A 113,544-nucleotide genomic window follows, 5' to 3' on the forward strand; every position below is an offset into this window, starting at 1 on the left:
GCGGCTTCCTCCCTGAGAGATTTTCCAACGCGGGCCACGGTCGGCCCCAGTCCAAACCTTGCACTCTGGCCCGCATCAGAAAATCTTCATCAAAGCCGTCATCCGACGGCATTAGCGATTAGACCGGTTTGTGGTTGCGAGCGGTCATTGGGGCCGCTCTCAGGATTGGTCCGACATCGGCCCTCCCAGTACTATTCAACGAGTTTTCAAGCTCAACTCCGAGATCCTACCGTCGCCTGACCCTCTCTCGATTACGCTCCCGACGTTCGATGTTGATCCGGTGGTCGCGGCCCAATGCCCGGTAGAAGCCCGGTCCCTTGGACCAGTTCAGAAAGTGGGCAAAGCTGTCGACCTGATCGTCGTTGCGTCCGCGTGGAAAGGACTGAAGCTCCCGTTTGAATACCGGCAGCCAGGGTGCATCTGCAGGCAGATAAACCTTGCCCTCTTCGACAGGACCGCAAGCGGACTGGAACCGGGTTTCCTTGTCCTTGTCGGGTTTAATGCGTTCGTAGCGCCGACGGTCATCACGAAACAATTCGTCCAAAAGAGGTTTGCCGGAGGCCGCATCTTCGATCAGGACACGATCGGGATCCCAACGGCCGACAAGTTGCAGTGCCTTGGCTTTCAGGTCTGGGTAGTCTACCTGCCCGCGCCAGACGTCGATAAGATGCCACGCATTTTCGCGGAACCCCCAGGTTGTACAGACAGAGAAATCAGACCGGGGGTCTGCCGACATGCCCGTATCCCAGCTCTGAACCACCAGTTGGAACCAGCGGCGATCTTCGATGGTCTCGTAGGTGCCAAACCACTCCCAGCGCAAGGGCGACCCGTCGGGAGCAATGGGGTTCTGCTGATACTGGCAATTGAACACGGCCGCGCCCATTTCGCGACGCTTGGTATCCAGCGTTTGCTGATCCAAACGGGACGGGCACAGGAGATCACCCGGTTTGCGGCGCATGACCCTTCCACGCCCAAGAGGAACCACCTCATGGCCTTCTGCGATGGCAGGCAGATTCAGATGCCGGTAGGTCCCGCGTTCGAGCAGATAACCCGGCGGATCCATCTCGTGCAACCGTTGCGCAACCATAACCACACGCCCTTCGGCCGGATTGTCGAAGCGCGACAACAAGGTCCCCTCAATGAACTCCTGCGCCTTGACCAGCTCGGCTTCGGAGCCGGCATCTCCGGCTTTCAGCAGGTCATCGATGATGATGTAATCGGCGCCATGACCGGTGACAGAACTTCCAATGGAGACAGCCTTACGGCTGCCTCCCTTTGTGGTGCGGATTTCTTCTGAGGTGTTGCCCTTTTTAGCCAAGACCGTTTCAGGGAACATTTCCCGGTACCAGCGCGCAGACATGATCCGACGACAATCTTCGGAATGTTTGCGCGCCAGATCCAACCCATAGCTGGCAACGATGATCTTGGCGCTGGGGTTATGACCGAGAAGATAAGCGACATATGCAACGGCCACGGTGACCGATTTCAGGCAACGTGGCGGGATGTTGATGATCAGTCGCTTGTTTTCGCCTCGACGGACATTGTCCAACTCATGGCACATGGCCCGCACATGCCAGGCCGGATCAAAGCTGCGGTCAGTTCCCTGGTGCAGCGTGCCAAACACACGCCAAACGAAGGGAAAGAAATTGTCCCGGCAAACCTCGCGAGCGGCTTGCACGACGATTTTTGGATCAGGAGTCGTCATCTTCCGCCTCCTCGTTTTCCAGATCACCGTCACCGTCCAGTTGGCTGGAAAAGAAATCCCGGAGGATGTCGTAGTCGACAGCGTCGGGCTCAACCGTACGGACGCTTTCTTGCGCGTCCAATTCACTTGCGTTGAACAGATCTGTGTCCAGCTTAAGCAGCGCCATCAACAATTTCGTGTCGCCCTTCAACGCGCCTGCCGTGAACCGCTTGGCAATTGCCTCAGCCTTGGAAATCCGGATTTCGTGGCTGCCTTCGCGAACCGTAATCTTGGTTTCCAATTCACGTTTCAAGCTGGCATTCACCCCCTTGGCACCTTTCGGCCGCCCTTTCGGATTGCCGGATCGGCCTTTTTTGAATTGGGTCGCTTTGGGCGGTTTGCCGTAGCCGACCTCATACTCTTTCGTATCGTCAGACATGACCCACCTCCTGTTCTGAAGTGGTATCGTTGGCCGCAAAACGCGCATCGAACGTCTGGCCTGTTACCGCGTGCACGGCGCTATCACCGGTCATCTCCTGCCAACGGCGGATGGCCACATCGACATAAGCCGGGTCGAGCTCAATAAGCCGCGCTTGGCGCCCGGTTTTCTCAGCTGCCAGCAGAGTCGCGCCGGACCCGCCAAAGGCGTCCAGCACGACATCGCCGCGGTGGCTCACATCCATGATGGCATCTGCAACCAGAGCTGTCGGCTTCACCGTGGGATGATCCGCGAGATCCGCCTCGCGCCCTGCCCCAAAGCTGTTCACACCGGCGTAATCCCAGACGTTGGTCCGGTTGCGCCCGTGTTTGCCCAGCTCGACGTTGTTGATGTGCGGCGCACCAGGCTTCTTGAAAATGCAAATCAGCTCATGCTTTGAGCGATAAAGGCTGCCCATGCCTCCGTTCGTCTTGTTCCAGACGCAGAGATTGATGAGGTCCAATCCAGCTGCTTTGCCCGCCGTAATCAGTTCTTCGATATGACGCCAGTCCATGCAGATCATCGCGATGCCTCCGTTCGGCAGGCAGTCAAACAACTGCGTGATCGCGCCTGAAAGAAAGCCGCGGAACTCGCTATCCGTCATTTCTCCCGACGCCATGGCAAACTCGCGGTGTTCGGCGCTATTGCCGGACCGCACATGCCCATTGACAGGCACGTTGTAAGGCGGATCGGTGAAGACTATCTGCGGGGTCTCGCCTTCCAGCAAGGTGTCGTAGCTCTGGGCTTGAAGGGCGTCCCCGCAGAAAATGCGATGATCTCCGAGAACCCAGAGGTCGCCCGGCTCCGTGACTACGGGTGCCGCAGGGTCCGGCGTCTCAACAGTTTCCGCTACAGATACCGTCACCTCACCGACGCTGTCGATAATGATGTCGATCTCCGGTGTTTCGAACCCTGTGATGTCCAGATCAAAGTTCAACTCGCCATCAAGGCTGAGGTCCATCAGCTCGGCAAATTCGATCTGCAACGCCGCTTCATTCCAGTCCGACAATTCCGCCAGCTTATTGTCCGCAATGCGCAGAGCGCGCACTTCCGCTTCTGACAAATGATCCGCGACAACAGTCGGTACGGAATTCAACCCCAGGGCCTTAGCGGCCTCATAGCGGCCATGACCCGCGATGATTGTGCCCGAACCATCCAACAGGATCGGAGTGACAAAGCCAAACTGGGCCACCGATGCTTTCAGTTTGTCGACATTCTTGGCCGCGTGCACGCGGTTGTTGTTGGCGTAGGGCTTGATCTGGCTGATCTGGGATTGGATAACTTTTTCGGCCATCCAGATAGGCGTATTGGACGCCCGAACGTCGCTGTGTGTGTTTTTGGCAGGCATAACCGCCTCCTTTTGCGTGACGCCGCGCGGACGTCGAGATGGAGGGATCGCGCTGGAAAATCGGAGAGAGCACAAATCGCAACTCCCCGGACCAATCGATCCGAGACGTTGCTCCTTTGAATGCTCTCTGCGGAAACCTGTGTTTCCAATGAGTGCTGCCTGCGGGAGCAGTTTCCCGCCCTGATAGTCCGGGCGATTAGGTCGAATGTAGGTGCCATCAATACGAGACGCAACCCCCCAAACTAAAAGTAACCAATTAAGATTGTTGACGAATAATCGGGGGTACGCCAGCAACGCCCTTCAAAACACACGCCTCAAGTAATCGCTTCAGAAAGAGCTGGACTGTTGCCGTCAACCACGCATCACTGAACCCACGCCCGAGCCATTCGGGCGCTCCTCGGTACCGGGGTTCGGCATCTAGCCAGCCCCAAATCAGAGGAGACAATACATGTCCAAGCGGAAGCAAACCAAAATTGACAAAGTGCAACACTTGTTGCGCCGCCCGAGCGGCGCCAGCCTTGAGGCGCTCTGCAAAGCAACGGGATGGCAGCCTCATTCGGTCCGAGCAGCTCTAAGCGGTCTGCGGAAAAAAGGCGTCACAATTGAACGGCGGACATCCGACAAACCAAATGGACCATCCACATATCATCTGGCGGCGGGAACTGGAGAAGCGTCATGACCAAGACGAGCGATGTCGCCGATCTCGCCGCCATGGGTCGATCGGATCTGGTCACGCTTTGGCAGCAACTGTTTGATCAACCCGCCCCCGCCATGCTCAGCCAACCCTTTCTGCGCCGCTTTATCGCCTTTGAGATGCAGTCCCGCCGTCATGGCAGGCTACCCCGCCAGGTCAAAGCCACGCTGGAAAAGGGCTCTGGGAAGAAACCCCGGCCTACATGCCCTGCCCTAAAACCCGGCGGGCGCCTGCTACGCGAGTGGAATAGTGTGACCCATGTAGTCGACGTTACAGAAGACGGCTTCACTTGGAACGGTCGGTCCTATCGCTCACTCTCGGCCATCGCCCGAGAGATTACCGGCGCGCATTGGTCAGGGCCGCGTTTCTTTGGGCTCACCGGCAAGGCGGCCAAATGAGCCCGCGCCGTAAAATCCGATGCGCCATCTACACGCGCAAGTCCTCAGAAGATGGTCTGGATCAGGACTTCAATTCGCTGGATGCGCAATATGAGGCCTGCGCGGCCTATGTCGCAAGCCAGCGACATGAAGGCTGGACCCTGTTGTCCGGGCGCTACGATGACGGTGGCCTGTCGGGCGGCACCCTAGAGCGACCCGCCCTTCAGCGCCTTCTTGAAGAGATCGATGCCGGGCGTATTGACATGGTGGTGGTCTACAAGATTGACCGGCTGACCCGGTCGCTTGCCGACTTCTCTAAGCTGGTCGACCGGCTGGAACAGGCAAACTGTTCTTTTGTGTCCGTCACGCAGGCCTTCAATACCTCATCTTCCATGGGCCGGTTAACGCTGAATGTGCTGTTGTCCTTTGCTCAGTTTGAACGGGAAGTCACCGCCGAACGTATTCGCGACAAGATTGCAGCGTCGAAGAAGAAGGGGCTTTGGATGGGTGGCAACCTGCCTCTGGGCTATGATCGCCACCCCGATCCGAAGGCAAGAACGCTGGTGGTGAATGAAGAGGAGGCCAGAACGGTCCGGCATCTCTTTGGGCTTTATGACGAGCTTGGTTGCCTGCGCAAAGTAGAAGAACGGGCAACGGCAGAAGACCTGCGGTCAAAACGGGTTGTTCGGACAGATGGCAGTGTGAAGGGGGATTGTCCGCTGTCACGGGGTCAAATCTATTACCTGCTGCGCAATCCGGTCTATCTCGGAAAAATCCGACACAAGGATAAGATCTGGGACGGACAACATCCGGCGATCATCGATCAGGACATCTGGGACCGGGTGCAGGAAAAAATGCGACAGGCCTCCAACCGCTCGCGGGCACGCGGCGACTCCGATGCGCGCCAACACTCCACTGACCCCGGGGCCTGGCTCACCGGTCTGCTGTATGACGAAACTGGTGATCGGTTGACGCCGACCCACACCACGCGCAACGGCCGACGGTTGCGCTACTATATCTCCAATCGACTGATCTCAGGCGGCAAGGATATCTCTGGCTGGCGACTGCCCGGCCCAGCGCTGGAAAACGCGGTCATTGATGTCATCGTCAGACATTTGCAAGACGCCGCCGCGGCGCACCAAGTACTGGCGCAGCCGGAGGCCGGGTCAGCCGAGGCAGTTCAGACTTCAGTTGCGGATTTAGTAACCCGGCTTCTAGGCCATGGCTGTCAGATCGGCGCTGCTCTTCTGGCCAAAGGCAAACTTGCACGAGGACAGATCGACCTCGAATTTAACCCCAAAACTCTGGCAAGCGCACTTGGCATCGCGGCCGATCATCTGCACCCGGATCTCACCCACGTCACCGCATCTTTCGATCTGTGCCGCCGCGGCGTCGAGGCCAAGGTCATCGCCGGAGACATGGCACCCCAACCTGATCCCCACCTCCGGTCCATGCTGATCCGCGCCCATGGCTGGGCCCGTGATCTGAAGGCCGGAGTTCAACTGATGGAGATTGCCCGCCGCGAAAGCGTCCCTGACGCCTTCATCCGCACCCGTGCTCAGCTCGCCTTTCTCTCACCAAAGATTCAAACGGCGATTCTCGACGGGAGCCAGCCGCCCGAACTCACACTCAAGCGTCTGGTCAGCGTGACCCACCCACTTGAATGGTCCGAACAGGAACGCCTGTTCGGCTTCTGACATCTCCAGCTCCTGCGTCCCTGATACAGACTTCGCCCTCCCTGATCCGGCGGAACAATTCCCTGTTCGCACGAGGAAATTCCCTGTTCCACCTTTTAGGGAATTTGCAACATAAACCTCTGAGAAACATACAGTTCTGATAGAAGAAATGACGGAAGTCAGTCCCGGTTTGCGAATATTCCCTGTAAATTGCAGGTTATCAGGGAAATCCAGCCCAAAGCGACCCCGCTAAAATGCGACACTGAGACTCGCGCCTGAATTGTCCTCTGAATGTACGGTTTGCTTCGTCTCTGATTGAAAGCGCATGCGCCAACGCGCGGGAATTGCGTAACAATTCCGGATCAGAAAATACAACTGAAGTGAGACAGGTATGAGTGGCGGGGAGACAGGGATTCGAACCCTGGGGACGCTCTCACGCCCAACGGTTTTCAAGACCGCCGCATTCGACCACTCTGCCACCTCCCCGTCGAAGGCAGGGTCTAAGCGCAAGTTCTGCCAGAGGCAAGTCGAAATCGGGATTTCTTGCCGAAGCCCGCGCAGCAGTCTTTCCATGACTCTTCAGCCGCGTTATGATCCCCGAAATAGACCGAAACAGGCTGGCAAGCAGAACCAGCAGACCGGCAGCGGGGTTCCGAGAACGAGACCCCTTCAGGCAAGGGATAAGCAGATGAAGCGAGCGATCATGACACGCCCGGGACCAAAACGGTTGGCGTATCTGGCGTTGACTTTGACAGTTCTGAGCGGGTGTGAGGACATTCTTCAAGAGGCTGAAAAACCTGAAGAAAACTCAAACAAAACCGAACTCCTTCCCGAGGCGGCCTCGGGTTCGCAGCGTGACGTCGAAGCCCCTGATGTTTTTCAGGTCACCGAAGCGGGGCTTTGGGATGGCAGACCCTCGCTGGGTGGGATCTGGGTTGCCTACCCGGATGTTTCACAGCCCGAGCGTGTCGTGATTACGAACACTACGAACAACAAGTCCGTAACAGGGGCCCTGTTCCGACGTGAACGCAACCTGCCCGGCCCGGCACTTCAGGTGTCATCTGCGGCTGCGGAACAGCTCGGAATGCTGGCGGGCGCGCCGACAAAGGTCAGTGTCGTCGCACTGCGCCGTGAAGTTGTAAAGGAATCACCACCAGAGGACGCGCCCAAACCGGAAGACGAGGCGGCGGATACGGTTGCGGTGTCGGATGCCGCAGCCACCGACGATCCATCCGCGGCAGATAGCGAAAAACCGGCCAAGCCGAAATGGTGGCAAAAGAAGGCGCCAGCGGCAGCAGCTGGTACAGCAGTGGTTGCGGCGGAAGCGGCAAGTTCTGCCAATGAAGCAACCGAAGGTACGGGAACAACCACCGACGCGGCATCAGCCACTGAGGATCCGACAGAGCCCGCTGAAGAAAAACCCGCCAAGCGGAAGTGGTGGCAGAAACAAGAGCCAGCAGCGGCGGCTGCGGGAGCCACCGTGGCTGCGGCGGATGTCGCAACAGACAGTGTGGATGTGGCCGCAGAAGTTGCGGCGGCCGCAGCTGCACCGGCGTTGTCCGATGCGCCTGTCGAAGCCCCCGCTGAAAAACCCGCGAAACGAAAGTGGTGGCAAAAGAAAGACCCCACTGAAATCACCGAAACGCCGCTGGACCCCATCGAAGGCGCGGCAGCCGCGATTGACGCGACCGAAGCGATTCCGACCGCGGCAGCAGCAACAGGCGCTGCGTCTCCGCTGAGCAAACCATTCGTGCAGATCGGGACATTCAGCGTCGAAGCAAATGCCAATGCCGCTGCTGAGAAAGTGCGCCGGAATGGCATGTCGACTGTTGTGCGGGAACTGAAAACCGAAAACAAAACAGTATGGCGGGTCCTGGTTGGCCCTGCCACAACCCGGGCCGAACGCAAAGCCATTCAAAAAGATGTAAAGGATCTTGGTTTCAAAGATGCGTTCACCGTGTCCGACTGATACAGGGAGGCATAACATGCTATCCTCATTGCGAGTTTCTGTTCTGGCCATTGGGCTTGCCGTGCTGGCAATCCCGGCTCAGGCTTTTGATACATCCGCACGCGCGGCATATGTGATCGATCAGACCACCGGTACGGTGCTTTTGGCAAAAGACGCTGATCAACCCTTGCCGCCTGCATCCATGTCCAAGCTCATGACGCTGTATGTTGCTTTCGAAGCGCTGCGTGACGGAAGACTGACGCTGGACGAAACCCTGCCCGTGTCCGAACACGCGATGAGCTACGGCGGCTCGACCATGTTTCTGAACACGCAGGACCGGGTTCGGGTCGAGGACCTGCTGCGCGGCATCATCGTTCTGTCAGGCAATGACGCTTGCGTAGTGCTCGCCGAGGCGCTGAGCCCCGACGGGACAGAGGCAGGGTTTTCCCGATATATGACCCAACGCGCCAAGCAGATCGGTATGAACAACTCGAATTTCGCGAACTCGAACGGTTGGCCTGCCGCCGGACATATGATGTCGGTTCACGATCTGGCGGTTCTGGCCGACAGGCTGATTACCGACTTCCCCGAATATTACCCCCTGTTTTCAGAAGAGGAATTCGAATTCGATGGCCGTGCGCCATCGAATGCCCGTAACCGCAATCCGTTGCTGAAACTGAGCATCGGCGCGGATGGCCTGAAAACCGGCCACACGCAGGAGGCCGGATACGGCCTCGTCGGCTCCGCCAAACAGGGCGACCGCCGTGTCATCTTCGTCCTCAGCGGGCTGGACAGCACCGGCCAACGGGCAGAGGAGGCTGAGGCCGTGGTTAACTGGTCGTTTCGAAATTTTATCGAGAGGACAGTTGCCAACGCGGAAACGCCGATAGCCGAAGCCAAGCTGTGGATGGGCGAGAAAAAGACCGTAGGTCTTGTACCTGACGGCGATCTGACGGTTCTGTTTCCAGTTCTGGGCACACAGAACGTCAAGGCCGAAGTTGTGTATCAGGGTCCCATCAATGCGCCGGTCAAAAAAGGCCAGCAACTGGCCGAGCTTGTCATCAAGCCTGAAGGATTGCCGGAAATAAGACGTCCGCTGGTGGCAGCGGAAGACGTTGCAATTGGTGGATTTGTCGTTCGTATGCTGACCGTTGGTGGCATTGTTCTGAAAGACGTGATCAATAACCCGCTGGAGTCGATGTGACCAGGGCTGGGTTATTTCTGACTTTCGAAGGCATTGACGGATCAGGCAAGTCAACTCAGGCGCGGATGCTGGCAGATCAACTGCGCGCGCAAGGTCGTGAGGTCGTTTTGACGCGTGAACCGGGCGGCTCGCCTGGCGCGGAAGAAATTCGTAGTCTGGTGTTGGAAGGTGATCCCGACCGCTGGTCGGCAGAAACGGAAATTCTGCTGTTCACGGCCGCCCGCCGCGACCATCTGGAACGTACGATCGAACCCGCGCTGGCCGCAGGGCAAGTCGTGATCTGCGACCGTTTTGCCGACAGCACACGCATGTATCAGGGCCTATCGCGGGGAGATCTGCGCGGCCTTGTTGATCAGCTGCACAGCCTGATGATCAAGCGCGAGCCTGACTTGACGCTGCTGATCGACATGGACCCCGATACCGGCCTGTCCCGCGCCAAAGGGCGGCAAGGCGCGGAAGAACGGTTCGAAGATTTCGGCCCGGACCTGCAAAAGAAAATGCGGGCGGGCTTTCTGGCGCTGGCCCGTGAGTTTTCCGACCGTTTCCGCGTTGTGGACGGCAACCGGGACATGGACAGCGTTGCACAGGATGTGACAGAAATCGTCCAGGCTGCATTGCGATAGACGATGAATGACGAAATCCCCTCTCCGGATCAGGTGCCTGGTGCGCCGCATCCCCGCGAGACCGCCCAGCTTTTTGGTCAGGATGCAGCGGAACAGGCGTTTCTGACCGCCTTCAACTCGGACCGGCTGCACCACGGCTGGTTGCTGACCGGGCCGCGTGGCGTCGGCAAGGCAACGTTGGCCTGGCGGATTGCGCGGTTCTTGCTGGCAACACCTTTGGCAAACGACGGTGGGCTGTTTGGCGCGCCGCCACCGCCAGAGACTCTCGACATTGATCCCAACCACCCGGTGTCACGTCGCATACTGGCCGGGGCCGAGCCGGGATTGGCCGCGATAGCCAGGTCACTGAATGATCAGGGGCGGCTGCGCAACGAAATCGTTGTGGACGACATCCGAAAGCTGGGAAAGTTCTTTGGCCTGTCCTCTGCCGATGGCGGGCGCCGGGTCGTAATCGTGGATTCGGCGGATGAGATGAATGTCAGCGCCGCCAATGCACTGCTGAAGATGCTGGAGGAGCCTCCGGCGCGTACAACTCTTTTGCTGGTATCGCACCAACCCTCGCGCTTGTTGCCGACCATCCGCTCTCGGTGCCGGACCTTGCGTCTTGGGCCCCTGAGTGCCGGGGATATGCAGGACGCGCTGTCGCAAACCGGGACGACCTTACCGACGCATCCCGAATATCTCGCCGCATTGGCTGCTGGCTCGGTCGGGGAGGCCGTTCGCCTGATCAATCTGGGCGGGCTTGAAATATATGCCGAACTGATTGCCATTCTGGGCACCCTGCCCCGCCTGAACCGGCAGCGCGCGCTGGCCCTGGCCGAGGCTGCGGCACAACGCGGCGCGGCCGAGCGCTTTGATCTGCTGCTGACACTGATCGATATCGCCTTGTCTCGGCTGGCCCTGACCGGGGCAACCGGAGCACCGCCGACCTCTGAGGCCGCCCCAAACGAAGCTGAAACGCTGGCCAGACTGTCAGATTCTTCGGATCAGGCCCGTCGCTGGGCCGAAGTCGCAGCGACAATCACAGCCCGCACGCGACATGGTCAGGCGGTGAACCTTGACCCTGCCGCTCTGGTCCTAGATACGGTGTTCAAGATACAGGAAACCGCCGGCCAGGTCAGATGAGCGACACCCCCCAGATCACCGACAGTCACTGCCACCTGGACTTCCCGGATTTTGACGGTCAGTTGGACGACATCATCTCGCGCGCGGCCGAGGCTGGCGTGACCCGGATGGTGACGATTTGCACCAAGCTGCGCAATGAACCCGCAGTCCGTGCAATTGCCGAAGCCCATGCACCGGTATTCTACGCCGCAGGCACCCATCCGATGAGCGCCGCTGACGAGCCTATGGTCTCGGTCGATGAATTGTTTGCGTTGGCACAACATCCCAAATTTGTGGGCATCGGCGAATCCGGTCTGGATTACCACTATACCGCCGACAGCGCTGAGCTTCAGAAGCAATCCCTGCGCATTCATATCGAAGCAGCCCAGCGCACAGGGTTGCCTTTGATCATTCATGCCCGCGCGGCAGACGACGATATGGCCCAAATTCTGGCCGAAGAGTATCGCAATGCGCCCTATTCCTGCGTGATGCACTGTTTCTCGTCCTCGGCCGAGTTGGCCAAGGCCGCGCTGGATCTGGGGTTTTACCTGTCCATGTCCGGCATTGCGGCCTTTCCCAAAAGCCAGGAGTTGCGCGACATTTTCGCAAGCACGCCAGTGGATCGCATTCTGGTGGAAACCGACGCGCCCTATCTGGCACCGCCCCCTTATCGTGGCAAGCGAAACGAACCGGCCTATACCGCACATACAGCCCGAAAAGGGGCCGAGCTGTTCGGGTTGGAGTATCCGGCTTTTGCCGCCCAAACTCAGGCGAACTTTGACCGGCTGTTCAGCAAGGCGGCAACGTACAGGGCCGCTGCATGACCGAATTGCGATTTACCATTCTGGGCTGCGGATCGTCAGGCGGCGTACCCCGGTTGGGTGGTCACTGGGGTGATTGCGACCCTGCAAACCCCAGGAACATTCGCCGACGCTGTTCCCTGCTTGTCGAGCGTGACGGTCCAGGCGGCACAACCTCCGTGTTGATTGATACGACCCCGGACATGCGCAGCCAGTTGCTGGACACGGGCACCGGGCGGCTTGATGGTGTGGTCTATACACATTCTCACGCGGATCATGTCCATGGAATCGACGACCTGCGCATGATCGTGTTCAACATGAAAACCCGTGTTCCGGTCTGGGCTGATGGTGATACTCAGAACGCCCTGCTGGGGCGGTTTGGATACGCCTTCATTCAACCCGAAGGGTCACCCTATCCTCCGATCCTCGACCTCAAGTCCATCGAAGGGCCGTTCGAAATCAACGGACCCGGCGGTTCCATTCCGTTTCGTCCATTCAAGGTGAACCACGGCTCGATTGATTCTCTGGGCTTTCGTATGGGGCAGCTCGCCTATTTGCCGGATGTTGCCGAAATTTACGACGCCGCATGGCCTGAAATGGAAGGGTTGGAATATCTTATCATCGACGCCCTGCGCCGAAGCCCTCATCCCACACATGCACATCTGGAAAAAACGCTGGAGTGGATTGGGAAGCTGCAACCAAAAAAGGCGATACTGACCAACATGCATATCGATCTGGACTATGCGACCGTCGATGCAGAAACTTCGGACAATATCACCCCCGCCTATGACGGGATGGTGATACATCACGCGTTTCAGGCCCCTGTTCCTTTTGCATAAGATATCGCAGCTTGGCAGCTGCATGGGGGCCAAATGCTGCAAAGCCTGATTGACGTCATTCTTCCTGTCTTTCTTGTGATCGGTGCCGGTTACACGGCAACACGAACAGGTTATTTCAAAGAAAACCATGTCGACGGGCTGATGAGATTTACGCAAGGGTTCGCGATCCCATGCCTGTTGTTTCTGGCCATCGCGCATCTGGACCTCAGCGCCAGTTTCGATCCCCGGCTTTTGGCCAGCTTCTATTCCGCCGCTGCCTTGTGTTTCACCACGGGTCTTTTTGGTGCGCGCATCATTTTCAACCGCGAATGGGAAGATTGCGTGGCAATCGGGTTTTGTTGCCTGTTCTCAAACTCGGTTCTGCTTGGATTGCCGATTACCGAACGCGCTTATGGTCCTGAGAACCTGACAGGCAACTATGCGATTATCGCCTTCCATTCCCCGTTTTGTTACGGCGTTGGGATCACGGTGATGGAGGTTGTCCGCAATCGCGGAAACGGTGGCGCGCGCATGGCACGTTCTGTTCTGTCTGCAATGTTCAAGAACGCGCTGATCCTTGGTATTGCACTGGGGTTCGTGGTCAATCTGTCCGGTTTGACCATCCCGGCTGTGGTGGACGAAGCCCTTGGTCTTATCACTCGGGCCGCCCTGCCCGGCGCCCTGTTTGCACTGGGCGGGGTACTGGTCAAATACAAACCCGAAGGCGATCTGCGAACTATCGCCTTTGTTTGCGCAATCTCGCTGATGCTACATCCCAGCCTAGTGTGGATATTCGGCAAGTCCACGGGGCTGCCGCAGGACCTTTTCCGCTCGGGGGTGTTGAACGCAGCCATGGCGCCCGGGTTTAACGCCTATATCTTTGCCAATATGTATGGCCGCGCCAAGCGGGTCGCAGCTTCTTCTGTTCTCATTGGGACAGCCACATCCATCCTGACTGTCTGGCTTTGGCTAACGGTTCTGGGCTAACAGTAGTGTTGACCTCAGTTCGCACAGAGGCACGTAACGCATATCGTGTCAGGAGATCCAAATGCCACATGCCATCATCGTCGCACATGGCCAGCCGTCCGATCCAGAACCGGCTGAGGCTGCTTTGGCTGCATTCGCGGCTTCGGTCGGCGCCCTGACCGAGCATGTAACGGTGCATGCTGCAACTCTGGCCGCGCCCGGCGCGTTCGAGGCTAAGCTGAACAGCCTGCCGGAAAACACGGTCATCTATCCGCTTTTCATGGCAAACGGATGGTTTGTCACCAGCGCACTACCCAAGCGATTAGGGGATCACAAAGCGCGCATACTAGATCCATTGGGTGTTGATCCAGAGCTACCGGAATTGACCGCGCACGCCCTGCAATCCGAGTTGTCCGAAAGGAATTGGGCAACTGCGTCGACCGATCTGGTCATTGCGGCCCATGGGTCGGGGCGTAGCCGAAACCCGTCGGTCGTGGCTCTGAATTTCGCATCGCAGCTTCAAGAAATGCTGGCTTTCAAATCTGTCCGCGTTGGGTTTGTTGAAGAACCGCCATCCATTTCCGAAGCCGCGACTGGCATGGGGGCTCAGGCGCTGTGCCTTCCGTTCTTTGCCTGCACCGGGGGGCACGCAGTGGACGACGTGCCCGCCGGATTGCGCCAAGCAGGCTTCAAAGGCGTTCTGCTGCCTGTGGTTGGGGAACTGCCACCCATCCGGCACCAGATTGCCAAGCAGGTAACGAAGGCCGTTCAGCTCGCGTAAAAATTCGCCTGAGTTCTTTGCCCCGGAAACAGGCAAAACTCAGGTTTGCGCTTTGATCAGAGTGGAATACAGGCGGTGGCAGGACCGGCCATCTCGCTTGGCCTGATAAAGGGCGACGTCGGCGGCGTGAAGGATGTCGGCGGCTTTAGGAACCTTGAACTGGGTGGACAAGGCCGTTCCGATACTTGCAGAGATACAGCACGGTTGGTCCTGAAACATTATGGGTTCATTCAACCTCGCGATCAGGCGCCCGGCGATGGACTCCAGGGTTTCTTCCCGCGTCAGACCTTTGAAAATAATGACAAACTCATCCCCGCCGACCCGCGCGACCGTATCGTCTCCACGCGTCTCTTCAAGCATGATGCGGGCCGCCTGTTGCAGGACGTAATCCCCGGCAGCATGGCCCAGCCGATCATTCACGGATTTGAAGAAGTCCAAATCCAGATGCATAAGGGCGAATGTAGAATTTGTCAGGATCAGATGCCCCAGCAAATGATCCATCGCGCGGCGGTTCTTCAATCCTGTCAATGTATCGGTATATGCCTGCTCTTCCGCGGCTAGCATTGCCCCCTGAAGCCTGAGATTAAGTGAACGAGACGCTTCCATCGCGGCGGATTTGGCTTCGACCAGATACAACAGCTCGATCGCCAGGTCGGTGCCGGAAAAATCAGCGCTTGTCAGGGCGTAATCCCGAACCGCATCCAAAATCGAAATACCGAATGACAGATTGATGACTGCACCGCCCGAGTCGGGCAAGGGCGCGACCAGGCCTTTCAGGGTCGTACGCGGTTCATCGCGAAATCTCAGATGCAGTTTGGCACCGGCCATCGACATCAACGCGGGAAGGGTGGTGACTGTTCTGGGGCGGATCAGCTCGAACACGTCCAGAACCCCCAGCCCGACCAAAGGCAATTCGGGCCGCAGCTTTTGCAGTGTCGGACCCGCTTGTTGAATGCATCCGCTTCGGTCCACCAACAGGAACATCGGGCAAAGCGTTTCCAGAAGATCTGCCAGTTCCTGAGCATGTGTCATCTGTTCCGAGCCCCCAGATCAAAATGGCGCCCCTCGGCAAAGGCGCTTTCGACCAAAATGATTGAAATAATTTCACAACACTCCTGACGACCCTCATGCGACAGCATCACCAGCGCACCATAATCATCGGCCATCGCGCGCAGGACCCCGACCATAACACTGGAAAATCCCGGTAAGTCCGGAAGGCAGCACAACTGGTATTCCGTGGCTGAAAGCTCTCTCAACTCAAGCGCAGGCAAAGTCAGATCAGAGACAGCCAGTCTCACGCGATCCGCAAGATCATCTAGGGAATGAAGAAACTCGACATAGGTGACACCCCCAAACCTGAGCAGTCGGCGCAGCCCTTCCATGTTCGGATGGGACACCAGATATGTTCCTAGATCTTCAAGGATTTCCGCCTGTGGTCGGTTGAGGTCAATACTCAGGGCCTCGAGCAACCGGGTCGTCATGTCATCGTCATAGATGAGCATGGCTTCAAACTCGACAAACCCAAGCCGCGCACCTTCGGTCACGCGAACCCAGCAGGATTGCCCGTAGGTCGCGCCGACAAAGGACTGTATCGCCCGATTGATCAGACCATGCATCGGATGCCTCAGATTGGTGTCCTTGGCACTGTGGTCTGAGAAACCTTAACAAATAGCCAAAATTCGCCCCGAGTTGCTGTGAATGCAACTGAGTATCAAGACGACTCTACCCACCTTGTCAGAAGTCCGTCGGCGCGCCGCCTTCGGCCTTGCGGCGTTCGACGAACTCGGCCAGTTCCTCGCGAATACCATCGTCCATCGGAGGGGCCTCAAAGCTCGAGATGATCTCTTTGAACATGTGATGCGCACGCTCAGCCGTCCAGATGCCTCCGGCGGCCTCCCAGCCTTCATAGTTCTTCCAGTCACTCAGGAAGGGCTGGTAGAAGGCCGTGCTGTAGCGATCCTGTGTATGCTGGATGCCAAAAAAGTGACCGTCATTGCCAACCGCTCGAATGGCATCCAAAGCAATCTCATCCGGCCCGGTCGCGGTCAGATCAGGGTTCATATAGCGCTGAATTTGCTGCAAAACCTCGCAATCCATGATGAATTTTTCCGGGCTGGCGATCAGGCCGCCCTCCAGCCAACCGGCGGCGTGGTACACCATGTTGGTGCCCGACTGTACGGCCGCCCAGAGCGAGTTCGAGGTTTCCCACACGGATTGCCCGTCTGGCACATTGGCCGCACACACACCGGATGAACGCAGCGGCAGCCCATAATATCGCGCCATCTGCCCGGTCATCTGTGTCGAGCGCATGTATTCCGGCGTCCCAAAAGCGGGCGCGCCTGATTTCATGTCCACATTGGATGTGAAAGTTCCGATTACACAGGGGATACCAGGGCGCACATATTGGAACAGAGCGATGGCGCACAAGGCTTCGGCCAGGGACTGTGCAACCGCACCCGCCATCGTTACTGGTGCCATTGCCCCCGCCAGCGTAAAGGGGGTTACGACAATCGCCTGCCCGCGCCGCGCCAATCTAAGGCAACCATCTATCATCGGATGGTCATGCTTCAACGGCGAGGTCGAGTTGATGTTGGTGTACATCCGTGGCGAGGCCTCGAATTCCTCGTGGCTGAGACCGCCCGCGATGCGCACCATCTCCATCACATCTTCAACACGTTCCTTACCCAACGAATAAGCGTGCATCGCCTTGTCGGTCAGGGTCAGCTTGTCATACAGCACATCCAGATGCCGGACACTGGCATGAATATCGACGGGTTCTACAGGATATCCGCCTGCGAAGTGAATACAGTTGAAGTACTGCGTCAGTTTCAGAAGATTCTGGCACATCTCGCGATTGCCCGGCACTTTCTTTCCGATCTCCATGTCCCAGTAATTGGGCGGAGATGAAACGTTGCCAAACAGGATATTCTTTCCACCTATCTCGATCCTGTGGTCAACATTTCGGGGGGTAATGGAAAACTGGCTGGGCGCCTTGGCGATCATCTCCATGACAAAATCGCGCCCCATGCGGACGTTGTCACCATTGATCGTGCACCCCGCTTCGCGCAGGATGCCGATTGCCTCTTCGTTGTAGAATTCGATCCCGATCTCTTCCAGAATTCGCATGGCCCCTTCATGGATCGCTTCGATCCCGGCCTGATCCAGCGGTTCAGTCGGGCGATCTATATTGATGGGTGGGTCCCACGGCATCTGGTCAATCACCGCGCTACCCCTGCGCGCTGCCGCACCTGCGCGTCCTCCGCCGCGGCGTTTGCGTGTGTTGGTTTCGGCCATGGTTGCCTCCGTTCTGGCTTGGTACAAGCAAGACCCGAAGACGCGTTTCTGGCCGCTCCATCTGCGACAGAGCTTGTCGGTTTTCTATAATTGTTCGTCGATTTTCGGGATCAACACATCATTTTTCGGCCAGCCACGCTGGAATGTGACCGATATCCGGAAGGACCACATCCGCCATCGGTGCCAGCGCATCTGCTTCTGCCAATCCGGTCAAAACGCCAATGGTGATCATCCCGGCTGCGCGCCCCGCTTGCAGGTCATGAACACTGTCACCCACCATTGCAATGCGCGACGGCTCGACCCCGACCTGTGCGGCAAAGGCCAGCAACTGACCTGGCCCCGGTTTGAACCCATGACCACTGTCATACCCAGCGATAAAATCAAAGTGTTCGCGTATTCCAGCAGATTCCAGATGCTGCAATGCCGGGTGCTCACTGTCATTTGTCGCAACGCCCAGTTTGATCCCGGATTGCTGCAACCCTTTTAGGAATGGACCCAACGGCACGGCAGGGGATTGAGGAGCGGCTGCGGCCTCGGCATTCATCATGTCCACAACTTCCTGCAATGTCACATCGTCAACATGCGCAATAAGCACCTCGGCGATTTCTTCGACCGTTGCGGCGATCACAATGCTATCCGTGGAATACCGCTCTTGCTCGAAGTCAAATCCGATGATGCTCCCGAGTTCCACCGCCCGGTCTACATCCCCCTTTGTCAGACGCATCAGCAACGACCGCCCGAAGGTTCCCCAGGTTTTGGCAAAATCGAACAAAGTGCCATCCTTGTCGAAGACGATTGCTTCTATTGGCATCGCGTGCTCCTGCGGAAAAGGTGTTCAGGTCCAGTGTACATCGCCACCGCCTGACAGAACCGCCCGCGCTTGGGCAGGGTGATCATAGGCGATCGAGTTGGCGTCACAAAACGCCATGACCCACGAATCGTCAAGCACTAGAAAATCGAGAACCGAAGCCAGAAAGTCCCGGTCACCGGCCCGATTGCGAACATCCCCGATCGAAGCACCTGTCGAGCCAAGAAAGACAGGCAAAAGCTCGTCATTGCTGACCAGCCAACCCAAGGCCGTCAGAGCAAGAGTCTCGGCTGAATCGGGCGAAATGGACATAAACAGTGCTCGGATCAGGTGATGGAAAGAGTTTGTTAACCAGACTCATAAACAATTTGTTCACGCATGCAATCAACGGTGAACGACTATGTCTGTGCAAGGCACCATCCTTGTCCTCGACGGGGTATCAACCAACCGCATAATGCTGAAGGTTCAACTGACCGCTGCCTGGTATCACGTGGTACAGGGTGGAAAACTTGAAGGGCTACAAGCCCTTGCGCGTCGCGTTCAGCCGGACCTTGTACTGACGGCACAGACATTGCCCGACGGAACAGCCGCAGATGTCAAGAAAGCCCTTACCGAAGTATCTGGCCTGGATGACGTGCCCGTTGTCGTACTTGCAGCACAGAATGACAAAAACGCGCGCCTGCGTGCCCTGAAAGACGGGCTGGACGATGTGTTGACGCATCCTTTCAAAGATACGTTGCTGCTGGCACGCATTCGCAGCCTTTTGCGTGCGCGCGCAGTTACTCAAGATTTGCAGGTCAGCAACGGATCACAACCTATTGGATTTGGGGAACCCGCCCCTGTCATGATCACCCCCCCGAACGCGGCCCGGGTTGATATCTTGACCAATACTGTCCGAACCGGTGCCCTTTGGCACAAGGCCTTGCAAGGCCAGCACCATTTCGATCTGTCCTGGCACCTTCAATCGAACTTGCAGGGCGTTTTGTCCGGACCGATACCGGACGCGATTGTGGTCGAACTGAGCTCGCACCCGTCCGCGCTGAATATCCTTGCAGATCTCAGGTCACGGGCAGCAACCCGGAACACTGTCCTGATTGGCGTCTTGCAAGACTACGATGCCGTGCAGGCCTCAGAAGCGCTGGACAGAGGAGCAGACGCCGTGTGCCTGGGGGGATTCTGCGCGCAAGAGATCCTGTTGCGGCTGAACAATCAGATTGCGCGCAAGGCGCGGCTTGATCATTTGCGCGTATCATTGAGAAAAGGGATCGCCGAGTCCTGGATTGATCCGCTGACCGGGTTGCACAATCGTCGTTACGCCATGCGGGCATTGGATCAGATCGTGCGCCAGTCTGCCCGTACCGGGTGTGGCTTTGCCGTCATGCTGGCGGATCTGGACCATTTCAAGGCCATCAATGACTGCCATGGCCACGGCGCCGGTGATTGTGTTCTGACGCTGGCCGCAAAACGCATGCAAAGCGCACTTGGATCCAAAGGTTTTGTCGCCCGTATCGGCGGTGAAGAGTTCATGTTCGCGGTGCCCGATGTGTCACAAAAGCAAGCCAGAAAACTGGCTGAGACCATCTGCGACAGCATTTGTCGCGCCCCGTTCCTGCTATCGGACCAAGGTTTACAGGTTAACGTCACGATCAGCATTGGGCTGGAGATGCCGCAATCGGGTCAGCCGGGAAAAGAACGCACGCCCGTTCCTGTAGAAGATATCCTGAAAGCCGCCGATAAAGCCCTTTACGCAGCAAAAAAAGCGGGGCGCAATCAGGTGAGTATCAGGCAAAGCGCCGCCTGAACCCGTCAATCCTTTTTCTTGTGTCCATGCGGCCCGCGTTCGACGATCTTTTGCAACCTGTCCGCATAAGACTGCCGCTCTGCGTCGCTCATGGCGGTGACGCGAGCCAGCCATCGTGTCTGCAAGGCTAGTTGCAGTTCTGCCGTTGCCTGCGACTGTTTCTGCAACAACACTTCAACGGCGACTGGTTCGAAGGGCACTGTGCGCAGTGCCAGGCTCAAGGCTTCAAAGTCCTGTCTGCGCCCCCTTAGGTCTTTTTCGCGTAGCGCAGACAGTTCCCCTCGCATCGCTTTTCGATCATCTTTCGGCAAAGAGCGATATAGCGCCGGGCCGAATCCCGGCGGTGCCTCGGTGTGATCTCCATCCTTCAGGCGCAGCACGGTTCCGACTGCAACACCGACAACCAACAGGTTCAGAGCCAATGACAAGACCAACAAAACCGTCATCCACCGGCGTTTCGGTTTAAGGGCAGCGTTCATTCTGTGCTCTCCAGAAAACTCGTGTCATATCCAAGGTCCGCCACAAAAAATGCCGCCTCTTGCGATGTCAGCAGATTGGCGGGATCGGGCAGGAACCCCGGCGCGGAAAAACCGATCCAGAGCCCCGCCGCACTGGCGGCGATCAAGCCGCCCACCCCCTGCCAGCCACCTACGTTGTCCATCATTCGATGCCAGATCGAAGATTGAGGTCGAGGTTCAGGCCCTAGGCGACTAAGACGGAGTTTTTCAGCATCTGTCTGGATGCGCACGGCCAGATCGTCGGGCAGCGCCGGTCGGTTCTGCCGAGCCTGCGCAAACAAATGATCCAGTTCCAGGTTTTCATCCGTCATCGTCATACCCCAGTTCTTCACGTCGCCCGGCCAGTATCGCGGTCAGACTTCGTTTGCCCCGCGCGGTCAAGCTTTCGACCGCTTCTACTGAAATTCCCATGATCCCGGCAATTTCAGGGTTGGGCAACTCTTCGATGTGGCGCAGAATCACTGCCTGCCTCTGCCTTTCCGGCAGCTGAGACAGGGCAAGCTGCAATGCATCCACGCGGGCCTCATCCTGCAGTCGGTCGGCTACGCTGGCTTTGCCATCTTCTGGCTCAGGAATATCCGACAACCTGCCGGGGGCCTTCCTGCGCCGGATGTCCACACACAGATTCAACGTCACGCGATACAGCCATGTCGACACTTTGGCCTGACTCGGCACCCATTCCGGCGCCATCTGCCACATCCGCATCATCGCCTCCTGCGTTACGTCTTCTGCCTCGGCCCGATTGCCCAACATACGCAACGCGACGGAATAACAAAGCGGCCCAAGGCGATCGGTTAAGACCCGCGCAGCCTGTGCGTCACCCTCAGCAAATTGGCTCAGCAACACATCGTCGCTGAGAGAGCTCGCGGTGCAACCCGCACCGCGAACATTGTGTAGGTGGGAGGTCAGGTTCTCCACCCTGCATCAGTTGTCGATTGCACCCGACTTGTGGTGCTTTTTCTTATGGTGCCGTCCCATCCGGTCTTTGGCATCGGCAAATTCCTGTTCCGATATTCCACCACTGTTATCTGCATCCATCCGGTCAAACATCTTGTCACCCCGGCGCGGTTTCGGCAACTCGTCCTGGCTTAGGAACCCGTCTTTGTTCGCATCGTTGTTTTCGAACATTTTGGTGACGCGGTCGTTTGCTTTTTTCTGAGCGGCGGCCTGCATCTCCTCAAGGCTGAGCTGGCCGTCCCCATCAGTATCCGCGGCCGAGAAACGCTCGGTGCGATGTGCTTCCATTTCCTGCTGTGTCACTTGACCGTCGCCATTGGCATCCAATTCCTGAAAGGACACTGGCTCACGACCACCCGGGCCAGCCGCCAGAACAGACGTGCCGGTGATTGCAACACCCGACAGGACAATCGCCGTGATGAACTTTGCGTTTTTCATTTCGGTTTTCCCTTGTTGACGCGGCCTGAGTGCCGCTGCTCATATCCATTCAAACGCGCGAGGCAGGGAATTCCGTCGCAGTGTCAGCAACTTTTTTTGAACCATCTCGGTATTTCACAACGTGGTTCACCCTAGGTGCGTTGCAAAGCGACGCACCCCCCTTTAAAAACCACCCGTTCAGGCGCATTATCCGCCAAAGATTACTGCGCGAGTTATATTATGACGGATCAGACGATCGACACCACAACCCAGAGCGAGCGTGAAACCTGGCCCGCTTTGGTCAAAGGGTTTCGGTGCAAGTGCCCTAGTTGCGGCGAAGGCAAGCTGTTGCACAGCTACCTGAAAGTGAATGACACCTGCTCGAACTGTGGACAGGAACTGTTTCATCATCGCGCCGATGATGGGCCCGCCTATCTGACGATCCTGCTGGTCGGGCATTTGTTGGCCCCGGCCCTGCACGTCTCGTATGTGAACTGGCGCCCGGACCCATGGGTAATGGCCATCGGGTTTTCCATTGCTTGCATTGCACTGTCGCTGTTTTTGCTCCCCCGTTTGAAAGGCGCTGTGGTCGCCTATCAGTGGGCGCGTCGTATGCACGGTTTTGGCAACGATTCATGAGCCGGAAGAAGCGATTGTTCTCGGCATGATGACCGACAAGACCGCCATCCGCGACGCCGCAACCGTCATCGTTTTGCGGAACAGGTGGACCAATCCGTCGATCCTGATGGGTCAACGTGGGTCCAAGGCTGTGTTCATGCCCAACAAATTCGTGTTCCCCGGTGGAGCGGTCGATCCGGCGGATGCGGATGTACCGCTTGCGACCGCACTGCCTGACCTGTGTTCTGAGCGGTTGGCGGAACAGGCGGAATCCGGAAAACAACACGCCCTTGCCGCCGCAGCAATTCGCGAGCTTTGGGAAGAGACAGGACTTGTCCTTGGCCAGACAGGACACTGGCCGGGCAGCATTCCCGACGACTGGCAGAGCTTTTCCGCCATGGGTTACGTGCCGTCGGCAGCTGCGCTACAATTTGTTTTTCGCGCAGTCACACCGCCCGGTCGCCCCCGCCGGTTCGATGCGCGGTTTTTTCTGGTCGATGCCGATGCGCTGCAGGGCGATCTGGATGATTTCAGCCATGCCTCGGACGAGCTGTCGCATCTGCAATGGGTGGAACTGGATCGGGCGCGCGACCTAGATTTGCCGTTTATCACCGAGGTTGTTCTGGCCGAGGTCGCGGCCCGGGTGACCTCACCCGAGCCGCCAGTATCGGTTCCGTTCTATCAGAACAACGAAGAAGCCAATCTGTTCCTGCGGCTCAGAGGCTATCCGATGCCCGAGCACGACTGACCGATCAGTTTCACCGCATCCGGCTGACAACCACCGTCACTTCGGGTTTTTTGCCGATTTCCGCTTTTGCCGTCTGACGCACAATCCGGCGCATTTCGTCTTCCAGCTTGTCGTCATCCCGTAGGGTCTTGGCTGCCGCCCGCATCAGGAACTGGTTCAGGTCTTCTTCCAACACCTCGACCAATCCGGCCCGGGACGTTCCAACCTCGGGCAGACCCATCGTATCGCACCACGGTTCGCCCAGCGGCTCGTCTTCTTCGTCCAGAACGACTGTCACAGTTACGTGGCCGTTCAGCGCCATGCGAATACGGTCCCGTACCACACCGTCCATCGCACCGATTTTCACTGTACCGTCCAGATAGGTACGCCCGGTTTCGACATAGTCGATCACCACGGGTGCATTGCCGCTGAGATCCAGCATGGTGCCGTTCACGGCCAGCACACCCGTTCTGCCACCCTGCTCAGCCAGTTTGACATGTTCGCGCAGGTGCCGGTGCTCTCCATGCATTGGGATCACAACTTGCGGATCGATCAGCGCGTGCACCTTCTCAAGATCGGGCCGGTTCGCATGGCCAGAGACATGATAGAGGCCCGAGCTGTCATCCACCACATCCACGCCCTTTTCACTGAGCTGGTTCATGATGAAAATCACGCCACGTTCATTTCCGGGAATGGTTTTTGACGAGAACAGGAACAGGTCGCCTTCGGACAGTTCCAGACCACGGTACTTGCCGCGGGCCAGTTGCGCGCTTGCCGCACGGCGCTCGCCCTGGCTGCCGGTCACGATCAGCATCAGGTTCTGGCGCGGCAGGTCCAGCGCCTCTTCCGCGCTGATCACCTTGGGGAAGTCCGACAGGATACCGGTTTCAGTCGCGGCCTCGATCATCCGCCGCATTGCGCGCCCCAGCAACACAACTGAACGCCCCGCGCGTGCGCCCGCCTCGGCCAATGTTTTAACCCGTGCCACGTTCGACGCGAAGGTGGTAGCCACAACCATACCCTCGGCGTTTTCGACTAGCTTTGTAATCTCTGGCCCAACCTCGGATTCCGAACGGCCCGGATGCGCCGAGAAAACATTCGTGCTGTCGCAAACCAACGCCTTGACACCCGGCTTGGAAATCTCGGCCCACAGGTCGGGATCAAAGGCTTCGCCCACGACTGGGTTTGCATCTAGCTTGAAATCACCCGAGTGCACCACGCGCCCTGCGGGCGTGTCGATGACCAAAGCAGCACTTTCCGGTATCGAATGTGAAACCGGAAGGAAGCCCACCGTAAACGGTCCGACTGAGACCGTTTCGGGCCAAGAGGACACGGTTGTCACCGCATCGGTCGGGTGCGCGTATTCTTCCATCTTGCGACGTGCGATATTGGCCGTGAAAGCCCGGGCATAAATCGGTGCTCCCAGTGCCTCATAGCAATGCGCCACGGCGCCGACATGGTCTTCATGCGCATGGGTGATGAAAACGCCATCCAGCCGGTCGGCCCGTTCTTTCAACCAGGAAATATCCGCATAGATCAGGTCGACGCCCGGTGTTGTGTCCATATCGGGAAAGGTGACACCCAGATCCACCAGGATCAGGCGTTCCTGCCCGGGCTGACCATATCCGTACACGTAGACATTCATACCAATTTCGCCCGCGCCACCCAGCGGCAGGTAGATCAATCTTTCACTGCTCATATCGAGCCATTATCCTTGTTATAGCGATGAATCACGGTCAAGCCGTGCATCGTCAAATCATCTTCGATTACGTCGAACCCCACGTCGGCCTGATCGAACAAGGGGGCCAACCCTCCGGTTCCCACGACTTTCATCGGCATTCCATATTCGGCCTTGATCCGCGCGATCAGCCCCTCGATCAGGCCGGAATACCCCCAATACACGCCTGACTGGATACAACCAACCGTATTCGTACCGATCACCTTCTCGGGACGCGTGATGTCGATATGCGGCAGTGCGGCTGCGCCCTGATGCAAAGCCTCAAGGCTGAGATTCACACCCGGAGCGATGACGCCCCCAACATAGGCACCGTCCGCGGCGACAACGTCGAAATTTGTTGCAGTACCAAAGTCCACCACGACGACATTGCCGCCATGACGGTCAAATGCACCAACTGCATTGGCCAGTCGATCCGGGCCCGGCACGGTCCCCTGATCCACGCGCGGCGGCACGGGCAACAGGCAATCCGGCCTACCTACCACCAGCGGCCTGCACCCAAAAAAGCGATCGGCAAAGATGCGCAGGTTGAACACCACGCGCGGCACGGTCGACGCAATGATGACATCCGAGATATTCGCCTCGATCCCGTAATGTTTCACCAGCGTCGAATACCAGGTGAAATAGGCGTCCGCCGTGCGTGCATGATGGGTCGAGGTGCGCAGGGTGCACAGAAATTCCTGACCGTTCCAGATCGAGAAGACTGTATTGGTATTGCCGCAATCAATGGCCAGAAGCATTTGCGCCCCTTTCAGAAATAGACATCCGCCGCAGGAATGCTCACGCGGCCTTTGGCGGTGTTTAAGACAAGGTTACCGCCTGCGTCTACCGTTTCGAAGGTCCCAACCGTCTCAGACGTGCCGGTACGGGCCGTAATAACCTCGCCCAGCCGGGCAGCACGGGACAGCCACGCGGTGCGAATGGGTTCGAACCCGTAGGTAACAAACTGAGTTTCATATTTGGCATAGGCTGAAGCAAGCTCGGTCAGAAAATCCTCGGGCGTGACGTTTGCACCGGTTTCCGACAAAAGAGAGACAGGTCGGACCGCGCCCGGTTCCACCGCGTCGGCGTCTGGGGCGTTGGCCAGATTCACACCAATACCGATCGACAGATACGCCACACCACGCCCCTGCCCGGCGCTTTCCAGCAAAATACCAGCAAGCTTGCCACCGTTCAGTAGTACGTCATTGGGCCATTTCAACGACAGCCCCGCCGCACGCCCCGTCACAGAGACACAAGCGTCAAACAGAGCCAGTGCCGCAACAAAACTGCGCAGAGCCGCCTGTTCTGGAGCACCTTCAGGGCGCATCAAAAGGGTCGCGGCAAGGTTGCCCATAGGGTTGGCCCATGACCGTCCGCGTCGCCCACGCGCAGCCGTCTGATGATGCGCCATGATCCACACAGGACCACGGGCATTGGGGGCAATCCGCGCTGCTTCGTTGAGTGTGCTATCAACTTCCTGCACCTCGTGCAGGCCATAGCCTTGTGGCCACTTGGTCATATCAAAAAGGCCCGGTCACGCGACCGAGCCCCCTCTTTCAGATTGTGCAAAACGTTCAGTTGACAAGAGTTGCCGCCGCAGCCGCCGCAGCGCCCTCGATCCCAAACTGATAGAAGACCCCGATCAGCATCAGCGCCGCGGACCCCATCAGGGCGACCCACAGAACGGGTGTCGACCGCGTTTCAATCGGGTCTTCGTTCTCGGCCCCGAAATACATGTAGAACACAATCCGCAGGTAATAGAAGGCGCCAATTACCGATGCGATGGCTGAAACTACAACAAGGCCGGTCAAATCGGCACTTACACCAGCCCGCCAAACACCAAACTTCGCAAAGAAACCCAGCATCGGTGGCACACCGGCAAGCGAGAACATCAGGATCAGAACAGCAAGGGCCTTGCCCGGATCACGTTTGGAATACTGGCGCAGCGCATCAATGTCAGTGACGGGTTTGCCGTCGCGTTCCATCATCAGGATAAACGCAAACGTGCCGATGTTCATGGTCACGTAAATCGCCAGATACATCAGCATCGCCTGAATACCCAACTCGGTGCCAGCCGCCAGACCGATCAGCGCATAGCCCATATGGGCAATCGACGAGAACGCCATCAGTCGCTTGATGTCGCGCTGACCAATTGCGGCAACCGCCCCCAGCAGCATCGACAGCACCGACAGCAAAACGATCACTTGCTGCCAGTCTTTGACCACACCTCCGAAGGCGTCATGCAGCAGGCGTGCAAACAAGGCCATTGCCGCGACTTTCGGGGCGGTGGCAAAAAAGGCCGTAATTGGCGTCGGCGACCCTTCATAGACATCCGGTGTCCACATATGGAACGGAACAGCCGAAACCTTGAATGCCAGACCCGAAATCAGGAAGATCAGGCCAAACAACAGACCAACCGAGACGTCCCCATGATGGACCGTCTGAATAATGCCCGAGAACAGTGTCGTGCCTGTGAACCCGTAAACCAGCGAAGCACCATACAGCAGCAGACCTGAACTGAGGGCGCCCAGAACAAAGTATTTCAGCCCTGCTTCGGTTGATTTCGCGCTGTCACGACGCAGCGCGGCAACAACGTACAGCGCAAGGGATTGCAGCTCGAGTCCCATGTAAAGAGACATCAGATCGCCCGCGCTCACCATCATCATCATACCGACGGCTGCAAGGGCCACCAGCAACGGATATTCAAAGCGCAGCAGACCCCGGCGCGCCATGTATTCCTGGCTCATCACCAGAACGGCACCTGCCGACAAAAGGATGGCAACTTTGGCAAAACGCGCGAACCCGTCATCCACGAACATGCCATTGAAGGCTACGTTGGTGCCACTGCCCTGGGTAGCGATCCAGATCGCCAGAACCGCCATCAGGCCCGCCGTAGTCCAGACCAGAACCGAAGCCAGCCCGTCTTTCGAGGTGTAGACAGCCCCCAACAGAGCCACCATCGCATAGATCGCCAGAACGATTTCCGGCAGGATAATTGTCAGATCAGCCTGGATCATGTCTCCAAAGCTCCCTTAATGCGAAGCGGCAGTCTGGGTCGCAGCCTTAGCCGCGGCCAGAGCCGTGTCATAGTTCGAAATGAGTGCCGTCGTCGATTGGCCGATCACATCGGTCACCAGTGACGGGTAAACGCCCAGAAGGATCGTCATCACGATCAGCGGGGCAAAAATCAGCCGCTCGCGCGAGCTCATGTCGGTCATCGCCTTCAGGCTTTCCTTGATCAGATCCCCGAAGACAACGCGACGGTAGAGCCACAGCGCGTAGGCTGCCGAGAAGATCACACCGGTCGCCGCAACAGCAGTCACCCAGGTGTTGACCTGGAATGTGCCCATGAGTGTCAGGAACTCACCAATAAACCCGCTGGTGCCCGGCAGGCCGACATTGGCCATGGTGAACAGCATGAAGACCAGCGCGTAGGCGGGCATCCGGATGACCAGACCGCCATAGGCATCGATATCCCGTGTGTGCATCCGGTCATAGATCACACCGACGCAAAGAAACAGTGCGGCAGAGATAAAGCCGTGGCTCAGCATCTGGAAAATCGCGCCGTCAATGCCCTGCTGGTTCGCAGCAAAGATTCCCATCGTGACAAAACCCATATGCGCGACCGAGGAATACGCGATCAGCTTTTTCATGTCTTCCTGCACCAGTGCCACCAGCGAGGTATAAACAACCGCTATAGCTGACATCCAAAGCACAAGATCAGTCATCACCGCCGAGCCAACTGGGAACATCGGCAGGCTGAACCGCAGGAAGCCGTAGCCGCCCATCTTCAACAGGATCGCGGCCAGCACGACCGAGCCCGCCGTCGGCGCTTGAACGTGCGCATCGGGCAACCAGGTGTGCACCGGCCACATCGGCATTTTCACCGCAAAAGACGCGAAGAAGGCCAGGAACATCAGCGTTTGCATACCGCCGGTGACATAGATGCCCAACACGCTGAAACTCTCGGATGCGAACTGATGGGCCATCAGCGCTTCGATATCCGTGGTGCCCGCGTCAGCATACATTGCGACCATGGCCACCAGCATCAGCACCGAGCCAAGGAAGGTGTAAAGGAAGAACTTGAAGCTGGCATAGATACGATCCTTGCCGCCCCAGATACCGATGATCAGGAACATCGGGATCAGACCCGCCTCGAAGAACAGGTAGAACAGCACCAGGTCCAGCGCCATGAACACGCCCAGCATGAGCGTTTCCAGCAGCAAGAAAGCAATCATGTATTCTTTGACTCGGTCCGTCACATTCCAGCTGGCCAGAATGGTCAGCGGCATGATGAAAGTGGTTAGCAGCACGAACAGAACGCTGATGCCATCCACACCCATCTTGTATTTCAGGCCCATCAGCCATTCACCCTCTTCCACCATCTGGAAACCGGTGTTCGAAGGATCAAAGCCTGTGTAGATGCCAATTGACACCAGAAACGTCACAGTTGTCGCCAGCAACGCAATCCACTTGGCGTTGCGCTGCGCTGCAACGTCGCTGCCGTGCAGGAACAGCGCCAGAATGCCTGCTGCGATGGCGGGGATAAAGGTGACAATAGATAGGATATTGTCCATTAGTGTGCGCCTCCGCCGATCGACATCCAGGTGACAAGGGCCGCAATGCCCAAAACCATCCAGAAGGCGTAAGTAAAGATGTACCCGGTCTGCGCCTTGCCTGCGAGGCGGGTGAAGAAGGGAACCACGCCCATAGCAACCCCATTCAGGAAGCCGTCAATCGTGTTGCCGTCACCGCGTTTCCATAAGAACCGGCCAAGGGCGACAGTGGGTTTGACAAAGATCGCGTCGTAGATTTCGTCGAAATACCATTTGTTCAGCAGGAACAGGTACAGCGGACGCTGGTTTGCTGCCAAACGTGCGGGCAGAGACGTGTTCACGATGTAGAACCAATAGGCCACGATAAAGCCAAGCACCATCGCAACGAATGGTGAAACCTTGACCCATTTCGGAGCCGCATGCGCATCGTCCAGAATGTGGTTGTCCGGCGCCATATAAAGCGCCCCTTCACCCGGCTCGCCCGCAAACACATAATGGTGGTCCCCGCCCTCTGCGGCATTCTCACCATGCGCGGCGTCATCAGCATGGCTGTCATCGGCATGGCTGTCTTCGCCGTGCGACGCATCCGCCGCCGCGTGATCACTGGCCTTGGCATGCTCTGAGGCTTCTGCAACCGGAATACCGTAGAATTTGCCGACCTTATCCGCATGGCCAAAGAAGTTTCCGTACCAGATCATGCCCGCGAATACCGCACCCAGCGACAGTACACCCAGCGGCACCAGCATGACCATCGGGCTTTCATGTGCGTGATCATGCGTGTGCTTGTCGCCGCGCGGCTCGCCATAGAAGGTCAGGAAGATCAGACGCCAGCTGTAGAACGAGGTGAACGCGGCAGCAACAACCAGCAACCAGAAGCCATAGCTTGACCCGCCCGCATAGGCGCTTTCGATAATTGCGTCCTTTGACAGGAAACCGGCAAACCCAAAGGTGGTCAGCGGGATGCCAACACCGGTAATCGCCAGAGTTCCGATCATCATCGCCCAGAAGGTATAGGGGATCTTCTTCCGCAGACCGCCATATTCGGTCATCTCCTGCTCGTGATGCATCGCGTGGATCACAGAACCGGCCCCAAGGAACAACAACGCCTTGAAAAAGGCATGCGTAAACAGGTGGAACATCGCCGCCGAATACATGCCCACGCCCGCCGCCACAAACATGTAGCCTAGCTGCGAACAGGTCGAATACGCGATGACACGTTTGATATCGGTCTGAACCAGACCAACAGTAGCAGCGAAGAACGCGGTTGAGGCGCCAAGAACAGTGATGAACCCTGTCGCGCCCGGTGCGAACTCCATCAGCGGGGACATGCGGCAGACCAAAAAGACGCCTGCGGTCACCATGGTCGCAGCGTGGATCAGTGCTGACACAGGCGTCGGGCCTTCCATCGCGTCCGGCAACCATGTGTGCAGGATCAACTGCGCCGATTTACCCATGGCACCGATGAAGAGCAGAACGCAGATCACTTCGATCGCGGTCCATTCCCCCCACAGGAAATGCAGCTTCTCTTCTGCCAGCGCAGGAGCAGAGGCAAAGATATCCGAGAAGTTGATACTGTCGGTCAGGAAGAACAGCGCGAAGATGCCCAGAGCAAAACCAAAGTCGCCAACCCGGTTGACCACAAAGGCCTTGATTGCCGCCGCATTGGCCGAAGGCTTGCGATAATAGAACCCGATCAGCAGGTATGAGGCGACGCCCACACCTTCCCAGCCAAAGAACATCTGCACCAGATTATCCGCCGTCACCAGCATCAGCATGGCGAAAGTGAAGAAGGACAAATAGGCAAAGAAACGCGGCTTATAGCTTTCGCCTTCGCGCCATTGCGGATCGTGATCCATGTAGCCGAAGGAATACAGGTGCACGAGCGCCGAAACGGTTGTCACCACGATCAGCATGATCGCCGTCAGTCGGTCCAGACGGATGGCCCAGCTTGTCGAAAGCGAGCCGCTTTCGATCCAGCGCATGATCTCGATCTGCTGTGTGTGCCCGTCGAAGGTGAAGAACACGATCCAGGACAGCAGACAGGCCAGGAACAGCAGGCCCGTCGCCGTCCACATGGCAGCTTTCTGGCCAATGAACTTCCAGCCGAACCCGCAAAGCAGCGCGCCCACCAGCGGGGCAAAGAGGATGGTGGTTTCCATGTTCCCTTACCCCTTCATCATATTGACGTCTTCAACCGCGATCGTACCGCGGTTGCGGAAGAAACAGACCAGAATGGCCAGACCAATCGCCGCCTCGGCTGCTGCAACGGTCAGCACGAACAACGTGAACACCTGCCCGACCAGATCGCCGAGGAAACTGGAAAACGCCACAAGGTTGATATTCACCGCCAGCAGCATCAGTTCGATGCTCATCAGCAGGATGATGACGTTCTTGCGGTTCAGGAAGAGACCGAAGATGCCGATGACGAACAGCGTCGCCGCGACCGTAAGATAGTGTTCAAGTCCGATCATAGCTTCGCTCCTGGCGAGTCGGGGTAGTAGAGTTTGCAGCCGCAGGTGTAGTCGATGCGCTTGTGGTTTTTGGTTCGAGCAAAGAACTTCCGGATATCTTTCGTGAATGAATATCGATGTTCGGATGCAATCTGCTTCAGTTCGGCTACTGTTGTCTCAGCGGTTAGTCCGATGGGACCTTCTGGCTTTTGTATCAGATCAATAGAACTTGGCACGTAACCGGCGATGTTGGTCGGCCTATATTCTCCATAGATAACGATACCTTCTCCGCTGCCGCAGTTTTGAAAGAACAGGCTTTGTTTCGGGCTGCAACCGTCTCCGGCATTCACACGTTGTCCAATGCGTCCATTGCCAATATTGACTACGGCTTCTCCGGAGAACGTTTCAAATTGCCCTCTACCGCCATTTACAAAGCTGCAATCGGAGTTCATTCGATTTAACTTGTAACCCTCGTTCTGCGGCGCACTCTCACACGCCAACAGCGACGCCGGAGCTAGCGCAAGACAAGCCGTCATGGCTATAACTTTCAAAAGTTCGCCTCTCACAACCCCTGCCCCGGTTTCACGTCCTTCAACTCCATCGCCTTGGCCGGGTCACGCATCATCTGGCCGATAATGTCCTGACGCTTGATGTCCTTGCGGTGGCGCAGCGTCAGAACGATGGCGCCGATCATGGCCACCAGCAGGATCAGGCCCGCCAGTTGGAACAGAAGGAAATATTGATCGTAAAGGATGAGGCCAAGCGCCTCGGTGTTGTGGCGGTCTGCCGGGACCGGCTGCGCCAGATTGGCCGCAGCACCCTGTGCGCTGTCCCACGCCCCGAAAGCCATGACAAACTGCATCAGGATGATCAGGCCAATCAGCAGTGCCAGCGGCATATAGCGCGCCATTTCGGCCTTGAGCTCGGCAAAGTCCACGTCCAGCATCATCACCACGAAGAGGAACAGAACCGCGACCGCGCCGACATAGACGATAACCAGCAGCATCGCCACGAACTCGGCCCCCAGCAGCACGAACAACCCTGCCGAGGACAGAAACGCCAGGATCAACCACAGGACCGAGTGCACCGGCTGGCGGCTGATCACCGTGAACAGCCCGCCGGTGATGGCGCTGATGGCAAACAGGTAGAAGGCAAAGACGGTCATTGATCCTCATCCTCGTTGTCGCCCATGACCTCTTGCGCCAGATCCAGCGCGCGGGTCATGGCCGGGATGCCGGCAAAGACCGACATCTGACCGATCGTTTCCACGATCTCTTGTTTCTTCGCGCCCGCTTCCAGCGCATGACGCACGGTCTGGCGCACGGCCGAATCCGCCTGAGCGCCCTGACAGGTCAGCCCGGCCAGCGTCAGCAACAGGCGCGTTTTGGCATCCAGCCCGTCCTTGTTGACGGTGTTGCCGAACATCATCTCCATGACCTCTTTGGGCATGGTCGGCCACAGCGCCTCGAACCCTTTGGGCGAGAAGCTTTCCATCGCCGGGTTCATCGCCTTGGCCATGTCCTGAGCTTGCTTCATCATCAGCTCGAACGGATTTGTCGGGCTGTCACTCATCGGTACGGTGCGTCCAGTTCCAGATTGCGCGCGATCTCGGCTTCCCAGCGCTCGCCGTTCGACAGGAGTTTTTCCTTGTCGTAGAACAGCTCTTCCCGGGTTTCCGTCGCGAATTCAAAGTTCGGGCCTTCGACGATGGCATCGACCGGGCATGCCTCTTGGCAGAAGCCGCAATAGATGCACTTGGTCATGTCGATGTCATAGCGCGTGGTGCGGCGGCTGCCGTCCGCGCGGGGTTCGGCATCGATGGTGATGGCCTGTGCCGGGCAAACCGCCTCGCACAGTTTACACGCGATGCAGCGCTCTTCACCGTTTGGATAGCGGCGCAGGGCGTGTTCACCGCGAAACCGCGGGGACAGAGGGCCTTTTTCGTGCGGATAGTTCAGGGTGGCCTTGGGCGAGAAGAAATACTTCATCCCCAGTTTGAAGCCGACCCAGAAATCCTGAAGCAGAAAGTACTTGGCAGCGCGGGTATAGTCGATTTGGGTCATATCAGCCTCCTACGCTCCAACGGGCGAATGCGCCCCAGAACCAGTCGAATTTCGCCGCAAAGGCCACAAAGACTACCCAAACCAGCGAGAACGGCAGGAAAACTTTCCAACCCAACCGCATCAGCTGGTCATAGCGGTAGCGAGGCGTGATGGCCTTGACCATCGCGAAGATGAAGAAGAAGAACGCCATCTTGGCGACCATCCACAGTACGCCATCGGGTAGGCCCGGGATTGGCGACAGCCAGCCGCCGAAGAACAGCAGCGAGGTCAGCGCGCACATCAGGAAGATCGCGATGTATTCACCGGCCATGAACAGCAGGAAGGGTGTGGCCGAATATTCGACCTGATAACCCGCCACCAGTTCCGATTCCGCTTCGGGCAGGTCAAACGGCGGTCGGTTGGTCTCGGCCAGCGCCGAAATGAAGAACAGAAAGACCATCGGGAAATGCGGCAGCCAGTACCAGCTGAAGAAGCCGAACGACCCATCCTGCGCGCGGACGATGTCACCAAAGTTCATCGACCCGGTCGAGATGATCACACCGATGATGATCAGACCGATGGAAACCTCGTATGAGATCATCTGCGCGGCTGAGCGCAACGAGCCGAGGAACGGGTACTTTGAGTTCGACGCCCAACCGCCCATGATCACGCCATAAACCTCAAGCGAGGACACGGCGAAGACATAGAGGATTGCGACGTTGATGTCCGACAGGACCCAGCCATCATTGAACGGGATCACCGCCCAGGCGATCATCGCCAACACGAAAGAGGTGAGCGGCGCGAGGATGAAAACCGTGCGGTCGGCCCCCGCGGGGATCACGACCTCTTTGACGACGTACTTCAACGCATCCGCCACCGATTGCAGCAGGCCGTAAACGCCGACCACGTTAGGGCCGCGGCGCATCTGGACAGCGGCCCAGATCTTGCGGTCGCCATAAACAAGGAACAACAGCGAGATCATCACGAAGGCAACAACAGCAAGCACTTGCGCCAGAATGATGATGGCTATTCCGCCGGGGGTGTTAAAGAATTCAGCCATTGGTCCTCACACCGTGGGTATTCCGTTTTTCGCGCGCGATGCAAAGGCCAGATGCCTGCGCAAACTGCGGCTGGGTCGGCGCGTTGGTGTAAACAGCATCTGCCGCCATTGCGCCACCCTTTTTCTTTCGTTTCACGCACATTTCCGGCGCAGTCAGGTGCCACCCGACCACAGCGCTGGTTTGCGATATGAAACTGCTTTCGTTCATTCCGCCGCAATCTTCTCAGCTTTGCGGGCTTGCGCCTGCGCCGAAAGCTCGGCCATCAGTTGCGAGGCCCGTGCGATCGGGTTGGTCAGATAGAAATCCTTGATCGCATTGCGGAAGGCCGCCTTGCCCAAAGACCCGGCCTCCAGCGCTTGAACCTCATTCTCAATCACCTCGTCGATGCGGGCCAGATGGGGAACCGCATCGATCAAGGCTGTGCGCAACTGCGCCAGTGAGTCATAGGGGAGCGTCGCCTCCAACTCGGCCGACAGCGCACGCAGGATGGCCCAGTTTTCCTTGGCCTCACCAGGCGCAAACCCGGCGCGCATCGCCAGTTGCGGGCGGCCTTCCATGTTCACGAACAGACCGTTTTCCTCGGTATAGGCCGCGCCCGGCAGGATCACATCTGCGCGGTGCGCGCCCCGATCCCCGTGGCTGCCCTGGTAGATCACAAAGGCGCCTTCGCCGATTTCGACCTCATCCGCACCAAGGTTATAGATCACATCCGCAGCATTGATTGCTTCCATACCGCCATCGTTGGTGGCGTCCACATCCATCGCGCCCACGCGCGACGCCGCAGTGTGCAGAATGATCAGGCCGCTTTCCGTATTTGCGGCAATTGTTTGCGCGGCAGCCAGAACAGCTCCTCCATCCGCCTCCTGCAGCGCTCCCTGCCCGACGATAACCAGCGAGCGTTTGCCCCTGATTTCATCATCGCCGCCCATGTCAACAACCTTTTGCAGCGCTGCGCGATCATCGCCCACATGATGGTACCCATAAGTCAGATCGATCGCTGGACCCACCAAAGCGACTTCGGCCCCGTGCGCCCACGCCTTGCGGATACGCGCGTTCAAAACCGGTGCTTCATCGCGCGGGTTGGTGCCGATCAGAAGGATGCGTTCCGCGTCGTCGATGTCTTCAATCGCGGCGGTCCCGGCATATGCGCCACGGTTTCCGGCCGGAAGGTTGGCCCCATCGGTGCGGCACTCAACAACTCCGCCTTGCCCTTCGATCATCTGTTTCAATGCGAATGCGGCCTCGACCGGTACCAGATCACCGACGATACCGGCTGGCTTCTCAGCACCTTTCAGTGCTTCTGCGGCCTTGGTCAGTGCTTCCGACCATGAGGCCGGGCGCAGCTTGCCGTTTTCGCGGATGTAAGGTTTGTCCAATCGCTGACGCCGCAACCCGTCCCAGACAAAGCGGGTTTTGTCGCTGATCCACTCTTCATTCACTCCGTCATGATTGCGAGGAAGGAAGCGCATCACCTCGCGCCCTTTGGTATCGACACGAATGTTCGATCCCAGCGCGTCCATAACGTCGATGCTTTCGGTTTTGGTCAATTCCCACGGGCGCGCCGTAAACGCATAAGGTTTCGAGGTCAGCGCCCCAACCGGGCACAGGTCGATAATGTTGCCCTGCAGGTTCGAATCCAGCGTCTGGTTCAGATACGAGGTGATCTCGGCATCCTCACCGCGCCCTGTCTGACCCATCTGAGTAATCCCAGCGACTTCGGTGGTAAAGCGCACGCAACGGGTGCAACTGATGCAGCGGGTCATTGCCGTACCCACAAGCGGTCCCAGATCCAGATCATCAACCGCGCGCTTGGCTTCTTTGAACCGCGAACCGGACAGGCCATAAGCCATCGCCTGATCCTGAAGATCGCACTCTCCGCCCTGATCACAGATCGGGCAATCCAATGGGTGGTTGATCAGCAGGAACTCCATCACCCCTTCGCGGGCCTTCTTGACCATGGGAGAGTTCGTCTTGACCACCGGTGGCTGCCCTTCTGGCCCCGGGCGCAGATCGCGTACCTGCATCGCGCAGGATGCAGCCGGTTTCGGCGGACCGCCCACCACTTCAACCAGACACATCCGGCAGTTTCCCGCAATCGACAGACGCTCGTGATAGCAGAAACGCGGCACCTCGACCCCGGCCTGCTCACAGGCCTGTATCAGGGTCATCGCACCTTCGACTTCGATTTCCTGCCCGTCGATATTGATCTTGCGGAGGTCAGACATGGCTCTCAGTTCGCTCTCAAATAAACGCCAATGGCGCTGTTTCTTTGGATTTCCTTCTGCCCCAAAGAGCAGAATGTTTTGGGGTTGTCGTAGGACACGCCGTTTTTCGCCAGATAAGCCTCGCCCTTGGCCCGCATCCGATCCTTTTCAGCATCCGACTCGACATATGAGCGGATTTCCGTGTCCGAGTACCCCAGATTATTCGCTTTGGACCGCAGTCCCCACATCACACTGATCGCTTTCAATCGCCGCCCGCTGATCGACGGGCAGAACTCGGAAATCTCATTTGCAATGGCGATGTAGTAGAGTTCGTTGTCGATCTCTTTGACATCCCTCAAGGGCGGCTTTGCTTCTACAACCGTCGGCAAGGCCATCAGCGATGCGAGGGCGACCAATTTTACAACAGACATGGGTTTTCCTTTCGTCTTGGACTGTCCAAGACGAAGCGGTTCGCAGCTGCTAGGCAATAACACCCTGCCCGCCCACCAGAGATATGGAAAAACACCGGTCATGGCCGCTGGCAGGTTCCTGCAAATGTCAGTTGATCATTGCTGATGCTAAGGTTCTGCGGGTCTGTATCCGGACCCACCGTCCACGAAATCCGAGACGACCCGAAGTTCTGGATGCAGAATTTGGTTCCTTCATGACGTCCGGCCTCGCGCGCTCCATCGAGTGAAGCAGAGACGCCTTTGACGACAACCGTAAAGTCCGCAGGCGAGGTTTTCTTGTCGACCACCTTCGCCTTGGTTCTGAACGACTTGCCATCAAACAAAAGCCGATCTGCCGACGGCTTAACCAGACCGCAAGCGGAAACACCAGCCAATGCCAGCGCAACAATAAGGGCTTTGGGGGCCTTCATACTTTCCCTCTTTGTTTTCTGTTCCGCTGCGTCGCTATCAAAACGCCGCGACCAATGCCATAAGCCCGATCACGAACATGCACGCCCATCCGATCACATACAAAATTGTCCGCGGGCCGCTGGTTGGCTTGCCGATCCCCTTCAAGTGCACCACCAGCATCGCCAAGCGCGCAACCAGCGCCACCGAGGCCAGCAGGTTTACCCAGAACGGGCTGACGCCCAGCAGAATCGCCGCTGTAATGACTGTCACAAACGCAGGAAGTGTTTCCGTCCCGTTCAGATAGGCCCGGTTCAGACGATACGCCTTGTCGGCATAATCCTGGTCAGGTGTCGCACCGGGTGCCAGCCCCTTGGCTTGTTTGGCCAGTGCCGAAAACGGCGCCAGAAACAATACAACCAGCGTGAATAGCACAACCGACGCAATTGCGTGGCTATATTCTGCAAACACTTCCATCTCGTTCACTCCGCTGCCATCGCACCCATACGGCCCGTTTTCTGAGCCTTGATGCGGTCTTCGATCTCTTCCCGGAAATTGCGGATCAGGCCCTGGATCGGCCAGGCGGCCGCATCGCCCAAGGCGCAGATCGTGTGTCCTTCGACCTGTTTGGTCACGTCAAACAACATGTCGATCTCTTCCAGCTCAGCCTCGCCGCGCACCAGACGATCCATCACACGCATCATCCAGCCGGTGCCTTCGCGACACGGCGTACACTGACCACAGCTTTCATGCTTGTAAAACTTCGACAGGCGCCAGATCGCCTTGATGATGTCGGTGGACTTGTCCATCACAATCACCGCTGCCGTGCCCAGACCCGACCCCAGATCGTTGCGCAGGTAATCGAAATCCATGATCGCATCGCGCATGTTTTCACCGCGCACGCAGGGAACCGAGGATCCACCAGGGATAACCGCCAGCAGATTATCCCACCCGCCGCGAATGCCGCCGCAATGGGTTTCGATCAGCTGTTCGAACGGGATCGACATCGCCTCTTCGACGACGCAAGGGTTGTTCACGTGGCCCGAGATCGCAAACAGCTTGGTACCTGCGTTGTTCTGACGACCAAATCCAGCGAACCAATCCGCACCCCGTCGCAGGATGGTCGGCACCACCGCGATGGATTCCACGTTGTTCACAGTGGTCGGACATCCGTACAGCCCCGCACCCGCCGGGAACGGAGGTTTCATCCGCGGCATACCCTTCTTGCCCTCAAGGCTTTCGATCAGGGCGGTTTCCTCGCCACAAATATAAGCCCCTGCCCCGTGATGAAGGAAAAGATCGAAATCCCAGCCCGAACCAGCGGCATTTTTGCCCAGAAGACCCGCGTCATAAGCCTCGTCAATCGCGGCCTGCAATGCCTCACGCTCGCGGATATATTCGCCGCGCAGGTAGATATAGCAGGTATGCGCGTTCATCGCGAAAGAGGCGATCAGACACCCTTCAATCAACGTGTGGGGATCATGGCGCATGATCTCACGGTCTTTGCAGGTGCCGGGCTCGGATTCATCGGCATTCACAACCAGATAGGAAGGGCGACCGTCGCTTTCCTTTGGCATGAACGACCATTTCAGGCCAGTTGGGAAGCCTGCACCGCCGCGTCCGCGCAACCCGGAATCCTTCATTGTCTGAATGATCCAGTCCCGGCCCTTTTCAATCAGGCCAGCGGTGCCGTCCCAATGCCCGCGGGCTTGCGCGCCTTTCAGCGTGCGTTCGTGCATCCCGTAGATGTTGGTAAAGATCCGGTCCTGATCCTTCAGCATCATTCGTTACCTTCAGCTGTCCTGACGCATGCGCCAGAGTTGAAAAATGTTCACACCCGCATAAATGAATGCCGCCAGAGCGGCAAAATCAAACAGCAGCGCGTGCCGGGCCGTCAAACCCAGCGCGGGGCCAATGAACAGGTTCATGGCAAGCCAGATCACCATCGTCACCGCAATGACGATGCCGATATGTCGGCCCTTTCGGGCTATGGCCTGATCCTTATCCTTGTCCATCATCCCCCGATGCCCCGATGGGGCACCCGTTTAGTCTTCGTAAGTGCCATCTTCCTTGGCACGTTTGGCAAATTCGGTTTCCTCACCCGCCGCAAGCTTGGCTGCCTGTTCAATCCAGCCATCGCGCTCGATCCGGCCCTTGAACTTCAACCGAGCATCTACCCATGCGACCTGTTCCGGCGTCCAGGCTGCGATCTGATCATAGTGGAAGAAGCCCAACTCGTTCAGGGTCTGCTCCAGCTTGGGGCCTACGCCTTTCAACAGTTTCAGGTTATCTGCCTTGCCGTCGCGCGCGCCTGTCAGTGTTTCGGGCTGGTCCTCTTGCGCTGCCTTCGCCTCAGCGGCCTGTTTCACAGCAGGTTTCGCTGGGGCTGGCGCTTTGGGCGGCTTCGGTGCAGCTTTGGTCGCAGCCGCTTTGCCATCCTTGCCCAACCAAGGGGTCAGGATCGGAACCTCGGTCCCATCAATACGCTTGACCGTATCGCCAATATCGGTGGCCAGTTCGACGCTGGCGTTGTACTGCGTATTGCCGCTGTCATACTCCGTCAGGCTGGTCAGCCCTTTGAGCGGTTCAGCTGCATAGCGGCCATTCTGCGGGCCCGGCGTCGGAACTTTCCCCGCCACCAGATCATCAAGGATCTTGCCAAAGCTCGCAGCGGTCAGGTCTTCGTAGTAATCCTTGCCGATCTGCGCCATCGGCGCATTGGTGCAGGAGCCAAGGCATTCGACCTCTTCCCAGCTCAGCTTGCCATCGGCGGACAGCACGTGTGGCTTGGCCGCGATCTTCTCCTTGCAGACAGCGATCAGATCCTCGGCCCCGCAAATCATGCAGGAGGTCGTGCCACAAACCTGAATATGCGCAACCGATCCAACCGGTTGCAGCTGGAACATGAAGTAGAACGAGGCCACCTCTAGCACGCGGATATAAGCCATACCCAGCATGTCGGCGACGGATTCAATCGCCGGGCGACTCAGCCAGCCTTCCTGCTCCTGCGCACGCCACAGCAGAGGGATCACCGCACTGGCCTGACGGCCTTCGGGATATTTGGTAATCTGCGCTTCGGCCCATTGCTGGTTGGCAGCGGTGAAGGCAAAGCTTTCAGGTTGTTCGGGATGAAGACGGCGGAGCATTAGCGGTCAATCTCTCCAAATACGACGTCCATAGTGCCGATGATGGCGGCGACGTCGGCCAGTTGGTGGCCTTTGGCAACGTGGTCCATGGCTTGCAGGTGCAGGAAACCCGGCGCGCGCAGTTTGGCGCGGTAGGGTTTGTTGGTGCCGTCAGCAACTAGATAGACGCCGAACTCGCCCTTTGGGGCTTCGACGGCGGCATAAACTTCACCGGCAGGAACGTGAAAGCCTTCGGTGTACAGTTTGAAGTGATGAATCAGGCTCTCCATCGAGGTCTTCATATCCGAGCGTTTCGGCGGGGTGATCTTGCCACGCGCCAGAACGTCACCGGGGCACTCGCGGATTTTGGCGATGGCCTGACGTATGATCAGCAGCGACTGGCGCATCTCTTCCATGCGGACGAGATAGCGGTCATAGCAGTCGCCGTTCTTGCCAACGGGGATCTGGAACTCGAACTCGTCGTAGCACTCGTAGGGCTGCGCGCGGCGCAGGTCCCAGGCCAGCCCCGATCCACGGACCATCACGCCCGAGAAGCCGTATTTCTGGATGTCATCTTCGGTGACAATCCCAATATCGGCGTTACGCTGTTTGAAGATGCGGTTTTCGGTCAGCAGACCGTCAATGTCATCCAGAACTGCAGGGAATTCGTGGCTCCATGCCTCAATATCGTCCAGCAATTCCGGCGGCAGGTCCTGATGCACACCACCGGGGCGGAAATAAGCGGCGTGCAGGCGGGCGCCACAGGCACGCTCATAAAACACCATCAACTTTTCACGCTCTTCAAAGCCCCAAAGCGGCGGGGTCAGCGCGCCCACATCCATCGCCTGCGTGGTGACGTTCAGCAGGTGGTTCAGGATGCGCCCGATCTCGGAATACAGAACCCGGATCAGCGAGCCACGGCGCGGCACCTCGACCCCGGTCAGCTTTTCAATGGCCAGGCACCAGGCATGTTCCTGGTTCATCGGTGCCACATAGTCCAGACGGTCGAAATACGGCAGGTTCTGCAGATAGGTCCGGCTTTCCATCAGCTTTTCGGTGCCACGGTGCAGCAAGCCGATATGCGGGTCGCAGCGCTCGACAATCTCGCCGTCCAGCTCAAGCACAAGACGCAAAACCCCGTGCGCCGCCGGGTGTTGCGGGCCGAAGTTGATGTTGAAATTGCGGATCTTCTGCTCGCCGCTCAGCGCGTCCGTGCTGCCGTCATCGTATCTTGAGCCGTCCATCAACGCCCTCGTTTCTTCTTTGCTTCGGCCCGAACCCGGACCTTTTCCGCCTCGGTCGCCTTGACCGCAGCTCCGGCCAGTAGAACCCCTAACGCGCCCAGTATGATCAACTCACCCATCATCTCAGCGGCGCTCCAACTCTTGCAGTTTCAGCCCGACCCACCACAACAACGCGATCGTGCCAAAGGGAACCAGACACAGAAGGCACCAGTATTTGTTGATCCCGAAGAACGGCAAAATCTTCACCATCGGAATGATGGTTAGCGCAGACAGGATCAGCCACCAGATGCCACCCATTATTCGGTCTCCTGCTTTTCATCCCCCGGCAAAATATAGTTCGCGCCTTCCCATGGGGACATGAAATCAAACTGACGGTACTCCTGCACCAGACTGACCGGCTCGTAGACGACGCGTTTCTGCGCCTCGTCATAACGCACCTCGGTGTAGCCCGTGGTCGGGAAATCCTTGCGCAGCGGATGGCCACGGAAGCCATAGTCCGTCAGGATGCGCCGCAAGTCTGGATGGCCCGAGAACAGGATGCCGAACATATCGAACACCTCACGCTCGAACCAGTTGGCCGAGGGGTGGATATCGACTATCGAAGGCACCATGTCATCTTCGCGGATCGAAACCCGCAGACGGATGCGCTGGTTCTGGTACATCGACAGGAAGTGATACACCACGTCGAACCGCTTGGCGCGTTCGGGGTAATCGACGCCGGTGATATCCACCAGTGTCGAGAACTTGCAATTTTGGTCCGACCGCAGGAATTCTACGAATTCCACGAGGTTCGACGGCGCTACATCGACGTTCAGCTCACCATGGGTCACATCCCAGGACAGAACACAATCGGCTCGTTTCAGTTCAAGCTGGGTGCCGAGTTCTTTGAGTGCTTCGCTCATCTACCCTTCCCCTCAGCGTACAATTGTGCCGGTGCGGCGGATTTTGCGTTGTAGCTGTAGCAGACCGTAAAGCAGCGCCTCGGCGGTCGGAGGGCAGCCGGGCACATAAATATCCACCGGAACTACCCGGTCACAGCCACGCACGACAGAATAGGAATAGTGGTAGTAACCACCGCCATTCGCGCAGGACCCCATCGAGATCACATAGCGCGGCTCGGGCATCTGGTCGTAAACCTTGCGCAACGCAGGGGCCATCTTGTTGGTCAGCGTGCCGGCCACGATCATCACGTCAGATTGGCGCGGAGAGGCGCGTGGCGCGATGCCGAAACGTTCCGCATCATAGCGCGGCATCGAGGTGTGCATCATTTCAACCGCGCAGCAGGCCAGACCAAAAGTCATCCAGTGCAGCGAACCGGTACGAGCCCAGTTGATGATATCCTCGCTCGAGGTCAGCAGAAAACCTTTGTCCTGCAACTCGGCATTCAGGGCCTGGGTGGCGACTTCCTTGTCGACGCCAGCGGTGTTTGCACCGGTCATCACTCCCATTCCAGGGCCCCTTTCTTCCACTCATAGGCAAAGCCGATGGTCAGCACGGCCAGAAACACCATCATCGACCAGAAGCCGACATTGCTGATATCGCGGAACCCGACGGCCCAGGGAAACAGGAATGCGATCTCAAGATCGAAGATGATGAAGAGAATCGAGACCAGATAGAATCGGACGTCAAATTTCATTCGCGCATCGTCGAAGGCGTTGAAGCCACATTCATATGCGCTGACCTTTTCGGGGTCGGGATTGCGGACAGCCAGTACAACGGCGGCAAGAATCAGGACGATTCCAAGGCCTACGGCAACGGCCAGAAACACCAGAATCGGGAGGTACTCCCGCAGCAGGTCTTCCACGAATAGCTCCTTTCTTGCGCACGCATCTTGTCGGGTGCGCCGTCAATTGGCGTGTTGACTGGACATTCTCTATCCCCGCCGGGTCAGAGGGTCAACCGAACACAGCCCCGTTCACCATCAAACATACGCTTGACAGCGCGGCATAGAATCGCATTTCGCGCGTTTTGCATTGGCTTGCGGAAACTTGGTAAACTTACTTATTCCATGCAGGTTTACGTTTTTCGAAGAACGCCGCGATCCCTTCACGCGCCTCTTCCGTTTCCCAGCGTTCGACCAGTTCGTTGATGGTCTGGTCGATTGTGGCATCATCAATACGAGGTCCCAGAGTTCGAACCAGTGCCTTGGCAGATGCAACCGCCCCCGGCGCGCACGAAAGGTAGGGCCGGACTTCATCTTCTATCGCGGCCGCAAGCTGCTCGGGGGGCACAGCCTTTGCCAGCAACCCCAGATCAACCGCTTCGGGCGCATCGAACAACCGGGCCGACATGAACACACGCCGTGCCCGCGCCTCACCCATACGAGCGATAACATAAGGGCCGATTGTCGCCGGAATCAGCCCCAGCCGGGTCTCGGTCAGTCCCATCTTCAGACTATCTACACCGATGGCAACATCGCACACGGCGGCCATCCCAACGCCTCCGCCAAAGGCGTTGCCTTGTAGTGCCCCGATCAGGGGTTTGGGCATTGTGTTCAACGCCTGCAACATCTCGGCCAGCTTGCGCGCTTCGACAAATCGCGTCGCCTTGTCAGCCGCCATTTGGTCCTGCATCCATCCCAGATCACCACCGGCGCAAAACGTCTTTCCCGCAGCGGCCAGAACGACCACCCTGACAGAGCCATCCTGACCCAGTTGCGACGCGGCCTGTGTCAGCTCGGCAATCATCTGACCCGAGAGCGCGTTGTGCTTTTCCGCCCGGTCCAGAGTTAACGTGGCAACACCGCGTTCGTCTGCTGAAATCGAGATTGTTTCGAACATGTTAGCCTCTCAACGCCTTGGCCATCTGCGCGGCCTCTTCGACCACATCGATATCCAGACCGGTTTGATAGCCCAACCGGTGCAAATGCGCTGCAACGGTTTCAGTCGCGACATTACCCGCAGCCCCCGGAGCATATGGGCAACCGCCAAGCCCACCCACGGCCGCGTCGAACACACGCACACCCAGCGAAAGTGCCGCATCGATATTGTCGATTGCACGCCCATTGGTGTCATGAAAATGCCCGGCAAGCCGCGTCACAGGAACCCTTTCCCGAACCGCCAGAAGCATATGCGCAATCTTGTCTGGCGTGCCTTGCCCGATCGTGTCCCCCAATGACACCTCGTAACAGCCCAACGCAAACAACCGGTCGGCAATTTCGGCGACTTTCTCGGGCGGGGTCGGGCCATCATAGGGGCAATCCGTCACGCAAGAGACGTAGCCGCGAACCGGAAGGTCGATATGACGCGCCGCTTCGAGAATCGGCGTGAACCGTTCGATTGACTCGGCGATCGAGGCATTGATGTTTGCCTTGGAAAACCCCTCGGAAGCCGACGCAAAAATGGCAATCTCATCCGCTTTGGCGGCCAGCGCATCCTCATACCCGCGCATATTCGGCGTCAACGCCGCGTAGCGCACGCCGTCCGCGCGGGTAATACCGGCCAGAACCTGCGCCGACCCCGCCATTTGAGGCACCCATTTGGGAGAGACAAAGCTTGCAACTTCGATCCGTCGAATCCCGGCGCGACTGAGGCAATTGATCAGCGCCACCTTGTCGGCAACCGGTATCTCACGCGTTTCGTTTTGTAGCCCGTCGCGCGGTCCAACTTCGTAGATTTCGACCAGATCACCCATGTCAGAACCCCTTATGGCTTGTTCTCATTCCAAATACGGATCGCGCGACCGTGGCACGTCAAGCCGCGCGGGTACAGATCACTCTTCTTCCAAACGCACCAAAGCTGCCCCAGCCTCGACCTGCGCGCCATCTTCGACCAGCACCTCGGCCACCACACCATCGCGCGCGGCCAGCAACGAATGCTCCATTTTCATCGCTTCCAGAATGGCCAAACGGTCGCCTTCCTGAACGGTCTGCCCCGCGGTGGCAAAAACTGCCTTGACCAGACCCGGCATCGGCGCCTCGATCACGTTGGTGTCACCCGTCGCGCTGGCATCCCGGTCCAGCGGGTCGATAACGTCGAAACTGTGACCGTAGTCGGTAAATACGGTCAAAGTTGTTCCGCTGACAGCGACCCGCGGCATCGGTGCGCCGTTCAGCGTCCACTGCCCCGAGATCCGCTCGGCCACGACACGGTGTTCGCCCAGCTGCCAAAGCTGGCGATCCGACCCGTCGACCTGCACGTCCAGATCAAAAACCTCTCCCTGATCGGACAGCTGCACCGCCCGATGCAACGGAGCCCAGAGCGAAAACCCGGTGTCAGGCGTGACATTAACCAAATCCAGTGCGGTCATAGCAGCCGCAACTGCGGTTGTGGCCGAAGTCGGCGATTTCCGCACCAACCCGTCAAGATCGCGCCCGATCAGGCCCGTATCCACATCGCCCGAGGCAAATCCGTCATGGCGGGTCAGCGCTCCCAGAAAGGCGAGATTCGTAACGGTGCCCGCCACTTCGGTCTCCCGCAGCACTCGGTTCAACGTCTCAAGCGCGACGGCGCGGGTCGGACCGTGCACCACCACTTTGGCAATCATCGGGTCATACCAGGGGCTGATCGTGTCACCTGCGCGAACGCCACTATCCGCACGGCAGTTGGCCGGGAAAACCAGATGAGTCAGTGTACCTGTCGCCGGCAAGAACCCTTTTGGTACATCCTCGGCATAAAGCCGGGCCTCGAAGGCGTGACCCGAGATCGACAGATCATCCTGTTGCCTGGGAAGGCTCTCTCCTGCTGCAACGCGCAACTGCCATTCCACCAGATCGATGCCGGTGATGGCCTCTGTAACCGGGTGTTCCACCTGCAGGCGGGTGTTCATCTCCATGAACCAGAATCTGTCGGGGCGCAGCCCGTCCGAGGCATCGACGATGAACTCCACCGTGCCTGCACCCTTGTACCCGATCGCCTCGGCGGCGCGCACACCGGCCTGCCCCATCGCCTCCCGCATCTCAGAAGTCATGCCCGGGGCTGGTGCCTCTTCGATCACTTTCTGATGGCGGCGTTGCAACGAGCAATCGCGTTCGAACAGATGCACCGCATGGGTACCGTCACCAAATACCTGCACTTCGATATGGCGGGGTTTGGCCACGAATTTCTCGACCAGCACAGCGTCATTGCCAAAAGCGGTTTTGGCTTCGCCGCGTGCGCTGTCCAATGCGGAACGGAAATCCTTGGGGCGTTCGACCAGACGCATACCTTTACCGCCGCCGCCTGCAACGGCCTTAATCAGCACCGGATACCCAATCGCATCCGCCGCACCCGCCAAATGTTCGGGATCCTGATTGTCGCCGTGATAGCCAGGCACCACGGGCACGCCAGCCTGTTCCATCAACACCTTGGCCGCATCCTTGAGGCCCATTTTGCGGATCGCATCCGCTGATGGGCCGATAAAGGTCAAACCCGCAGCCTCGACCGCGTCGACGAAATCGGGGTTCTCTGACAGGAAGCCATAACCGGGATGGATCGCCTGCGCGCCCGTATCCAGCGCAGCCTGAATAATCACATCGCCCTTCAGATAGCTTTCCCCCGGGGCGGGGCCGCCGATATGAATGACCTCATCCGCCATCTGCACATGCTTGGCCGCAGCGTCCGCATCGGAATAAACAGCCACACAGGACACGCCCATCCTCTGAGCGGTTTCCATAACCCGGCAAGCGATCTCGCCCCGGTTGGCAATCAGGATTTTGTTGAACATAGCTTACCCCTCAACCGCCAGATCTTCGACAAGGCGAAATCGTTCGCACAGCAGCTCCATCTCGGGATCAAACCCGCCATTGCGTTCGAAATACTGGCGATGCCCCTCTCTCCATCCCTCGAGCGTTTCATTTTCGCCCTCTGCCAACGCGAAATCCTCGGTTACGTCGCAGTATCGGCAGGTCGAGACGTCGACCGTTTCGATCACCAAGGCCGGACGATCATCCCAATCCAGCGCAATGTCTCTCCGCCCGACAACAGGAGTGTCAGGGCTACCTTCGGGATAGTCGCGCAACGCACCGCAGGTTGCCGTTTTCCGCCCTGATCGTACCAGAGCCAGCAGTTCAGCACTCAGCCGGGCATTGTCACCAAACTTGAAAGTCTGGGCACCAGGATAGCGGGCCATGACGTCATTCAATGAAACGTTCATCTTACATCCTGAACACGCCGAAACGTGTCTCCTCAATCGGGGCATTCAGCGCCGCACTCAGCGACAAGGCGAGCACATCGCGGCTTTTGCGCGGGTCGATGATGCCATCGTCCCAGAGACGGGCCGAGGCATATAGCGGGTGCGATTGCTCTTCGAACATCTCCAGCGTCGGTCGCTTGAACTCGGCCTCTTCCTCGGCGGTCCACGTGCCGCCCTGTCGTTCGATCCCATCGCGCCTGACTGTCGCCAGAACACCAGCTGCCTGCTCGCCCCCCATCACCGAAATCCGAGAGTTCGGCCACGTCCACAGGAAACGCGGCTGATAGGCCCGCCCCGCCATGCCGTAGTTCCCGGCCCCGAACGAGCCGCCGACCAGCATCGTGATCTTGGGAACGCTCGTCGTTGCAACCGCCGTCACCATCTTGGCGCCGTGGCGGGCGATCCCCTCGTTCTCGTATTTGCGGCCTACCATAAAGCCGGTGATGTTCTGCAGGAAGACCAGGGGCGTTTTGCGCTGCGAACACAGCTCAACAAAATGCGCGCCCTTTTGCGCGGCCTCCGAGAACAGCACGCCATTGTTGGCAATGATCCCGACTGGGCACCCTTTGACATGGGCAAAGCCGGTCACCAGTGTCTCCCCAAAGCGGGGTTTGAACTCATCAAACCGAGAGCCATCGACCAGCCGTGCGATCACTTCACGGATGTCATAGGGCGTGCGCAAGTCGGCGGGAACGACACCCAGAATTTCATCCGGATCATAAGCAGGCTCCTCAGGTGCTTCGAACTGTAGGCCGGGCTTCAGCGCGGCACCGCCCAATGACCCAACCGCGCGGCGGGCCAATGCCAACGCATGCGCATCATCTTCGGCCAGATAATCTGCCACACCCGACAGGCGCGTGTGCACATCGCCACCGCCCAGATCCTCGGAGCTGACAACCTCACCCGTTGCAGCCTTGACCAAAGGTGGCCCTGCCAGAAAGATCGTGCCCTGTTCCTTCACGATGATCGTCACATCGGACATTGCTGGAACATAGGCCCCACCCGCCGTGCACGACCCCATAACCACGGCAATCTGAGGGATACCCTTCGCGCTCATCCGCGCCTGATTGTAGAAGATACGCCCAAAATGGTCGCGGTCGGGGAACACCTCATCCTGATTGGGCAGGTTCGCGCCGCCACTGTCGACCAGATAGATGCAGGGCAGATGGTTTTCCTCGGCAATCTCCTGCGCGCGCAGGTGCTTCTTGACGGTCATCGGATAATAGGTGCCGCCCTTCACGGTGGCATCGTTGCACACCACCATGACCTCGCGCCCCTGCACCCGGCCGATGCCCGCAATCACCCCGGCACAGGGTGCTGCATCACCATACATCCCATGCGCCGCCGTCGCCCCGATTTCCAGAAACGGAGACCCAGGATCAAGCAGGTTCGCCACCCGCCTGCGCGGCAACATCTTGCCCCGAGATTCATGCCGCGCGCGGGATTTCTCGCCCCCGCCCATGCGGGCCGCTTCGGCAGCAGCAGAGATTTGCGCCAGCGCATCAAGATGAGCGGCGCGGTTTGTCTTGAAGCCCTCGGAGCCGGGCATGGCTTTGGATGTGAGTTTCATTTTCTTCTCCGAGCATTGAGGAGCGCAATACGCTGCGCCGTGAATTCAGCTAGGCATACTGGGTAAATCGTGTTTCCGGCGGTTCCGCCAGCCGCCAGACTCATCGCATATCTACACTCGCTTTCACGTAACTGCTGCCATTGGCTCTCAATACTTATTATCTGGGCGAAGGCATCAATGTTTGGGCTTGCATCCGTCGCTGCATCGCGATCGGTACTTTGCGCCGTGTACAGCATGTTTAACAGAACCTCTTGGTACTGCTCTCTCCAGATAAGATATTCATGATGGATGCAGCTAGCTGCTTTGGAGCGAGAGGCAGGAACTTGCCAGTCTTTCATACAAGTTTCGAATGATACTCGAGCACAGGACTCTGGTTCGCCTAGAAAGTCCTCGTTTTCCATACAGGATACAACGTCTTGTTTCATTGCATCATAAGGTAGGAAGATCAGATTTTCGGAATCCCCAACTGCTGCCTTACCTCCAGAGAAAGTTAGCGAAACGGTCAATGAGAAACCCGATACAATACGAAGCATATTTGACGAGTTGAAACGGCTCATTTTCTCAATTCCCCCGCCGCCCGCGCCTTCAATTGCTTTCGGATCACCTTCCCCGTCACCGTCATCGGCAGTTCCCCCAAGATTTCCACCTCGCGCGGATAGGAATAGTGCGCCAAACGGTTCTTGACCCAGTCCTGCAACTCCTGCTCCGCCGCCGCAGCACCCGGTTTCAACACCACATAGGCCTTCACGATCTCGGTCCGCAGCGGGTCAGGTTTTCCGACCACACCCACCGTCGCCACCGCCGGGTGGGTCAGCAGGCAATCCTCGATCTCGGCGGGGCCGATGCGATACCCAGCGGACGTGATCACGTCATCGTCCCGACCGACAAATCGCAGATAGTCGCCCTCCCACACGCCGCGGTCGCCGGTGATCAGCCAGTCGCCGCGAAACTTGTCTGCGGTCGCTTCGGGGCGGTTCCAGTATTCCAGCAGCATCGAGGCCGAGCCGCGCCGGATGGCGACGTCGCCCTCGTCCCCGGTCGGGTTTCCGTCCTCATCAATCACCGCAACCTCATGCCCCGGCACCGGTTGGCCGATACAGCCGGGGCGCACAGGGAAATCTTCGGCGCAGGAGGATACGACCATGTTGCACTCGGTCTGGCCGTAAAACTCGTTGATCGTCAGGCCGAACGCCTTCTGTCCCCATGCCAGCATTTCGGCACCCAGCGGTTCACCCCCGGACGCGACCGAGCGCAGACCGGGGATCACCTGATCTGCTGCCTTGAGCATTCGCAGCGCCGTTGGTGGGAAAAAGACGTTCCGCACCCCGCCACGCGCGATGATGTCAGCGCAGGCCTCGGGGGTGAATTTCTCAAGCCGCGCGGCAACGACCGGAATGCCCAGCGCAAGACCCGGCATCAGCACATCGAACAGCCCGCCGATCCACGCCCAATCCGCCGGGGTCCAAAGACAGTCACCTTCGCGCAAGTGATTATGGCTGATCGAAACTCCCGGCAGATGCCCGGTCAGAACCCGGTGTCCATGCAGCGCGCCCTTCGGGCTGCCGGTGGTGCCCGAGGTGTAGATCAACACTGCCGGATCATCTGGGCTGGTCGCGGCGAATGGTACAGCAAGGCCTTCCTCGCCAATTTCCGACGCGATCAAAGGCGCAGCCAGATCACCCAACAGATCAGCCCCTTCGGCGTCGGTCAGCACAATCCGGACACCTGCGTCACTGACCCGCGACCGCAACGCGTCCTGCTTGAACAGTTTGAACAAAGGGACCGACACAGCCCTGATCTTCCAGATCGCCAGATGGGCCGCCGCGCACCAGGGAGATTGGCTTAGCAATACTCCAACGCGATCACCGGGCTGCACATGGCGCAATAATGCTCGGGCTATTCCGTCCGTCATTTGCGACAGCTGCGCATAGCTGATGCGCTGCGGGTCCGGTCCGGTTAAATCGATCAGCGCAACCCGATCCCCCGCATGCCGCAGGCACTGCTGCGCCATGTTCAGACTGTCCGGCAGATCCCAGCCTCCATCCGGGCGCAAACCCGGTATGCGCTCAGCGCTTAGCACGGTGATTATTCCCTATATTTCCTACACTTATCGATTCATCTGCAGCCAGTTCTTTCACGTTTACTTGATGCAGATCAGAGTGGGCAAATTCAGTCGCTGCAACACCAAGGTCATCAACGAAACCAAAGGCAAGACAATGACCAAGAAACTCGCCGCTTTGACTCTTTCCACCGCGTTGGTGGCTCTGGCCGCCCCTGCGTTTGCCCAATCTCAGGGGGATTGGACTCTCGGTATCGGTGTGGGGTACCTGGACCCGAAATCCAACAACGGAACTCTGGCCGGCCTTAGCGCCGATATCGACTCGGATACGCGCCCGATCTTCACCGCCGAGTATTTCATCCAGGACAATTTGGGGATCGAGCTGCTGGCCGCGACCCCGTTCAAACATAACGTCACTTTGGGCGGAAGCGTGGACGCTGGCAGCGTCAAACATCTGCCGCCCACCTTGTCGCTGAACTATCACTTCCCGACCAATAGCGCCTGGAAGCCCTATGTCGGTGCCGGTCTGAACTATACCATCTTCTTTGACGAGCAATCTGCCCTTGGCAACCTCAAGGTCGATGATTCCTTCGGCGTATCGCTGCAAGCCGGTCTCGACTATATGATCACCGACAAAGGTGCGGTCCGTCTGAATGTGCGCTGGTTCGACATCGACTCGGACGTCACGCTGAACGGAGCCGATATTGGCACTGCAAACATCGACCCTTGGCTGGTCGGTATTTCCTACGTTCATCGCTTCTGATCCTTTGATCGAAACGCCCCGCTGCAACCTCGTCTGCGGGGCGTTTTTGTTCAGCGCATTTCGTTCATCATTTCCCGGCCGATCAGCATCCGTCGAATCTCGCTGGTGCCTGCGCCGATCTCCATCAGCTTGGCGTCCCGGAAAATCCGGCTGACCGGTGCATCCGACAGAAACCCTGCCCCGCCCAGCGCCTGAACCGCCTGATGCGCCTGAACCATCGCCTGTTCGGATGCGTAAAGACAGCACGCCGCTGCGTCCTGCCGAGTGACGTCTCCTCGATCACAGGCCTTGGCCACCTCATAGACATAGGCCCGTGCCGAGTTCATCGCGGTATACATGTCGGCAATCTTGCCCTGCATCAGTTGGAAGCTGCCAATCGGTTTGCCGAATTGCTTGCGCTCGGCCAGATACGGCATCACCTCATCCAGACAGGCGGCCATGATGCCGGTTCCGATCCCGGCCAGAACCACGCGCTCATAGTCCAGACCTGACATGAGCACGGCTACGCCCTTGCCCTCTTCTCCCAATACGTTCTCGAACGGCACTTCGACATCTTCAAAGATCAGTTCAGCCGTGTTCGACCCGCGCATCCCCAACTTGTCGAAATGGGGTGAAGTCGAAAAACCCTTCATCTCTTTTTCAATCAGAAATGCAGTAATACCCTTCGATCCGGCATCGGGGTCTGTCTTGGCATAAACCACCAGTGTATCCGCGTCTGGCCCGTTTGTGATCCAGTACTTGTTGCCGTTCAGTCGGTAATGGTCGTTGCGTTTTTCCGCCCGCAGCTTCATCGACACCACGTCCGAACCTGCGGAAGGTTCCGACATCGCCAGCGCACCCACATGTTCTCCCGATACTAGGCGCGGCAGGTATTTCTGTTTCTGCTCTTCCGTACCGTTCAGCTTGATCTGGTTCACACACAGGTTGGAATGCGCCCCATAAGACAGCGAAACCGAGGCAGAAGCGCGCGCAACTTCTTCGACAGCAATTGTATGCGCCAAATAGGACATGCCCGCACCGCCGTATTCTTCTGGCACGGTGACACCCAAAAGACCAAGCTCTCCCATTTCTTTCCACAGTTCATTCGGAAAGCTGTTCTTGGCATCAATCTCAGCCGCCATCGGCTTGACACGCTCCTGCGCCCACCGATGCACCATCTCGCGCAGGGCGTTCACATCCTCACCCAGATCAAACTTCATCGTGGCCATGAACATCTGTGTCCTCCCTCCGCATTAATGAACAAGTGTTCAATAAATCTCTAACAGCGAATCTGTCTTCGGTCAATCTTTGTGAAAGCCCGGACCAAAACGCGAAACGCCGCCCAAACCGGGCGGCGCTCTCAAGGGTCGAGTGCGCGCTGAAAGCGCACTCTGTTTTGCTAGGATTGATAAACTGCGCCCACTTCGGCTCGGATGATGCGCGCGATCACTTGGCAATCCTCCAGTGAAAAGGTCAGCGGCACACGCATATCCATGATGCCTGCCAGAACACGATCACTTTCCGGCATTCGTTCGCTTTCAAAATATCTCCAGCTGTCATAGCGCGACGTGAACCCTGTTGGCTCAGCCCCGCCAAACCATTTGATCTCGACCCCACGCGCGGCGCAACGGCTGATAACGTCGGCTATCCGCTCAGGCGACCAATCCAACAGCAGGAACTGGATCGAAGACCCGACATAGGTTTCCTCTTCGGGTCGCTCGACAATCGTCAGGCCCGGAGTGCCGCGCAGCCCGGTCTCGATCTCGCGATAGCGCTCGTTCCACCGTGTCACCTGCCGGTCCAGATCCCGCAACTGAGGGCGTAGGATGGCGGCACGCAAATTGTCCATGCGACCGGACACATTGGGTGTGGTGTACTTTATCCGCTCGAACACTTCAGGTCCCGGCGCTGCCAGATGGCGTTCATACAGCATGTATGACCCCGACAGCATTGTGGCCTTGGCCGCCAGTTCCGCGTCATCAGTAACCAGCAAACCGCCCTCGCCCGAGTTCACGTGCTTATAGGTCTGGCAGGAATAACACCCGATCGCCCCCTGCCGCCCCGACAACTGACCACGCCAGGCCGCGCCCATCGTGTGTGCGCAGTCCTCGATCACGATAACGCCTGCCGCGTCACACATCTGCATCAGACGATCCATGTCACACAGATGCCCTCGCATATGGCTGAGCATCAGGACACGGGCCTGATCCAGTTTGCCCTCAAGATCCTCCAGATCGATGGTCAGGTTTTCGGTGACGCCGACAAAGATCGCCCGCGCTCCGACCGATGCAATTGATCCCGGCACCGGAGCCAGAGTGAACGCATTGGTCAGAACCGGGTCGCCCGGCTGCACACCGACGGCCCGCAACGCGGTGGCAAGCGCATAACCGCCAGAGGAAACCGCCAAGCAATACTTGGCCCCCATCTGTGCAGCAAACTCCTGTTCCAACAGGGCCGTTTCCCCCAACTCACCGGGGACCACGTTATAGCGATGCAGCCGCCCGTGACGCAGGACAGCCAGCGCTGCCTCGATTGCGTCGTCTGGAAGGGGTTCCTGCTGCGTGAAATTACCAATGAATGTTTCCGTCATGGTCTTTTTCTGGATCTCCGACAGGGTCCGGTCAAGGTTTCAGGCTGCCGCACCGATCAGATCAGGCACAAGATCGGGCAAGTCGTCAAAGTGATGCAGCAGGGCTTCGGGCTCCAGCGCTGCCATGTCCTCCCCTGACGGCCCGAAAGTCACCAAAACCGATGGGACCCCTGCCGCTCGGGCGGTATTGCGATCGGTATCCGAATCTCCGATCAGCACGCACCAGGCTGGATCTCCCCCGGCCCGTCGCGCAGCCTCGCGCAGAGGGGCCGGGTCCGGCTTGCGCACCGGCAGCGTATCCGCACCTACCAACGAGGCAAAACGATCCCGCACTCCCATGCGCGTCAGTAACAATTCGGCCAGATGTTCCGGCTTGTTGGTGCAAATGCCGACACCGTAGCCCGCGTTACTCAGCATCTCGACGGCCTGCAACGCTCCCGGATAGAAACTTGTGTGGGTGTTGATATCTTGCGCGTAAGCCTCAAGCAGAACCGGATAATAGGCCTGAACGGTGTCCTCGTCGTAAGCTCCAACGCGTTTCAGCCCTTGGGTTAACATCATGCGCCCGCCACGCAGCGCGATGCCTGCATCCTGCCCATGGACCAGCACATCACCATGCCCCATTTCGCGGAAACAATGGTTCGCTGCCGCCAGCAAATCGCCTGATGTATCCGCCAAAGTGCCGTCCAGATCGAAGATGACGGTCCGCATGTTGCCTCCTGTTTCGGCAGGTTTTCGCCGTGTCCTGTTTCAATCGGCAATCTTGTTTGATGGCCGAACAGCTTGCGCCTTTGCCCCCAGCGGATAAAACGGTCGGCAACAAAACACAAAGAGAAAACGATTTCATGACCATTGCCCTTGTCATCCTTGCCGCCGGAAAAGGCACCAGGATGAATTCGGACCTTCCCAAAGTCCTACATCCCATCGCTCAGGCTCCGATGCTTGTTCACGCGATGCGTGCAGGGTCTGTTTTGTCGCCCGAACGCACGGTGATCGTCACCGGCCACGGGTCCGAAGCTGTAGCAAAGGTTGCTCAGGACGAAGACGAAGATGCCCGGATAGCCGTTCAGGAGGAACAATTGGGTACAGCCCATGCGGTTGGTCAGGCCCGGACAGCACTGGACGGGTTCGACGGTGATATCGTAGTTCTTTACGGCGACACCCCGTTTTTACAACCCGATACGCTGGAGCGGATGGTCGAGGCACGGTCCCGAAATGACCTGGTCATCCTTGGGTTCAAAGCGGCTGATCCGGCCCGCTATGGCCGGTTGGTCATGAATGGCGACACGTTGGAACGCATTGTCGAATTTAAAGACGCATCAGATGAAGAGCGCGCCATAACATTTTGCAACTCGGGCCTTTTGGCCTGTGATGCCCGGTTGCTTTTTTCGCTGATTGACGACGTTGAAAACAACAATGCCTCAGGCGAATACTATCTGACAGACGTAGTTGAGATCGCCCGCAACCGCGGTCTGAACGTAACCGCCGTCGCCTGTGACGAGGCGCAGACGCTGGGCGTGAACTCACGCGCAGATCTGGCCGCCGCCGACGCCGTATTTCAGGCACGCGCGCGGGCAGAACTGCTGGATATGGGTGTCACATTGATGGCACCGGAAACGGTATACCTGGCTGCAGACACTGTGATTGGGCGTGACACAGTAATCGAACCCAACGTGGTCTTCGGCCCCGGAGTGACCGTCGAAAGCGGTGCGACCATCCGAGCCTTTTCCCATCTGGAAGGGTGCCATGTCAGTCGCGGCGCCATTGTCGGCCCCTACGCGCGGCTGCGCCCCGGTGCGGAACTGGCCGAAAACACGCGGGTTGGCAATTTCGTCGAGATCAAGAATGCAGAAATCGCCGAAGGCGCGAAGGTCAACCACCTCAGCTATATCGGGGACGCATCAGTGGGTGCTGCGACGAATATCGGCGCGGGAACAATCACCTGCAACTATGATGGCGTGATGAAGCACAAAACCACCATTGGTGCGAATGTCTTTATCGGCTCCAATACCATGCTCGTGGCCCCGGTCACGGTGGGCGATGGCGCAATGACAGCGACAGGCACCGTGGTGACCAAAGACGTGGCGCCCGAGGCGTTGGCCGTGGCGCGTGCCAAGCAGGAAAACAAACCCGGCTACGCGCGAAAACTGTTTGATATGTTGAAGGCGAAGAAGGCTCGCCGCGATAACGAGGCCTGAGATATGTGTGGAATTGTAGGTGTCTTGGGGCAGCATGAAGCGGCTCCTATACTGGTAGAAGCCCTGAAACGGCTGGAATATCGCGGCTATGACAGCGCCGGGATTGCAACCGTTAATGACGGTGTCCTGGGTCGTCGGCGTGCGGTCGGCAAACTGGTCAACCTCAGCGATTTGTTGGTGCATGATCCGCTGCCCGGTAAATCCGGCATTGGTCACACCCGATGGGCCACACATGGTGCGCCTTCCGTCAACAACGCGCATCCCCACAAGGCGGGCCCGGTGGCCGTGGTTCACAACGGAATTGTCGAAAACTACCGCGACCTGAGGGCGGAACTGGCCAAACACGGTGTCGCCTTCAAGACCGAAACCGACACTGAAACCGTCGCGCTGATGACGGAACATCACCTCAACACAGGCATGTCCCCTGTCGAGGCCGCTTTCAAGACCATCGACAAGTTGGAAGGTGCCTTCGCCCTTGCATTCCTGTTCGATGGTGAGGACGACCTGATTGTAGCGGCCCGCAAAGGATCACCCCTGGCCATCGGCCACGGAGATGGTGAAATGTATGTGGGCTCGGACGCCATTGCCCTTGCGCCGCTGACCAACCAGATCACTTATCTTGAGGAAGGCGACCGCGCAGTTCTGACCCGAACATCGCTGGAAATCCGCAACGAAGCCGGTGAACTGGCCAACCGGGAAAAGCGCAAGATCAAGCTGGATCATGCGCGCGCCGACAAGGGCGAGCACAAGCATTTCATGGCCAAGGAAATCACTGAGCAGCCTATCGTCGTGGCCGAGGCCATCCGATCCTACCTGCCCACGGGCGGTGATCGAGTGGTGTTCCCCAACGCCGAGCTGGATTTCAGCAAGCTGGACCGCCTGACCATGGTCGCCTGCGGCACCGCGTTTTACGCCTGCCTGACCGCGAAATACTGGTTCGAACAACTGGCCAAGATGCCGGTCGAGGTCGATATCGCCAGCGAGTTTCGCTATCGCGAACCTCCGATCACGGCTCGCACACTGGCGCTGTTTGTCAGCCAGTCAGGAGAAACCGCCGACACCCTGGCCGCGCTGCGCTATTGCGAGGGCAAGGCGGACAAGATCGTTTCTGTCGTCAATGTCCCTGAAAGTTCGATTGCTCGGGAAAGCGATATCGCCCTGCCGATCCATGCTGGCGTTGAAATCGGTGTGGCTTCGACCAAGGCCTTCACCTGTCAACTAAGCGTTTTGCTGATGCTCGCGCTCAAGGCGGCGACAGATCGCGGCACCCTGACGGATGAGGAAATCGCCGATCATGCCGCTGCGCTGCGCGGATTGCCGACCGTGCTGAACACGGCACTGGATCAGAACCGGGCGATCCGCAAAGCAGCCCAACGCCTGTCCGAGGCGCGCGACGTTCTGTTCTTGGGCCGTGGCCTGATGTATCCGCTGGCAATGGAAGGGGCGCTGAAGCTCAAGGAAATCAGCTACATCCACGCCGAAGGGTATGCATCGGGCGAGTTGAAACACGGACCTATCGCCTTGATCGACAAGCATATGCCTGTTGTCGTCATGGCGCCCCGTGACACGGTGTTCGACAAGACCGTGTCAAACATGCAGGAAGTGATGGCGCGCAAGGGCAAAGTGATCCTTGTGTCTGATGATGATGGAATTGACGAGGCCGGAGACGGAGTCTGGAGCACGATCCGGATGCCGCATGTTCACACCAGTCTTGCGCCGATCCTTTATTCGGTTCCCGCACAGTTGCTGGCCTATCACACAGCTGTAGCCAAAGGGACGGATGTAGACCAGCCGCGCAATCTGGCAAAATCAGTGACGGTAGAGTGACCCATGTCCAAACAGTTTCCCCGGCTTGATGACGCGCATCAAAAGTTCATCGAAGATCAGCATATGTTCTTCGTCGGCACCGCCGGGACCGAGGGAAAGGTCAATATCTCGCCCAAAGGTATGGACTCGCTGCGGGTGCTGGGGCCAAACCGCATCGTCTGGATGAACCTGACTGGCAGCGGCAACGAGACGGCGGGGCATCTGATGCAGGTCAACAGGATGACACTGATGTGGTGCTCCTTCACCACGCGCCCACTGATCCTGCGCACATATGGCACAGCCCGCACTCTGCACGTCAGAGATGAGGGCTGGGATGAACTGGCCAATCTTTTCCCCAACCACCGCAGCGCGCGACAGATCTATGACCAGTCGATCGAAATGGTTCAGACCTCTTGCGGGTATGCAGTGCCGTTCATGGAATTCAAGTCCGACCGCGACACGATGCAGAAATGGGTCGATGGCAAGACGGACGGCGACATCCGGTCTTATTGGGCCGAAAAGAACAGCCAGACGATAGACGGCGAACCAACAGGCGTTCCGGTCTGACCCCGATGCTGACCACTTTTCTTGATCAGATCAATGCCCATGCCGACCCCGAACGTGCGGGTCAGATGGCCAGTTATCACAAGGCGGATCGCGTCTATCTTGGCGTCGCCAACCCGGTTCTCAACGATCTGACCAAAGCATGGCGGCAAGAGCTGGATGTGAATAAACGCGTCGCGCTGGCCAAGGCGCTGTGGCAAACCGATATCCACGAAGCGCGCCTTGCCGCGGCCAAGCTTCTGACCCAGGCCCGCATCCGGCCCGACGATCAGGTTTGGGACCTGCTTCAAAGCTGGCTACCGGATTTTGACGCCTGGGCCGTCGCCGATCATGCCTGCATGGCGATGCAAAAACGACTGATGGCCGACCCCGAGAGACTGATTGTCGTCGAACAGTGGACTCAGTCCGATCACATGTGGACCCGGCGCGCGGCCCTTGTCGCAACACTGCCCTGGACCAAACAGAACCACCCCAAGCCCGAAGACCTGCAACGTCGCGACTGTATCCTCGGCTGGGCCGCCGGATATGTCCCTGACCGCGACTGGTTTATTCAGAAATCAATCGCCTGGTGGCTCCGGGAACTGTCCAAACCCGACCCCGAACGTGTGATCGCGTTTCTGGACAAACACGGTGATGCCATGAAACCGTTCGCCCGACGCGAAGCAGCCAAATACCTGAAAAGTCAGTCGGCATAGACCGCGACTTCGACCAGTTCGTCTAATGGCACCAGAAGGGCCCGCATGGCATCCAGCGACAAGCGGCTGCCGCTACTTTCCGGGCCTGCGGCAGGAACCAGGGTGATATAGGCCTGCGCGCCGGTTCTGGGCACAACAACTCGCGCCGTTACCTCGCTATCGACCAGCGGCGTCTGCATCCAGCGCCCTGGTGTGGTCGGATCACCAAGCCCGGCAATGGTTGTTTTGGCCCCGACCCAACTGGGGCGTGCCGCAACCGGCTCGGGCTGAAGAACCTCCTCAGCGACAACTGGCGCAGTTTCAACGTCCGATACGGCCGCAGCCGCCTCATCCCCCGACCCGAACACACGTTCCGTCGTTGCCCGGACAGAATCGCACCCGGTCAAAACAACGCATAGAAAAACAAATACCTTTTTCATGCCCGGAAACTACAACCCCATGCGGGTGTGATCCAGTGCAAAGCGCAGTTCGCACTTGTCGCAGGCTGGTTACAGCTTTACCTATGTCGCATGTCCGCTCCGCTCATCGACCCGTTTGCTCGCGCCATCACGTATCTCCGCGTCTCCGTTACGGACCGCTGTGATTTTCGCTGTGTCTACTGCATGTCCGAAAACATGACTTTTCTGCCCAAGAAAGACCTTCTTACGCTGGAAGAGCTGGATCGCATGTGCTCGACCTTTGTGAGAATGGGCGTCGAGAAACTGCGCATTACCGGCGGTGAGCCATTGGTTCGTCGCAATATCATGACCTTCTTCAACGCCATGACCCGCCACTTGGAAAGCGGTGCGTTGAAAGAGCTGACGCTCACGACAAACGGTTCGCAGTTGCATCGCTTTGCCGAAGATCTTTATGCCGCCGGTGTGCGCCGTGTGAATGTTTCCCTGGATACGCTGGATGACGACAAATTTGCAAAAGTCACGCGCTGGGGCCGCCTCAAACAGGTACTGAACGGCATCGACGCGGCGCAAAAGGCCGGGCTGCGGATCAAGATCAATGCTGTTGCGCTCAAGGGATTCAACGAACCCGAACTGCCGAAGATCACCGAATGGTGCGCCGAGCGCGACATGGACCTGACCTGGATCGAGGTCATGCCGATGGGCGATATCGGCAACGAGGATCGACTGGATCAATACTGGTCTCTCAAGGATGTGCGCAAAGAGTACGAAAACCATTACACGATCACTGATCTGGCCGAACGCACAGGCGGACCGGCCCGCTATATCAGGCTGGAAGAAACCGGTCAGAAGATCGGCTTCATCACGCCCCTGTCCCACAATTTCTGCGAAAGCTGCAACCGCGTACGCCTGACCTGCACCGGCGAGCTTTATATGTGTCTGGGGCAGGAGGACATGGCGGATCTGCGGGGCGCATTGCGGGATCACCCCGATACCGAACAGCCGCTTGAAGATGCCATCCGTGCGGCGATTAACCTGAAGCCAAAAGGTCATGACTTCGACTATTCTCGCCAGTCCGTTGATGGTCGGATGAGCCGCCATATGAGCCATACAGGCGGCTGATATATGCCGGATCACCAAGACCGCCCCACAGCACTGTACCACCTGTACTGCGCCCTGATTTCTCTGGCCGCACCTCTGGTCTGGAGAACCGTCCGAAAGAAACTTGAGGCTGCCGGTGTACCAGCCAATCGCCAACAGGAGCGTCTTGGCCATGCCAGTATGCCCCGCCCCGCAGGGCAGTTGATCTGGTTCCACGCCGCCAGTGTCGGCGAAAGCCTGTCAGTCCTCACTCTGATCAATCGGCTGGCCGACCGCCTTCCCAAAACCGAGTTTCTGATCACCTCAGGAACGCCAACCTCAGCGGCCCTGATCGAAAAGCGACTGCCGCCTCGCACCCGACACCAGTACCCACCGCTTGACACAGCCGGCCCGGTTCAACGCTTTCTGGACCATTGGCAACCCGATGCCGGGATCTTCGTCGAAAGCGAGATCTGGCCGCGGCTGATTGTCGAAAGCGCGGGGCGCGACATTCCGCTGGCTCTGCTGAATGCTCGATTGTCGGACAAATCTGTCGCCGGATGGAAGAAGCGCCCTAAAACAGCAAGGTTTGTCCTGAATAAATTTCGCCTGCTCTTAACGCAAAACAACAAAACAGCAGCCAACCTGATTGCCATGGGTGCCCCAGCCCAACGGGTGCAGCCCGGCACCAACCTCAAGGCCATGTCCGATCCTCTACCTGTGGACCAGAGCACGCTGGACGACATTCGTGCGCAAATAGCCGCCAGACCTGTCTGGATCGCCAGTTCCACCCATGCCGGAGAAGAGGACAGCGTTCTGACAGCCCACAAGGCGTTATTGCAACATTGGCCCGACCTTCTGCTGCTACTGATCCCACGCCACCCCGAACGACGCGGCGAGGTTGCAGAACTTCTGAACAACGCCGGGCTCATGGCATCCTTCCGGTCAAAAAATGCACCGATCACAGATACGACGCACGTGTATGTTGCCGACACGCTGGGCGAAACCGGAACCTGGTACGCGCTTTGCCCGATCGTGTTCCTTGGGGGCTCACTGAAAGAGATTGGCGGACACAACCCGTTTGAACCGGCACAGGCTGGGGCCGCCGTGGTCACCGGCCCAGGGTATTTCAACTTCGCAGAAACGTTTGCCCCGCTGATCGACGCCAAGGGCGCTGTCGAGGTCCAAACATCCACTGACCTCTCTGAGGCCGTTTCACATTGGCTGTCGGATCAAAATGCCCTTCAAGCCGCCAGAACGGCTGCACAATCCTGCGTCAATACGCAGTCGACCGCCTTGGATGCCGTCGTCGAAACCCTCTGCACGGTGCTTGATCTGCAAGCAAAGGATCCCGCTTCATCTGGCTAAAAATATCCCCGGGGTTGTGGGGGCAGAGCCCCTTCCCTCACCATCAGGCGGCTGGCATCCGCTGTTCAACAATCTCTGCCCACCAGCTGCATCCGGCCGGAATGGCTTCGTCGTTGAAATTGTATTCCGGGTGATGAACCATTGCGGTGTCACCGTTGCCCACAAGAATATAGGCGCCTGGGCGCTCTTCCAGCATGAAGGCAAAATCTTCGCCCCCCATGACCAACGGTGCCTCGTCGCAATCACCGGACACCGACCGGGCCACATCCGCCGCAAACTCTGTTTGCTCGTCGCTGTTCACCATTACCGGGTACCCGCGAATGTAAGTCACGTCAGCGGTGCCGCCAAACGTGGCCGCTACACCGTTGCAAATCTCGTTGATCCGCTTTTCAGCCAGATCCCGCATGCCCTTGCTCATTGTGCGCACGGTGCCTTTGATCTGCACGGTCTGAGGGATCACATTGAATGCCTTGGATGACGTCTCGAACGACGTCACAGACACCACGACCTGGTCTATTGGGTCGGCATTGCGCGAAGAAATCGTTTGCAACGTAAGGACTGCCTGTGCTGCCAGAACTGTAGTATCCACAGTCTCATGCGGCTTGGCGGCATGTCCGCCGCGACCCTCAAAGGTGACATCGAACTGATCAGTTGCCGCAAAGAACGAACCCGGCCGGATTGCGAACTTGCCAACAGGCTGCCCCGGCCAATTATGCATGCCGTAGACTTCCTGAATGTTCCAGCGGTCCATCATTCCGTCTTCGCACATTTCGCGGCCCCCGCCGCCACCTTCCTCAGCAGGTTGGAAGATCACGACAACAGTGCCGTCAAAGTTGCGGGTTTCCGACAGGTACTTTGCCGCCCCCAGCAACATCGCGGTGTGCCCGTCATGGCCACAAGCATGCATCGCACCCGGCGTTTTCGAGGCATAGTCCAACCCCGTTGCCTCATGTATCGGCAAAGCATCCATATCTGCGCGCAGGCCGATCACCTTTCCCTTGCTGTCCGACTTGCCTTTGATCACCCCGACAACACCGGTACGTCCGATACCGGTCACAACCTCATCGCAGCCGAACTCCTTCAGCTTCTCGGCCACCTTCGCGCTGGTGCGGTGGGTTTCGAACAGGATCTCGGGATTTTCGTGCAGATCCCTTCGCCATTCCGTGATTTCATTCTGCAATTCGGCAAAGCGGTTCTTGACTGGCATGTCTTTTCTCTCTCCTGATTCAGGTCAAGCCGCTGGCATCCGGCGCTCGACCATTTCCGCAAACCACGAGCACCCAATGGGGATGATCTCGTCATTGAAATTGTATTCGGGGTGGTGCAGCCCAGCACTGTCACCGTTGCCCAAAACGATGAATGCCCCGGGCCTCTCTTCCAGCATGAACGAGAAATCCTCGCCCCCCATCACCATCGGCGCTTCAATGCAACTGCCCCCAACCGACACCGCGGCCTCTGCTGCATATCCCGTCTGAGCTTCGGCATTGATCGTCACCGGAACACCGCGTTTATAGGTGACGTTCACAGACCCGCCAAATGTTGCAGAGATCCCTTCCGAGACTTCCTTCAGCCGTTGTTCGATCAGGTCGCGCAACTCGTTGGAATGGGTCCGAACAGTGCCGCGGATCCGTGCTGATTGCGGGATCACGTTGAACGCTTTCGAGGACGTCTCGACCGAGGTCACAGACAGCACGGCCTGCAAAATCGGATTCGCATTGCGCGACACAATCGTCTGCAACGCCACGATCAGCTGCGACAGCATCACCGTTGTATCAATCGTCTGATGAGGTTTTGCCGCGTGGCCGCCGCGCCCTTCAAGATGGATGTCAAACTCATCCGCTGCCGCCAGCAACGGCCCCGAACGAATGGCAAACTGCCCGGCAGGAATACCCGGCACATTGTGCATCGCATAGACTTCCTGAATGCCGAACCGATCCATCAGACCGTCCTTGCACATGGCCTCGGCACCATTTCCACCCTCTTCGGCAGGCTGAAAGATCACGATTGCCGTGCCATCAAAATTGCGGGTTTCCGCCAGATACTTGGCGGCCCCCAAAACCATCGCTGTATGGCCGTCATGACCACAGGCATGCATCGCATTCGGTATTTCCGAGGCATAGTCCAACCCGGTCTGTTCCTGCATCGGCAGGGCGTCCATATCGGCGCGCAGGCCAATCACACGGCCCCGTGTGTCGCTTTTGCCGCGAATGACACCAACGACTCCGGTGCGACCGATGCCAGTCACGACCTCGTCGCAACCAAACTCGTTCAGCTTTTCCGCAACCAGCGCACTGGTGCGGTGAGTGTCGTACAGAATTTCCGGGTGTTGGTGAATGTCACGCCGCCAACCGGTGATCTCATTATGCATCTCTGCGAGACGGTTCTTGATCGGCATGTCATTCTCCCTGTTTCATACGACAGGCAATCGTCGTTCCACAAGCTCGGCAAACCAGCTGCAACCGGCGGGGATCGCGTCGTCGTCAAAGTTGTATTGCGGGTGGTGGCACATGGCCGTATCCCCGTTCCCGATAAAGATGTACGCGCCGGGGCGTTCTTCAAGCATATAGGCAAAATCTTCGGACGGCATGATAGGGTCCGTGCTGTCGTTGACCTTGCCCGCAACCGCAGCTGCCGCCTCGGCCGCATAGCCCGTTTCGGCCTCGGAATTCACTGTCACCGGATATCCGGGTGTCCAGATAACCTCCGCCTTCGCGCCAAAGGCCGAGGCTGTATCCTCGGCAATCCGGCGCACGCGTTCTTCGGTGATTGTACGATACTCGGGGTCAAGTGTCCGCACGGTTCCCTGCAAACGCACCGTATGAGCGATCACGTTCGACGCAACGCTATCCGTCACAAACGTCCCAACGGTAAGGACAACTCGCTTGATCGGGTCAACGGTCCGGGACACCACCGATTGCAAGGCAACAACGATATGCGAGGCTACCAGAGTTGTATCCACCGCCTCGTGCGGTGCAGCGGCGTGTCCGCCCTTGCCAGTGACCGTGATTTCAAACTCATCGGACGAGGCCAGCAACGCGCCGGGGCGAATTGCGAACTCGCCCACCGGAAGACCGGGCATATTGTGCATGCCATAGACCTCGTGAATGCCCCAGCGGTCCATCAGCCCGTCCTGACACATGGCCAGACCGCCGGCCCCGCCTTCTTCGGCGGGCTGGAAGATCAGAACCACAGTGCCATCGAAATTGCGCGTCTCGGAAAGGTACTGCGCGGCCCCAAGCAGCATCGAAGTGTGCCCGTCATGTCCGCAGGCGTGCATCTTGCCCGACACGGTCGAGGCATAGTCCAGCCCTGTCGCCTCTTCAATCGGAAGTGCATCCATGTCCGCCCTCAGGCCGATGACGCGCCCCTGCGTATCCGTGCGCCCTTTGATCACCCCGACAACACCTGTTTTGCCAATGCCCGGAGTGATCTCGTCCACTCGAAACTCTTTCAGACGGGCGGCAACAAAGGCCGCAGTTTCATGGACGTCATACATCAGCTCCGGATGGGCGTGCAGGTGGCGGCGCCATTCGGTAATCTCGCCATGCATTTCCGCAAGTCTGTTTTTTACGGGCATCTCAAGACCTCCCTTTCAACCGCTGGCACCGTATTACACCGGGCTAGGCGCATAGTTTTTCAACCAATCGCTGCATGAATTTATGACCGGCTTCGAATTGTTCAATCGTAACGAACTCATTCGGCTGATGTGCCTGCGCTATGTCTCCGGGTCCACATATCACGGCAGAATACCCGGCCTCCTGAAACTGGCCTGCCTCGGTCCCGTAACTGACCACATGGCTTGCGTTGTCTCCGGTCAGGGCGCGTACCAGTGCTTCGGCTTCACCATCCTCTTCCGGGATCAACCCCGGAATCGCGAAGTTTTCAGTCAGTTCGATGCGGGTATCCGGGTGAACGGCCTGCATCTGAGCCTCAATGTGCCGAACCTGTTCGAAATAGGCATCTCGCCATTGGGCCTGCGTTTCGTCGGGCACGGTCCGAAAATCCATCATGAACCGGCAGTCTTTGGCAGTAATGTTGTGGGCCGTTCCGCCTTCAATCATACCGACATGGCAGGTTGTCCAGGGTGGATCGAATACGGCGGCAACGGCACTGGGTTGCGCCGCCAAGTTCCGCGCGTTCTGCTGGTTGGCCCAGTCGATCAATGGGGCCGCTGCCATGATGGCGTTGACGCCTGTGTGCATGATCGAGCTGTGAACTTCGAACCCGACGATATGGGTGTCAAAGCCGAAACCGCCCTTGTGACCCGTTACCGCCTGCATCATCGACGGCTCACCTACGATCACCGCCGAGCCTTTGGGCAAAATGCCCTGCATTGCCTCGATCATCGGCGGCGCTCCGGTACACCCGACTTCCTCATCAAAACTCAGCGCAAGTTGGAGCGGTCGCCTCACATTTGCGTAATGCGCCTCGACCAGCGTCCAGATGGCAAGCGCAACAAATCCCTTCATGTCACAGGTGCCGCGCCCGAAATATTTGCCGTCCTCCTCGGTCACGGTGAAGGGGTCGGTGTCCCAGGGTTGCCCGTCAACCGGTACTACATCCGTGTGCCCGGAAAGCACAACTGAGCCTTCTTCCAAAGGGCCGACATGCGCAAAGATCGCCGCCTTATGCGGCTGATTCGGATCAGGCCAGCGGTGCGACGTGATCCCATGGCTTTGCAGGTATTCGTCCACCCAGTCGACCAACGGCAGGTTGGTGTCACGACTCACGGTTGGAAATGAGATCAGCTTGGTCATGATCTCAAGCGGCGTCAGGCGCTTGCCCATCGGGTCAGTACCCACTGTCTGTGGTCAGGATAAAGTGACCCGGTTCAACCTCGTGATATTGAGAGGGTTCCGGTTTGAAATCGACAGGGTGGATCGGTGACGGGATCGGTTTGAAGTTCAGGTCTTTTTCCGTCTTTCGCTTGTTCGGGTCAGCAATTGGAACTGCCTTCATCAACGCCTGCGTATAGGGGTGTTGTGGGTTTTCAAACACACGCGCACGCGGGCCCAGTTCCACGATGCGACCCAGATACATAACGCCGACATAGTGGCTGACACGTTCAACCACGGCCATGTCATGGCTGATGAACAGATAAGACAGCCCCAAATCGGATTGCAGTTCCATCATCAAGTTCAGAACCTGTGCCTGAACCGACACGTCGAGGGCCGAGACCGCCTCATCCGCGATGATCAGCTTGGGGTTCAGGGCCAGTGCGCGGGCAATCGCGATCCGCTGACGCTGCCCACCGGACATTTCATGCGGGAAACGACGCATGAAGCTGCGCGGCAGCTGCACTTTGTCGAACAATTGTGCTACGCGGTCCTGCAACTCGGATCCCGACGCCACGCCATAGTTGCGCATCGGCTCGGCAACTTGATCGACCAATTGCATCTGTGGGTTCAGCGAGGCGAACGGGTCCTGAAAGATCATCTGCATATCCAGCCGCGCCTTGCGCAGGCCGGACGGGTCCAGCTTCATGATATCGACACCGTCCAGATTGACCTCGCCCGCCATCGGCTCGACCAGCCGCAGGATCGAACGGCCGGCCGAGGACTTGCCGCACCCGGATTCGCCCACAAGGCTGAGCGTTTGACCTTTGTTCAGTGTGAATGACACATCCTCGACCGCATGAACGTTCGAGATCGTGCGCCGCAGAAGACCACCTTTGACCGGAAACCGCGTGGTCAGGTTCTTTACCGTCAACAAAACTTCTTCGGTTCCGGGGATGGGTGCAATTTTCTGCCCCTCGACACCCAGCAACTTCATCGGTTCGGGCGCCGACTTACCCTGCATTTCACCCAGCTTCGGCACTGCGGCCAAAAGCGCCTTGGTGTAATCATGCTGCGGGTTTTCAAAGATTTCCCTGACGGTCCCCTCTTCGACCTTGTTGCCGCGATACATGACGACAACACGGTCAGCCATCTGCGCCACAACCGCCATGTCATGGGTGATGAACATTACCGCCGTACCGGTTTCGCGCTTGAGGCGATCCATCAGGGCCAGGATCTCGGCCTGAATAGTCACGTCAAGCGCCGTGGTGGGTTCATCCGCGATCAGCAAGCGGGGTTCGCAGGCCATCGCCATTGCGATGACGACACGTTGGCGCATCCCGCCCGACAGCTCATGCGGGTACTGTTTCAAACGACGCTCGGGCTCGGGGATACGAACCTGGCGCAGCAACTCAAGCGCACGGTCCTCGGCCTGTGACTTCGACATCTGCTTGTGGATGCGCAGACCTTCAGTCAACTGGCGACCAACGGTAAAAACTGGGTTCAGCGCCGTCATCGGCTCCTGAAAAATCATCCCGATCTCGTTGCCGCGAATCTGTTTCATCAGATCCGGATCGGCTTTGGACAGGTCCATCTCGCTCCCGTCGCGGCGGTCAAACAGAAGTTCACCACCCGCGATTTCGCCGCCTCCAAACTCGACCAGCCGCATCAGCGACAGCGACGACACCGATTTCCCCGAGCCCGATTCGCCAACGATACAAACGGTTTCACCCGGTTTGATCTCGAACGAGACATCCTCAACACCGACAACGGGGCCATCCTTCGTCTGAAACTCCACCCGCAGTTTTTTAATCTGTGCAATAGGCTGATCCAGCACGCGCGCGCTCCCTTGACGACGGTATTCTTTTTCTGAATTCCGAACGCTAAGGCGGGCCGCCGGGAAAAGTCAAACCCATTACACCTTTTCGCGACGGCACTACTTGCATTTTTCTCAGGTTCTGTTTCGATACGCCATGTAACCGACCTGGGGAGGCGGCGCAGACTGAAATCGTTAGCGCTATTATCTTTGTTGATCAAAACCTTACCTTGGGGCGGCAACGCCAAACCCGCAGGCCTTGCGGAGATAATCGAGACACGAACGTGTCCAACTTGGGAGTAACTTATGAAAATCAAAACCCTTTTGCTTGGTGCGATTGCAAGCACGGCGATGGCCCCTGTGGCTATGGCCGAGCGTGGATCGGACGGCAATGTCAGCATCATTTACTGGCAGGCCCCGTCGATCCTGAACCCGTATCTGTCCTCGGGCACAAAAGACATCGAATCGGCTTCGTTGGTGATTGAACCGCTCGGTCGCTATGACCAAGACGGGAACCTTGTAGCCTATCTCGCCGAGGATATCCCGACCGTGGAAAACGGTGGTGTTTCGTCGGATCTGAAATCGATCACGTGGAAGCTGAAATCCGGTTTGGTCTGGTCCGATGGATCGCCCGTGACGTCGGCCGACGTAAAGTTCACCGCGGATTATTGCATGCATCCGGAAGGTGGTTGCGCCCAGCTTGCCAAGTTTGAAGGCGTCGAAAGCGTCGAGGCAATCGACGATCTGACCATCAAGGTCAACTTTGCCGAACCAAAGCCGAACCCCTATGGCCCGTTCATGGGTGGTCAGTCGCCAATTATCCAGATGGCCCAGTTTCAGAACTGCATGGGCTCCAAGGCGCCTGAATGTACAGACCAGAACTTTGGCCCGATCGGAACCGGCCCGTTTGTTGTGGACGAATTCAAGCCAAACGACGTGATCACCATGTCGGCCAACCCGAATTATCGTGACCCAAACAAGCCCGCTTTTGCCACGCTGACCTTCAAAGGTGGCGGTGACGCAACGGCGGCTGGCCGTGCTGTGATGGAAACCGGCGAATTCGACTATGCGTGGAACCTGCAGCTGGCGCCTGAAGTCATCGAGCAGATGAAGGAAGGTGGTAAAGGTACTCCCATCGCCGCATTCGGGACCCTGGTTGAGCGGATCGAAATGAACATGACAGATCCGTCCCCCAGCCTGCCTGAAGGCGAACGTTCAACCGCCAAACATCCGCACCCAGCCTTGTCGGAACTGGCTGTTCGCAAGGCCCTGTCGATGGCAATCGACCGTGATCTTCTGGTTGAGATTGGCTACGGTCAAGCCGGTCGCCCGACCTGCAACCTGGTACCGGCCCCGGCATTGTACGCAAGCGACAACACCGAGTGTCTGACGCAGGACATTGACGGCGCGAACCAGATGCTGGATGAAGCCGGCTGGGTGAAAGGCGCTGACGGCGTCCGCGCCAAGGATGGTGTAAGACTGTCGCTGGTCTATCAAACCTCGACCAACGCTGTTCGTCAGGACTTCCAGGCGCTGATCAAGGAATGGTGGAGCCAAATCGGTGTTGAAACCGAGCTGCGCAACATCAACGCGTCGGTCTTTTTCGGCGGTGACCCGGGCAGCCCGGACACATTCCAGCGTTTCTATGCAGACGTTGAAATGTACGCCAACAACTTCGATGGCACCGATCCGGAAAGCTATCTTGCGCAGCACACCTGTGACAAGGCACCCAAGCCGGAAAGCCAGTGGCAGGGTGAGAACATCAACCGTTACTGTGACGCCGAGTATGACAAGCTGGTGGCCGAACTGGGCCGCACCGGTGAGCTTGAAAAGCGTGGCGAAATTGCACGTAAACTCAACGATATGCTGACCAAGGACAGCTATGTCGTGGTTCCGCTGGTTGATCGTGGACGGGTCTCTGCACATTCCAACACGTTGGGTGGCGTGATCCTGAACACTTGGGACAGCGAGCTTTGGAACGTTGCGGACTGGTACCGCAAAACCGGCTCCTAAGCGTTAAACCTGCCAAGCCGCGCCCCGATCTTCGGGGCGCGGTCATTTGCAGGCCGTTCCAACAAGAAGACGCATCAACAAAGGCGCCTTTGAATGCTCAACTTTACAATCAGACGACTGGTGTTGGCGGTGCCCACACTGCTGTTCATCAGCCTCGTCATCTTCCTGCTGCTCGAGCTTGCCCCTGGCGACCCGATGGCACAGGTTCCGCTCACCGTTCCCCCGGAAGTCAAAGAGAAGATGCGCGAGGCGCTTGGCCTCGGCCAGCCGATGCATATCCGGTTCTGGAAATGGATCGTGCAGTTCTTCTGGATAGAACCACAGGTATTGGTCGACTCTGTATTCGGTACAACCTTCTCCGAAGGCGACTTGCGTGTGATTTCGTGGCAGACCCGCTCACCGGTCATGGACATCGTCGTTCAGCGTATCCCGCAGACCCTGTGGGTTGTCGGCACCGCCTATGTGGTCGCCATCCTGATCGCGCTGCCCATCGGCATCTATTCGGCCTACCGCCAGTATTCGTGGTTCGACCAGATGGGCACATTCGTGTCGATGGTTGGCTTTTCCGTTCCACCCTTCTTCTCGGGTGTTCTGGTGATCGTCATATTCTCGGTCCAGCTGGGCTGGTTCCCGTCGATCTATGACACCACGCTGGTGGTCAACAGCTGGGACAGTTTCGTTGTGCAACTCAAACAGATGATCATGCCGGTCATGGTTCTGGCCTTGCAGATTACAGCGCAGCTCAGCCGGTTCATGCGCGCGTCCATGCTGGATAACCTCAATCAGGATTATGTTCGCACCGCCCGCGCCAAGGGTCTCAGCGAATATACCGTGGTCATGGTTCACGTTCTGCGAAACTCGATGATCCCGGTGGTCACCGTGATTGCGCTGGGTATTCCGTCCATCTTTGGTGGCGCCATCATCACCGAGCAGGTGTTCAAAGTGAATGGCATCGGTCAGCTGCTGATCGGAGCGATTCAGGCCAATGATCTGCCGATGGTGCAAACCCTGACCTTCATCTTTGCCGTACTGATCGTGCTGTTCAACCTGATCGCTGACGTACTTTACGGCATTCTGGACCCGAGGATTCGATATGACTGATCATGATCGTACCGATACACTGGTCCCGGACGAAGGATTTGCACCTGCCTCGACAGCCTTGCCAACGGCCGGCGTGATGGAAGAACTGGCCACCCCTCCCCGCAGCCAATGGCGCGATGTGTGGGATCAGTTCAAGACCCACAAAGGCGCAATGGTCGGTGCGATCCTGTTTATCATCATCGTCGCCGGTGTTTATTTGGGCCCGTATCTGTGGAGCATCGATCCAACCCAGATCGATATCCGGTCGCGCAATCAGGGCCCCAGTTGGGCGCATCCCTTTGGCACCGATCAATTGGGTCGCGACATTCTTGCGCGCATGATGTCGGGTGGTCAAACCTCAGTCTCGGTTGGCATAACCGCGATGTTGCTGGCGCTGTTTCTGGGATCGTTCATCGGCGTTCTGGCAGGATTCTTCAGACGGCTCGATGGGCCGCTGATGCGCCTGACCGACCTGTTTCTGGCCCTGCCCTTGCTGCCGTTGTTGCTGGTTATGATGCTTCTGTTCCGCGAGCCCCTGTCAGCGGCTTTTGGGCTGGAGCGCGGGATATTCATCCTGATCGTCTGCGCCATCGGCATCACCTCATGGATGCCGACTGCGCGGATCGTGCGCGGTGATGTGCTGGCCATCAAGGAACGTGAATTCGTTCTCGCCGCGCGCTCCATCGGCACCAGCAACAGCCAGATCATCACGCGGCATATCCTGCCGAACGTTCTTTCGCCAATCATGGTGTCGGCAACGCTGGGGATTGCCACAGCGATCATCACCGAAAGCGCGCTGTCCTTCCTTGGGTTGGGATTCCCGCCCGACTTCCCGACATGGGGCCGCCTGTTGTTTGATGGTGTCGACTATCTTCAGCAATACCCCGAGCGTGTATTCTGGCCCGGCCTTGCGATCTCGCTGACGGTGCTGAGCGTCAACTATCTGGGTGACGGGCTGCGCGACGCACTGGATCCCCGCATTCGCGGACGCTGAAACAAGTTTAGTCGGCGCGCCTCAGCGCGCCGGCCAACAGCACGATCAGAACGGCCAATGGCAACAGCACGGCGAACGCCAGACGCAGGCCGAACAGTTCCGCCAAAAATCCGATCAGCGGCGGCCCTATCAATAACCCACCATATCCCAGCGTAGCTACACTTGCGATGGCTTGCCCCGGCGGGACAAGCGGATCGCTGGCTGCATGGCTGAACGCCAGCGGCATTATCACCGCATACCCTATGCCCATCAGCGCAAACCCCGCCAATGCGGGCAAGGGCGCAACCGAAGAAACCACAGCGAAAACGCCCAACGCCGCGCAGATCCCGCCGAACCGGGCCGTCGCAGCAGGACCAAACCGCATAATGACAATCGCGCCTGCTAGGCGAAACGCCACCATCGTCACGGAAAACACGGCATAGCCCAATGCGGCAACACTTTCGGGCGCTCCCGAAATGTCTCGCAGGAAAATCGCGCTCCAGTCTGCGACGGCGCCTTCACCCAATGCACCGCACATGGCCGCGAATCCGACCAGTATCAGCGCGCCCGAGGGCAAAGCAAAAACCGAGCTTTTTGACCGTTCGGACCGATTCGACGTCCAGCGCACCCACGACAAGGCCAGCGCGAAGGCAACAACCGCGCCACCCGCCAATAGGAAATGCACCAGAACCGTCAGCCCCATCTGAACAGCCACGTACCCGCTGAGCGCGCCAAGACCGGCCCCAAGGCTCCACATGGCGTGGAATGACGACATTACAGGTTTGTCATATGCCTGCTCGACCTCGGCGGCCCAGGCATTCATCGCCACATCCATCGATCCGTGAAAGGTGCCAAAAACAAACAAACAAAACGCCAGCGCCCAAAACCCGCCAGCAACAGCAAGCAGGACCAGCGACAGCGTGTACAGAACGGCCACAATCCGGGTTATCGCAACTGCGCCATACCGATCCGTCAACTGCCCTGTGACCGGAAACGAACAGACGGCGCCGGCCGCCATGAACAACAACCCGTACCCCAACGCATCATGGGACAGCTCCAACCGGTCGCGCACGGCCGGTATGCGCGAGGCCCAGATGCCGAACAAAGCCCCGTTCAGGATGAACATGGCCGCAACTGCCCGCCATGCCGAGAAAACACCAATCAACAGAGAACCTCGTGCTGTCTGCCCGCCTCACCCGTTCTACAGGTTGGGCGCAAATTGGCAATTGCAGCTTAACCCAGGCGTTTGCGGATGCGCCGAACGGCGAACCATACGCCCGCTACAACCGGGATCGTCGCCGCCGCCGTCAGCATTCCCTTGCTTATGCCGGCGGCAGTCAACGGATACAGAAGGTAGCCGACAAGTGAGACCGCGTAATAACTGATGGCCACCACAGAAAGGCCCTCAACCGTGTGCTGCAAGCGCAAGGCAAGATCGGCCCGACGATCCATGCTTTCCAACAGGGCCTGATTTTGTGCACTCCGCTCGACGTCCACCCTTGTGCGCAACAACTCACCCGCACGTATGGCCCGGTCAGACAGCGCCTGCAGGCGGCGTTCTGTTGATTTCACGGTACGGATCGCAGGGTCATAACGGCGCATCATGAAATCGGCAAAGCTTTGGCCGCCTTCGAACCTTTCCTCGCGCAGGACATCGATCCGCTGATTGACCAGCGCCTCGTAAGCGCCGGTCGCACCGAATCGGAACGAACTGCGGGCCGATATGGTCTCGAGCTCGGTCGATATGGCCAGCAATTGAGGCAACAGCGCATCTGGTGGGGTGGTGTCATCCGTCATTTCAACCATCAGCTTCGCCAGCTGGGCATCCAGTTCCTCGATCCGGGGGGCCAATTGTTTGACGCGGGCAAAGCCAAGCATCGACATCGCCTTGTATGTCTCGATCTCGCACAGCCGCTGGATGATACGCCCTGTGCGGCGCGTGCCCGTGCCTTCGGTCACGAACAAAGCAAAACGCATGTGACCAGCCGGGTCGATACGGAAATCACTGGCGCAAATTGCCGAAGCATCCAACACCCGCGACACCGCCAGACTTTCAGGTTCGAACCAATCAGCCAGAGCGACCTTTACAGCCGCATCTTCCGGGCGCGGCACCACCCGCATCAGCAGCGAGGTGATCCTCTGGCCCGGGCTGGCCATCAGCCAATCCGGGGGAAAAACTTCGAAATCAGCCGGGTTGAAGGGACGGCCGCTGACGTTCGGCACAATCGCCGTATACGTGACAAACTCAGTGTGCTGCTCCCATTTCAGCCAATGGCGTCCTATCTGCCCGGCATAATGCGTGGCCCCCGGCTGCGGATGTTGCGCCCCATGTCGGTCAAGCAGATCGATCAGATGGGCAATATCCTGACTGCGGTCCCGAGCGACGGCTGCTTCAGGCTTCTTGATCGCAAGAAAGGCGACCGTGCACGGCGTATCGGCGGCCGGAAACGGGCGGGCATGAAGTTCATTTGCCAGCGCATAGCGCAGCGGGTGATCATCGATTGGCGTCATTCCGAGGCTCCGATAGCGGTGTCCGCACTATACGTCACAACTCGGATACATCAATTCTTATTTTATTTCATATACTTACACGAATACAAAGGTATACAAACCGACTATCTCATTGATTTGGCTGCCACAGCTCGATCGGATTTCCCTCCGGATCGTGAAGCCGAGCGAACTTTCCGATCTCGCTGTCCCAGTCTGGGCGGGTCTCAACAGCGATTCCGGCAGCTTCAAGCTGCTGTATCATCGCGCCCAGATCGTCGACCCGAAAATTGATCATCCATTGCTGATCCGGGTTTCCGAAATACTCAGTGTCTTTAGCGAAAGGCGCAAACACCGTATACCCTTCGCGCTGCTTCCAGGGCACCGGATCATAGTGGTTTACGCCCAGATGTTCTTCGTACCAGCGGCTCAACGCCTCAGGATCACTGGCCTGAAAGAATACGCCCCCTATACCGTTCACTTTCTGCATGTTTCGCTCCTACCACACGGCATCGAGTATATCACAACCCGCCCGCTTCATCTGGCCATAAATATCCTGGGGGTTTGGGGGCAAAGCCCCCAACAGCACAAAAAAAGAAAAGGGCGCCCAAAGGCGCCCTTTGCAAATGGATCAAACCGGTTAATCACTCGATCATCGGCAGCAGCTTGTCCAGAGACGCTTTGGCGTCGCCATAGAACATGCGGGTATTTTCCTTGAAGAACAGCGGGTTTTCGATACCCGAATACCCCGTACCCTGACCGCGTTTGGACACGAAGACCTGCTTGGCCTTCCAGCATTCCAGAACTGGCATACCGGCAATGGGACTGTTGGGATCTTCCTGCGCCGCAGGGTTCACGATGTCGTTCGAGCCGATAACGATGGCCACATCCGTGTCCGGGAAGTCATCATTGATCTCGTCCATTTCCAGAACGATATCATAGGGCACCTTCGCCTCGGCCAGCAGCACGTTCATATGGCCCGGCAAACGGCCCGCGACCGGGTGGATCGCGAAACGCACCTCTTTACCTTTGGCGCGAAGCTTACGAACCAGTTCACTGACCGATTGCTGTGCCTGCGCAACCGCCATCCCGTAGCCGGGAATGATGATTACACTGTCGGCATCGTTCAGGGCTGCAGCCACGCCATCAGCCTCAATAGCCACCTGCTCTCCCTCAACAGCCATCTGTTCACCCTGCGGGCCACCAAAGCCGCCCAGGATCACGCTGACAAAGTGACGGTTCATCGCCTTGCACATGATGTAGGACAGGATCGCACCGCTTGAGCCCACCAGCGCACCGACCACGATCAGCAGGTCATTGCCCAGCGAGAAACCAATCGCCGCCGCGGCCCAGCCCGAATAGCTGTTCAGCATCGACACAACCACCGGCATGTCCGCGCCACCAATGCCCATGATCAGATGATAACCGATGAACAGCGCCGCCAATGTCATCAGGATCAGCGGCAACAGCCCGCCAGACGCGGTGTACCAGATCAGACAGATCAGCGAGAGGCCCGCTGCCGCCGCGTTCAGCGCATGACCACCGGGCAGCTTTGTCGCCGCCGAGGTCACTTTGCCCGCCAACTTGCCATAGGCCACGACCGAACCGGTAAAGGTGATCGCACCGATAAAGATGCCCAGGAACAGTTCCACATGCAGGATTGCCAGCTCGGCCGGTGTCTTCTTGGCGATCAGTTTGGCAAAGGTGCCCAGATCATGCAGATCCGCCTCTTTCGCCGTATCCGCAATCGCCATGACCTGTGCCACGTTGCCGATTTCAAAATGTGCATTGAAACCCACAAACACAGCGGCCAGACCGACGAGTGAATGCATCGCGGCCACCAGCTGCGGCATCTCGGTCATCTGGACGCGCTGCGCCACGTATTGACCGATCAGACCGCCGCCAATGATCAGCAGGATCGACAGCAGCCACAGGCCAGAACCGGGGCCAACCAGTGTGGCAAAGACCGCCAGCGCCATACCGACGATACCGTACCAGACCGCGCGCTTTGCGCTTTCCTGGTTTGACAACCCGCCAAGGGAAAGGATGAACAGAACAGCCGCAACGACGTAGGCGGCAGTGGTGAAGCCAAATTCCATGTGCCCGGCCTCCTTAAGATTTCTGGAACATGGCGAGCATGCGCCGGGTTACGAGGAAGCCGCCGAAAATGTTGATCCCGGCCATGAAGACGGACAGCGCCGCCAGCAGAATGACCAGGAACGACCCCGATCCGATCTGCATCAATGCCCCAACGATAATGATCGACGAGATCGCGTTGGTGATCGCCATCAGCGGCGTGTGCAGGCTGTGCGAGACATTCCAGATCACCTGGAAGCCCACGAAAATGGCCAGCACGAAGACGATGAAATGCTGCATGAAGCTGGCCGGAGCAACCAGCCCTACCAGCAGCATCAGCGCGCCGCCAACACCCAAAAGGGTGAACTGCTGCTTGGTCTGCGCCTTGAAGGCCGCAATCTCCTGCGCCTTTTTCTCTTCCGGGGTCAGTTCCTTGACCTCGGGCTTTTTCTGCGCCGCAATCGCCTGAATCTTGGGCGGTGGCGGCGGGAAGGTGATCTCACCCGCATGGGTCACGGTTGCGCCGCGGATCACGTCATCTTCCATGTTGTGATTGATCTGACCGTCCTTCTCGGGCGTCAGGTCAGTCATCATGTGACGGATGTTGGTTGCATAAAGCGACGAGGATTGTGCCGCCATCCGGCTGGGGAAGTCTGTATAACCGATTATGGTCACGCCATTATCGGTTACAACTTTCTCATCCGGCACAGTGCCTTCGACGTTGCCGCCACGCTCGGCTGCAAGGTCGATAATGACCGAACCCGGCTTCATCGCCTTGACCATATCCTCCAGCCACAGCTTGGGCGCCGGACGGTTGGGGATCAGGGCGGTGGTGATCACGATGTCCATCTCGGGCGCAAGTTCGCGGAACTTGGCCAGCTGGGCGTTGCGGAATTCTTCCGACTGGACCGAGGCATAACCGCCTGTGGCCGCGCCATCCTGCTGCTCTTCTTCGAAGTCCAGATAGACGAACTCCGCCCCCATCGATTCGACCTGTTCGGCCACTTCAGGGCGCACGTCGAACGCGTAGGTGATCGCGCCCAGCGACGTAGACGTCCCGATTGCGGCCAGACCGGCCACACCGGCCCCAACGATCAGCACCTTGGCAGGAGGAACTTTACCGGCGGCGGTCACCTGACCGGTGAAGAAACGGCCAAAGTTGTTGCCTGCCTCGATCACGGCGCGATAGCCCGCGATATTTGCCATCGACGACAGCGCGTCCATCTTCTGCGCGCGCGAGATGCGTGGCACCATCTCCATGGCGATCACGTTGGCGCCCTTGGATTTGGCCAGCTCCATTCCTTCTTCGTTGCCCGCAGGATTGAAGAACGAAATCAGGGTCTTGCCCTTGGTCAACCGTTTCAGTTCGGCCTCAGTCGGGATCCGAACCTTGGCAATGATATCCGCGGTCTTCCACAGCGACGCTGCGGTCTTGACCACCTCAACGCCTACGGCCTCGTATGCGGCATCCGAAAAACCGGCAGCCGCGCCCGCGCCTTTCTCGATCAGGCACTCATAGCCCAGTTTCTGCAATTGCACGGCCGAGTCGGGCGTCATTGCAACCCGGTTCTCACCGTCCAGTATTTCCTTTGGCGTGCCTATCTTCACTGGCAGTCCCCCTAATTTTTACTCTGTCCGAGCGGGTGGTCGGTATTCTTTGTTAAGCAAAGATGTATCCTGCGCAACATTATTTCGCAAGTGCAGCATTTTTTACGTGACATCACGAAATCAGCCACCTTAGATCCAACGCCGCGTCTTGCGTTCATAGCGTGCGAAATCCGTGCGGAACTGCCGGCGCAGGCGGTCTTCTTCCGGCAGGATAAACCGGCGCTCCAGCACCCAGACGAAGACCGGAACCAAAACCAGTGACAACACGGCGTCAAACCGCAGGATCAAACCCGCAAGAATCAGAACGTCACCGACGTAGATCGGGTTTCGACTGCGTTTGTAGATGCCCGATTGCACCATCGCGGTCGGCGTCTCATGGGGAATGACGGTTGTTTTGTGGCGACGAAACTCGACAATGGCCAGAACGGCCATCAGAACGCCGCCGCCGATTAGAACTCCGCTGAGAAGGTCGGTCAGGCCGCTCTCAAGTGACAGGCCCAGCGCCATGTATCTGGCTTGCGCCCATGCCAGCGCCGCGAAAGCGATCAACCAAACCGGCGGTACATCTATCCAGCGCATTCTAAGCCCTCATGAGCGACGACAATTTCGGGTATATGTCGCTTCTGACCGACGTCCTATCGTTTTTCGACCAGATTGGCAAAAGACCAGTATGTCGCATCGATAGACAGACATGTCAGGATCGGCTACCCCAAATGCAACAAAAGACGACCACACAAGTGAGTGAACCTTCATGACCGATTTTGCAGCAACCAAAGCCATGTTCGACCTGCCCGAGGGCGTGATTTACCTGGACGGCAACTCTTTGGGCCCGCTGCCTAAAACGGCTGCGTCTCGTGTGCAGAACATGCTGACCGAGGAATGGGGGCAAATGCTGATCACCGGCTGGAACAAAGCCGGTTGGATGGGCCTTCCCATGGGGCTTGGCGATCGAATTGGCCGCCTGATCGGAGCCGAGCCAGGCAGCGTCGTGACCGGCGACACCCTGTCGATCAAGGTTTATCAGGCCGTGTCCTCTGCCCTTGAACTGAACCCGACCCGCAAGGTTGTGCTTTCCGACAAAGGGAACTTTCCGTCAGACCTGTACATGGTCGATGGCCTGCTGCGATCCCTTGGGAGCCCATACGAACTGCGCGTCGTCGACCCGCAGGACGTCGCAGATGCAATCACCGAAGAGGTCGCAGTCCTGATGCTGACCGAAGTGGATTACCGCACGGGCCGGATGCACGACATGAAGGCGCTGACGGAACTGGCCCACGACAACGGTGTCGTGACGGTTTGGGATCTGGCGCATTCCGCAGGTGCCATCCCCGTTGACCTTGCAGGGTGCAATGCCGATTTCGCAGTCGGGTGCACTTATAAATACCTCAATGGCGGCCCCGGTGCGCCCGCTTTCATCTATGTTGCGCCCCGACTGGCAGATAGTGTGCGCCCGGCCCTGTCTGGTTGGCTGGGGCACGAAGCGCCCTTTGCCTTTGACCTAGACTATCGGCCCGGAAGCGGGATTGAGCGTATGCGCGTTGGAACACCTCCGATCATCCAAATGACCGCACTTTCGGCGGCCATGGACATCTGGGATATGGCCGACATGGCGGATGTGCGCGCCAAATCCATTGAATTGACCGAGCTTTTCATCCGTCGGGTCGAGGCGACCTGCCCAGACTTGCAATTGGACAGTCCGCGTATTCCCGAGCAGCGTGGCAGTCAGGTTTCATTCCGCTTCAAGGAAGGCTACGCCGCGATGCAAGCGCTGATCGCGCGTGGTGTCGTCGGAGATTTCCGTGCTCCTGACACAATGCGGTTTGGTTTCACGCCGCTGTATGTCGATGAAAGCGATGTCGAGCGTGCAGTCGGGATTCTGGCGGATGTGATGCAGAACAAGCTTTGGGACACGCCTGAGTACAAAACGCGACAGCGCGTTACCTGATTTCCAGCCCAGCTCCGATCAGGGCCGCCAACTGGTTCGTGCGCCTTTCAAATTCCTCGGCGTCTGACGCGGTCAGCTTGATCCCCTTCAGCGTGACCGTAAGTGTTTTCGCCGTCTCTTCAGGCGTGTCGAATAGGCGAACGCGGCCAGCATCCTGCTCTCGCCTCAGCCATTCGGCATAAAGCGCGGCAAGTTCCCCTTCGCCCCGCTCGACAATATCGATGGCCATGGATTTGGTTGTGTCCAGCATCTCAAGCCCATGCGGCGACGCCAAAATCGCAGCCATGCCCTCGGTCTGGGCATGGATCGCCTTCCTGGCAATGTCCGAAACCGAGCCTTCGCCGTTCAGCGCCTCGGCCACCGTTGCGGACTTTTCCTCGTAATGCCGTTCAGTCAGCTTGCGAACGATCGCTTCCTTGTTCCTAAAATACAGATAGACCGCTGGCCGCGACATCCCCGCACCGCGCGCAATGTCATCCATCGAGGTCTTGCGGAACCCGTATGCGGAAAAAGCCTGAAAAGCAGATGCAAGGATCGCTTTCTGCCGGGATTCGTCACTCGTATCTTTCATAAGAAAATCTCTGACAGTTATTGTTTAATTTGTCAATTGACAAACTGACACTTTGCACCCATTATGTCAGAACCTGCCACAGATACAAAAAGGTGCGCCATGGCGACGGCCCTTAAGATTAACGGAACTCCCCATCAGATCGACCTGCCGGATGATGTCCCCCTGCTTTGGGTTCTGAGGGATGAGGTTGGCCTGACCGGCACCAAGTTTGGCTGTGGCGTCGCCGCTTGCGGCGCCTGTACAGTTCACATCGATGGCGAGGCGGTACGCTCATGCCAGGTGGCGCTGTCGGATGTCTGGGGCGAGGTGACCACAATCGAAGGCGTCGGCACGCCAGAAGCGCTGGCTACGATCCAGCAGTCCTGGGCTGATCATCAGGCGGCGCAATGTGGCTATTGCCAGTCGGGCCAGATCATGCAGGCCGCTGCCCTGCTTGCGCAAAACCCTGCGCCCACGGACGCAGAGATCGATGAAGCGATGCAGGGAAACCTGTGCCGCTGTGGCACCTACCCCCGCATCCGGGCCGCGATCCACGACGCAGCATCCAAGTTGAAGGAGGCATAAGAGATGGCTTCTGTTGGCAAAATTATCCGCCGTACGTTCCTGATCGGCTCAGCCGCAATTGTTGGCGGCGTCGCCTTTGGCGCATACTATGTCACCCGCCCCGCCCCCAACCCGCTGAAACCGAAAGAAGGTGAAGCGGCACTGAACCCCTTCGTGCTGATCGATCAGAATGGTGTCACCCTGTTCGCGCCCCGTGCCGAGATGGGACAGGGCGTGAAAACCACGTGGGCCGCGCTGATCGCCGAAGAACTGGATGTCGATCTGGATCAAATCACCGTCCTGCACGGTCCGGCAGCAACCGCCTATTACAACTCAGCCATGATGGGCGAGGGACTGCCAAACAAGGGCTACGACATCTCGGACTTCCAGCACAACTTAGGTGAAGCACTGGGTGTTCTTGGCAAGGCCCTAAGCCTGCAAGTCACAGGCGGCTCCACCTCGATGAAGGACGGGTTCGAGAGGATGCGGCAAGCCGGCGCTTCGGCCCGTGAAACGCTGAAACGCGCCGCCGCTGATCGGTTGGGGGTCGCGCCCTCGGACCTGAAAACAGCTTCAGGCCATGTCATCGCCCCGAACGGTGACAAGATCGCTTATACCGATCTTGCAGTGAAAGCGTCCGGACTGGAACCCGCCGAGGTACCTTTGCGAGACCCGTCCGAATGGCGTTATCTGGGCCGGACACAACCGCGACTGGACATGATGGGCAAAGTGACAGGCACTGCCGAGTTCGGCATCGATGTTCGCCTGCCCGGTATGAAATTTGCCGCCGTGCGCATGAATCCCAAACTGGGTGGTGCGATGAACAGCTTTGACGACAGTGCTGCAATATCCATGCCCGGGGTCGAAAAGGTTGTTGATCTGGGCACCGGTGTTGCCGTGATCGCGAACAACACATGGCTGGCCAACCAGGCGGTCGAGGCTGTCGAGATCGACTGGGGCGATGCGCCATATCCACCTGATACGGACAGCATTTTCTCAAAGATTGCCGAGGCGTTTGACGACGCGCCGAACTCGACTATGCGCGACGATGGCGATGTCAGCATGACGCCGGATGGCGCGACCGAGATCACTGCCGAATACCAAGTGCCCTATCTGGCGCACGCCACGATGGAGCCGATGAATGCCACCGCGCTCTATACCGGAGATGCTTTGGAGCTGTGGTGCGGCAATCAGGCTCCGACGCTGATCCGTTTTCGCGCTGCGAATACCGCAAATCTGGACACTGAGGCTGTTCAGATTCACACCGCCTATCTTGGGGGAGGGTTTGGCCGCCGGGGCGAACTGGATTTCGGAGAAATCGCCACCAAGGTCGCGATGGCCATGCCTGGCACACCGGTCCAGACAACCTGGAGCCGCGAAGAAGACATGCGTCACGACTACTTCCGCCCCGGCGCCATTGCCCGGATGCGCGGCGCTGTTCAGGACGGCAAAGCCGTTCTCATTGACGGCAAGGTTGCGGCACAGTCCTGCACGCAACAGGCGGTCGAGCGTTACACCGGCTTCCCCGGAGGCGGACCCGACAAAGTGCTGGTCGAAGGGTTCTTCAACCAACCTTACGCCGTGCCAAACTACCGGATGAGCGGCCACGTCGCTGATCTGGCTGTCCCGGTAGGCTTCTGGCGTTCGGTCGGCAACAGCCACAACGGCTTTTTCCACGAGACCTTCATGGACGAATTGGCCCATGCCGCAGGGCGCGACCCGCTGGACTTCCGGCTAGAGCTAATGAGAACCGAACACGCCCCGTCTGCCGGATGTCTGGAAGCGGTCAAGGAAATGTCCAACTGGACCGGGAAAACACCTGACGGCGTAGGCCGTGGCGTAGCCTTCACCTACAGCTTCGGCACGCCGGTGGCTCAGGTTATCGAAGTTGTCGACGAAGACGGTGCCATCCGCATTCACAAGGCCTGGATCGCCTGCGACATGGGGCTGGCGTTGGACCCGGAAAACGTCAAGGCGCAGATGTTTGGCGGCATGATGTATGGCCTGTCTGCCGCATGTTTCGGCGCGATCACCTTTGCCGGCGGGGAAGTCGAGCAGTTCAACTTCCCCGACTATGACGCCCTTCGTATGCATACTGCGCCACAAGTCGAGGTGCGCGTTCTGGAAACCAATCGCTATATGGGCGGCGCTGGTGAGCCCGGCACGCCCCCCTCAATGCCCGCACTGGGCAACGCCCTGTTTGATCTGACCGGCAAACGTGCGCGCAGCCTGCCGCTGGTCAATCAGTTCAACCTGCTGGTCTGATTGCCATTTACCTTCCCCTTCACCGATCCGTCGCGCACCCGCACGGTCCGGTGCCCAAGTCAGGCTGATTTCTGAACTGCCTGACAGGCAATCCCCTCCGCCCATCCCCGCACAGCCATGCCGAAGGCTTCGAACAAGGGGCGTGAAACCGGGTCGTTGATCGCATCCCATTCGGGATGCCATTGCACGGATAGCGTAAATCCGGGCGCATCCTTGATGTAGATCGCCTCGGGCGTTCCGTCCGGCGCATGCCCATCGATCACCACACGCTGTCCGATGCACTTGATCCCCTGCCCGTGCAACGTGTTGGTCATGACCTCCTGCGCACCAAACAAGTCGTGGAACACACCGTTTTCCGTCAGTTTCACCACGTGGCGCAGCGCAAATTTTTCCTCAAGTGTACCATCGGGCGGCATCCGGTGATTCATCCGCCCCGGCAGATCGCGAATTTCCGGATAGAGCGTTCCGCCCATGGCCACGTTGACCTCTTGAAATCCGCGGCATATGCCCAGAAACGGCTGACCCCGTTCCACACAGGCCCGAACCAGCGGCAGGGTGATCGCGTCACGCGCGCGGTCAAACTCTCCATGCGCCTCGGTTGCAGGTTCACCATATTCTTCGGGATGCACATTGGGACGACCGCCGGTCAGAAGAAAGCCGTCGCAAACCTCCAGCAACTCCTCAACAGACACATAACGGGGATCGGCGGGGATCAGCAGCGGCAAACATCCCGATACGTTCGCCACAGCGTCCGAATTCATCGTCCCCCCTGCATGGGTCGGGTATTGATCGTTCATGAGGTATGAGTTGCCGATAATACCAACAACGGGTCGAGACATTCCGCTTTCCTTGTTATACATCCCCTTGAAAAGGAAGCTAACCGCAGCTTCACAGTCGTGCAAGAATACACCTCCTGCGTGACAGCGCAGGGACGTGTTCAGGGGTGCACAAATACCCCCCGCGATCAGTCAAGTCACGGCTCGTTTTCCCCGCCTAAAACTTCAAGTCGGAAACATGCGCCAAGTCATTGCTTTGACGGAGCTGCTCTCAATGGTCGGACTTAAATCTCGCCGTCCAACCCAGCGGCCTCAATTCCCGCCATCGCAACGGCAGCATCGTTTTCTGACGTGTCGCCGGTCACCCCTACGGCACCGATCACGTCCCCTTTTCGACCCCGTATTAAAACCCCGCCCGGTACTGGTACGACTTGCCCGCCATACACTCCGTTTACCGCAGCCATGAAGTAGGCCTGCGCCTCGGCCCGTTGCATCTGCGCCGTGCCCGCCATACCCAGCATGACAGAGCCATATGCCTTGCCATGCGCAATCGCAAAGCGGCCCGGTGCGGCATCATCCTCGCGCTCGAACGCGATGACGTGGCCGCCTGCGTCTAGAACAACGACCGAAAGCGGCTTCAGCTCCATCTCGCGGCCTTTCTCAAGTGCTTTGCGGATAATGGTACGGGCTTTGCGAAGGGAAACTTCCATGTGCATTCCTGTGTCTGCATGTCGAAAGAAGAAAGGGGGCGGATCGCCCCCTTCGTTTTACGCTGTGGCCGCCTTCAATTCCAGACGGCGCGCGTGCAGGACCGGCTCGGTGTAGCCTGAGGGCTGCACACGGCCTTTGAACACAAGATCACAAGCCGCCTGAAAAGCAATTCCGTTAAAGCCCGGCGCCATCGGGATATAACCCGGATCATTTGCATTCTGGCGGTCCACAACAGCCGCCATTTTCTGCATCGCAGCCATCACCTGTGCTTCGTCGACAATGCCATGATGCAACCAGTTGGCCAGCGCCTGAGACGAAATCCGGCAGGTCGCACGGTCTTCCATCAACCCGATTTCATTGATGTCTGGGACTTTGGAACATCCCACGCCCTGATCGACCCAACGCACGACATAGCCTAGAATGCCTTGTGCATTATTCTCGACCTCGCGCGAGATTTCCGCCTCGCCTAGATTACGGCCCCCCAGCAAGGGAATGGTCAGCAGATCGTCAAGCGTTCCTCGGGCACCCGCCGCTGCGATCTCATCCTGACGGGCCAGTACGTTGACCTTGTGGTAATGTGTGGCGTGCAGCGTCGCAGCTGTGGGCGACGGCACCCAGGCGCAGGTCGCACCGGCCAGCGGGTGACCGATTTTGGCCTCAAGCATATCGCCCATCCGGTCCGGCATCGCCCACATGCCTTTGCCGATCTGCGCCTTGCCCTTAAGGCCACAGGCCAAACCGATATCGACATTGCGGTCTTCATAGGACGCAATCCAAGGCGTGTTTTTGATGTCGCCCTTGGGCAGCATCGGCCCGGCCTCCATCGAGGTGTGAATTTCATCGCCAGTGCGATCCAGGAAACCGGTATTGATGAAGGCGACGCGTGATTTCGCGGCGCGAATGCATTCTTTCAGGTTCACCGACGTGCGGCGCTCCTCATCCATGATCCCCAGCTTTACGGTGTTGCGCGGCAGACCCAGAATGTCTTCGACCATGTCGAAAATCTCGACCGCAAAGGCAACCTCTTCCGGCCCGTGCATCTTGGGCTTCACCACATAGACCGAGCCGGCGACCGAGTTGCCCCCGTCTCTTTTCAGATCATGCATGGCAATCAGAGTGGTGCAGAGCGCATCCATCAGGCCCTCGCCGATCTCATTACCCTCGGCATCCAGAACGGCGGGGTTGGTCATCAAGTGACCCACATTGCGCACCAGCATCAGTGAACGGCCTTTCAGGGTCGCCTGCTCACCTGTCGGTGTGGTGAAAGTCAGATCCTCTGCCAGCTTGCGGGTAAACGTGGCGTCGCCCTTGGTGACGTCTTCGGTCAAATCACCCTTCATCAGGCCCAGCCAGTTGCTATAGGCCACGACCTTATCCGCCGCATCAACACAAGCGACCGAGTCTTCGCAGTCCATAATCGTTGAAAGGGCGGATTCCAGCCGGACGTCTGCTATACCTGCGGGATCAGAGGCGCCGATGGCTCCAGTCGGATCGATCATGATCTGAATATGCAGGCCATTGTTTTTCAGAAGCACAAAAGCCGGCTTGTCTGCCGCGCCACCGAAACCAACAAATTGATCGGGGTTTGCCAGTGCCGGGGAAAGAGCACCTTCTTCGACATGCAGTCCCGACACGTCGGCCCAAGACCCACCAGCCAGAGGTACAGCGTCATCCAGAAAGGCTTTCGCCCATGCAATCACCCGTGCACCGCGCGCCGCATCATACCCACCGCCTGTTGGCAGATCGCCTATCGCATCGGTGCCATAAAGCGCATCATACAGGCTGCCCCATCGCGCATTCGCCGCGTTCAGCGCAAAGCGTGCGTTGGTGATCGGCACAACAAGCTGCGGCCCCGGTGTCAGCGCGATCTCGGGGTCGACATGCGTCGTGTCGATTTGAAACCCGTCGCCTTCCTCGACCAGATAACCAATTTCCTTTAGAAAAGCCTGATAGTCAGTGGGATCAATGCTCTGACCCTTGCGCGCAATATGCCAGCCATCGATGCGCCCTTGTATCTCGGCCCGCTTGGCCAGAAGCGCGCGGTTCTTCGGCCCCAGTTGAGACACCAGTCGCGCCAGACCCGCCCAGAAATCCTGCGCCGACACACCCGTACCCGGCAATGCCCGCGTCTCGATAAACTCTGCCAGTATTGGATCGATCTGCAGCCCGCTCAGGGTTTGTCTGCCACTCATCTTCCTGCTCTCCCGCGATTGTGTGCCATTGTATGCGTAAGTGACTTAGGCCGAAAGTTTCCGATAGGCAACTTTCGACTTTGCGTTAGGGTTATTCGGATCGAACGGAAGCTGTTTCAAAAACAACAAGGGAATGGCGGGGGCCAGTTGCAGCTCTGGAACGATGCCCCTAACGTCGCGCCAGACACGAACCGATGCGAGGCCCCCATGCGCGACGCTGCCCCCACCACGATCTTCCTGAAAGACTACACTCCATTTGGTTATCTGCTGGACAGCGTGCACCTGACCTTCGATCTGTCGGCACATGCAACACGGGTCACGTCGCGTATCGCGTTTCGTCCAAATCCCGACGCGACCGATCGCACCTTTTTCCTGCATGGCGAGGATCTGAACCTGATCCGTGCCTCCATCAACGGAACCGAAGTTTCGCCCGACGTCACGGACAAGGGCCTGACCGCCGATGTTCCCGACGCCCCGTTCATCTGGGAAGCCGAAGTTGAGATCGATCCGGGCAACAACACCGCGTTGGAGGGGCTTTATATGTCGAACGGCATGTATTGCACCCAGTGCGAGGCGGAAGGTTTCCGCAAGATCACATATTACCCGGATCGCCCCGATGTCATGTCCACCTTTACCGTGCGTATCAATGGCGACCTGCCGGTTCTGCTGTCGAACGGCAACCACTCGGGCAAAGGCGAAGGATGGGCCGAATGGACCGACCCCTGGCCCAAGCCTGCCTATCTGTTTGCGCTTGTCGCTGGGGATCTTGTGGCCCATCCCGGCCGGTTCACCACCAGATCAGGCCGGGATGTGGCGTTGAACCTGTGGGTGCGTCCGGGGGATGAGGGCAAATGCGCCTTCGGCATGGAGGCGCTGAAGAAGTCCATGAAATGGGATGAAGACGTCTATGGCCGGGAATACGATCTGGACGTCTTCAACATCGTCGCCGTCGATGACTTCAACATGGGCGCGATGGAAAACAAGGGGCTGAACATCTTTAACTCTTCGGCTGTTCTGGCCAGTCCCGAAACCTCGACCGATGCCAATTTCGAACGGATCGAGGCGATCATCGCGCATGAGTATTTCCACAACTGGACAGGCAACCGCATCACCTGCCGCGACTGGTTCCAGCTGTGTCTGAAAGAAGGTCTGACCGTCTTCCGCGATGCACAGTTCACATCCGACATGCGCTCGGCCCCTGTGAAACGCATCCACGACGCCATCGAACTGCGGGCGCGGCAATTCCCCGAGGATAACGGCCCGCTCTCGCACCCGGTCCGGCCCGAAAGCTTTCAGGAGATCAACAATTTCTACACGGCCACCGTTTACGAAAAAGGTGCCGAAGTCATTGGCATGCTAAAACGGCTGGTCGGGGATGAGGCCTATGCAAAGGCGCTGGACCTCTATTTTGACCGCCATGACGGGCAGGCCTGCACGATCGAGGATTGGCTGAAGGTGTTCGAGGACACCACAGGCCGCGACCTGACCCAGTTCAAACGCTGGTACAGCCAGTCGGGCACGCCGCGTTTGACCGTATCTGAAGATTGGGCCGACGGGACCTATACCCTGACGCTGAAACAGCGCACCGATCCCACACCTGGTCAGGCAGAGAAACTGCCCCAGGTGATCCCGGTCGCTGTTGGCCTGCTGGGGCCAAACGGGGATGAGGTCCGCACGACAGAAGTGCTGGAACTGACAGAGGCCGAGCAGAGTTTTCAGTTCACCGGGCTTGCGACAAAACCCACAGCCTCGATCCTGCGCGATTTCTCGGCACCGGTCATTCTGGAACACGATCATTCAAACGCCGAACGCGCGTTTCTGCTGGCGCATGACACAGATCCGTTCAACCGCTGGCAGGCTGGCAGATCGCTGGCGCAAAACACCTTGCTGCGGATGATCTTGGACGAGGCAACCCCAGACGCCGATTACCTTGACGGGCTGCTGGCCGTGCTGCGCGACGACACGCTGGACCCGGCCTATCGCGCCTTGATGCTTGGGCTGCCGACGCAATCCGAACTGGCTGCGGCTTTGCATGAACGCGGTCACACGCCAGATCCAATGGCAATCTGGTCGGCGGTCGAAACGCTGCGGCAGGCCACGGCACAGCACGTGCAGGATCTGCTGCCCCGTCTGCACAGCGAGGCGTTGGTGGATGGCCCCTACAGCCCGGATGCCGAGCAATCCGGAAAACGCGCCCTTGGCAGCGCGGCACTTGCGCTGACTTCTCGTCTGGACGGAGGGGCAATGGCGGCCACTGTGTATGCCAAAGCGGATAACATGACCCTGCAACTGACCGCCCTGTCCTGCCTGCTGCGCGCCCGCAAGGGCGAGGCGCAGCTGGCCGCCTTCTATGACCAATGGCAGCATGACCGGCTGGTCATGGACAAATGGTTTGGCTTGCAGGTGACCATGGCCGCACCAGAGGCGACACCGGAAACGGCGAAGGCATTGACCGGGCATCCCGACTTCAACTGGAAGAACCCGAACCGGTTCCGCGCTGTTATGGGCGCGCTGGCGATGAACCACGCAGGGTTCCACCAACCGGATGGTGCCGGGTACAGCCTGCTGGCCGATTGGCTGATCCGCCTTGATCCTGTGAACCCGCAAACCACGGCACGGATGTGTTCTGCCTTCCAGACCTGGAAACGGTACGACGCCGGGCGTCAGGACCTGATGCGCGCGCAGCTTTCTCGCATTGCGGAAACACCGAACCTGTCGCGCGACACGACGGAAATGGTATCCCGCATTCTTGGCGCATGACACCTTACAGCTTTACCCGTCGCAACAGGAACACGCGAGCAGTGGTCATTCTGGCCAGTGTCTACGCGGCCCTACTGGCGCTGGTCATCCTGTTCGACGCGGCTTGGTGGGTTGTTGGCCTGCTGTCTCTGGCCACCCTCCCAGCGCTATGGGACGTGATCCAGAATACCAGCGCGGGCGTGCAGCTGGACCGGGATGCCGTACGCTGGTTCACGGGCAATCGGCAGGGCGATATCCCAATGCGGGATATCGACCATTTCCGATTTGACACCCGGTGGGACACTTCCGTTCGCGTATCCATCGCCCTGAAATCCGGGAAACGAATCCGGCTGCCAGATGAGTCTCTGCCACCGCATCGGGAGCTGGAAGCCATTCTGAAACAGGCAGGTTTTCGCGTAGACCGTCATCATTTCACTGTTTTCTGAAACACTGCGTGATCTACGGCCGCATTGGACACAAAAAACAAAGTTTATTAAGCAAATCACTTGAATTGAGCCTGATACCTCGCCAGACTTCAGACTCAGTTAAGTGTTTTTACAGTTTTGAGTTTTACCATGTTTCGGTCGTTAAGGGCGTTGTTTGCCCAGCCCATATCCAATCCCACGGACGCCTCAGAAGATCTGTGCGCAACGAAATCTGCGCTGGCCGCTGCCCTGCCTGAACATGGGCAGCTCAACATTCCTGTGGCGACATCGAATTGCGACAATCTGATTGGACATTCTACAATCGAACATGGGCGCTATCTGGCCAGACAGGACCGCTGGACCGAGTTGTCCCAAGAAATGCGTGCAGCGGATCAGGATCGTGCCGCCGTATCGGATGGTATGCCGATTGCCGATCTTTTGGCGTTCGGGGCCAGATCTGACGTGGTTCTGGCTGCGGAACATGCGCTGTCGGACGGCAAGGCCATATCCGATTACGATTTGCTGGGTGGTATTTCGGAACTGGAAGGCGAGTTGTCTGACAATCCTGGTGATCCGATGATCGCTGCCGTTGTGGCGCTGGCCCATATCGATCTGGCCTGGGCCTGGCGCGGGAACGCCAAGGACACGGCCTTGCCGCCCTTGCACCGCTCGCGCTGTGCCGCTCATTTCGACCGGGCCGCTGCGATCCTGCCCAAGTGCAAGGCGGATGCGCCGGACAGCCCTCTGATTGCGGCCGCCGGTTGTGCCCTGTTGGCCGGGCAGCGCAAGTCAAACGCCCGCGTTGCTGATGAGTACGAGCACCTGATCACACTGGACCCGCACAATCAGCGTCACATGCGCGCGATGGGCAGCCATCTTTTGCCCCGGTGGTTCGGCAGCTACGCAGAACTGGAATTACAGGCACTGCGCAATGCCGTCCGGACACAGGATATCTGGGGCGCAGGTGGATATACGTGGGTGCAATTCGATGCCATCGCTTTGGACGAAGAGGCCTGCGCACAGGTCGATGTCGAATATTTCCTTGAAGGATTGCGCGATATCGTCGGTCTGCGCCCTGATCAGCAGATGATCAATATGTTGTCGGCCTATTGTGCAATCACCATTCAGAATGGTCACGGGCTGAACGAAAAAGCAGACAATGTCCGCGCCCAGATGCGCGACACCGCAAACTGGCTGATCCGCGATCACCTGACCGAGCTTCACCCCCTGATCTGGGCCCATGCCGCCAACGGGTTCAACAACTCGGTCCGCATCAACTCGCCCGAGCGGTTTGCTGCGCGCGGTCAGCGCGACGCGCTGCGCGCTATCTCGGATCTGTTCCGGGATGAACTGCGCAGCGGCAAGGATGTAACCTTCACACCGTCTGGTCTGCAGTTTTCCAAGAACTGAACGCGTCAGGATTCCCCCTTGCCCCTAGGCCCTGCCGGGCCTAATACGCAGGCTTAGACTTCTGCGGAAATGAGGCGCGCCATGCTCGACCTGACATACGAAATGCCCAAACCCAAAACCATTGCCGGAGCCAAGCACGATTGGGAACTGGTGATCGGGATGGAGGTGCATGCGCAGGTCTCATCCAATGCCAAGCTGTTCTCGGGCGCGTCCACCAAATTCGGGGCCGAGCCGAACTCGAACGTGGCTTTCGTGGATGCGGCAATGCCGGGGATGCTGCCGGTGATCAACGAGTTCTGCGTGGAACAGGCGGTGCGCACCGGGCTGGGCCTGAAAGCGGATATCAACCTGAAATCGGCCTTTGACCGCAAGAACTATTTCTATCCTGACCTGCCGCAAGGTTACCAGATTTCCCAGCTTTATCATCCTATTGTGGGCGAAGGCGAAGTGCTGGTCGAGATGGGTGACGGCACTGCGCGCATGGTGCGGATTGAACGTATCCACATGGAGCAGGACGCAGGCAAATCGATCCACGACATGGACCCGCACATGTCCTTTGTCGACCTGAACCGGACCGGTGTCTGCCTAATGGAGATCGTCAGCCGCCCTGATATTCGCGGGCCGGAAGAGGCCGCCGCCTATATCGCCAAGCTGCGTCAGATCATGCGCTATCTGGGCACCTGCGACGGCAACATGCAGAACGGCAACCTGCGGGCGGATGTGAATGTCTCGATCTGTTTGCCGGGCGCGTATGAGAAGTATCAGGAAACACAGGACTTTTCGCATCTGGGCACCCGTTGCGAGATCAAGAACATGAACTCGATGCGGTTCATCCAGCAGGCCATTGAGGTCGAGGCCCGCCGCCAGATCGCCATTGTCGAAGCCGGTGGCAAGGTCGAGCAGGAAACCCGTCTGTATGATCCGGACAAGGGCGAAACCCGGTCGATGCGGTCCAAGGAAGAAGCGCATGATTACCGCTATTTCCCCGATCCCGACCTGCTGCCGCTGGAGATCGAACAGGCATGGGTGGACGATATCGCCGCCCATCTGCCAGAGCTGCCTGACGACAAAAAAGCGCGCTTTATCAGTGAGTTCGGCCTGACCGACTATGACGCTTCGGTGCTGACGGCCGAAGTGGAATCGGCGGCCTATTTCGAAGAGGTCGCGCAGGGCCGCAATGGCAAACTGGCCGCGAACTGGGTGATCAACGAGCTGTTCGGGCGCCTGAAAAAAGAAGACCACGACATCACGGAGTCGCCGGTTTCTCCGGCGCAACTGGGTGGGATCATCGACCTGATTTCGTCTGATGCCATCTCGGGCAAGATCGCCAAGGACCTGTTTGAAATCGTCTATACCGAAGGCGGTGACCCGGCGCAGATCGTCGAGGATCGCGGGATGAAACAGGTCACCGACACCAGCGCGATCGAGGCTGCACTGGACGAGATCATCGCGGCCAATCCGGCCCAGGTCGAGAAGGCCAAAGTGAACCCGAAACTGGCGGGTTGGTTCGTGGGTCAGGTGATGAAAGCGACCGGCGGCAAGGCCAACCCGAAGGCCGTTAACGATTTGGTCAGCAAGAAGCTGAGCTCCTGAACCTTACAATTTGTACAAGCCTGCCAGTGGCAGTTGTCAGGTTTGTACAATCAGATTTCCACGATTTCTTAAGAAATGGGGTCAGCTCATCGGCTTGACTTCGCCTGTGATTGCACCCTTTCTTCCGACCCAGAGAGGTGAGGTATCATGCAGAACAGATTTGATCAGGAACTCGAAGATCGGCTGGTGCGTTACGCGGCGATCGACAGTCAGAGCGACGAGACCTCGGCGACCACGCCGAGCACACAGATACAGTTCGACATGCTGAACCTGCTGAAGCAGGAACTGGCCGAGATCGGCGCAAAGGATGTGACACTGACAGGTGACAGCGTGGTCGTCGCGAGCATCCCCGGCACCGCGCCCGGCCCGACGGTGGGCTTTCTGGCGCATGTGGATACGGCCCCCCAGTTCAATGCAACGGGCGTCAAGCCGCGGGTGATCAAGGGATATAACGGTGGCGACATTTCCTTTCCGGACAATCCGGATTTGGTGTTGTCCCCGGACGAGAACCCCTATCTGGCCGAGAAGATCGGACATGACCTGATCACGGCGTCGGGTACCACCCTGCTGGGCGCGGATGACAAGGCCGGGGTGTCGATCCTGATGACCATGGCGCGGCATCTGATCGAAAACCCGGATATCCCGCACGGGCCTATCCGCATTGCCTTTACCCCGGATGAAGAGATCGGGCGCGGCGTTACCGAACAGCTGCCCAAGGATCTGGGGGCGGATTTCGCCTATACTCTGGACGGTGCCGAAGTGGGCGAGATCGAATATGAAAGCTTCTCGGCCGACCGCGCCGTGATCCGGATCGAGGGGGTATCGATCCACCCCGGACTGGCCAAGGACAAGATGGTGAACGCGACCCATCTGGCGGCAAAGATCGTGCAGACCTTGCCGCAGGCCACCATGACGCCCGAAACAACCGATGGCCGCGACGGGTTCATCCATGTCACCGACATGAGCGGCGGGTCGTCCGAGATGGAAATCAAGCTGATCCTGCGCGATTTCGAGATGGAGGGCCTTGAGGCGCAACGTGACATCGTGCGGCAGGTCTGTGCGGCCGTGCAGGCCACGGAACCGCGCGCGACCATCACCTGCGATATCAGCCACCAGTACCGGAACATGCGCTATTGGCTGGAAAACGACATGACACCGGTTGATCTGGCGCGCGACGCCTGCCGCGAGCTGGGGATCGAGCCGCTGTCGGTGCCGATCCGCGGCGGCACCGACGGGTCGCGCCTGACCGAGTTCGGCACCCCCTGCCCCAACCTGTTCACCGGAATGCAGTGCATTCACGGGCCGCTGGAGTGGATTTCGGTGCAGGACATGGCAGTGGCGACCGAGCTGTGCCTGTCGGTTGTGACCAAGGCGGCACAGGCTGGCGGCAATAATCAGGGCTGAAAACCGCTGCTCGGGCGACGGCCCTTTCACCCCGGGGTCAGCGTGGTAAGTTGGCGCGAACAGGTATTTAGGAACACTTGATGCAGCTTTTTGAATACAAGGTCGTCCCCGCGCCGCAAAAGGGCGTGAAAGCCAAGGGTGTGAAAACGGCCGAGGGCCGCTTTGCGGTCTCGGTCGAACAGGTTCTGAACCAGATGGCGCAGGACGGCTGGGAATACCAGCGCGCCGAGCTGCTGCCCAGCGAGGAACGCTCGGGCCTGACCGGATCGACCACAAACTGGCGCAATGTGCTGGTGTTCCGGCGGGTCGTGGCCGAGGAAGTCGATGCGTCGGTGATCGGAGACGTACCCGAGTTTGACGACACCCCATTGGCCCAACCGATCCCCGGCCCCGGTGTGGTGGCCGCGCCGAAACCAATTTCGGAAGACGCGAATGAGCCGCCCTTGTCATTGAAAAGCCGGGACCAGGTTGACCAGGACACTGACACCGCGGGCGACAAAAAAGACGCCTGAGACGGATCAGGGTTTGACGTGCGGTTACACCTGCAACACGGTGTGCACCGCAGTTTGAGCAGCCCGCCCGCGGGCAGGTTTGGCGCTGCGGGCGCGATATGTGCTTATCAACCCAGCGAAATCTGTGGCATGTTAACCGGAAAACCGGGAGGGATTTTGAAATGGGTATTCGGCAGACACAGGGGCGGGCACGCCTGTATGACAGCATCCTTGATACAGTCGGCGACACGCCCTGTATCCGGATCAACCGGATCGCGCCGGAGCATGTGACCGTTTATGTGAAGTTCGAAGCGTTCAATCCGGCGGGGTCGGTCAAGGACAGGCTGGCGCTGAATATCATCGAGGCGGCAGAACGGGACGGGCGGCTGAAACCCGGTCAGACGGTTGTCGAGGCGACATCGGGCAATACCGGGATCGGGCTTGCCATGGTCTGTGCGGCCAAGGGATATCCGCTGGTCGTGACGATGGCCGAGAGCTTTTCGGTCGAGCGGCGCAAGCTGATGCGCTTTCTGGGCGCGAAGGTTGTTCTGACCCCCAAGGCACAAAAGGGGTTCGGCATGTATACCAAGGCCAAGGAACTGGCCGAGGAAAACGGGTGGTTTCTGGCCAGCCAGTTCGAGACCGCAGCCAATGCCGATATTCACGAGAATACGACCGCACGGGAAATCCTTGCGGATTTCGAAGGCACGCAGCTGGATTACTGGGTCACGGGATATGGCACCGGCGGCACGGTCGCTGGGGTGTCACGAGTGTTGCGCAAGGAGCGGCCCGATACGAAAATCATCCTGACCGAACCGGCAAATGCCGCCATCGTGTCGTCAGGCTATGTGAATACGCGCAACGACGATCACCAGCCCACCGAAAGCCACCCCAATTTCGAGCCGCACCCGATTCAGGGCTGGACGCCGGATTTCATTCCATGGGTCCTTCAGGAAGCCATCGACAACGCCTATTACGACCAGCTGATCCCTGTTCCGGGGCCGCAAGGGATTGAATGGGCGCGCCGCCTTGCCTCGGAAGAGGGGATATTCACCGGGATCTCGGGCGGGTCGACCTTTGCGGTGGCCATGAATCTGGCGGAAACCGCGGCGCCGGGATCCGTCATGCTGGTGATGCTGCCGGATACGGGCGAGCGTTACCTGTCGACGCCTCTGTTCGAGGGGATCGAAGACGTCATGACGGATGAGGAATATGCGATCTCGGCCTCGACCCCGTCGGCACAGATGAGCGCGGAATAGGGCGCAGCGTCAGGTTCCGATATCCAGCGCCAGCGCGTGGATGCGGGGCACGATATCGCCCAGCGCCTTTTGCACGGCCCGGTGGCGGGCGACGCGGGATTGACCGGCGAATGCGGCGGCGCGGATGCGGACGTTGAAATGGCTTTCGCCGCCTTCCCTGTGGCCTGCATGGCCGCGATGGCTTTCGCTGTCGTCGATCACGTCAAGTTCATGCGGGTCAAAGGCGGCTTGCAGGCGGGTTCGGATTTCGTCGGTCACACTCATTTTTTTGCTCAGCGGCAAAATTTTTGCCGCCCCCCTCTTCTACTTTCGGCTGCTTAGACTAAACTGCTGCCTCCGAGTCGAAAAGATGCGTTCGTGAGGATAGAGCATGGCGAAATCAGACCCCTTCGGATTCGATATGTCCGTTTCCAGCGCCAAGAAAAAGAACCCGCGTGGGCGCCGGGGCATGTCAGGCGCGTCCGAGACCTCGGTCCGGATCTGCGATCACGACGGGTGTGACGAGCCGGGCAAGTTCCGCGCGCCAAAGGCACCGGATGTTCTGGATGACTATTTCTGGTTCTGCCAGCAGCACGTGCGCGAGTATAACCAGAAGTGGAACTTCTTCGATGGCACCACTGAGGCCGAGCTGAACGCGCAACGCTCGAAGGACAAGGTTTGGGAACGTGAGACCAAGCCGATGGGAGACCCGGAGGCGCGCGCCTGGGCCCGTCTGGGCATTGAGGACCCGCATCAGGTTCTGGGCGCCAACAGCACGCAGAACAAGGGGCGCACCTCGGGTGGTGGCGGACGTCGCCTGCCCCCCACTGAACGCCGTGCAATCGAGATTCTGGAAGCCCATGACAGCTGGTCCAAAACCGAAGTGCGCAAGGCGTACAAGAAGCTGATCAAGGTGCTGCATCCGGACATGAACGGCGGCGACCGGTCGCAGGAAGAGCAGTTGCAAGAGGTCGTCTGGGCCTGGGACCAGATCAAGGACAGCCGGAATTTCAAGTAGGGCCGCCGTCAGTCGCCAGCTGTTTACACAGTTTGAACGGATTGTGAGGATGCTGTCTGGAAACCTGTTTCAATTCCCGCAATAGTAGTGGGAATTGAAATAGTGCTTTTCCCGGAGCAACCGCTGTGCGTATGCCTTTCTTTTTGCTGCTTGCCTCACTTTGCGGGCTGGTCGTGGCGCAGTTCTATCCAACCGAGATGGACTGGCTGTTCCTTTTGGCCCTGCTTTGTGTGTTCGCCAGTACGATCCTTCTGATCCGGGCCTGGTTCGGCTGGCGCAGGGCCAACACATGGATCATCGTGGACGGGTCGAACGTGATGCACTGGAAAGACGGCGCACCGGATCTGGCAACGTTGCGGCAGGTTCTGGCCAGCCTGAAGCAAGCCGGGTTCAAACCGGGCGTCGTGTTCGATGCGAACGTCGGGTACAAGGTCGAAGGGGAATACATGAACGACCGGGCGCTGAGCCGCGCCCTGGGCTTGCGGGCCAAGCGGGTCATGGTCGCGCCCAAAGGCACGCCGGCAGATCCGTTGATCTTGCAGGCGGCGCGGGACAGCAAGGCACGTATCGTTACAAATGACATGTTCCGGGACTGGGAGGACGAGTTTCCGGATGTGTTGAAAGCGGGTCGTCTTGTGAAAGGCGGTTTTCGCAAGGATGAGCTTTGGTTTTCGCTTTGACCACGCGACCATAGCTTTACGCATCGATCCGGGTTTCGTAGCGTTCAGGGATGACACTGACGTGGCCTTGCCCCGACAGAACAGTTTTGGATGCAAGGACCGTGGTACGCAAAGAGCAGAAACCACCAAAAGCCAAGATCCCGCCGGATCATCCGTTTTCTGACATCGTCAGCGATGCGTACAGGGTTTTCGCCTATCCAAAGCCGAGCAGTATAGAGGTTTGCGAAGGCTGCTGCATGGACGCCGATATTGAGGCGGACTTCTTCACGCCGTCCATTGCCGAGCTGCCCCTGCATTACGTTCAGGATTGGTTCTTCGCCGCTTGTGATCCCGCGGGGATAGCCCGCGAAACATGGGGGTACCTACTGCCCCGGATCCTTGAGATTCTGTCTGTGGACGAAGACCCCGCCAGTGTTGGGCTGGAGGTGAGCCTGAACCGGTTTGAAACCGGTAACCCGGATAACTGGTCACCCGAGGAATGGCAGATTCTGGACCGGTTCCAGCGCGCGTATCTGAAACGCGAGATGGCACGGGAACGCGGCTGTCTGGACGATACGCTTTGCATGTTCGCCCTGGCAGGGTGGCCGCTGGAGTCGCTGTTCGAACAGGTCGCCGCAAGCCCGGATACCGAATTGGTGCTGCGCCTGTGGCGCGATTGGTGTGCATATTGCGTTCCGGGGCGAGACTCGATCTGGATCACCGCGTTCTGGAACAGCCCGGGCAATACGCGAGCCTTTGAGTTTTACACCTCGGAAGCGATGCACGACAGGATGACCCGCATCGCGTTCGCCGAGGACACTCCGGAGGATATCGCGGAAAAGGCGCTGGCCGTGGCCAGTGTTATCGAGACCCATGCCGATTGGGGCATAGGCGGGTTGAACGGCCCATAATGCCCGTGCCATGCGCGAATGATGTTGGGTCGATGTCCCGGAGGATGAAGGCGTCAAACCTTGTTCGGTTGATCCCCGATTAGCAACTTCTGCACTTATGCAGGTAACAGCGGGGCGTGATCCGGGCGCGCACCAACAGCGGCGCCACGATTTCCGTTATGTGGGCCTAGTCTGCGAACATGTCTCGCAACGCGCGTGCCTCACGCCCGGTCAGGCAGCTTAGGCACGTTTGGGGGTGCGGTCCTGCGTCTGAAAGTAACCCCGGAAAGAGCGCGCGCAGTTCCTCGACATCGTCGCGATGCAGTGATTTCAGCGCCATATCGCCCGGAAACAGGCTTTCGCTTTGCAGGCCGTGCGAGGTGAGGATCACATGTTCGGCGCAGGCGATGTGGTAATATGTCACCGCTTCGCCCGTCGTCACCTGCCGGATGGTATCATCGTTGACCAGATGAATGGCCGCGCAGAACACGCTTGGTGCGCCAAAATATAGCTCGGCCCGCCAGCCCCCCAGCACGACCCGGTGTTGCGGAGAAAGGTAAAGATCCCTGTCCGGTAGGCCCTTGCCCATCGCATCGCGCCGGATGCAAACCGGGTTGAATTGGGGCCGGATGCGCAGGATTTGCGCGCTGAGCGTTCGTTTGCCGATCCATTCGATGGGCAGCGTGGTCCCACCGGCCACGCAAACCCGATCGCCCACGGCCAGATCTTCGACCGGACGCGGGCCGCGATCCGTTTCGATCAGGGTGCCCGAGACAAAACAGGGTGGATCGGTCGGGTTCAGATCAACCGGGGTGATCTTCCAGTTGCCTGTGGTCATCGGGCCTGTTGGGTTATTGGCATCCCAGGCGTAGATCTGTCCGCCGACCTGAATGAACTCTCCGGATTCCCCGGTTCCGCGATAGTTTCCCTGGCCAAGATAGGTGTAGGGCTGGAAGGTCGTGCCCCCATCAAACGACACCATCGAACCGCTGATGATCGCGGGTTGTGTCGTGTTCTGGACGATGAGATCGTTCTGGCCCGTCGTATTGACGGTGTGGAGAAGAGCGTTAAATGCCACCGGGAGTCACCGCGGCTTTGCAGGCAATTTCTAACGTCTGCCTGTCATTCGACACGGAGCGACACCCCGGTAAGGCCTGCGCTTGGCATTCCTGCTTCACCAACACCCGATCACTTACAAAACGCCCCATAAGACCATATTATATGCCTGATAAGGTCATCCTCTACAACATGTAGATTGTTGAATACCTACCTGCGTGCAGCCTTTCGGACACATGGTTTGGCGGGTGCGTCCGAATAGCAGCACTGTCATTGTTGATGAACGCGGCTTGATCTGCGTCTTGTACCCATCGCGACCAAGGATCGTCCGCGCGTCAATAGGGCCAGTTTGAAAGAAAAACCTGCTCACCTTTCGGAGCGGGCCGCTTTCCCTTGCCCTTGTCCGCAATATGTTGCACCACACACGGGTTCAAACCCGGTGAGCGGGGCAAAGGATAAGGACAAGGCGCATGGCTGACGGATCGATCGATGTAAACGCAAAACCCACCGAAGATATCTCGGTCCGTGACGTATTTGGCATTGATACGGACATGAAGGTCAAAGGGTTTGCCGAAGCCACCGACCGTGTGCCCGTGATCGACCCGACCTACAAGTTTGACCCCGAGACAACATTGGCGATCCTGGCGGGCTTTGCCCATAATCGCAGGGTGATGATTCAGGGCTATCACGGCACCGGCAAATCGACCCATATCGAGCAGGTCGCCGCCCGTCTGAACTGGCCCGCTGTGCGCGTGAACCTGGACAGCCACATCAGCCGGATTGACCTGATCGGCAAGGACGCAATCAAACTGCGCGATGGCAAGCAGGTGACCGAGTTCCACGAAGGCATCCTGCCCTGGGCCCTGCGCAACCCCGTGGCCATCGTGTTCGACGAATATGACGCGGGCCGCGCCGACGTGATGTTCGTGATCCAGCGGGTGCTGGAACATGATGGCAAACTGACCCTGCTGGACCAGAACGAGATCATCACGCCGAACCCGTGTTTCCGCCTGTTTGCCACTGCAAACACCGTGGGTCTGGGCGATACCACAGGTCTGTATCACGGCACGCAGCAGATCAACCAGGCACAGATGGACCGCTGGTCGCTGGTCTCGACCCTGAACTATCTGAGCCATGACGCCGAGACGATGATCGTGCTGTCGAAGGCGCCGCATTACAACACCGCCGAGGGCCGCAAGACCGTCAGCCAGATGGTCACCGTGGCCGACCTGACCCGGACCGCCTTCATGAATGGCGACCTGTCCACCGTCATGAGCCCGCGGACCGTGATCAACTGGGCGCAGAATGCCGAGATCTTCCGCAACGTGGGCTATGCTTTCCGCCTGTCGTTCCTGAACAAGTGCGACGAGTTGGAACGTCAGACCGTGGCCGAGTTCTATCAGCGCTGCTTTGACGAGGAATTGCCGGAAAGCGCGGCGAGTGCGAGCTTGGGCTAAGCGCCCGGATTGCGCCCGTTCCGGGCGCAATGCCTCCGGCGGGGATATTTTTGGCCAGATGAAGTCGGATCCGTTATTGTTTTCCGCGCCGGGCAGGTCACTTTGATGAGGGCTTAAGGACATGGCACAGAAGAACGACAACCCCGCTGATCCGTTCAAAAAAGCGCTGGCCGAGGCCACCAAGGTCATGGCCAACGACCCTGAGCTGAACATTTCATACACCGTCGATCCGTCGGGCTTGTCGGGTGAGTCGATGCGGCTGCCGCAGGTGTCTCGGCGTATGACGCGGGAAGAGGTTCTGCTGGCGCGCGGCACGGCGGATGCGCTGGCGTTGCAGCGCCGGTACCATGATGACGCCACCCATGCGCGCTATGCGCCTCCGGGGGACATGGCGCGGGACTTGTACGAGGCGATGGAAACGGCGCGCTGCGAGGCGATGGGTGCGCGGGATATGCCCGGCACCGCCAGCAACATAGACGTCAAGATCGGGCATGAGGCGATCCGGCGCGGATATGACCAGTGCAAGCAACCTGCCGATGCGCCTTTGTCGGTCGCGGCGGGCTATCTGATCCGGCATCTGGCCACCGGGCGCGATCTGCCGCCTGCGGCCGAGAATATCATGAACCTGTGGCGCGGGTTTATTGAGGAACAGGCCGGTGGCGTCTTGGAGAACCTTGATGACGTGCTGTCGGATCAGGCGGAGTTTGCCAAGTTCGCGCGGCAGATGATCAAGGATCTGGGCTATGGCGATCAGCTGGGCGATGACCCCGACGAGCTGGACGACGATCAGGAAGATCAGGCCGAGGACGACGCCGAGGAACAGCCCGATCCTGACAGCACCGGTCAGGATGATCAGGACGATCAGGACGCGGATGCGACCCCTGAGCAGACACAGGAAGAGCAGCAGGATCAATCTCAGGCGCAGGTCTCGATGGACGAGATGGCCGAGGATGAGCTGGGTGACGAGGCGGAGATGCCGGATGGCGAAGCGCCGCTGGAGCCGCCTGCCCCGCCGCCCGCATCCGAGGCCGACCCGGATTACAAGGTCTATCTGAGCACGCATGATGAAGAGATTGCGGCCGAAGATCTGGCCGAGCCTGCGGAACTGGAACGGCTGCGGGCCTATCTGGATCAGCAGCTTGAACCTTTGAAAGGGGCGGTTTCGCGCCTTGCCAACAAGTTGCAGCGCCGATTGCAGGCGCAACAGAATCGCAGTTGGGAATTCGACCGCGAGGAAGGCATTCTGGATGCGGGCCGTCTGGCGCGCGTTGTGGCAAACCCCACCACACCGCTGAGTTTCAAGGTCGAGAAGGATACCGAGTTCCGCGATACGGTGGTGACGCTGTTGCTGGACAATTCGGGGTCGATGCGGGGGCGTCCGATTTCGATCGCGGCCATTTGTGCCGATGTTCTGGCGCGGACGCTGGAGCGCTGCAATGTGAAGGTCGAGATTCTGGGCTTTACCACGCGGGCGTGGAAAGGCGGACAGGCGCGCGAGGCATGGCTGAACGATGGCCGCCCGCAGCAACCCGGCCGCCTGAACGACCTGCGCCATATCATCTATAAGGGCGCCGATGCCCCGTGGCGGCGGGCGCGGCCCAATCTGGGGCTGATGATGAAAGAGGGCCTGCTGAAGGAAAACATCGACGGTGAGGCGCTGGAATGGGCGCATCGCCGGATGATCGCGCGGCGCGAGCAGCGCAAGATTCTGATGGTGATTTCGGATGGAGCTCCGGTTGATGATTCAACCCTGAGCGTGAACCCCGCCAACTATCTGGAAAAGCACCTGCGCGATGTGATTGCCATGGTGGAGAAGCGCAAGATGGTCGAGCTGCTGGCGATTGGCATCGGTCATGATGTGACCCGGTATTACGACCGTGCGGTGACGATCACCGATGTGGAACAGCTGGCCGGTGCGATGACGGAACAACTGGCGGCCCTGTTCGACAGTGATCCGCGCGCGCGGGCACGGGTGATGGGGATGAAGAAGGTCAGCTAGGCTGGCCTTGCCTCCGGCGGGAGTATTTCCCAAAAGATGAAAAGGCGGCGATATCGACCGCCCGGCTGAGGGAGGTGTAGCATGTTCCAATCCTTTGAGGTGACCGCGCGGCCCGAGCAGGGGCCGCCGCGTCTGGCTGCGTTGCGCGCGGAGCTGGCGCACGAAGGGTTGGACGGGTTTCTGATCCCGCGCGCGGATGCGCATCAGGGCGAGTATGTGGCCCCGCGGGATGAGCGTCTGGCCTGGTTGACCGGGTTTACGGGATCGGCCGGGTTCTGTGCTGCGCTGACCGGCATGGCTGGTGTGTTCATCGACGGGCGGTATCGCACGCAGGTCAAGGCGCAGGTCGCGGATGTGTTCACGCCGGTGCCGTGGCCTGACGTGAGTCTGAGTGCATGGCTGAAAGAGCAGTTGCCCGGTGGAGGCAAGGTCGGTTTCGACCCATGGCTGCACGCGGCAGGGCAAATCTCGGCCGCGCTTGACGAGCTTGAGGGCACAGGCGTCGAACTGGTGCGCTGCGACAATCTGGTGGACCGGATCTGGGCAGACCAGCCTGAACCGCCGATGCAGGCCGTCAAGGCGCATCCGATCGAGTTTGCGGGTGAAACCGCTGACAGCAAGATTGCCAGACTGGCCGCAGACCTGCGGCGGGCCGGGCGAAAGGCCGCAGTAATCACATTGCCGGATTCGATCATGTGGCTGCTGAACATCCGGGGATCGGATATCGCTTACAACCCCGTGGCCCACGGGTTTGCGATCCTGCATGACGACGGCAGGGTCGATCTGTTCATGTCTGCGGCAAAACTGTTGGACGTGCAGGATCATCTGGACCCGAAGGTAACGGTGCGCAACCCTGCGGAGTTTCTGGATGCGGTGGCAGCGCTGGACGGTGCGGTGCAGGTGGATCTGAGCACGGTGCCGCAGATCGTGGCAGACGCGTTGGGCGATGCCATGGTGGATGGCGGCGACCCCTGCGCCCTGCCCAAGGCCTGCAAGAACCCGGCCGAAATCGCGGGCAGCGCCGAGGCGCATTTGCGCGATGCGGTGGCGGTGGTCGAAACCTTGTGCTGGCTGGACGCACAGCCCCCCGGCAGCCTGTCCGAGACGCAGGTGGTCACGCGGCTGGAAGAAAACCGCCGCAGGGACAATGTGTTGCAGGATATCTCGTTCGATACCATTGCCGGGGCAGGCCCGAACGGCGCGATCATGCATTACCGCGTGACGGACGAGACCGACAGCCGGTTGCAGGATGGTCATCTGCTGGTGCTGGACAGTGGCGGGCAATATCTGGATGGCACCACCGATATCACGCGGACGCTTGCCATCGGCACTGTCGGGGCGGAGGAAAAGATCTGCTTCACCCGCGTGCTGAAGGGCATGATTGCCATGTCGATGCTGCGCTGGCCCGCAGGGCTGGCAGGACGCGATATCGAATGCGTGGCCCGCACGCCGCTATGGGCGGCGGGGCAGGATTTCAACCATGGTGTCGGACATGGTGTCGGGGCCTATCTGAGCGTGCATGAGGGGCCGCAACGCCTGTCGAAGGTCAGCCATGTCCCGCTGCAACCCGGCATGATCTTGTCGAATGAGCCGGGATATTACCGCGAGGGCGCTTTTGGCATCCGCATAGAAAACCTTGTGGTGGTGGAAGAAGCTCCGGCCCTGCCCGGTGGCGACGTGGAACGCGCGATGCTGTGCTGGCGCACCCTGACATTTGTGCCAATTGACCGCAGGCTGATCATGGTGGATATGTTGACGCCTGACGAACGCGGCTGGCTGAACGCCTATCATCGCGACGTCGCGGAAAAAATCCGCCCAAGGCTGGGACATGACGCGCAACTGTGGTTGGATGCCGCAACTGCGCCGATCTGACACCCGCCTGTTACATAGAACGGGCAGAGGAGAGGCCCCAATACGTCGACGGAAGGAATAGAAATGACTGAGATCACGATCCAAAAAGCACCGGGCAAATGGACTGTCCGTTCGGGCGGTGCGATTCTGGGCGAAACGAGCAACGCGCTGGAACTGCACGAAGGCGACAAAGCTCCGGTGATTTACTTTCCGCGCGGCGATGTTGCGATGGCGTTTCTGGATCAGACCGACAAGGTGACGCATTGCGCCGGCAAGGGCGACGCGACGCATTTTTCCATCGTCAACAAATCCTCGGTGACCGAAAACGCGGTCTGGAGCTATGAAGACCCGATTTCCACCGTGGCCGAGATCAAGGGATACCTGGCGTTTTATCCGGTGGACTCGGTGAAGGTGGAGCAGATTTAGAGGCGCCGGACAGGGTTTCAGCGGAGGTTTCCGGAACGCTTGTCCCGGTCGCGGAAGCCTTACGAATGTTCCTCGGCCGCGGTGGCTGCAAGGGCCCGGTTGTAAGCCTTGAGCGCGTCGACATGGTAGAGTGCGCCAACCGGTGTCTCGGACCCGTCCTGTTCCAGAACGATAACCGGAATGCAGGGAATGTCGTCGCGGTCGAAATAGGGCATCGCGGCCTCAAGCGTGGCGCTGACCTGAATGCACAGGCCCTGTTCGATCAGGGCTTGCGCCTCGTCCGCAGTGATTGAGCGGTCATCCCCGATAGGGCGCATTACCGCCCCGGCACGGAGCATTGCCAGCAGATAGGCCTGCGGCCCGGCGGCCAGATGGACATCGCGGCGTTCCAGCTGGGTCAGGAAGAACGACCTGTCCACCAGGCGTGAGGCCAGCGCCGTGGACATGGACACACTGACCATAACAGCAAGGCCGATCTGCCAGTCGCCGGTCAGTTCAAACACGATCAGAGTGGTCGAGATCGGGGCACCCAGCACCGCCGCGGCCACCGCGCCCATTCCGGCAAAGGCATAAAGTGTGTGCGTGCCGGACACATCCGGCAGCAGCCCTGTGGCGATCAGTCCGAACGCCAGCCCGGTCAGCGCGCCGATCATCAGGGACGGTGAAAACACCCCACCCCCCATGCGCCCGCCCATGGTGATCGCCACGGCGATTGTCTTGGTCACCGCAAAAAGGATCGCGGTTGTCAAAACTAGATCGCCGGTTAAAGCGCGGATCGTAGTTTGGTAGCCGACACCGATGATATGCGGGAACCAGATCGCCATCAGCCCCAGCATCCCGCCGGACACGGCCGGGCGCAGCCAGCCCGGAATGGACAGGCGGTTCTGGATATGGCTGCCGATATCCTCAGCAAAGAAGATCGACCGCATCAACAGCAGCGCGACAAAGCCGCAGATCAGGCCGAGGATCAGGAAGGCGGGAAGTTCGACATAGAATTGCAGCGATCCGGGCGTTTCCAGCGTGAACTCGGTAACGTCGCCATATTCCAACCGGTTGATCACCGTTCCGGCGACCGAGGCGATGACGATCGGGGCAAAGGCATGCACGGCGAAGTGTCGCAGCACGACCTCGAGCGCGAACAGGGCCCCGGCGATGGGGGCGTTGAAGCTGGCTGATACGGCGGCGGCGACAGCACAGCCCAGCAAGTCGCGGCCCGTGATCCCGTCGGCATGGATGCGGTTGCTGACCCAGGTGGAAATCACCCCGGCCATATGCACCACGGGGCCTTCGCGGCCCGTTGACCCGCCCGAACTGAGCGTGATCAGCGAGGCAAAGAACGAGGCGATGCCGGCCTTGACCTCGACCCGCCCGTCGGTGATGGCGGATCCTTCGATCACATCAGCGACAGACCTGACGCGCCCGTCATTGGTGAACCGGTTCAGGATCAGGCCCACGACCAGCCCACCGATGATCGGGATGATCAGGATCATGAACCACGGCAGTTTCTCGGCATGGCTGTGCAGCAGCAGAACGTCGTCGGTGTCATAGAGATAGGCCTGCAACGCGCGGATGGCTTTGCGGAACCCAAGCGCCATGAAACCGGCGGCGATACCGATGACCAGCGCGATGAACCAGAACTGGATCTGGCTTGGCCCCCGGCGCAGCATCACCCGCCACGCATCCTTGATCGCGGCCAGAGCCTGATTGAACTGGTTGCGCAGAACGGTGCGGGTCGACTGGGTCATTGGCCCTCGGGGATCATCACGTAACCCTTAGTAAGCCACGGAGCACCCTAATAAAAGTGAGATAGCGACAGTGTGAAGCCAATTCGTGCCACGGGCGCATCAGGCCTGCAGCAGGGCCCGGGCGGCGGCGCGCGCCTCGTCCGTGATGGTGTCGCCCGCCACCATGCGCGCAATCTCGTCCACCCGGTCGGGCTGGGCCAGAGGGATGACGGTGGACAGGGTTTGCCCGTCCGTGACCTGTTTCTGCACCCGCCAGTGATGCGCCGCACGGGCGGCGACCTGCGGGGAATGGGTGACAACCAGCACCTGCCCGCCCTGCGCCAATGACGCGAGCCTGCGCCCGACCGCGTCGGCAGTGGCCCCGCCGACACCGCGGTCAATCTCGTCAAAGATCATCGTGCGGGCGCTGTCATCGCCCGACAGGCACACTTTGAGCGCCAGCAGGAAGCGGCTGAGTTCACCCCCTGACGCGATCTTGTTCAGCGGCCCGGCAGGCGCGCCGGGGTTGGTGGCCACGGTAAAGGCCACCGCGTCCGTCCCTTCGGGGCCGGGTTCGGCTGGGCTGAGTTCGGTCCGAAACACCGCGCGTTCCATCTTGAGCGGGGCCAGTTCCGCCATGACGGCGGCATCCAGCCGGCCGGCAGCCGTCGCGCGGGCCGCGCTGAGGTCGGCGGCGGCATTATCATAAGCCTTCTGCGCGGCGTCTACGGCGGCACGCCTGTCTGCCAGGTCGGCATCGCCTGCTTCCAACTGGTTGAGGCGGGTGCGCAGAGTGTCGGCAAACGCGCCCAGATCATCCGGGGCCACGTCGTGTTTGCGAGCCAATGCGCGGATGGCAAACAGGCGTTCCTCGGCCTGTTCCAGTTCCGACGGGTCGAAGTCCAGCGCCTGAAGGCAGGCGTTCACGCCATCCTGCGCCTCGCCCAGTTCAATCATGGCGCGGCCCAGCGCGGCAATCGGCTCGTCCAGCTGACCGCCCGCGTTGCCGGACACACCTTCCAGCCAGCGGATAGCGTCGGACATCGCCCCTTCGGCACCGTCCCCGGACAGCAGGGCGTAGGCGCGGGCGACATCATCGCGAATACGCTCGGCCCCCTGCATCATGCGGCGGCGGGCATCTAGTTCGGCGTCCTCACCGGGCTGAGGATCAAGCTGATCCAGCTCGGAAACCGCGTGGCGCAGGAAATCTTCCTCACTTCGGACAGCGGCCAGCGCGGCCTCGGTCTCAGCCAGAGCCTTGCGGGCGCGTGACATATCGGTCCAGGCCGCACGAACGGATGTCAGCCGGTCCGAGACCCCGGCGAAATCGTCCAGCATGGCCCGGTGGCCACGCGGGTTCAGCAACCCGCGGTCATCATGCTGGCCATGCAGTTCGATCAGGGTTTCCGACAGCGCCCGCAGCACATCGCCCGAGCAGCGACGATCATTGACCCAGGCGGTCTTGCGCCCCTCGGCGGTGTTGATCCGGCGCAGGATCAGCTCATCCCCGCCCGGCAGGCCCGCTTCGGACAGTATCGCATGTGCGGGATGATCGGCGGAAAGCTCGAACTCGGCCACAACCTCGCCCTGTGCCGCACCTTGCCGTACCAGTTCCGCACGCCCGCGCCAGCCCAAAACAAAGCCCAGCGAATCCAGAAGGATCGACTTGCCCGCGCCGGTTTCACCGGTCAACGCATTCAGGCCCGGCTGAAAACTGAGTTCCAGCCGGTCGATGATCAGCATGTCGCGGATATCAAGGGCGCGCAGCATCGGGTCTTCAGCGTCCCAAGCCTAATGCCATGGCGATTACAACCACTCACCCTTGATGGTCTGACGATAGATCGTGCTGAGCCAGTTGTTGCCACGGCTCTTGAGCTGAAGCCCGCGTGAGGTCAGCAGCTTGTACGCATCGTCATACCATTCCGAGGATTGGTAGTTGTAGCCAAGGATGGCACCTGCGGTTTGCGCCTCATCCAGCAGGCCGAGGGAAAGATAAGCCTCGACCAGACGATAAAGCGCTTCGGCGGTGTGGGACGTGGTCTGGAAATCCTCGACCACGACGCGGAAGCGGTTGATGGCCGCGGCAAAGTGATCCTGACGCAGGTAATAGCGCCCGATCTCCATCTCTTTGCCGGCCAGATGGTCAAAGGCCAGATCGAATTTCAACACTGCCGAGGTGGCATATTCGCTGTCGGGATAAACCTCGATCACGGTGCGCAGCGATTGCAGCGCCTGAAAGGTCAGCCCCTGATCGCGCCCGACCTCGTCAATCTGGTCGTAATAGCTGAGCGCCAGCAGATACTGGGCATAGGCCGCGTCTTCGTCCGTTGGATAGAAGTCGATATACCGCTGGGCCGCGGCCCGGCTTTCTTCGTAGTTCTTGTCGGAGTGGAACGAGAACGCCTGCATGATCAGCGCACGCTTGGCCCAGTCTGAATAGGGATACAGACGCTCAACCTCGGAGAAATACCAAGCCGCGTCATCCGAGCGATTCTGCGACAGTTCGTATTCGCCACGGGTGTAGATCTGTTCCGGTGTGAACCCTTCCAGATTCTGTTCCCGGTCCGCGCCCTTGTTGCCGAAAAGGCCGCCCCCGTTACCGCATGCCGTCAAAACTGCTGCCAGAAGAACCGCGCCTGCGAATCTGACTGCCGCTTTGCTGCCAACCATACCGCCCATCCTTGTCGTCTTACTTAATGGGGTTCGCCCCGAATTGAGCCATGGTCTAGCACAGAATATTCCGGTGCAAAACGCCTTATGCAACATCTGGCGCAAATGTCGTCAGAGTTGATCTGATCAGGCGACTTCGGGAATTTCGTTTACGATCAAGCCCTGCCCGGGCAGGCGTGCGGCCTGTTCCGGCGTGCACAGAACCGGGCGCACCGCGCCGGGCGTTTCAAACAGATTGCGCAGCAATGTGTTGGTCAGCGAATGACCCGACTTGTCGCCCGTGAAACGGCCCAGAATCGGCCCGCCTGCCAGATAGAGGTCACCCAGAGCATCCAGCATCTTGTGGCGCACGGCTTCGTCGACGCGGCGGAACCCGCCGGGCGTCAGAACCTCGCTGCCCTGCACGACCACGGCGTTATCCAGAGTACCGCCCAGGGCCAGCCCGTGTTCGCGCATGGCTTCAACATCAATGCGGCGGCAGAAGGTGCGGCAATCGCTGAGTTCGCGCGCGAACGACCCGTTGCGCATATCCAGCGTCTTGGTCTGGCTGCCGATTGCGCTGTCTTTGAAATCGATGTGGAAATCGAT

General features: G+C 58.7%; 110 protein-coding genes and 1 tRNA gene (1 of these 111 only partly in view). 41 read left to right on the top strand and 70 right to left on the bottom strand.

The window, feature by feature from the left end:
- Positions 1–226 precede the first annotated feature (226 nt).
- From terL to ACR0JI_RS03325, 3 genes are read right to left on the bottom strand one after another with little or no spacing between them, the layout of a single operon-like run.
- On the bottom strand, positions 227–1,705 hold the full coding sequence (gene terL / locus ACR0JI_RS03315) for a phage terminase large subunit (RefSeq protein ID WP_170352647.1): 1,479 nt from the start codon (positions 1,703–1,705) through the stop codon (positions 227–229).
- Entirely contained in the window at positions 1,692–2,123 is a 432-nt protein-coding gene (locus tag ACR0JI_RS03320; protein WP_093964947.1) for a DUF5681 domain-containing protein, read from the bottom strand. The genes terL and ACR0JI_RS03320 overlap by 14 nt, the downstream gene beginning before the upstream one ends.
- Complete coding sequence (locus tag ACR0JI_RS03325; RefSeq protein ID WP_245223230.1) at positions 2,116–3,510, bottom strand: site-specific DNA-methyltransferase; 1,395 nt, start codon at positions 3,508–3,510, stop codon at positions 2,116–2,118. The genes ACR0JI_RS03320 and ACR0JI_RS03325 overlap by 8 nt, the downstream gene beginning before the upstream one ends.
- A gap of 448 nt (positions 3,511–3,958) precedes the next feature.
- On the opposite strand from ACR0JI_RS03325, the gene ACR0JI_RS03330 reads away from it, so the two are divergent.
- The 3 genes from ACR0JI_RS03330 to ACR0JI_RS03340 are packed head-to-tail and all read left to right on the top strand — an operon-like array spanning position 3,959 to position 6,278.
- Entirely contained in the window at positions 3,959–4,189 is a 231-nt protein-coding gene (locus ACR0JI_RS03330; protein ID WP_093964945.1) for a DUF3489 domain-containing protein, read from the top strand.
- Complete coding sequence (locus ACR0JI_RS03335) at positions 4,186–4,602, top strand: DUF2924 domain-containing protein (protein ID WP_093964944.1); 417 nt, start codon at positions 4,186–4,188, stop codon at positions 4,600–4,602. The genes ACR0JI_RS03330 and ACR0JI_RS03335 overlap by 4 nt, the downstream gene beginning before the upstream one ends.
- Positions 4,599–6,278, top strand: a complete 1,680-nt coding sequence (locus ACR0JI_RS03340) for a recombinase family protein (protein ID WP_480476148.1) — start codon at positions 4,599–4,601, stop codon at positions 6,276–6,278. Before ACR0JI_RS03335 ends, ACR0JI_RS03340 begins: the two co-directional genes overlap by 4 nt.
- A 375-nt stretch (positions 6,279–6,653) precedes the next feature.
- Here ACR0JI_RS03340 and ACR0JI_RS03345 read toward each other — a convergent pair.
- Positions 6,654–6,743 (bottom strand) — tRNA-Ser (locus ACR0JI_RS03345).
- A gap of 202 nt (positions 6,744–6,945) precedes the next feature.
- Here ACR0JI_RS03345 and ACR0JI_RS03350 point away from each other — a divergent pair.
- From ACR0JI_RS03350 to ACR0JI_RS03385, 8 genes are all read left to right on the top strand, one after another.
- Entirely contained in the window at positions 6,946–8,226 is a 1,281-nt protein-coding gene (locus ACR0JI_RS03350; protein ID WP_480493853.1) for an SPOR domain-containing protein, read from the top strand.
- 16 nt (positions 8,227–8,242) lie between these two features.
- Positions 8,243–9,409 (top strand): D-alanyl-D-alanine carboxypeptidase family protein, encoded by a 1,167-nt coding sequence (locus ACR0JI_RS03355; protein ID WP_480493852.1) that lies wholly within the window; start codon positions 8,243–8,245, stop codon positions 9,407–9,409.
- Positions 9,406–10,032, top strand: a complete 627-nt coding sequence (gene tmk / locus ACR0JI_RS03360; RefSeq protein ID WP_480493851.1) for a dTMP kinase — start codon at positions 9,406–9,408, stop codon at positions 10,030–10,032. The genes ACR0JI_RS03355 and tmk overlap by 4 nt, the downstream gene beginning before the upstream one ends.
- A 3-nt stretch (positions 10,033–10,035) precedes the next feature.
- Positions 10,036–11,157 (top strand): DNA polymerase III subunit delta', encoded by a 1,122-nt coding sequence (locus tag ACR0JI_RS03365; RefSeq protein ID WP_480493850.1) that lies wholly within the window; start codon positions 10,036–10,038, stop codon positions 11,155–11,157.
- The gene (locus tag ACR0JI_RS03370) at positions 11,154–11,960 is read left to right on the top strand and encodes a TatD family hydrolase (RefSeq protein WP_480493849.1); all 807 of its coding nucleotides are present in this window, start codon (positions 11,154–11,156) and stop codon (positions 11,958–11,960) included. The genes ACR0JI_RS03365 and ACR0JI_RS03370 overlap by 4 nt, the downstream gene beginning before the upstream one ends.
- Positions 11,957–12,775, top strand: coding sequence for an MBL fold metallo-hydrolase (locus tag ACR0JI_RS03375; RefSeq protein WP_480493848.1), 819 nt, complete (start codon positions 11,957–11,959; stop codon positions 12,773–12,775). Before ACR0JI_RS03370 ends, ACR0JI_RS03375 begins: the two co-directional genes overlap by 4 nt.
- A 33-nt stretch (positions 12,776–12,808) precedes the next feature.
- Positions 12,809–13,741 carry an AEC family transporter gene (locus ACR0JI_RS03380; RefSeq protein ID WP_480476134.1) on the top strand — a complete coding sequence of 311 codons (933 nt, stop codon included), beginning with the start codon at positions 12,809–12,811 and terminating at the stop codon, positions 13,739–13,741.
- A 61-nt stretch (positions 13,742–13,802) separates the two neighbouring features.
- Positions 13,803–14,501, top strand: coding sequence for a CbiX/SirB N-terminal domain-containing protein (locus ACR0JI_RS03385; RefSeq protein ID WP_480493847.1), 699 nt, complete (start codon positions 13,803–13,805; stop codon positions 14,499–14,501).
- Positions 14,502–14,540: 39 nt separating this feature from the next.
- Here the strand turns inward: ACR0JI_RS03385 and ACR0JI_RS03390 are convergent, their stop codons facing one another.
- The 5 genes from ACR0JI_RS03390 to ACR0JI_RS03410 all read right to left on the bottom strand — a co-directional run bounded on the left by ACR0JI_RS03390 (position 14,541) and on the right by ACR0JI_RS03410 (position 18,915).
- Positions 14,541–15,533 carry a diguanylate cyclase domain-containing protein gene (locus tag ACR0JI_RS03390; RefSeq protein WP_480476130.1) on the bottom strand — a complete coding sequence of 331 codons (993 nt, stop codon included), beginning with the start codon at positions 15,531–15,533 and terminating at the stop codon, positions 14,541–14,543.
- Positions 15,530–16,117, bottom strand: a complete 588-nt coding sequence (locus ACR0JI_RS03395) for a heme NO-binding domain-containing protein (RefSeq protein ID WP_480476128.1) — start codon at positions 16,115–16,117, stop codon at positions 15,530–15,532. The genes ACR0JI_RS03390 and ACR0JI_RS03395 overlap by 4 nt, the downstream gene beginning before the upstream one ends.
- 118 nt (positions 16,118–16,235) lie before the next feature.
- Positions 16,236–17,795 (bottom strand): trimethylamine methyltransferase family protein, encoded by a 1,560-nt coding sequence (locus tag ACR0JI_RS03400; RefSeq protein ID WP_480476126.1) that lies wholly within the window; start codon positions 17,793–17,795, stop codon positions 16,236–16,238.
- A 118-nt stretch (positions 17,796–17,913) separates the two neighbouring features.
- Positions 17,914–18,606 (bottom strand): HAD family hydrolase, encoded by a 693-nt coding sequence (locus ACR0JI_RS03405; RefSeq protein WP_480476124.1) that lies wholly within the window; start codon positions 18,604–18,606, stop codon positions 17,914–17,916.
- A 24-nt stretch (positions 18,607–18,630) separates the two neighbouring features.
- Positions 18,631–18,915 carry a DUF3572 domain-containing protein gene (locus tag ACR0JI_RS03410; protein WP_480476122.1) on the bottom strand — a complete coding sequence of 95 codons (285 nt, stop codon included), beginning with the start codon at positions 18,913–18,915 and terminating at the stop codon, positions 18,631–18,633.
- Positions 18,916–19,003: 88 nt separating this feature from the next.
- On the opposite strand from ACR0JI_RS03410, the gene ACR0JI_RS03415 reads away from it, so the two are divergent.
- Positions 19,004–20,404 carry a diguanylate cyclase domain-containing protein gene (locus ACR0JI_RS03415; RefSeq protein WP_480476120.1) on the top strand — a complete coding sequence of 467 codons (1,401 nt, stop codon included), beginning with the start codon at positions 19,004–19,006 and terminating at the stop codon, positions 20,402–20,404.
- A gap of 5 nt (positions 20,405–20,409) precedes the next feature.
- Here the strand turns inward: ACR0JI_RS03415 and ACR0JI_RS03420 are convergent, their stop codons facing one another.
- Genes ACR0JI_RS03420 through ACR0JI_RS03435 form a run of 4 tightly spaced genes read right to left on the bottom strand, consistent with a single transcriptional unit; the run spans position 20,410 to position 22,317 of the window.
- Positions 20,410–20,883, bottom strand: coding sequence for a periplasmic heavy metal sensor (locus tag ACR0JI_RS03420; protein ID WP_480476118.1), 474 nt, complete (start codon positions 20,881–20,883; stop codon positions 20,410–20,412).
- A complete protein-coding gene (locus ACR0JI_RS03425; protein ID WP_480476116.1) occupies positions 20,880–21,233 on the bottom strand; it encodes a hypothetical protein in 354 nt (117 codons plus the stop codon). The genes ACR0JI_RS03420 and ACR0JI_RS03425 overlap by 4 nt, the downstream gene beginning before the upstream one ends.
- Positions 21,223–21,840, bottom strand: a complete 618-nt coding sequence (locus tag ACR0JI_RS03430) for an RNA polymerase sigma factor (RefSeq protein ID WP_480476114.1) — start codon at positions 21,838–21,840, stop codon at positions 21,223–21,225. The genes ACR0JI_RS03425 and ACR0JI_RS03430 overlap by 11 nt, the downstream gene beginning before the upstream one ends.
- A 6-nt stretch (positions 21,841–21,846) precedes the next feature.
- The gene (locus tag ACR0JI_RS03435) at positions 21,847–22,317 is read right to left on the bottom strand and encodes an EF-hand domain-containing protein (RefSeq protein WP_267362793.1); all 471 of its coding nucleotides are present in this window, start codon (positions 22,315–22,317) and stop codon (positions 21,847–21,849) included.
- A 219-nt stretch (positions 22,318–22,536) separates the two neighbouring features.
- On the opposite strand from ACR0JI_RS03435, the gene ACR0JI_RS03440 reads away from it, so the two are divergent.
- Together ACR0JI_RS03440 and ACR0JI_RS03445 are read left to right on the top strand one after the other, a co-directional pair.
- Positions 22,537–22,935 (top strand): DUF983 domain-containing protein, encoded by a 399-nt coding sequence (locus ACR0JI_RS03440; protein WP_480476112.1) that lies wholly within the window; start codon positions 22,537–22,539, stop codon positions 22,933–22,935.
- Between the two features lie 25 nt (positions 22,936–22,960).
- Positions 22,961–23,662 carry an NUDIX hydrolase gene (locus tag ACR0JI_RS03445; RefSeq protein WP_480476934.1) on the top strand — a complete coding sequence of 234 codons (702 nt, stop codon included), beginning with the start codon at positions 22,961–22,963 and terminating at the stop codon, positions 23,660–23,662.
- Between the two features lie 10 nt (positions 23,663–23,672).
- Here ACR0JI_RS03445 and ACR0JI_RS03450 read toward each other — a convergent pair whose 3' ends face one another.
- The 32 genes from ACR0JI_RS03450 to ACR0JI_RS03605 all read right to left on the bottom strand — a co-directional run bounded on the left by ACR0JI_RS03450 (position 23,673) and on the right by ACR0JI_RS03605 (position 52,658).
- Positions 23,673–25,340: a ribonuclease J gene (locus ACR0JI_RS03450; protein WP_480476110.1), complete on the bottom strand. Its 1,668-nt coding sequence runs from the start codon at positions 25,338–25,340 to the stop codon at positions 23,673–23,675.
- Positions 25,337–26,116, bottom strand: coding sequence for a type III pantothenate kinase (locus ACR0JI_RS03455; RefSeq protein ID WP_480476108.1), 780 nt, complete (start codon positions 26,114–26,116; stop codon positions 25,337–25,339). Before ACR0JI_RS03455 ends, ACR0JI_RS03450 begins: the two co-directional genes overlap by 4 nt.
- Positions 26,117–26,127: 11 nt before the next feature.
- Positions 26,128–26,877 carry a biotin--[acetyl-CoA-carboxylase] ligase gene (locus ACR0JI_RS03460; protein ID WP_480476106.1) on the bottom strand — a complete coding sequence of 250 codons (750 nt, stop codon included), beginning with the start codon at positions 26,875–26,877 and terminating at the stop codon, positions 26,128–26,130.
- Between the two features lie 55 nt (positions 26,878–26,932).
- Entirely contained in the window at positions 26,933–28,375 is a 1,443-nt protein-coding gene (nuoN, locus tag ACR0JI_RS03465) for an NADH-quinone oxidoreductase subunit NuoN (RefSeq protein ID WP_480476104.1), read from the bottom strand.
- A 15-nt stretch (positions 28,376–28,390) separates the two neighbouring features.
- On the bottom strand, positions 28,391–29,935 hold the full coding sequence (locus tag ACR0JI_RS03470) for an NADH-quinone oxidoreductase subunit M (RefSeq protein ID WP_480476102.1): 1,545 nt from the start codon (positions 29,933–29,935) through the stop codon (positions 28,391–28,393).
- Entirely contained in the window at positions 29,935–32,073 is a 2,139-nt protein-coding gene (gene nuoL, locus ACR0JI_RS03475) for an NADH-quinone oxidoreductase subunit L (RefSeq protein ID WP_480476100.1), read from the bottom strand. The genes ACR0JI_RS03470 and nuoL overlap by 1 nt, the downstream gene beginning before the upstream one ends.
- A gap of 6 nt (positions 32,074–32,079) precedes the next feature.
- The gene (gene nuoK / locus ACR0JI_RS03480) at positions 32,080–32,385 is read right to left on the bottom strand and encodes an NADH-quinone oxidoreductase subunit NuoK (protein WP_005984024.1); all 306 of its coding nucleotides are present in this window, start codon (positions 32,383–32,385) and stop codon (positions 32,080–32,082) included.
- Positions 32,382–32,930, bottom strand: coding sequence for a hypothetical protein (locus ACR0JI_RS03485; protein WP_480476098.1), 549 nt, complete (start codon positions 32,928–32,930; stop codon positions 32,382–32,384). The genes nuoK and ACR0JI_RS03485 overlap by 4 nt, the downstream gene beginning before the upstream one ends.
- Positions 32,927–33,529: an NADH-quinone oxidoreductase subunit J gene (locus tag ACR0JI_RS03490; protein ID WP_480476096.1), complete on the bottom strand. Its 603-nt coding sequence runs from the start codon at positions 33,527–33,529 to the stop codon at positions 32,927–32,929. Before ACR0JI_RS03490 ends, ACR0JI_RS03485 begins: the two co-directional genes overlap by 4 nt.
- Complete coding sequence (locus tag ACR0JI_RS03495; RefSeq protein WP_170476531.1) at positions 33,526–33,936, bottom strand: carboxymuconolactone decarboxylase family protein; 411 nt, start codon at positions 33,934–33,936, stop codon at positions 33,526–33,528. Before ACR0JI_RS03495 ends, ACR0JI_RS03490 begins: the two co-directional genes overlap by 4 nt.
- Positions 33,933–34,427 carry an NADH-quinone oxidoreductase subunit NuoI gene (gene nuoI / locus ACR0JI_RS03500; protein WP_480476094.1) on the bottom strand — a complete coding sequence of 165 codons (495 nt, stop codon included), beginning with the start codon at positions 34,425–34,427 and terminating at the stop codon, positions 33,933–33,935. Before nuoI ends, ACR0JI_RS03495 begins: the two co-directional genes overlap by 4 nt.
- A 1-nt stretch (position 34,428) precedes the next feature.
- Positions 34,429–35,466, bottom strand: coding sequence for an NADH-quinone oxidoreductase subunit NuoH (gene nuoH / locus ACR0JI_RS03505; protein WP_117868407.1), 1,038 nt, complete (start codon positions 35,464–35,466; stop codon positions 34,429–34,431).
- Positions 35,459–35,602 carry a hypothetical protein gene (locus tag ACR0JI_RS03510; protein ID WP_480476092.1) on the bottom strand — a complete coding sequence of 48 codons (144 nt, stop codon included), beginning with the start codon at positions 35,600–35,602 and terminating at the stop codon, positions 35,459–35,461. The genes nuoH and ACR0JI_RS03510 overlap by 8 nt, the downstream gene beginning before the upstream one ends.
- 68 nt (positions 35,603–35,670) lie before the next feature.
- Entirely contained in the window at positions 35,671–37,692 is a 2,022-nt protein-coding gene (gene nuoG, locus ACR0JI_RS03515; protein WP_480476091.1) for an NADH-quinone oxidoreductase subunit NuoG, read from the bottom strand.
- 5 nt (positions 37,693–37,697) lie between these two features.
- Complete coding sequence (locus tag ACR0JI_RS03520; protein WP_480476089.1) at positions 37,698–38,102, bottom strand: DUF5333 domain-containing protein; 405 nt, start codon at positions 38,100–38,102, stop codon at positions 37,698–37,700.
- Positions 38,103–38,200: 98 nt separating this feature from the next.
- Positions 38,201–38,551: a hypothetical protein gene (locus tag ACR0JI_RS03525; protein ID WP_480493846.1), complete on the bottom strand. Its 351-nt coding sequence runs from the start codon at positions 38,549–38,551 to the stop codon at positions 38,201–38,203.
- A gap of 37 nt (positions 38,552–38,588) precedes the next feature.
- The gene (locus ACR0JI_RS03530) at positions 38,589–39,005 is read right to left on the bottom strand and encodes an MAPEG family protein (protein WP_480493845.1); all 417 of its coding nucleotides are present in this window, start codon (positions 39,003–39,005) and stop codon (positions 38,589–38,591) included.
- A gap of 5 nt (positions 39,006–39,010) precedes the next feature.
- Complete coding sequence (gene nuoF / locus ACR0JI_RS03535) at positions 39,011–40,309, bottom strand: NADH-quinone oxidoreductase subunit NuoF (protein WP_480493859.1); 1,299 nt, start codon at positions 40,307–40,309, stop codon at positions 39,011–39,013.
- A gap of 12 nt (positions 40,310–40,321) precedes the next feature.
- The gene (locus ACR0JI_RS03540) at positions 40,322–40,543 is read right to left on the bottom strand and encodes a DUF5337 domain-containing protein (RefSeq protein ID WP_209598087.1); all 222 of its coding nucleotides are present in this window, start codon (positions 40,541–40,543) and stop codon (positions 40,322–40,324) included.
- Between the two features lie 30 nt (positions 40,544–40,573).
- A complete protein-coding gene (nuoE, locus tag ACR0JI_RS03545; RefSeq protein WP_480493844.1) occupies positions 40,574–41,674 on the bottom strand; it encodes an NADH-quinone oxidoreductase subunit NuoE in 1,101 nt (366 codons plus the stop codon).
- Positions 41,674–42,897, bottom strand: coding sequence for an NADH-quinone oxidoreductase subunit D (locus tag ACR0JI_RS03550; RefSeq protein ID WP_209504451.1), 1,224 nt, complete (start codon positions 42,895–42,897; stop codon positions 41,674–41,676). Before ACR0JI_RS03550 ends, nuoE begins: the two co-directional genes overlap by 1 nt.
- 123 nt (positions 42,898–43,020) lie before the next feature.
- Positions 43,021–43,194: a hypothetical protein gene (locus tag ACR0JI_RS03555; RefSeq protein ID WP_010442775.1), complete on the bottom strand. Its 174-nt coding sequence runs from the start codon at positions 43,192–43,194 to the stop codon at positions 43,021–43,023.
- Positions 43,194–43,799, bottom strand: coding sequence for an NADH-quinone oxidoreductase subunit C (locus ACR0JI_RS03560; RefSeq protein ID WP_267362853.1), 606 nt, complete (start codon positions 43,797–43,799; stop codon positions 43,194–43,196). The genes ACR0JI_RS03555 and ACR0JI_RS03560 overlap by 1 nt, the downstream gene beginning before the upstream one ends.
- A gap of 12 nt (positions 43,800–43,811) precedes the next feature.
- On the bottom strand, positions 43,812–44,345 hold the full coding sequence (locus ACR0JI_RS03565; protein ID WP_209504454.1) for a NuoB/complex I 20 kDa subunit family protein: 534 nt from the start codon (positions 44,343–44,345) through the stop codon (positions 43,812–43,814).
- A complete protein-coding gene (locus ACR0JI_RS03570) occupies positions 44,336–44,701 on the bottom strand; it encodes an NADH-quinone oxidoreductase subunit A (RefSeq protein WP_480493843.1) in 366 nt (121 codons plus the stop codon). Before ACR0JI_RS03570 ends, ACR0JI_RS03565 begins: the two co-directional genes overlap by 10 nt.
- Positions 44,702–44,894: 193 nt before the next feature.
- Positions 44,895–45,677 (bottom strand): crotonase/enoyl-CoA hydratase family protein, encoded by a 783-nt coding sequence (locus tag ACR0JI_RS03575; protein WP_480493842.1) that lies wholly within the window; start codon positions 45,675–45,677, stop codon positions 44,895–44,897.
- A 1-nt stretch (position 45,678) separates the two neighbouring features.
- The gene (locus ACR0JI_RS03580) at positions 45,679–46,530 is read right to left on the bottom strand and encodes a hydroxymethylglutaryl-CoA lyase (protein WP_480493841.1); all 852 of its coding nucleotides are present in this window, start codon (positions 46,528–46,530) and stop codon (positions 45,679–45,681) included.
- 78 nt (positions 46,531–46,608) lie between these two features.
- Positions 46,609–48,540 (bottom strand): acetyl/propionyl/methylcrotonyl-CoA carboxylase subunit alpha, encoded by a 1,932-nt coding sequence (locus tag ACR0JI_RS03585; RefSeq protein ID WP_480493840.1) that lies wholly within the window; start codon positions 48,538–48,540, stop codon positions 46,609–46,611.
- 3 nt (positions 48,541–48,543) lie between these two features.
- Positions 48,544–48,969: an ASCH domain-containing protein gene (locus ACR0JI_RS03590; protein ID WP_480493839.1), complete on the bottom strand. Its 426-nt coding sequence runs from the start codon at positions 48,967–48,969 to the stop codon at positions 48,544–48,546.
- A gap of 1 nt (position 48,970) precedes the next feature.
- Positions 48,971–50,578, bottom strand: a complete 1,608-nt coding sequence (locus tag ACR0JI_RS03595) for a carboxyl transferase domain-containing protein (RefSeq protein WP_480493838.1) — start codon at positions 50,576–50,578, stop codon at positions 48,971–48,973.
- A complete protein-coding gene (locus ACR0JI_RS03600) occupies positions 50,575–51,135 on the bottom strand; it encodes a lysozyme inhibitor LprI family protein (protein WP_480493837.1) in 561 nt (186 codons plus the stop codon). The genes ACR0JI_RS03595 and ACR0JI_RS03600 overlap by 4 nt, the downstream gene beginning before the upstream one ends.
- The gene (locus tag ACR0JI_RS03605; protein WP_480493836.1) at positions 51,132–52,658 is read right to left on the bottom strand and encodes an AMP-binding protein; all 1,527 of its coding nucleotides are present in this window, start codon (positions 52,656–52,658) and stop codon (positions 51,132–51,134) included. The genes ACR0JI_RS03600 and ACR0JI_RS03605 overlap by 4 nt, the downstream gene beginning before the upstream one ends.
- Before the next feature lie 136 nt (positions 52,659–52,794).
- Between ACR0JI_RS03605 and ACR0JI_RS03610 the strand changes: the two genes are divergently transcribed.
- Positions 52,795–53,400 (top strand): OmpW/AlkL family protein, encoded by a 606-nt coding sequence (locus ACR0JI_RS03610; protein ID WP_209504463.1) that lies wholly within the window; start codon positions 52,795–52,797, stop codon positions 53,398–53,400.
- Positions 53,401–53,450: 50 nt separating this feature from the next.
- On the opposite strand, the gene ACR0JI_RS03615 is transcribed toward ACR0JI_RS03610, so the two are convergent.
- The 3 genes from ACR0JI_RS03615 to ACR0JI_RS03625 all read right to left on the bottom strand — a co-directional run bounded on the left by ACR0JI_RS03615 (position 53,451) and on the right by ACR0JI_RS03625 (position 56,680).
- Positions 53,451–54,614: an isovaleryl-CoA dehydrogenase gene (locus ACR0JI_RS03615; RefSeq protein ID WP_267362877.1), complete on the bottom strand. Its 1,164-nt coding sequence runs from the start codon at positions 54,612–54,614 to the stop codon at positions 53,451–53,453.
- Positions 54,615–54,778: 164 nt separating this feature from the next.
- Entirely contained in the window at positions 54,779–55,969 is a 1,191-nt protein-coding gene (locus tag ACR0JI_RS03620; protein ID WP_480476061.1) for a DegT/DnrJ/EryC1/StrS family aminotransferase, read from the bottom strand.
- Positions 55,970–56,008: 39 nt separating this feature from the next.
- The gene (locus ACR0JI_RS03625; RefSeq protein ID WP_480476059.1) at positions 56,009–56,680 is read right to left on the bottom strand and encodes an HAD-IA family hydrolase; all 672 of its coding nucleotides are present in this window, start codon (positions 56,678–56,680) and stop codon (positions 56,009–56,011) included.
- Positions 56,681–56,814: 134 nt separating this feature from the next.
- Between ACR0JI_RS03625 and glmU the strand changes: the two genes are divergently transcribed.
- The 4 genes from glmU to ACR0JI_RS03645 are packed head-to-tail and all read left to right on the top strand — an operon-like array spanning position 56,815 to position 61,232.
- Complete coding sequence (gene glmU, locus ACR0JI_RS03630) at positions 56,815–58,167, top strand: bifunctional UDP-N-acetylglucosamine diphosphorylase/glucosamine-1-phosphate N-acetyltransferase GlmU (RefSeq protein WP_480493835.1); 1,353 nt, start codon at positions 56,815–56,817, stop codon at positions 58,165–58,167.
- 3 nt (positions 58,168–58,170) lie between these two features.
- On the top strand, positions 58,171–59,994 hold the full coding sequence (gene glmS, locus ACR0JI_RS03635) for a glutamine--fructose-6-phosphate transaminase (isomerizing) (RefSeq protein ID WP_480493834.1): 1,824 nt from the start codon (positions 58,171–58,173) through the stop codon (positions 59,992–59,994).
- A 3-nt stretch (positions 59,995–59,997) separates the two neighbouring features.
- Positions 59,998–60,540 carry a pyridoxamine 5'-phosphate oxidase family protein gene (locus ACR0JI_RS03640; protein ID WP_480493833.1) on the top strand — a complete coding sequence of 181 codons (543 nt, stop codon included), beginning with the start codon at positions 59,998–60,000 and terminating at the stop codon, positions 60,538–60,540.
- A gap of 5 nt (positions 60,541–60,545) precedes the next feature.
- Positions 60,546–61,232, top strand: coding sequence for a DNA alkylation repair protein (locus ACR0JI_RS03645; protein ID WP_480476051.1), 687 nt, complete (start codon positions 60,546–60,548; stop codon positions 61,230–61,232).
- Here the strand turns inward: ACR0JI_RS03645 and ACR0JI_RS03650 are convergent.
- Entirely contained in the window at positions 61,220–61,651 is a 432-nt protein-coding gene (locus ACR0JI_RS03650; protein WP_480476049.1) for a hypothetical protein, read from the bottom strand. The genes ACR0JI_RS03645 and ACR0JI_RS03650 overlap by 13 nt on opposite strands.
- 90 nt (positions 61,652–61,741) lie before the next feature.
- On the opposite strand from ACR0JI_RS03650, the gene moaA reads away from it, so the two are divergent.
- A complete protein-coding gene (gene moaA / locus ACR0JI_RS03655) occupies positions 61,742–62,749 on the top strand; it encodes a GTP 3',8-cyclase MoaA (protein WP_480476047.1) in 1,008 nt (335 codons plus the stop codon).
- Positions 62,750–62,752: 3 nt separating this feature from the next.
- Positions 62,753–64,075 carry a 3-deoxy-D-manno-octulosonic acid transferase gene (locus tag ACR0JI_RS03660; RefSeq protein ID WP_480476045.1) on the top strand — a complete coding sequence of 441 codons (1,323 nt, stop codon included), beginning with the start codon at positions 62,753–62,755 and terminating at the stop codon, positions 64,073–64,075.
- 43 nt (positions 64,076–64,118) lie between these two features.
- Here the strand turns inward: ACR0JI_RS03660 and ACR0JI_RS03665 are convergent, their stop codons facing one another.
- Genes ACR0JI_RS03665 through ACR0JI_RS03685 form a run of 5 tightly spaced genes read right to left on the bottom strand, consistent with a single transcriptional unit; the run spans position 64,119 to position 70,687 of the window.
- On the bottom strand, positions 64,119–65,282 hold the full coding sequence (locus tag ACR0JI_RS03665) for a M20 aminoacylase family protein (RefSeq protein WP_480476043.1): 1,164 nt from the start codon (positions 65,280–65,282) through the stop codon (positions 64,119–64,121).
- 24 nt (positions 65,283–65,306) lie between these two features.
- Entirely contained in the window at positions 65,307–66,470 is a 1,164-nt protein-coding gene (locus tag ACR0JI_RS03670) for a M20 aminoacylase family protein (RefSeq protein ID WP_480493832.1), read from the bottom strand.
- Between the two features lie 15 nt (positions 66,471–66,485).
- Positions 66,486–67,652 carry a M20 aminoacylase family protein gene (locus tag ACR0JI_RS03675; protein WP_480493831.1) on the bottom strand — a complete coding sequence of 389 codons (1,167 nt, stop codon included), beginning with the start codon at positions 67,650–67,652 and terminating at the stop codon, positions 66,486–66,488.
- A gap of 43 nt (positions 67,653–67,695) precedes the next feature.
- A complete protein-coding gene (gene argE / locus ACR0JI_RS03680) occupies positions 67,696–68,862 on the bottom strand; it encodes an acetylornithine deacetylase (RefSeq protein WP_480493858.1) in 1,167 nt (388 codons plus the stop codon).
- Positions 68,863–68,866: 4 nt separating this feature from the next.
- Entirely contained in the window at positions 68,867–70,687 is a 1,821-nt protein-coding gene (locus ACR0JI_RS03685; RefSeq protein WP_480493830.1) for an ABC transporter ATP-binding protein, read from the bottom strand.
- Positions 70,688–70,972: 285 nt separating this feature from the next.
- Between ACR0JI_RS03685 and ACR0JI_RS03690 the strand changes: the two genes are divergently transcribed.
- From ACR0JI_RS03690 to ACR0JI_RS03700, 3 genes are all read left to right on the top strand, one after another.
- A complete protein-coding gene (locus tag ACR0JI_RS03690; protein WP_209504479.1) occupies positions 70,973–72,679 on the top strand; it encodes a peptide ABC transporter substrate-binding protein in 1,707 nt (568 codons plus the stop codon).
- A 93-nt stretch (positions 72,680–72,772) separates the two neighbouring features.
- Positions 72,773–73,780, top strand: coding sequence for an ABC transporter permease (locus ACR0JI_RS03695; RefSeq protein ID WP_209504480.1), 1,008 nt, complete (start codon positions 72,773–72,775; stop codon positions 73,778–73,780).
- Positions 73,773–74,753, top strand: coding sequence for an ABC transporter permease (locus tag ACR0JI_RS03700; RefSeq protein ID WP_480476031.1), 981 nt, complete (start codon positions 73,773–73,775; stop codon positions 74,751–74,753). Before ACR0JI_RS03695 ends, ACR0JI_RS03700 begins: the two co-directional genes overlap by 8 nt.
- Before the next feature lie 7 nt (positions 74,754–74,760).
- Here ACR0JI_RS03700 and ACR0JI_RS03705 read toward each other — a convergent pair whose 3' ends face one another.
- The 6 genes from ACR0JI_RS03705 to ACR0JI_RS03730 all read right to left on the bottom strand — a co-directional run bounded on the left by ACR0JI_RS03705 (position 74,761) and on the right by ACR0JI_RS03730 (position 81,482).
- Positions 74,761–75,897: an MFS transporter gene (locus ACR0JI_RS03705; RefSeq protein ID WP_480476029.1), complete on the bottom strand. Its 1,137-nt coding sequence runs from the start codon at positions 75,895–75,897 to the stop codon at positions 74,761–74,763.
- 68 nt (positions 75,898–75,965) lie between these two features.
- A complete protein-coding gene (locus ACR0JI_RS03710) occupies positions 75,966–77,243 on the bottom strand; it encodes a DUF3422 family protein (RefSeq protein WP_480493829.1) in 1,278 nt (425 codons plus the stop codon).
- Between the two features lie 109 nt (positions 77,244–77,352).
- A complete protein-coding gene (locus ACR0JI_RS03715; protein WP_480493828.1) occupies positions 77,353–77,709 on the bottom strand; it encodes a VOC family protein in 357 nt (118 codons plus the stop codon).
- 154 nt (positions 77,710–77,863) lie between these two features.
- A complete protein-coding gene (locus ACR0JI_RS03720; protein ID WP_480476023.1) occupies positions 77,864–79,318 on the bottom strand; it encodes an NAD(P)(+) transhydrogenase (Re/Si-specific) subunit beta in 1,455 nt (484 codons plus the stop codon).
- 13 nt (positions 79,319–79,331) lie between these two features.
- Positions 79,332–80,903: a Re/Si-specific NAD(P)(+) transhydrogenase subunit alpha gene (locus tag ACR0JI_RS03725; protein WP_480476021.1), complete on the bottom strand. Its 1,572-nt coding sequence runs from the start codon at positions 80,901–80,903 to the stop codon at positions 79,332–79,334.
- A 129-nt stretch (positions 80,904–81,032) separates the two neighbouring features.
- Positions 81,033–81,482, bottom strand: coding sequence for a methyltransferase family protein (locus ACR0JI_RS03730; protein ID WP_480493827.1), 450 nt, complete (start codon positions 81,480–81,482; stop codon positions 81,033–81,035).
- A 172-nt stretch (positions 81,483–81,654) separates the two neighbouring features.
- On the opposite strand from ACR0JI_RS03730, the gene kynU reads away from it, so the two are divergent.
- Positions 81,655–82,848, top strand: coding sequence for a kynureninase (kynU, locus tag ACR0JI_RS03735; protein WP_480493826.1), 1,194 nt, complete (start codon positions 81,655–81,657; stop codon positions 82,846–82,848).
- Here kynU and ACR0JI_RS03740 read toward each other — a convergent pair.
- Positions 82,841–83,419 carry a TetR/AcrR family transcriptional regulator gene (locus ACR0JI_RS03740; RefSeq protein ID WP_480493825.1) on the bottom strand — a complete coding sequence of 193 codons (579 nt, stop codon included), beginning with the start codon at positions 83,417–83,419 and terminating at the stop codon, positions 82,841–82,843. The two genes, kynU and ACR0JI_RS03740, sit on opposite strands and share 8 nt — an antisense overlap.
- Before the next feature lie 99 nt (positions 83,420–83,518).
- Between ACR0JI_RS03740 and ACR0JI_RS03745 the strand changes: the two genes are divergently transcribed.
- Both ACR0JI_RS03745 and ACR0JI_RS03750 read left to right on the top strand, forming a co-directional pair.
- Positions 83,519–83,983 (top strand): (2Fe-2S)-binding protein, encoded by a 465-nt coding sequence (locus tag ACR0JI_RS03745; protein ID WP_480493824.1) that lies wholly within the window; start codon positions 83,519–83,521, stop codon positions 83,981–83,983.
- A 3-nt stretch (positions 83,984–83,986) separates the two neighbouring features.
- Positions 83,987–86,227 carry a xanthine dehydrogenase family protein molybdopterin-binding subunit gene (locus ACR0JI_RS03750; protein ID WP_480493823.1) on the top strand — a complete coding sequence of 747 codons (2,241 nt, stop codon included), beginning with the start codon at positions 83,987–83,989 and terminating at the stop codon, positions 86,225–86,227.
- Positions 86,228–86,286: 59 nt separating this feature from the next.
- On the opposite strand, the gene ACR0JI_RS03755 is transcribed toward ACR0JI_RS03750, so the two are convergent.
- The 3 genes from ACR0JI_RS03755 to ACR0JI_RS03765 form a co-directional block, all read right to left on the bottom strand.
- Positions 86,287–87,066, bottom strand: a complete 780-nt coding sequence (locus tag ACR0JI_RS03755) for a gamma-glutamyl-gamma-aminobutyrate hydrolase family protein (RefSeq protein WP_480493822.1) — start codon at positions 87,064–87,066, stop codon at positions 86,287–86,289.
- Positions 87,067–87,287: 221 nt separating this feature from the next.
- Positions 87,288–87,713: a GlcG/HbpS family heme-binding protein gene (locus ACR0JI_RS03760; RefSeq protein ID WP_480476007.1), complete on the bottom strand. Its 426-nt coding sequence runs from the start codon at positions 87,711–87,713 to the stop codon at positions 87,288–87,290.
- A gap of 57 nt (positions 87,714–87,770) precedes the next feature.
- Positions 87,771–89,906: a malate synthase G gene (locus ACR0JI_RS03765; protein ID WP_480493821.1), complete on the bottom strand. Its 2,136-nt coding sequence runs from the start codon at positions 89,904–89,906 to the stop codon at positions 87,771–87,773.
- Between the two features lie 207 nt (positions 89,907–90,113).
- On the opposite strand from ACR0JI_RS03765, the gene pepN reads away from it, so the two are divergent.
- From pepN to ACR0JI_RS03800, 7 genes are all read left to right on the top strand, one after another.
- Positions 90,114–92,666, top strand: a complete 2,553-nt coding sequence (gene pepN / locus ACR0JI_RS03770) for an aminopeptidase N (RefSeq protein ID WP_480493820.1) — start codon at positions 90,114–90,116, stop codon at positions 92,664–92,666.
- A complete protein-coding gene (locus tag ACR0JI_RS03775; protein ID WP_480493819.1) occupies positions 92,663–93,091 on the top strand; it encodes a hypothetical protein in 429 nt (142 codons plus the stop codon). The genes pepN and ACR0JI_RS03775 overlap by 4 nt, the downstream gene beginning before the upstream one ends.
- 129 nt (positions 93,092–93,220) lie before the next feature.
- Positions 93,221–94,480: a hypothetical protein gene (locus ACR0JI_RS03780; protein ID WP_480493818.1), complete on the top strand. Its 1,260-nt coding sequence runs from the start codon at positions 93,221–93,223 to the stop codon at positions 94,478–94,480.
- Between the two features lie 81 nt (positions 94,481–94,561).
- A complete protein-coding gene (gatB, locus tag ACR0JI_RS03785; RefSeq protein WP_480493817.1) occupies positions 94,562–96,073 on the top strand; it encodes an Asp-tRNA(Asn)/Glu-tRNA(Gln) amidotransferase subunit GatB in 1,512 nt (503 codons plus the stop codon).
- A 147-nt stretch (positions 96,074–96,220) separates the two neighbouring features.
- Positions 96,221–97,477, top strand: a complete 1,257-nt coding sequence (pepT, locus tag ACR0JI_RS03790; RefSeq protein ID WP_480493816.1) for a peptidase T — start codon at positions 96,221–96,223, stop codon at positions 97,475–97,477.
- 80 nt (positions 97,478–97,557) lie between these two features.
- The gene (locus tag ACR0JI_RS03795) at positions 97,558–97,989 is read left to right on the top strand and encodes a DUF4177 domain-containing protein (RefSeq protein WP_209597750.1); all 432 of its coding nucleotides are present in this window, start codon (positions 97,558–97,560) and stop codon (positions 97,987–97,989) included.
- Between the two features lie 161 nt (positions 97,990–98,150).
- Entirely contained in the window at positions 98,151–99,227 is a 1,077-nt protein-coding gene (locus ACR0JI_RS03800) for a PLP-dependent cysteine synthase family protein (RefSeq protein WP_480493815.1), read from the top strand.
- Positions 99,228–99,236: 9 nt separating this feature from the next.
- On the opposite strand, the gene ACR0JI_RS03805 is transcribed toward ACR0JI_RS03800, so the two are convergent.
- A complete protein-coding gene (locus ACR0JI_RS03805) occupies positions 99,237–99,491 on the bottom strand; it encodes a BolA family protein (RefSeq protein ID WP_480493814.1) in 255 nt (84 codons plus the stop codon).
- Positions 99,492–99,597: 106 nt separating this feature from the next.
- On the opposite strand from ACR0JI_RS03805, the gene ACR0JI_RS03810 reads away from it, so the two are divergent.
- The 3 genes from ACR0JI_RS03810 (at position 99,598) to ACR0JI_RS03820 (ending at position 101,794) form a co-directional block, all read left to right on the top strand.
- The gene (locus ACR0JI_RS03810) at positions 99,598–100,224 is read left to right on the top strand and encodes a J domain-containing protein (RefSeq protein WP_480475989.1); all 627 of its coding nucleotides are present in this window, start codon (positions 99,598–99,600) and stop codon (positions 100,222–100,224) included.
- A 131-nt stretch (positions 100,225–100,355) separates the two neighbouring features.
- Entirely contained in the window at positions 100,356–100,904 is a 549-nt protein-coding gene (locus ACR0JI_RS03815; protein WP_480475987.1) for an NYN domain-containing protein, read from the top strand.
- 101 nt (positions 100,905–101,005) lie between these two features.
- Positions 101,006–101,794 carry a hypothetical protein gene (locus ACR0JI_RS03820; RefSeq protein ID WP_480493813.1) on the top strand — a complete coding sequence of 263 codons (789 nt, stop codon included), beginning with the start codon at positions 101,006–101,008 and terminating at the stop codon, positions 101,792–101,794.
- Positions 101,795–101,960: 166 nt separating this feature from the next.
- Here the strand turns inward: ACR0JI_RS03820 and ACR0JI_RS03825 are convergent, their stop codons facing one another.
- Positions 101,961–102,851, bottom strand: a complete 891-nt coding sequence (locus tag ACR0JI_RS03825; protein WP_480493812.1) for a Hint domain-containing protein — start codon at positions 102,849–102,851, stop codon at positions 101,961–101,963.
- Positions 102,852–103,299: 448 nt separating this feature from the next.
- Here ACR0JI_RS03825 and cobS point away from each other — a divergent pair, with 448 nt between their 5' ends.
- From cobS to ACR0JI_RS03845, 4 genes are all read left to right on the top strand, one after another.
- The gene (cobS, locus tag ACR0JI_RS03830) at positions 103,300–104,286 is read left to right on the top strand and encodes a cobaltochelatase subunit CobS (protein WP_480475981.1); all 987 of its coding nucleotides are present in this window, start codon (positions 103,300–103,302) and stop codon (positions 104,284–104,286) included.
- Positions 104,287–104,407: 121 nt separating this feature from the next.
- A complete protein-coding gene (gene cobT, locus ACR0JI_RS03835; RefSeq protein WP_480493811.1) occupies positions 104,408–106,285 on the top strand; it encodes a cobaltochelatase subunit CobT in 1,878 nt (625 codons plus the stop codon).
- Positions 106,286–106,366: 81 nt separating this feature from the next.
- Complete coding sequence (locus ACR0JI_RS03840) at positions 106,367–108,157, top strand: aminopeptidase P family protein (protein ID WP_480493810.1); 1,791 nt, start codon at positions 106,367–106,369, stop codon at positions 108,155–108,157.
- Between the two features lie 63 nt (positions 108,158–108,220).
- Positions 108,221–108,562, top strand: coding sequence for a DUF427 domain-containing protein (locus ACR0JI_RS03845; protein WP_480475975.1), 342 nt, complete (start codon positions 108,221–108,223; stop codon positions 108,560–108,562).
- A 59-nt stretch (positions 108,563–108,621) separates the two neighbouring features.
- Here the strand turns inward: ACR0JI_RS03845 and ACR0JI_RS03850 are convergent, their stop codons facing one another.
- From ACR0JI_RS03850 to lpxC, 4 genes are all read right to left on the bottom strand, one after another.
- Positions 108,622–110,307 carry a chloride channel protein gene (locus ACR0JI_RS03850; protein WP_480493809.1) on the bottom strand — a complete coding sequence of 562 codons (1,686 nt, stop codon included), beginning with the start codon at positions 110,305–110,307 and terminating at the stop codon, positions 108,622–108,624.
- 99 nt (positions 110,308–110,406) lie between these two features.
- A complete protein-coding gene (gene recN / locus ACR0JI_RS03855; RefSeq protein ID WP_480493808.1) occupies positions 110,407–112,056 on the bottom strand; it encodes a DNA repair protein RecN in 1,650 nt (549 codons plus the stop codon).
- Positions 112,057–112,092: 36 nt separating this feature from the next.
- Complete coding sequence (locus ACR0JI_RS03860; RefSeq protein ID WP_480475969.1) at positions 112,093–112,956, bottom strand: outer membrane protein assembly factor BamD; 864 nt, start codon at positions 112,954–112,956, stop codon at positions 112,093–112,095.
- 126 nt (positions 112,957–113,082) lie between these two features.
- Positions 113,083–113,544 carry the 3' portion of a UDP-3-O-acyl-N-acetylglucosamine deacetylase gene (lpxC, locus tag ACR0JI_RS03865; protein ID WP_480475967.1) on the bottom strand. Its footprint extends 459 nt past the window's final position, so 462 of the gene's 921 nt are visible here — the last part of the coding sequence; its start codon lies beyond the right edge, outside the window; it ends in the stop codon at positions 113,083–113,085.

Source organism: Ruegeria sp. N10 (genome assembly GCF_056531545.1).

What these genes read in the sequence shown, in the direction of transcription:
- terL (WP_170352647.1), bottom strand. Translation starts at nt 1,705, where the DNA reads ATGACGACTCCTGATCCAAAAATCGTCGTGCAAGCCGCTCGCGAGGTT.
- ACR0JI_RS03640 (WP_480493833.1), top strand. Translation starts at nt 59,998, where the DNA reads ATGTCCAAACAGTTTCCCCGGCTTGATGACGCGCATCAAAAGTTCATC.
- cobT (WP_480493811.1), top strand. Translation starts at nt 104,408, where the DNA reads ATGGCACAGAAGAACGACAACCCCGCTGATCCGTTCAAAAAAGCGCTG.
- ACR0JI_RS03400 (WP_480476126.1), bottom strand. Translation starts at nt 17,795, where the DNA reads ATGGCCGAAACCAACACACGCAAACGCCGCGGCGGAGGACGCGCAGGT.
- ACR0JI_RS03380 (WP_480476134.1), top strand. Translation starts at nt 12,809, where the DNA reads ATGCTGCAAAGCCTGATTGACGTCATTCTTCCTGTCTTTCTTGTGATC.
- nuoE (WP_480493844.1), bottom strand. Translation starts at nt 41,674, where the DNA reads ATGCTCCGCCGTCTTCATCCCGAACAACCTGAAAGCTTTGCCTTCACC.
- ACR0JI_RS03860 (WP_480475969.1), bottom strand. Translation starts at nt 112,956, where the DNA reads ATGGTTGGCAGCAAAGCGGCAGTCAGATTCGCAGGCGCGGTTCTTCTG.
- argE (WP_480493858.1), bottom strand. Translation starts at nt 68,862, where the DNA reads ATGGGCAAGCGCCTGACGCCGCTTGAGATCATGACCAAGCTGATCTCA.
- ACR0JI_RS03690 (WP_209504479.1), top strand. Translation starts at nt 70,973, where the DNA reads ATGAAAATCAAAACCCTTTTGCTTGGTGCGATTGCAAGCACGGCGATG.
- glmS (WP_480493834.1), top strand. Translation starts at nt 58,171, where the DNA reads ATGTGTGGAATTGTAGGTGTCTTGGGGCAGCATGAAGCGGCTCCTATA.
- nuoI (WP_480476094.1), bottom strand. Translation starts at nt 34,427, where the DNA reads ATGACCCAAATCGACTATACCCGCGCTGCCAAGTACTTTCTGCTTCAG.
- ACR0JI_RS03595 (WP_480493838.1), bottom strand. Translation starts at nt 50,578, where the DNA reads ATGAAACTCACATCCAAAGCCATGCCCGGCTCCGAGGGCTTCAAGACA.
- ACR0JI_RS03550 (WP_209504451.1), bottom strand. Translation starts at nt 42,897, where the DNA reads ATGGACGGCTCAAGATACGATGACGGCAGCACGGACGCGCTGAGCGGC.
- nuoL (WP_480476100.1), bottom strand. Translation starts at nt 32,073, where the DNA reads ATGGAAACCACCATCCTCTTTGCCCCGCTGGTGGGCGCGCTGCTTTGC.
- ACR0JI_RS03850 (WP_480493809.1), bottom strand. Translation starts at nt 110,307, where the DNA reads ATGACCCAGTCGACCCGCACCGTTCTGCGCAACCAGTTCAATCAGGCT.
- ACR0JI_RS03815 (WP_480475987.1), top strand. Translation starts at nt 100,356, where the DNA reads ATGCCTTTCTTTTTGCTGCTTGCCTCACTTTGCGGGCTGGTCGTGGCG.
- ACR0JI_RS03390 (WP_480476130.1), bottom strand. Translation starts at nt 15,533, where the DNA reads ATGACACATGCTCAGGAACTGGCAGATCTTCTGGAAACGCTTTGCCCG.
- ACR0JI_RS03700 (WP_480476031.1), top strand. Translation starts at nt 73,773, where the DNA reads ATGACTGATCATGATCGTACCGATACACTGGTCCCGGACGAAGGATTT.
- ACR0JI_RS03745 (WP_480493824.1), top strand. Translation starts at nt 83,519, where the DNA reads ATGGCGACGGCCCTTAAGATTAACGGAACTCCCCATCAGATCGACCTG.
- ACR0JI_RS03530 (WP_480493845.1), bottom strand. Translation starts at nt 39,005, where the DNA reads ATGGAAGTGTTTGCAGAATATAGCCACGCAATTGCGTCGGTTGTGCTA.
- ACR0JI_RS03565 (WP_209504454.1), bottom strand. Translation starts at nt 44,345, where the DNA reads ATGGGAGTGATGACCGGTGCAAACACCGCTGGCGTCGACAAGGAAGTC.
- nuoG (WP_480476091.1), bottom strand. Translation starts at nt 37,692, where the DNA reads ATGTCTGACCTCCGCAAGATCAATATCGACGGGCAGGAAATCGAAGTC.
- ACR0JI_RS03320 (WP_093964947.1), bottom strand. Translation starts at nt 2,123, where the DNA reads ATGTCTGACGATACGAAAGAGTATGAGGTCGGCTACGGCAAACCGCCC.
- ACR0JI_RS03325 (WP_245223230.1), bottom strand. Translation starts at nt 3,510, where the DNA reads ATGCCTGCCAAAAACACACACAGCGACGTTCGGGCGTCCAATACGCCT.
- ACR0JI_RS03445 (WP_480476934.1), top strand. Translation starts at nt 22,961, where the DNA reads ATGATGACCGACAAGACCGCCATCCGCGACGCCGCAACCGTCATCGTT.
- ACR0JI_RS03555 (WP_010442775.1), bottom strand. Translation starts at nt 43,194, where the DNA reads ATGGGTGGCATCTGGTGGCTGATCCTGTCTGCGCTAACCATCATTCCG.
- glmU (WP_480493835.1), top strand. Translation starts at nt 56,815, where the DNA reads ATGACCATTGCCCTTGTCATCCTTGCCGCCGGAAAAGGCACCAGGATG.
- ACR0JI_RS03415 (WP_480476120.1), top strand. Translation starts at nt 19,004, where the DNA reads ATGTCTGTGCAAGGCACCATCCTTGTCCTCGACGGGGTATCAACCAAC.
- ACR0JI_RS03670 (WP_480493832.1), bottom strand. Translation starts at nt 66,470, where the DNA reads ATGCCGATCAAGAACCGTCTCGCAGAGATGCATAATGAGATCACCGGT.
- ACR0JI_RS03695 (WP_209504480.1), top strand. Translation starts at nt 72,773, where the DNA reads ATGCTCAACTTTACAATCAGACGACTGGTGTTGGCGGTGCCCACACTG.
- cobS (WP_480475981.1), top strand. Translation starts at nt 103,300, where the DNA reads ATGGCTGACGGATCGATCGATGTAAACGCAAAACCCACCGAAGATATC.
- ACR0JI_RS03365 (WP_480493850.1), top strand. Translation starts at nt 10,036, where the DNA reads ATGAATGACGAAATCCCCTCTCCGGATCAGGTGCCTGGTGCGCCGCAT.
- ACR0JI_RS03665 (WP_480476043.1), bottom strand. Translation starts at nt 65,282, where the DNA reads ATGCCAGTCAAGAACCGCTTTGCCGAATTGCAGAATGAAATCACGGAA.
- ACR0JI_RS03715 (WP_480493828.1), bottom strand. Translation starts at nt 77,709, where the DNA reads ATGCAGAAAGTGAACGGTATAGGGGGCGTATTCTTTCAGGCCAGTGAT.
- ACR0JI_RS03340 (WP_480476148.1), top strand. Translation starts at nt 4,599, where the DNA reads ATGAGCCCGCGCCGTAAAATCCGATGCGCCATCTACACGCGCAAGTCC.
- ACR0JI_RS03600 (WP_480493837.1), bottom strand. Translation starts at nt 51,135, where the DNA reads ATGAGCCGTTTCAACTCGTCAAATATGCTTCGTATTGTATCGGGTTTC.
- ACR0JI_RS03750 (WP_480493823.1), top strand. Translation starts at nt 83,987, where the DNA reads ATGGCTTCTGTTGGCAAAATTATCCGCCGTACGTTCCTGATCGGCTCA.
- ACR0JI_RS03455 (WP_480476108.1), bottom strand. Translation starts at nt 26,116, where the DNA reads ATGCTTCTGGCCATTGATTGCGGCAATACCAATACAGTCTTCTCGATC.
- ACR0JI_RS03330 (WP_093964945.1), top strand. Translation starts at nt 3,959, where the DNA reads ATGTCCAAGCGGAAGCAAACCAAAATTGACAAAGTGCAACACTTGTTG.
- ACR0JI_RS03580 (WP_480493841.1), bottom strand. Translation starts at nt 46,530, where the DNA reads ATGGGTGATCTGGTCGAAATCTACGAAGTTGGACCGCGCGACGGGCTA.
- ACR0JI_RS03795 (WP_209597750.1), top strand. Translation starts at nt 97,558, where the DNA reads ATGCAGCTTTTTGAATACAAGGTCGTCCCCGCGCCGCAAAAGGGCGTG.
- ACR0JI_RS03495 (WP_170476531.1), bottom strand. Translation starts at nt 33,936, where the DNA reads ATGAGTGACAGCCCGACAAATCCGTTCGAGCTGATGATGAAGCAAGCT.
- ACR0JI_RS03490 (WP_480476096.1), bottom strand. Translation starts at nt 33,529, where the DNA reads ATGACCGTCTTTGCCTTCTACCTGTTTGCCATCAGCGCCATCACCGGC.
- ACR0JI_RS03450 (WP_480476110.1), bottom strand. Translation starts at nt 25,340, where the DNA reads ATGAGCAGTGAAAGATTGATCTACCTGCCGCTGGGTGGCGCGGGCGAA.
- ACR0JI_RS03720 (WP_480476023.1), bottom strand. Translation starts at nt 79,318, where the DNA reads ATGGAATTTGGCTTCACCACTGCCGCCTACGTCGTTGCGGCTGTTCTG.
- ACR0JI_RS03780 (WP_480493818.1), top strand. Translation starts at nt 93,221, where the DNA reads ATGTTTCGGTCGTTAAGGGCGTTGTTTGCCCAGCCCATATCCAATCCC.
- ACR0JI_RS03410 (WP_480476122.1), bottom strand. Translation starts at nt 18,915, where the DNA reads ATGTCCATTTCGCCCGATTCAGCCGAGACTCTTGCTCTGACGGCCTTG.
- ACR0JI_RS03435 (WP_267362793.1), bottom strand. Translation starts at nt 22,317, where the DNA reads ATGAAAAACGCAAAGTTCATCACGGCGATTGTCCTGTCGGGTGTTGCA.
- ACR0JI_RS03625 (WP_480476059.1), bottom strand. Translation starts at nt 56,680, where the DNA reads ATGCGGACCGTCATCTTCGATCTGGACGGCACTTTGGCGGATACATCA.
- ACR0JI_RS03765 (WP_480493821.1), bottom strand. Translation starts at nt 89,906, where the DNA reads ATGAGTGGCAGACAAACCCTGAGCGGGCTGCAGATCGATCCAATACTG.
- ACR0JI_RS03560 (WP_267362853.1), bottom strand. Translation starts at nt 43,799, where the DNA reads ATGAGCGAAGCACTCAAAGAACTCGGCACCCAGCTTGAACTGAAACGA.
- ACR0JI_RS03525 (WP_480493846.1), bottom strand. Translation starts at nt 38,551, where the DNA reads ATGAAGGCCCCCAAAGCCCTTATTGTTGCGCTGGCATTGGCTGGTGTT.
- nuoK (WP_005984024.1), bottom strand. Translation starts at nt 32,385, where the DNA reads ATGATCGGACTTGAACACTATCTTACGGTCGCGGCGACGCTGTTCGTC.
- ACR0JI_RS03370 (WP_480493849.1), top strand. Translation starts at nt 11,154, where the DNA reads ATGAGCGACACCCCCCAGATCACCGACAGTCACTGCCACCTGGACTTC.
- ACR0JI_RS03845 (WP_480475975.1), top strand. Translation starts at nt 108,221, where the DNA reads ATGACTGAGATCACGATCCAAAAAGCACCGGGCAAATGGACTGTCCGT.
- pepN (WP_480493820.1), top strand. Translation starts at nt 90,114, where the DNA reads ATGCGCGACGCTGCCCCCACCACGATCTTCCTGAAAGACTACACTCCA.
- nuoF (WP_480493859.1), bottom strand. Translation starts at nt 40,309, where the DNA reads ATGCTGAAGGATCAGGACCGGATCTTTACCAACATCTACGGGATGCAC.
- moaA (WP_480476047.1), top strand. Translation starts at nt 61,742, where the DNA reads ATGTCCGCTCCGCTCATCGACCCGTTTGCTCGCGCCATCACGTATCTC.
- ACR0JI_RS03405 (WP_480476124.1), bottom strand. Translation starts at nt 18,606, where the DNA reads ATGCCAATAGAAGCAATCGTCTTCGACAAGGATGGCACTTTGTTCGAT.
- ACR0JI_RS03615 (WP_267362877.1), bottom strand. Translation starts at nt 54,614, where the DNA reads ATGTTCATGGCCACGATGAAGTTTGATCTGGGTGAGGATGTGAACGCC.
- ACR0JI_RS03540 (WP_209598087.1), bottom strand. Translation starts at nt 40,543, where the DNA reads ATGGACAAGGATAAGGATCAGGCCATAGCCCGAAAGGGCCGACATATC.
- nuoH (WP_117868407.1), bottom strand. Translation starts at nt 35,466, where the DNA reads ATGGCTGAATTCTTTAACACCCCCGGCGGAATAGCCATCATCATTCTG.
- ACR0JI_RS03440 (WP_480476112.1), top strand. Translation starts at nt 22,537, where the DNA reads ATGACGGATCAGACGATCGACACCACAACCCAGAGCGAGCGTGAAACC.
- recN (WP_480493808.1), bottom strand. Translation starts at nt 112,056, where the DNA reads ATGCTGCGCGCCCTTGATATCCGCGACATGCTGATCATCGACCGGCTG.
- kynU (WP_480493826.1), top strand. Translation starts at nt 81,655, where the DNA reads ATGACCGATTTTGCAGCAACCAAAGCCATGTTCGACCTGCCCGAGGGC.
- ACR0JI_RS03590 (WP_480493839.1), bottom strand. Translation starts at nt 48,969, where the DNA reads ATGAACGTTTCATTGAATGACGTCATGGCCCGCTATCCTGGTGCCCAG.
- ACR0JI_RS03470 (WP_480476102.1), bottom strand. Translation starts at nt 29,935, where the DNA reads ATGGACAATATCCTATCTATTGTCACCTTTATCCCCGCCATCGCAGCA.
- ACR0JI_RS03425 (WP_480476116.1), bottom strand. Translation starts at nt 21,233, where the DNA reads ATGACGGATGAAAACCTGGAACTGGATCATTTGTTTGCGCAGGCTCGG.
- ACR0JI_RS03840 (WP_480493810.1), top strand. Translation starts at nt 106,367, where the DNA reads ATGTTCCAATCCTTTGAGGTGACCGCGCGGCCCGAGCAGGGGCCGCCG.
- ACR0JI_RS03335 (WP_093964944.1), top strand. Translation starts at nt 4,186, where the DNA reads ATGACCAAGACGAGCGATGTCGCCGATCTCGCCGCCATGGGTCGATCG.
- ACR0JI_RS03395 (WP_480476128.1), bottom strand. Translation starts at nt 16,117, where the DNA reads ATGCATGGTCTGATCAATCGGGCGATACAGTCCTTTGTCGGCGCGACC.
- ACR0JI_RS03775 (WP_480493819.1), top strand. Translation starts at nt 92,663, where the DNA reads ATGACACCTTACAGCTTTACCCGTCGCAACAGGAACACGCGAGCAGTG.
- ACR0JI_RS03385 (WP_480493847.1), top strand. Translation starts at nt 13,803, where the DNA reads ATGCCACATGCCATCATCGTCGCACATGGCCAGCCGTCCGATCCAGAA.
- ACR0JI_RS03755 (WP_480493822.1), bottom strand. Translation starts at nt 87,066, where the DNA reads ATGTCTCGACCCGTTGTTGGTATTATCGGCAACTCATACCTCATGAAC.
- ACR0JI_RS03520 (WP_480476089.1), bottom strand. Translation starts at nt 38,102, where the DNA reads ATGTCTGTTGTAAAATTGGTCGCCCTCGCATCGCTGATGGCCTTGCCG.
- gatB (WP_480493817.1), top strand. Translation starts at nt 94,562, where the DNA reads ATGCTCGACCTGACATACGAAATGCCCAAACCCAAAACCATTGCCGGA.
- ACR0JI_RS03350 (WP_480493853.1), top strand. Translation starts at nt 6,946, where the DNA reads ATGAAGCGAGCGATCATGACACGCCCGGGACCAAAACGGTTGGCGTAT.
- nuoN (WP_480476104.1), bottom strand. Translation starts at nt 28,375, where the DNA reads ATGATCCAGGCTGATCTGACAATTATCCTGCCGGAAATCGTTCTGGCG.
- pepT (WP_480493816.1), top strand. Translation starts at nt 96,221, where the DNA reads ATGCAGAACAGATTTGATCAGGAACTCGAAGATCGGCTGGTGCGTTAC.
- ACR0JI_RS03675 (WP_480493831.1), bottom strand. Translation starts at nt 67,652, where the DNA reads ATGCCCGTAAAAAACAGACTTGCGGAAATGCATGGCGAGATTACCGAA.
- ACR0JI_RS03760 (WP_480476007.1), bottom strand. Translation starts at nt 87,713, where the DNA reads ATGGAAGTTTCCCTTCGCAAAGCCCGTACCATTATCCGCAAAGCACTT.
- ACR0JI_RS03810 (WP_480475989.1), top strand. Translation starts at nt 99,598, where the DNA reads ATGGCGAAATCAGACCCCTTCGGATTCGATATGTCCGTTTCCAGCGCC.
- ACR0JI_RS03585 (WP_480493840.1), bottom strand. Translation starts at nt 48,540, where the DNA reads ATGTTCAACAAAATCCTGATTGCCAACCGGGGCGAGATCGCTTGCCGG.
- ACR0JI_RS03355 (WP_480493852.1), top strand. Translation starts at nt 8,243, where the DNA reads ATGCTATCCTCATTGCGAGTTTCTGTTCTGGCCATTGGGCTTGCCGTG.
- ACR0JI_RS03645 (WP_480476051.1), top strand. Translation starts at nt 60,546, where the DNA reads ATGCTGACCACTTTTCTTGATCAGATCAATGCCCATGCCGACCCCGAA.
- ACR0JI_RS03660 (WP_480476045.1), top strand. Translation starts at nt 62,753, where the DNA reads ATGCCGGATCACCAAGACCGCCCCACAGCACTGTACCACCTGTACTGC.
- ACR0JI_RS03575 (WP_480493842.1), bottom strand. Translation starts at nt 45,677, where the DNA reads ATGTTCGAAACAATCTCGATTTCAGCAGACGAACGCGGTGTTGCCACG.
- ACR0JI_RS03730 (WP_480493827.1), bottom strand. Translation starts at nt 81,482, where the DNA reads ATGCGCTGGATAGATGTACCGCCGGTTTGGTTGATCGCTTTCGCGGCG.
- ACR0JI_RS03800 (WP_480493815.1), top strand. Translation starts at nt 98,151, where the DNA reads ATGGGTATTCGGCAGACACAGGGGCGGGCACGCCTGTATGACAGCATC.
- ACR0JI_RS03650 (WP_480476049.1), bottom strand. Translation starts at nt 61,651, where the DNA reads ATGAAAAAGGTATTTGTTTTTCTATGCGTTGTTTTGACCGGGTGCGAT.
- ACR0JI_RS03610 (WP_209504463.1), top strand. Translation starts at nt 52,795, where the DNA reads ATGACCAAGAAACTCGCCGCTTTGACTCTTTCCACCGCGTTGGTGGCT.
- ACR0JI_RS03710 (WP_480493829.1), bottom strand. Translation starts at nt 77,243, where the DNA reads ATGACGCCAATCGATGATCACCCGCTGCGCTATGCGCTGGCAAATGAA.
- ACR0JI_RS03420 (WP_480476118.1), bottom strand. Translation starts at nt 20,883, where the DNA reads ATGAACGCTGCCCTTAAACCGAAACGCCGGTGGATGACGGTTTTGTTG.
- ACR0JI_RS03460 (WP_480476106.1), bottom strand. Translation starts at nt 26,877, where the DNA reads ATGACCAAGTGGCCACAAGGCTATGGCCTGCACGAGGTGCAGGAAGTT.
- ACR0JI_RS03740 (WP_480493825.1), bottom strand. Translation starts at nt 83,419, where the DNA reads ATGAAAGATACGAGTGACGAATCCCGGCAGAAAGCGATCCTTGCATCT.
- ACR0JI_RS03805 (WP_480493814.1), bottom strand. Translation starts at nt 99,491, where the DNA reads ATGAGTGTGACCGACGAAATCCGAACCCGCCTGCAAGCCGCCTTTGAC.
- ACR0JI_RS03375 (WP_480493848.1), top strand. Translation starts at nt 11,957, where the DNA reads ATGACCGAATTGCGATTTACCATTCTGGGCTGCGGATCGTCAGGCGGC.
- ACR0JI_RS03620 (WP_480476061.1), bottom strand. Translation starts at nt 55,969, where the DNA reads ATGACGGAAACATTCATTGGTAATTTCACGCAGCAGGAACCCCTTCCA.